A 107184-nucleotide genomic window follows, 5' to 3' on the forward strand; every position below is an offset into this window, starting at 1 on the left:
ACTTACAAATGCAATATAAGTTAAAAATAAGTTAATGCAAGTTTAAAAACTTGATGGCGTGCACGAAATGCAAAAACGGTGAGAACCGGAGCAGGTACTCCGGTTGGCAGGATCAGACGTTGAAAGGGGAGGTGTTATCCAGCACGGCCTGAATCACGTTCAGTGCACCTTGATGGTTATTATCGTCGGTCTGATAGCGGGCAATAAATTTGATGTTCTCGGCTGCATTAGCCATGGCGAAAGAGTAGTGCGCCATTTTCAACATTTCCGCATCGTTGCCACTGTCGCCGATGGCGACGACGTTTTGTGGTGACAGGTTCCAGCGTTTTAGCAGACGGCTGATACCATTGGCTTTATGTAAACCTGGAATAATCAGATCGATAAACCCGAAGCCGCTGGTGACGGGTTTCATAATACCGTCGAGAGCAGTATGCAGGTGATCGATAACCAGCGGGATTTGCTGGTCAGGCAGATTCAGCGAGAATTTGAACAGCACATCATCGATGTCCTGATAATCTTTAACTGGCTTCAGTCGGTGATAGTGTTTTGACATCAACGCCACAAAGGACTCCGGCGCATTTTCGCTAACGTAAGCGCTTTGCAGACCACAAGCCACAAAATTGAGCTGCTTATCTTTTAGCAGTTCACCAATCACAACTTGCGATTCATGGCGAGTCAGTTCGCCGTGAAACAGCTGTTTACCATGCTCAAACACCAATGCACCGTTCTCGGCGACAAAAGAGATCTCATCTTTGAGTTCCGGGAAAAAAGAGATGAGCTGGTAATACTGGTTGCCGCTGGCCACGACAAATTCAATGTTGCGTTTTTTCAGTTCCTGATACTGCGCCATAAATCGTACGCGATCGTACTTTTTGGCGTCGTCGAGAAACGTTCCGTCCATGTCGGTGACGATAACGTTGATGGTCATACTGGCTCCTGGCTCATAACTGCGACCAGAAATATTCTAATAACAATGTGACCTGAAGCACAAATTTAATTTCGAATGAAAGTTTTCCCGTTGTCTTTCACGCCACAGGTGCGTGAAAGACGGGGGATTGTGCTGTCGTTGTAGGCCGGATAAGCGCCAGCGCATCCGGCAATGGGGAGGGTAGTGTGCCGGATGGCAGTGTGGAGTCTCATCCGGCCAGCAATATTGTTTACAGCATATGTTCAGTTCGCGCGATGATATCGTCCTGCGCATCCGGAGACAGCGCAGTGAAGAAAGCGGAATAGCCTGCGACACGAACGACCAGGTCACGGTACTGATCCGGGTGTTTTTTCGCGTCCAGCAACGTTTCACGAGACACGATGTTGTACTGAATATGCCAGCCTTTGTGCTCTTCAAAGAAAGTCCGCAGCAGGAAAATCAGCTTTTGCTTATCGGATTCATTCTCCAGCGTGGCTGGGTTTAGCTTCTGGTTTAACAACACGCCGCCGAGAATCGAACCGGTCGGCAGTTTACCCACCGAACCAATGACCGCCGTTGGGCCGAGGTGGTCAGTACCGGAAGCCGGGCTTGCACCTTCAGCCAGCGGCGTATGTGCTTTACGTCCATCCGGCGTTGCCATGGTTGCCGCGCCAAAGGGTACGTTTGCGGAGATGGAAGAGGTCCCGGCATAGTAGTTACCGCCAACCGGGCCGCGGCCGTAGCGCGGATTATGATACTGCTTAAGTTCGTCGATGTAAGTCTGATAAGCGCGAGCCAGCAGCGTATCAACAGTGTCGTCGTCGTTACCGTACTTTGGTGCACCGTTGATTAAACGCTGGCGCAACTGCTCGTGGGTCAGACCGTCAAAATCGTCGGCCAGTGCGGCCGCCAGTTGCTGCTGACCGATTGTTCCTTGTTCAAAGACCAGTTTCTTCACCGCAGCCAGACTGTTGCCGAGGTTGGCGATCCCGACCTGTAATCCGGATACCCAGTCATATTTTGCGCCACCTTGCTTAATGCTTTTTGCGCGCTCAATACAATCGTCTACCAGTGCGGAACACAGAATGTCATGCACGTTCTCTTCCAGCATGGTGTCGACGACATATTCAATCTCAATAGATTTACGCGTGTAGTAGCGGATCTGCGTATCCCAGGCATCCATCACTTCGTCGAAATTGTTGAAATTACCGGCTGAGAGCGCTTTTTCCTGTGGCAGGAACACCTTGCCGCTGGTGGCATCACGACCTCCTTCCAGCGCCGCCAGCATAACGCGGGCAAAGTTAATAAAGCTCATGCCCGTGCAGCGGTAGCCCCATTTGCCTCCCACGGCGGTTTCGATGCAACCGATGGCCGCATAGTCATAGGCGTCCTCGGGTTCAATGCCGAGTTTGATAAATTCCGGGATAACGATTTCATCGTTATTGAATGCCGGCATGCCAAAGCCGCAGCGGATCACCTGCACGCAGGCGTCCAGGAAGTCATTACTCATCCCTGCGTGATAACGCACGCTCAGGTTTGGCTGCGTAGAACGCAGGCGGCCGCAGGACTCCAGAATGGCGTAGGAAAGTGGATTGACGGCATCCACCGCCTGACCCTTGATCAGATTCTGACCACCAATGGTGACGTTCTGATACAGCGGGCTGCCCGCCGAGGCTTTCGAGTGGGAGCCGGAGCGGATTTTGTTCACTTCCAGCAGCTTCAACCAGCAGCTGTGCAGCAGCTCAATGGCGTGCTCGCGGTCTAGGCTCTGGTTCAGCTCAACGTCGCGACGGTAGTACGGATAGAGATATTGGTCCATTCGGCCAAACGATACTGAGTGACCATTGGACTCAATCTGCAGGATCAACTGAATGAAGTAGCACAGTTGCAGCGCCTGCCAGAAGGTTTTTGGCGGTTCGTGGGCGATCACCTCGCAGTTTTCCGCTATTGCCAGCAGCTCATTGCGACGGTGGGTACGGGCTTCTGTTGAAGCCATCTTACGTGCCAGGTTGGCAAAGCGGGTAATGTGCAGGCTGACGGCCTCCAGCACAATATCAATTGCTTTCAGGAACTGTTCGCCATGGAGATCTTCAAGGCGGGTCAGATTGATGCGGGAACGGCGCTCATCAACTTTGTGGCGCAGGCCATCAATCCCTTTTTCCAGTAGCAGCGGGAAGTTCACCGCCAGGTGCGCATCCCCGGAGGTCATATTGCCCTCGGCTTTGATAATGCCGGTTTCCAGCAGCCCTTTTTGCTCGTCGGTAAACATCCCGTAGCAGCGATCCTGAACGGTCTGACCCCGCCACCACGGACACACTTCGTGTAATACGCGTTTATTCTCCTCGCTTACCGCGAAGCCTGCGCCCGGTCTGTCGGCGAGGTCGTCGATCTCTTTTTCGATCCACGACACGGTATATTCCGGGAAGACGGGGGCGGCGCGCACTTCGCTTGCCTGGTTGCCGATGATCAACTCGTCATGTTTGATCCAGATAGTGCGCTCCGCCAGGTGATGAGCCAGTGCCAGCGCACGACGTACCGGGATGGGTTTATCCAGGTGCTGCTGGTACATCTCGGTATAGTGCTGGGCGCGCTCGGTACAAACCGGTGGCTTCACGATGTGGATCAGTGCTGTTTTATGCGCGTTGATGCGGTCGCTGAGTGTGTCCAGTTTCAGAGTCGTCATGGCAGTTATCCTCGTAGGGTCGCGGTTAAACCTTTAAGGCTGGCGTACTGCTGGGCAAATTCGAGCAGTGCAGGCGCATCAAGCGGTTTTTCCGGGGCGTTGTAGGGTTGATTGAGTAAGAGGTATTTGTTGATGCCCAACGTGTGATAGGGCAAAAAATGGATCTCATCGACGTGCAGTTCGTCGGCAGCAAAATCGGTAATGGCCTGAATATCTTCAGCGTTGGCATTGAATCCCTGAATCAGCGGTACGCGGATAATCATTTTTTTACCCGCGGCGGCCAGTTTTTTCAGATTTTCCAGCACGCGTGCGGCACGCCCATCGGTCCACTGTTTAAACGGGGCGTCAGCCACATGTTTTAAATCAGCAAGAAACAGATCGATATGGGGTAATGAAGGCGCAATATATTTCCATGGGACATGCAGACAGGTTTCGACCGCCGTATGAATACCTGCATCGTGGCTGGCTTTGAATAATTCGGCTGCCAGCTCCGGCTGCATAAACGGTTCGCCGCCGGACAGGGTGATTCCACCGCCGCTGCGATCGTAAAACGGTTTATCACGCAGGACGGTTGTCATAATGTCTTCCACGCTTTTTATCTCTCCGCAGACGGTCAGCGCCTGAGTCGGACAGCAGTCGGTCAGCGCAGTGAGAGCGTCATCGGTCAGTTTTTCACGGTGAATAAGCAGGCCATTCAGCGCACGTTCAACCACTTCCGGTGCAGCCTGCGCACACAGATCGCAACCCTCGAGGCACAAACGCGCGTCATAGAGCAGATCCTGCGTGCGGGCGCGGCTTTCCGGATTCTGGCACCAGCGGCAGCCCAGGGAGCATCCTTTAAGAAACACCACGGTACGAATACCGGGGCCATCGTGAGTGGAATAGCGCTGAATATTAAAAATCATAAGCGGCCTCTTTTCTTTCGTATAAAGATTAAATTACTTTCGAATGAAAGTTATATTGACGTGCGTCAACTAACCGTGAGGTTTCGCCGTGCTACCTTTTATTCATGCTAATTATTCGTTTGAGGAAAGGTTATGGAACTCTATTTGGATACGTCTGATGTGGCCGCGGTAAAGGCCCTGGCGCGTGTTTTTCCGCTAGCGGGGGTGACAACCAATCCGAGCATTGTGGCGGCAGGTAAGCAGACGCTGGACGTGCTCCTGCCGCAATTGCAGGAAGCGATGGGAGGGCAAGGACGTCTGTTTGCTCAGGTAATGGCGACGACAGCGGAAGGTATGGTCAGCGATGCGCGTAAACTGCGGGCAATCATCGCGGATATCGTGGTCAAAGTGCCGGTGACGGCAGAAGGTCTGGCGGCGATTAAGTTGCTGAAGGAAGAGGGTATCCCGACATTGGGGACGGCGGTATACGGTGCTGCTCAGGGGCTGTTAGCTGCGCTGGCGGGAGCGGAATATGTTGCGCCATACGTAAACCGCGTGGATGCGCAGGGGGGAGATGGCATTCAGACAGTGAACTCTCTGCAGCGCTTACTGAAAATGCATGCGCCGCACGCCAAAGTGTTGGCCGCCAGTTTTAAAACCCCACGCCAGGCGCTGGACTGCCTGCTGGCGGGCTGCGAAGCCATTACGCTGCCGCTGGATGTTGCACAGCAGTTGATTAGCTCCCCGGCTGTTGATGCTGCCGTGGCGAAGTTTGAACACGACTGGCAGAGCGCGTTTGGGCGGACGTCTCTCTGATGCTGTTGCCGGGTGGCGCTAACGCTTACCCGGCCTGCGTTCGGGCCGTTGTAGGTCGGGTAAGGCGAAGCCGCCACCCGACTTTTTTACCGACTACAAACCTCACACCCTGGGTTACGCATCAGCTTCATTTCGCGAAACTGGCAGGTCATGGCGTCATACATCACGATTTTACCGGATGCCGGTTTACCGTAGTTTGCCAGCAGCTTAATGGCTTCCATCGCCTGAAGTGAACCTATCACACCGATGAGCGGAGCCATTACACCGGCTTCTACACAGGTCAGGGCATTTTCACCGAACAGGCGACTCAGGCAGCGATAGCAGGGCTCACCCTCCTGGTATGTGAAGACCGTAATTTGTCCTTCCATGCGGATTGCCGCGCCGGATACCAGTGGAATCTTTGCGGCGAAGCAGCCGGCATTGAGCTGATTGCGGATACTGACATTATCGGTGCAGTCCAGCACCAAATCATGTTCGGCGATCAGCGCATGAATTGCGGTATCGTCGAGAAGGGCATTCACCGGCGTAATAGCGATATAGGGATTAATCCGCGCCAGTGCGTCGCGTGCCGACTCTACTTTGGGTTGGCCAATGGTTGCGTCACTATGCAGCGTCTGGCGTTGCAGGTTTGAAACGGACACGGTGTCAAAGTCGAGCAGGGTTAACTGCCCGACGCCAGCGCCCGCCAGATACTGGGTGGCAGCACAACCAAGCCCACCCAGACCCACGACCAGTACCCGCGCTTCCTTGAGCGCTTCCTGGCCTTCAAAATCGAAGCCGCGCAAAATGATTTGCCGGTTATAGCGCATCATCTCCTGGTCGCTGAGTTCCGCCATTACAGGCCTCCAAACAGGGCGTTAAACGGCTCGACCTCAACCCATTCTCCTGCTTCGACGTTGCCGCGATCGCGCTCCAGCACGATAAAGCAGTTGCCGAGGCTAAAGGAGCTAAAAATATGCGATCCCTGATGTCCGGTGGTGGTGACTTCCAGTTCGCCTTCTGCGGTACGCTGTAATACTCCGCGCTGAAAATCCAGACGGCCAGGCGTTTTCTTCAGGCGTGATGCGGTGCGCACACGCTGGCGTGGTGGCAGTCCGCAAGCGGTGTTACCGCTGAGTTTCGCCAGCAACGGTTGTACCAGTTGATAGAACGTGAGGGCCGCGGAGACCGGGTTTCCTGGCAGGCCGCAAAACCAGCTGTTGCTTAATTTGCCGAAAGCGAACGGTTTACCCGGTTTGATGGCCAATTTCCAGAAGGCAATCTCTCCCAGCTCTTCCAGAATGGTTTTGGTGTAGTCTGCTTCACCCACCGACACGCCACCGGAGCTGATGACAACATCGGCCTGGCTGTCGGCTTCGATAAATGCGGCGCGTAGCGCGTTAGGATCGTCGCGGATAATCCCTAAGTTGATTACTTCACAGCCCAACTGTTGCAGCATCAGATGCACGGTCAGGCGATTGGTATCATAAATCTGCCCGTCGCCCAGCGGCTGACCAGGCAGTTGCAGTTCATCACCGGTGGAGAACAACGCCACGCGGACTTTACGCACAACCTGTGCCTGCGCAATACCCAACGAGGCCAGTACCGGAAGTTCTGCGGTTGTCAGGCGTGTTCCCGCCGGAAATACCACCGCGCCGTTGGCGATATCTTCACCGCGCAAACGAATATTTTGTCCTCTGCGGACGTCGGCGGTAAAACGAATACCGTCGTCAGTTTGTTCTGTCTGCTCCTGCATGACGACGGCTTCACAACCGGCAGGTACCGGGGCGCCGGTCATAATTCTAATGCAGGTTCCCGCAGGCCATTCACCATGGAAAGGCTGACCGGCAAAGGCTTTACCTGCAACGGAGAGCGGCTGGCCGGATTGCAGATCGGCCAAACGCACCGCATAACCATCCATTGCCGAGTTATCGAATCCAGGGACATCAATGGGAGAGACGATATCGGTCGCCAGAATACGGCCAAAGCATTGAACCAGTGGCAGCGTTTCGACGGCGGTGAGCGGGGTAATACGCGAAAGCATCTGAGAGAGAGCCGTTTCAAGCGGCATCAGTCCGGCGGTAAATTCCATGTGAAGACTCCTGCGGGGCAAAATCGAATCCGGTTATTATGTCAGAAAATGGACGCGGACAGTATGCCACCTCAGGCTTAGAATCCGATCTGCTAAAGGTTTTACACCCGAGAGTCACGCTGCAGGAAAAATGCGGTATAAACTCAATATTTCCGTTCTTTTTTGCCCTGGGGGCTAAATGACGAATACGATCCCGGACTCAATTCGACGACAGGTGAATGCCGCCAGCGTGCTGATTGCACGGATTATCGAGGGCAATCTGGTTGCTATTCATTTGTATGGATCTGCTGTTGAAGGGGGATTAAAACCCCAAAGCGACATCGATTTGCTGGTTACCATCAGGCAACCGCTGGATATGCAGCAAAGAAAAGAATTGATGCAGGGTTTTCTGGAAATATCAGCACCGCCGGGCAGTGCCGATAGCTATCGGGCACTGGAAGTGACTATCGTGGTCTATTCGCAACTGGTGCCGTGGCGATTTCCACCATCAAGAGAAATGCAATTTGGTGAATGGTTGCGTGATGATATTGGTGAGGGAATTTATGAGCCCGCACAGCCAGATCCTGATCTGACTATTCTGCTGACGCAAGCCCGTCAGTGCAGCATTTCGGTATTTGGTGAGTGTGCAGAGACGTTATTCCATGCTATCCCGGCACGCGATGTCTTACAGACTTTTCGTCATATTCTTGAACTGTGGCGCGAGCCGGCGGATTTACAGGGGGATGAGCGCAATATTATCCTGACGCTGGCGCGTATCTGGTATAGCGTCGTGACCGGTAATATTGTTGCTAAAGAGACGGCCGCATCCTGGCTGATACCGCAATTGCCCGCTGAACATGCCGCCATGCTGCAGGCTGCGCGTTCGGAGTATCTGGGGTTAACCACCGTGGATTGGACCGAATCGATGCCGTCGGTTGAACGTTTTGTCGGGTACGCAAAAACACATATTGCCGGGCTACTGAAATAGTTTATCTAACCGCATCGGGAATAAGCCTGGCGTATTCGTGAACAACTGCCGCTTATTTCACCGCTATCCGTAGGTTAATAGGATTGGCTCTGTAGAAGGGGCCTTTACCTTTACATGACGTCTGCATCTTTCTATATTCAAAAATCGAATCAATAACTCACAGAAATTCTGATATTTATAACCCCGTTACCTGCCACCTTAATGGATGAAAAAAATGGGCAAAGCAGTCATTGCAATTCACGGCGGCGCAGGGGCAATAACCCGCGCAGCGCTAAGCCAGGAGCAGGAGTTGCGTTATATACAGGCACTGTCAGATATCGTTGAAACCGGTCAACGTATGCTGGAAGCGGGCCGTAGCGCGCTGGATGTTGTCACTGAGGCTGTGCGCCTACTGGAAGAGTGCCCCTTGTTTAACGCCGGAATTGGCGCTGTGTATACCCGTGATGAAACCCATGAACTCGATGCCTGCGTCATGGATGGTAATACCCTGCAAGCGGGTGCTGTTGCCGGAGTCAGCCATCTACGTAACCCGATCCTCGCGGCGCGTCTGGTGATGGAACACAGTCCTCACGTCATGATGATTGGCGAAGGGGCGGAGAAGTTTGCGATTGCACAGGGCATGGAACGCGTTTCTGCTGATGTTTTCTCTACCCCTGAACGCTATGCGCAACTGCTGGTGGCGCGTGCTGAGGATAAAACGGTACTTGATCATAGCGGCACACCGCTGGACGAAAACAACAAAATGGGCACCGTCGGCGCGGTGGCGCTGGATGTTTTCGGCAATCTGGCTGCGGCGACTTCGACTGGCGGAATGACCAACAAATTACCGGGGCGGGTGGGCGACAGTCCTTTGGTTGGCGCGGGTTGCTATGCCAACAATGCCAACGTTGCGGTTTCCTGTACGGGAACCGGAGAAGTATTCATTCGCGCGCTGGCGGCCTATGACATTGCGGCGCTGATGGATTATGGCGGCCTGAGTCTGTCAGAGGCGTGCGAGCGCGTGGTGATGGAAAAGTTGCCGGCGCTGGGCGGCAGCGGTGGATTAATTGCTATCGATCATGAAGGGAATGTGGCTTTGCCGTTTAACAGCGAAGGTATGTACCGCGCATGGGGATACGCTGGCGATACGCCAACCACCGGTATTTATCGGGAAAAAGGAGATAGCGTTGCCACACAGTGATGAGCTTGATGTTAGTGACGTACTGGCCGTCAGCAACCTGAATATCGCCTTCGAACAGGAGCAGCAGCGTATCAGCGCCGTACGAAATCTGTCGTTTCGCCTGAAACGTGGTGAAACGCTGGCGATTGTTGGCGAATCCGGTTCCGGAAAATCGGTAACGGCCTTATCGCTGATGCGTCTGATTGAACAGGCGGGCGGCGAGGTAAGCTGTGATGCGATGCTGCTACGGCGGCGCAATCGGCAGGTGATTGAACTCGGCGAGCAAAGCGCAGCCCAGATGCGCCATGTGCGCGGCGCTGACATCGCGATGATTTTTCAGGAGCCGATGACGTCGCTCAACCCGGTGTTTACCGTCGGCGAACAGATCGCTGAGTCCATTCGTCTACACCAGGGGGCCAGTCGCGAAGAGGCAATGGTGGAAGCCAAGCGCATGCTTGACCAGGTTCGAATTCCCGAATCGAAGGCCATCTTATCGCGCTATCCACACCAGCTTTCCGGCGGAATGCGCCAGCGAGTGATGATCGCCATGGCGCTATCATGCCGACCGGCGGTGTTGATTGCTGATGAGCCGACAACGGCGCTGGACGTCACTATTCAGGCGCAGATCCTGCAACTGATAAAAGTGCTGCAGCAAGAGATGTCGATGGGGGTCATTTTTATCACCCACGATATGGGGGTGGTGGCAGATATCGCTGACCGTGTGCTGGTGATGTACCAGGGTGAAGCGGTCGAAACGGGCAGCGTTGAGCAAATTTTTCATGCTCCTCAGCATCCTTACACTCAAGCGCTGTTGGCGGCTGTGCCGCAACTTGGGGAGATGCGCGGGCACGACCTTCCGCGACGCTTCCCGCTTATTTCTCTGCAGAATCCTCATCATGTTGAACCTCAAACCGAGCAGGACACGGTGGTTGAGGGAGAGCCGATTCTGCGGGTTCGCAACCTGGTGACACGTTTTCCCCTGCGTAGCGGCATCCTAAATCGCGTGACCCGCGAGGTGCATGCGGTGGAAAACGTCAGTTTTGATCTCTGGCCCGGCGAAACGCTTTCACTGGTTGGCGAGTCGGGTTGCGGTAAATCAACGACCGGGCGGGCATTGTTGCGTCTGGTGGAGTCCCAGCGTGGGGAGATTTTCTTCAATGGACAACGCATTGATACCCTGGCCGCCAGCAAGTTGCAGCCGCTGCGTCGGGATATCCAGTTTATCTTCCAGGACCCTTATGCGTCGCTCGACCCGCGCCAGACGGTGGGATATTCCATCTTAGAGCCATTGCGGGTGCACGGTTTGTTACAAGGCGATGCGGCGACAAAACGGGTCGCGTGGTTGCTGGAGCGTGTCGGGTTGCTACCTGAGCACGCCTGGCGCTATCCGCACGAATTTTCCGGCGGTCAGCGGCAACGTATCTGTATAGCCCGGGCGTTGGCGCTCAATCCAAAAGTGATCATTGCCGATGAGTCCGTCTCGGCACTGGATGTCTCTATTCGCGGGCAAATTATTAACCTGTTGCTCGACCTACAGCGGGAAATGGGTATTGCGTACCTGTTTATTTCCCACGATATGGCGGTGGTGGAGCGTATTAGTCACCGCGTGGCGGTGATGTACCTGGGGCAGATTGTTGAGATCGGTACCCGACGGGCGGTGTTTGAGAATCCACAGCATCCCTACACGCGAAAACTTATGGCGGCAGTCCCGGTTGCCGATCCATCGTATCAAAGGCCACAGCGCGTGCTGTTGTCGGATGATATCCCCAGTAATATCCGCAAACGCGGTGAAGAGATCCCCCCGGTTTCACTCCAGTTAGTGGGACCGGGGCATTATGTTGCGCGTGCGCCAGCGGAAAATGCGCTTTCGCGTTTATGACAGGCAGGCAGGGTTTAAGGAGAATAACATGGCAAAAATTGTTGCTCGTAAATGGCTGGTTGCTCTGGGGGTCGCCTCAGCGCTGGCTGCATCCCCGTCCTGGGCTGCCAAAGATGTGGTGGTTGCGGTAGGGTCCAATTTCACCACGCTCGACCCTTATGATGCCAACGACACGTTGTCGCAGGCGGTAGCCAAGTCGTTTTACCAGGGACTGTTCGGCCTTGATAAAGAGATGAAGCTGAAAAATGTGTTGGCGGAAAGCTATACCGTTTCTGATGATGGCCTGACGTATACCGTTAAACTGCGACAGGGCGTGAAGTTTCAGGATGGGACTGACTTCAATGCGGCTGCGGTAAAAGCCAACCTTGATCGCGCCAGCAATCCGGAAAATCACCTTAAACGCTATAACCTGTATAAGAATATCGATAAAACCGAGGTTGTTGATCCCGCTACGGTGAAGATTACGCTGAAGCAGCCATTCTCTGCCTTTATCAATATTCTGGCGCATCCGGCTACGGCGATGATATCTCCGGCCGCGCTGGAGAAATACGGGAAAGAGATCGGTTTCCATCCGGTAGGGACGGGGCCGTACCAGCTTGAAACCTGGAATCAGACCGACTTTGTCAAAGTTAAGAAGTTCGCGGGCTACTGGCAGCAAGGGTTGCCAAAGCTTGATACGATTACCTGGCGTCCGGTAACGGACAACAATACGCGTGCGGCAATGCTGCAAACCGGGGAAGCGCAGTTTGCTTTCCCCATTCCGTACGAGCAGGCCGCGTTACTGGCGAAGAATAAAAACCTGGAACTGGTCGCCAGCCCGTCTATTATGCAGCGTTATATCAGCATGAACGTCACGCAAAAACCGTTCGATAATCCGAAGGTGCGCGAGGCGTTGAATTATGCCATCAACCGTCAGGCGTTGGTGAAAGTGGCGTTTGCGGGTTATGCCACGCCGGCAACTGGCGTTCTTCCGCCATCGATAGCCTATGCGCAAAGCTACACGCCGTGGCCTTACGATCCGGCAAAAGCACGCGAATTACTGAAAGAAGCGGGTTATCCCAACGGCTTTACCACCACGCTGTGGTCATCTCACAACCACAGCACCGCGCAGAAAGTGCTGCAATTTACCCAGCAGCAGCTGGCACAGGTGGGCGTGAAGGCTCAGGTCACGGCGATGGATGCCGGGCAGCGGGCCGCAGAAGTTGAGGGCAAGGCGCAGAAAGAAAGCGGGGTACGGATGTTCTACACCGGCTGGTCGGCGTCTACGGGCGAAGCGGACTGGGCGCTGTCGCCGCTGTTTGCGTCACAAAACTGGCCGCCAACCTTGTTTAATACCGCGTTCTACAGTAACAAGCAGGTGGACGCTGATTTAACGGCGGCATTGCAGACTAACGATCCGGCGCAAAAAGCGCAGTTGTACAAAGACGCGCAGGATATTATCTGGAAAGAGTCGCCGTGGATCCCGCTGGTGGTGGAGAAACTGATTTCGGCGCACAGTACGAATTTGACCGGATTCTGGATCATGCCCGACACCGGGTTTAGTTTTGATGACGCGGATTTGAAATAAGCTATTCATTCGGCCCTGCATGGACGGGGCCGGCGAAGGGAGTCTGATGCTCAACTATGTTTTCAAGCGCCTGCTGGGGTTGATTCCGACGCTGTTAATTGTGGCGGTGCTGGTGTTTTTGTTTGTTCACTTGCTACCCGGCGATCCGGCGCGGCTTATTGCCGGGCCGGAGGCTGATGCAGAGGTGATTGAGTTGGTACGTCGGCAGTTGGGCCTGGATCAGCCGCTGCACGTTCAGTTCTGGCATTACATGACCAACGTATTACAAGGCGATTTCGGTACCTCGATGGTTTCTCGCCGTCCGGTTGCCGATGAGATTGCCAGCCGTTTTATGCCGTCGCTGTGGTTGACGATCGCCAGCATGGCGTGGGCGGTTTTGTTTGGTATGACGGCGGGGATCATTGCCGCCGTTTGGCGCAACCGCTGGCCTGACAGGTTGAGTATGACGTTGGCGGTCACTGGGATCTCTTTCCCGGCCTTTGCGCTTGGCATGCTGTTAATGCAGATCTTTTCCGTTGAGTTGGGTTGGCTACCGACCGTAGGCGCGGATACCTGGTTGCACTACATTCTCCCTTCAATCACGCTAGGGGCGGCGGTGGCGGCGGTACTCGCCCGTTTTACCCGCGCCTCGTTTGTCGATGTGCTTAGCGAGGACTATATGCGCACCGCGCGGGCGAAGGGAGTGAGTGAAACCTGGGTGGTGCTAAAACATGGTCTGCGTAACGCGATGATCCCGGTTGTCACGATGATGGGGCTGCAGTTTGGCTTTTTGCTGGGTGGCTCGATTGTGGTTGAGAAGGTATTCAACTGGCCTGGGCTTGGGCGATTGTTGGTCGACTCAGTTGAAATGCGTGACTATCCGGTGATCCAGGCCGAAGTGTTGTTGTTCTCCCTGGAATTTATTCTTATCAACTTAGTGGTGGATGTACTCTATGCCGCCATTAATCCGGCTATCAGGTACAAGTAAGGATGCGATTTTTTAACTGGCGCCGACAGGCGATTTTAAATGCGATGCCCCTCGTTAAGCCAGATCAAATACGTACGCCGTGGCATGAGTTCTGGCGTCGTTTTCGTCGTCAACATGTTGCGATGATCGCGGGGTTATTTGTGCTGGCCCTGATCCTGGTGGCCATCTTTGCCCGTTGGTTGACCCCATTTGATGCTGAAAACTACTTCGATTACGACCGGCTGAATGACGGACCGTCGATGCTGCACTGGTTTGGCGTGGATTCGTTAGGCAGGGATATTTTTAGCCGCGTACTGGTTGGCGCACAAATTTCGCTGGCGGCCGGGGTCTTTGCCGTCTTTATTGGCGCGGCGATTGGCACGGTGCTGGGGCTGCTCGCCGGGTATTACGAAGGCTGGTGGGATCGGCTGATTATGCGTATCTGTGACGTACTGTTTGCCTTTCCGGGGATATTGCTGGCAATAGCAGTGGTGGCGGTGCTGGGAAGCGGGATTGCGAATGTGATTATTGCGGTTGCGGTGTTTTCCATTCCGGCTTTTGCGCGACTGGTTCGTGGCAATACGTTGGTGCTTAAGCAACAAACATTTATTGAGTCAGCACGCAGCATTGGTGCCAGCGACGCGACCATTATCTTTAACCATATTTTGCCGGGTACGGTCTCTTCAATCGTGGTTTTTTTCACCATGCGTATCGGGACGTCAATCATTTCTGCCGCAAGTCTGTCCTTCCTCGGTTTAGGCGCGCAGCCGCCGACGCCAGAGTGGGGGGCCATGCTCAATGAAGCGCGGGCTGACATGGTGATCGCGCCCCACGTGGCGATTTTCCCGGCGGTGGCGATATTCCTGACGGTGCTGGCGTTTAACCTGCTGGGGGATGGGTTGCGCGACGCGCTGGATCCGAAAATTAAAGGGTGAACCGTAGGCCTGATAAGACGCTTTAGCGTCGCCATCAGGCGTTGCCGGATGCGGCATAAATGCCTTATCCGGCCTACGTTGGGTTACGCTATTTAAACGCGCGTGCCCCACAGATCGTATTCATCTGCGTTTTCGACTTTCACGCGGAGGATGTCGCCAGGCTTCACGTTGGTTTCGCCATTCAGATATACCGCACCGTCGATTTCAGGGGCATCAGCCATACTTCGACCAATCGCGCCTTCTTCGTCAACTTCATCAACGATGACCAGAATCTCGCGGCCGACTTTCTCCTGCAAACGTTCAGCAGAGATCTGCTGCTGCAGTTGCATAAAGCGGTTCCAGCGTTCTTCTTTTACCTCTTCCGGGATTTGATCTGGCAGATCGTTGGCTCCTGCACCTTCTACCGGGCTGTATTTAAAGCAGCCGACGCGGTCAAGACGCGCTTCTTTCAGGAAGTCGAGCAGCATCTGGAAGTCTTCTTCGGTTTCGCCCGGGAAGCCAACAATAAACGTTGAACGCAGGGTCAGTTCAGGGCAGATCTCACGCCACTGTTTAATCCGTGCCAGCTGTCGGTCCACAGAACCAGGGCGTTTCATGAGTTTCAGAATACGCGGGCTGGCGTGCTGCAGTGGGATATCCAGATACGGCAGGATTTTCCCTTCCGCCATCAGCGGGATCACATCATCGACGTGCGGATACGGATAGACGTAGTGCAGACGGGTCCAGATACCCAGTTTTGACAACTGTTCGCACAGGTCAACCATGCTGGTTTTAACCGGCTCGCCGTTATGGAAACCGGTACGATGCTTCACATCCACACCGTAAGCAGAAGTATCCTGGGAGATCACCAGAATCTCTTTCACGCCTGCATCGACCAGACGTTTAGCTTCGCTAAGAACGTCGCCAATCGGACGGCTCACCAGATCACCACGCATGGATGGAATAATGCAGAATGTGCAGCGGTGATTACAGCCTTCAGAAATCTTCAAATAGGCATAATGGCGCGGGGTCAGTTTGACACCCTGCTCTGGAACCAGACTCTGGAACGGGTTGTGCTTCGGCTTCGGCACGTAGTGATGCACGTGCTCCAGAACCTGTTCGTAGCTGTGCGGTCCGGTAATTTCCAGCACCTTCGGGTGGACTTCACGGATCTGATCGACTTTGGCACCCAGACAGCCAGTGACGATCACTTTGCCGTTTTCGTTCAGCGCTTCGCCAATGGCTTCCAGTGACTCCTGAACGGCGCTGTCGATAAAGCCGCAGGTGTTAACGATGACCATATCCGCATCGTCGTAACTTGGCACAACATCATAGCCTTCGGTACGAAGTTCGGTCAGGATGCGCTCAGAATCGACGAGGTTTTTCGGACAACCTAGTGATATAAAACCAATTTTTGCCATTTTCTTATACTGTACATTGCTCGTAATCGGGGGATTATACAGATGCCTTCACACGACATCTATATCTGATCGGCATAATACACAGAGAACACCCATCACGTGTTTCTGTTAGTGAAAGGTGTTTAGCGAGTCTAATTCCGGCTTTAAGTGCCACTTCTTGGCTATAGAAACTGATTATCGTAAATTTTATCTCGTCGAGCGTTATTAATGAGGTTTATTTTGAAAGAAATTGTTTTGAAGTCGAAACTTGAAATGGCTAAAACACTGTATGCTAACGGAGTGAGTTTATATTATATCTCCCTGGCTACGGGGCTGAGTTGGCGGGTATTAATGTCGGAATTAAGTTTTCTCGCCAGTCATGAAGTCATTCGAAATAAAGCTGACGTTCGCAAAGCAGATTTTAAATAATTCACCTGTCTGTTACGTATCCTACAATATTATGAAAGGTAATGCCCATATGTATATTTCACCGCTTCCGGTTGCCCCGGATTCTGATGTTGATAAGCTGAGAGATGATATCGCCAATAAGCTTTTATTTACTATCGGGAAAGATCCCGCCATTGCCACGAAACGGGAGTGGTTGAATGCGACGTTATATGCTGTACGCGATCGAATGGTTGAGCGGTGGCACCGCTCTAATCGGGCACAATTCTCTCAGGATGCCCGCCAGGTTTATTATCTGTCGATGGAGTTTCTCATCGGCCGCACGCTCTCCAATGCGCTACTCTCTTTGGGCTTATATGATGAAGTCCGGAGCGCGCTGGAGGCGATGGGGCTGGATCTGGAAGATCTGATCGACGAGGAGAATGACCCTGGGCTCGGAAATGGCGGCCTGGGTCGTCTGGCGGCCTGTTTCCTTGATTCGCTGGCAACGCTGGGCTTACCTGGATGCGGTTACGGAATTCGCTACAACTACGGTATGTTTAAACAAAATATCATCGATGGTGTTCAGAAAGAGTCACTGGACTACTGGCTGGAATACGGGAACCCATGGGAGTTCAAACGTCATAATACGCATTATAAAGTGCGTTTTGGCGGACGCGTGCAACTGGAGGGGAATAAAGCCCGCTGGATTGAAACCGAGGATATTCTGGCTGTTGCACATGACCAGATTATTCCCGGCTATGCGACCGACACGACGAATACGCTGCGGCTGTGGAATGTACAGGTGAATAGTGAGGTCAATGCCGGGAAATTAAATCCACATGATGACTTTGCCACCGAAGTAGAAAATAAATACCACTTTGATCGGATTTCACGGGTCCTGTATCCGGATGATTCCACCGATGCAGGGCGTGAACTGCGCTTGCGGCAGGCTTATTTTCTGGCCTCGGCAACGATTCAGGATATCCTGAGTCGCCATTACCAGTTACACCGGACTTACGATAATCTGGCGGATAAAATTGCGATTCACCTCAATGATACTCACCCGGTCCTGGCGATTCCGGAACTGATGCGTCTGCTAATTGATCATCACCAGTTCAGTTGGGATAACGCGTTTGATGTGACCTGTCAGATTTTTTCATACACCAATCACACGCTGATGAGTGAGGCGCTGGAGACATGGCCGGTCGAGATGCTGAGTCGACTTTTGCCGCGTCACTTGCAGATTATTTTCGAAATTAACGATCGCTTTCTGAAGACGTTGCAGGAGCGATATCGTGATGACAGTGAGCTGTTGAAACGTGTATCGCTCATTGATGAATCCCATGGTCGAGTGGTGCGCATGGCCTGGCTGGCAGTCGTGGTTAGTCATAAGGTAAACGGCGTGTCGGCACTCCATTCCAAATTGATGACGGAATCACTGTTTGCTGACTTTGCACGCATCTTTCCGCTGCGTTTCACCAATGTGACCAATGGTGTCACGGCTTGCCGCTGGCTGGCGCTGGCTAATCCTCCGCTTGCAAAAGTGCTGGATGAGAATATCGGTGATAGCTGGCGGACCCGGTTAATGCAGTTGGGCGAGCTGAAGCAGTATATTGATTATCCGTCGGTGAATGAGGCGGTATATCGAGCGAAACGAGTAAACAAGCAGCGACTGGCGCACCATATTGCAACACAGTATGGGGTGGTGGTGGATTCTGGTGCGTTGTTTGATGTGCAGGTGAAGCGTATTCATGAATATAAGCGGCAGTTACTGAATGTGCTCCATGTCATCACTCGCTATAACCGCATTAAAGCGGCACCGGATGCTACCTGGGTGCCGCGTGTGAATATCTTTGCGGGCAAAGCGGCGTCGTCCTATCACATGGCGAAACAGATCATTCGCCTAATTAATGATGTGGCGAGATTAGTGAATAACGATCCGCAAATTGGCGGCAAGATGAAGGTGGTGTTTATCCCGGATTACAACGTTAGCCTGGCGCAAATGATCATTCCGGCAGCCGATCTTTCTGAACAAATATCCCTGGCCGGGACGGAAGCATCCGGTACCAGCAACATGAAGTTTGGGCTGAATGGGGCGCTAACGATCGGTACGCTGGATGGTGCGAATATAGAAATGCGTGAATACGTTGGGGAAGATAACATCTTTATCTTTGGTAATACGGCGAGTGAGGTTGATGCGCTACGTCGCGATGGCTATAACCCGCGCTGTATTTTTGAAAACGATGCGGAGTTACATCAGGTACTGACGCAAATGGGTACGGGGGTGTTCAGCCCAGAAGAGCCCGGACGCTACAGAGATGTTCTGGATTCGCTAATCAACTTTGGCGACTACTATCAGGTATTAGCGGATTACCGCAGCTATGTGGATTGCCAGGATTCGGTAGATGAGTTATATCGTTATCCCCGCGAGTGGACGACAAAGACGATGCATAATATTGCTAATATGGGGTATTTCTCGTCAGACAGAACGGTACAGGAATATGCTGACCATATCTGGCGTATCGCTAAAATCCGCGTGTAGTTATTAATGGCGGCATCTGGCCTCCCGGGAATTTATCACCGGGAGGTCGTTTGTAAATCAGTCAGAATGGGTGACAGTATTTTATGGGCCGTACCATCTTTGCGTGAAGAAGAAAACACACTAAATTGCGGTAACGGAAATGGTGTGTTTATCTTTTTAAGACCATACAGATGCGCGTGTGTTTCGAATACCTTTTCCGGGATCACCCCTAAGCATTGGGTTGTGGACACAATAGTCAGTATTGCCGTAAAAGAAGAGGTCAGCAGACAACGTTCACCGGTTCTGAATTTTTTATCCACAATACTCCGGTGGTAAATTATTTTTTCATTCTTGGTATTGTAACCCACCAGGTTGGCACTTCTGAACTGCTCCTCTGTAATTGCATTTCCGTATAACGTATTATTCTGCGAGGCGACGAGAACCAGCCGCATATCAGATATTTTCTGGCAGGTGATATTTCCTGACTCAACGGAAAATGTTGAAAACACCACATCAGCCTGGCGCATGTTTAATAACTCAACAATGCTCTGCTCGTTTAAATCAGCGGTGAGGTGCAGGAGACTGATATCCGCATCGGTATTGATTATTCTGGCCGTGACATCGGGAATAACAATCGGGGAAATAAATGACTCGGTATACAGCGTTAGCCTTTTTTTCGCCGCCGGAGAGGAAAGCGGCATCAGCGTCGATAGTTTGTCGATAATTGGGATCGTATTGTCATAAAGTTCATCAGAGTAGACGGTCGGCAACAGCGCGTTTCCGCTACGGACAAAGAGATTATCTCCCATCATTTCTCGCAGTTTTCGCAGTGACTGGCTAACGGCAGAAGGTGAAATGTTCAGCATGTCAGCGACTCTGGAAATACTACCCACGCTATAGATCAAACAGAAAATTGTCAGCAAATTCAGATCGATTTTGGATAGTGTGCGTATTTTTTCTGCATCACTTGCTTTTGACATACATCCCTCATAATCAGCGCTATGGCAGTAATCACTTCAGGTATAGCAAAAAATGTTCGGTATGCCAGAAACGCGATGTTTTGCGTAAGTGCAACACCTGCATCAGGCCGAAAGTTGTAACATTGTAAATTATGTTAATCAATTAGGCTTTATTGATATAGAGCATCAATTTGTTCAAAAAACAACCATACTATTAAGTTGCACCATGGTTGGAAAGAGGAGGAACAAGGTATGGTTGTTGACAGACTGAGAACCGATCTTCTCAACAAATTGATAAACGCCCGTATCGATCTTGCCGCTTATCTGCTGTTGAGAAAAGCGAAAGGCTATATGTCAGTCAGCGAGAGCGATCGTCTGCGTGATAGCTTTTTTGAACTGAATCGCGAATTGCACGATCAATCACAGCTCCACGGTATGCATCTTGATCAGGAAGAGTGGAATGCCCTTCGTCGTGCTGAAGGGGCGTTAGCCGCCACCGCTGTTTGTCTGATGAGTGGACATCATGATTGTCCGAACTTTATTGCCGTTAACGCAGAGAAACTGGAAAACTGCCTGACAACGCTGACGCTGAGTATCCAGAGTTTGCAAGCTTATTCAACGCTGGAACACATCTGAACCAGGGGGAGAGCGCTCCCCCTTTTCGTTAAGATTATGTAAAGGTGGCGGGATAATTCCCCTTGCTGGCTACGCTTTAAGCAGAGCCATTAAGGAGGTGCTATGCGTCGACTCTTTCTCTGTGTTGCCTCATTGGCGTTGCTTTCCCCCTATGCCGCTGCCGTCAAGGTGGAGGTCCTGCAAACCAAACTCGACCACCCGTGGTCGCTGGCCTTTTTACCGGATAATCGCAGTATGCTGATTACGCTCAGAGGAGGGCAGCTTCGGCTCTGGCAACCCGATAAGGGGCTTTCCGATCCACTGACTGGCGTCCCTAAGGTTTGGGCGAATGGCCAGGGCGGCTTGCTCGATGTGGTGTTAGCGCCGGATTTTGCCCAATCCCGGCGGGTATGGATTAGCTTTGCGGAAGCTGACAGTGAAGGGAAAGCCGGAACAGCAGTAGGCTACGGGCGGCTAAGTGACGATCGTAAACACCTGCAGGGCTTCCAGACGGTATTCCGCCAAATGCCTAAGTTATCAACCGGGAACCATTTTGGCGGGCGTATGGTATTTGATGGCAAAGGTTATCTGTTTATAGGCCTTGGCGAGAATAACCAGCGCATAACCGCTCAGGAGCTGGATAAATTACAGGGCAAAGTAGTTCGACTAACAGACGAGGGCAAAATTCCACCGGATAACCCGTTTGTGAATCAGACTGGCGCGCGGGCTGAAATATGGTCGTATGGCATCCGTAATCCGCAGGGGATGGCGATGAATCCCTGGAGCGATGCGTTGTGGCTCAACGAGCATGGTCCGCGTGGTGGAGATGAGATCAATATCCCCGAGAAAGGTAAAAACTATGGATGGCCAATCGCGACATGGGGTGTTAACTACAGTGGTTTCAACATCCCCGAAGCAAAAGGCTCAATTGTGGCGGGCACTGAGCAGCCTATCTTTTACTGGGAAAAATCACCTGCAGTCAGTGGGATGGCCTTTTATAACCACGATACGTTCCCACAGTGGCGACACAAACTGTTTATTGGCGCGCTGAAAGAACAGGGGGTGATTGTGTTAAGCGTGAAGGGCAATACAGTGACGGAAGACGGGCGAATTTTGCATGACAGAGGGCAGCGAATCCGCGATGTGCGCGTCGGACCAGACGGCTATTTGTATGTATTAACCGACGAGTCCGACGGGGAATTACTGAAAGTGAGTCCCTGACAGGATTAGCTGACCGGGATCATCACGACTTTCTGGAATGCCGGGCGCTCGGTGAGCTGTTGATACCAACGTTCCAGGTGGGGGCGCGGCGTCCAGCTCAAGCCGACATTAAACAGGTTATAGATGAACGGCGCGACGGCGATGTCCGCAGTGCCAAATTCAGCGCCAGAGAACCATGCCCGGTCGGCCAGTGCGTTGTCGAGAATGGCAAACAGGTTATCACAGACTTTCGCACCGGCCTCGATGGCTGCCTGATCGCGTTGATCGGCAGGGGTTCTGACCAGACCAAATAAGATAACCCGATGTGCAGGGCTCAGCGTCTGGTTAGCCCAGTCCATCCATTTTTCGCCCTCGGCGCGTTTCGCCGGGGCGTCAACCCACAGTCGTTTTTGCCCGTACTGGGCTGCCAGGTAGCGGACAATGGTATTGGATTCCCACAGCAATACGTCTGTTTCGTCATCGCGTAGCAGTGGAACCAGCCCGTTAGGGTTCATCGCCAGATAATCTGCGTCATGATTTACGCCATGCTGTCCGCCAGCCAGAATTTGGCTGTACGGCAGTTCCAGTTCTTCGAGTGTCCACAATACTTTTTTTACGTTGGTCGAATTATTGCGACCCCACAGTGTAATCATAGTAACCCCGCAAATTAATTGAGCAGCGTTATGGCTGCATTCTCTATCTGACTCGCTCACATGGTGGGGTAAACCTAATATTTACGCAACAAGGCGCAAAAAAATCGTGATGAGAGCAGCGCAGCGCAGCGTTATTGCATAAACTTTAAAAACTTTACCAACTTACGGTTTCTTTAAGCTCGTTAGTGCGTTATTACTCACCGCACTTATTTTACACGTCATCCATCAGAACTTTTCTGTATGGTTGGCTGAGGCAACTTGGCCGGTTTTGTGTAAACACGGTGTGGTATGACGTGGTTTTTTGGAATGGATACTCGGGTGGCATTTATGACGCAATACTTCTCTTCCCTACGCAGCCTTGCTGCAGGTTCAGCACTGTTAATCCTTTTTGCGCCGACCGTACAGGCGGCGGAACAACCAACGGCCCCGCCGAGCGTTGACGCACGTGCGTGGATCTTAATGGATTACGCCAGCGGCAAAGTGCTGGCGGAAGGTAATGCCGATGAGAAACTGGATCCCGCTAGTCTGACCAAGATTATGACCAGCTATGTGGTCGGTCAGGCGCTAAAAGCCGGGAAAATTAATCTGAATGACATGGTTACCGTCGGGAAAGATGCCTGGGCTACCGGGAATCCGGCCCTGCGCGGCTCTTCGGTGATGTTCCTCAAGCCTGGCGATCAGGTTGCGGTGTCCGATCTGAACAAAGGCGTGATCATTCAGTCTGGTAATGATGCCTGTATTGCGCTCGCTGATTATGTTGCCGGAAGCCAGGAATCGTTTATTGGTTTGATGAACGGCTATGCGCAAAAACTGGGACTGACGAACACGACTTTCCAGACGGTACATGGCCTGGATGCCGCAGGGCAGTTCAGTACCGCGCGTGATATGGCATTGTTGGGTAAAGCGTTAATCCACGATGTGCCGGAAGAGTACGCCATCCATAAAGAGAAAGAGTTTACTTTTAATAAAATTCGCCAGCCAAACCGTAACCGCCTGCTGTGGAGTACCAACCTGAATGTGGATGGTATGAAAACGGGCACCACGGCGGGAGCAGGTTATAACCTGGTTGCATCCGCGACACAGGGCGATATGCGTTTGATCTCCGTGGTGCTGGGGGCAAAAACCGATCGCATTCGCTTTAATGAATCCGAAAAGCTACTGACATGGGGTTTCCGCTTCTTTGAAACCGTTACGCCGATTAAACCGGATGCCACCTTTGTGACCCAACGTGTCTGGTTTGGTGATAAGAGTGAAGTCAATCTGGGCGCCGGGGAAGGTGGGTCTGTAACCATTCCGCGCGGCCAGCTGAAAAACCTGAAGGCGAGCTTTACCCTGACAGAGCCACAACTGACTGCGCCACTGAAGAAAGGCCAGGTTGTGGGGACAATCGACTTCCAGTTGAACGGAAAATCTATTGAACAGCGTCCGTTGATGGTGATGGAAGCGGTGGAAGAGGGGGGATTCTTTAGCCGGATGTGGGACTTCGTTATGATGAAATTCCACCAGTGGTTTGGTGGCTGGTTCTCTTAATTGCTGATGCCGGATGACGAGGTGATAGCACCGTCATCCGGCACAAATTCAGTACATCAATTTGATATGTTGCGCTTTGGCATACTCGACAAACGCATCATCCGGGCGGTTATCGCTAATGATGGTATCAAAGCGTTTTAATTCGCCCATCCTCGCGGGACGCACCTTCCCGAACTTGCTGTGATCAACCACCAGAACATGATACTGCGCCATCGACATCGCCCAGTGTTTAACCGGCAATTCCTCAAGGTTAAAACAGGTTGCGCCTTTATCGATATGCACGCCGGCTGCAGAATAAAAAGCGATATCCGGGCAGACGTTATTCAAGGTTTCCTGAAAATCGAGTGGCTTGAAAATAGCATTACTGGCGTGGAATTCGCCGCCACATAAAATGACGCGGCACTGTGGTTTCTCCTGCAACACCAGAAACGTATTCAGTGAATAGCATATTGCGGTGAACGGTAGTTCATTATCGATCGCTTCAATGATCCACGGCGTTGTTGTTCCGCAGTCGAAGAAAACGGTCTGATGCGCCTGGACAAGGCTGGCAGCCTGCTGCGCTGCCCGGCGTTTTTCATCAACCAGGCGGGATTTTTGATCGCTGATTAAATAGTGGCTGGCACTACGGGGTTCCAGAACAATATAGCCCCCAAGCAGTACGACCGGGGCCGTGTTATTATTCAGATCGCGACGAATGGTCATTTCTGATACACCCAGCAGTGTCGCGGCTTCTTTAAGGTGTAATTTATCGCTGCGTTTTAGCGCCTGCAGTAATTGACCAATACGCTCGTCGCGTCGAGTTTCCATAGATCCCCTGGAGAGTAGAATACGTGCTCAGTTTCGCGCTTAATACTACTCTCTTTACCGTGGGTTAGTCACGTACCCAGCCTTTACGAATAGGCAGGGCGAAGCAGGTGCGATAGCAGGTTTGCAAACCGTGGTACAGGGTTTTGCCGAATCGTTGCCAGATCATCTGGGCGCTCAGGCAACCGATCAGACCGGCCAGTAACCCCCCCAGCATATCCAGCGGCCAGTGTACGCCGAGGTAAACACGCGACCAGGCAATCGCCACGGCGACGACCATCAACAGTGCTCCGGACCACAGGCGGTGCCAGAACAGGAAGGCCAACGCGAAGGTAAAGATAACCGTACCGTGGTCGCTCGGGAAAGAGTCATCTGCAGCATGGTGCAGGAAGTTGTAGCCGATATGATTGACGAATGGCCGGTCGTGAGGGAATAAATGCCCCATGAACCATGAAATGGTCAGACCGACAGCCAGCGCAATCGCCATTTTTATGACCAACTGGCGCTGGATGGTCACGCGGTTTTGCGGTCCCCAAAGCCAGAGAATGATCGCCAGTAGCGGTACGATGCTAATCAGATCTTTGGCAATAAAAATGGCGAGCGAGATCGTCCATTGCGCAGAGTCCGGCGTGGCGTTGATCAGGTAAAAAAGCGAGTTGTTTAGATTTTCCAGCATAACATCCAGACTCAATGTAATCGTTAAAAAGGCCCCTATTGGGGGATCATAAAATTGCTTTCAGGCGATAAAAAGCGGTCTTGTCCTATTTGTCTGTTAAATGACGCTTTTTAAGACAATTAATGAGGCTTATTGAGCATGATAGCGGCCTCAACTTAAATTAACCTTAAAACAAAAAGCTATCGTGCAATTGAGTGTAAAAATGTGCGCATTTTGCTTTCAAATCACATAATTCACTATCACCAGTACGGCGCATTTATTACACTTTGCGCGTTTTTTCATTTGTTAAGAGATTGCATGCAGAACCGTTTATCTTCAGGCGCCCGTTTGGGGCGTCAGGCATTACTTTTCCCTCTCTGTCTGGTGCTTTACGAATTCTCTACGTATATCGGTAACGATATGATCCAACCCGGAATGTTGGCGGTGGTGGAGCAATATCAGGCCGGTTTAGATTGGGTTCCAACGTCCATGACCGCTTATCTGGCAGGCGGCATGTTTTTACAGTGGTTGTTAGGGCCGCTGTCGGATCGTGTTGGTCGTCGTCCGGTGATGTTAACCGGGGTGGTTTGGTTCATTGTGACCTGCCTCGCAACGCTGTTTGCACAAAATATTGAGCAATTTACTTTCCTGCGTTTTTTACAGGGAATTAGCCTGTGCTTTATTGGCGCGGTAGGTTACGCCGCCATTCAGGAGTCCTTTGAAGAAGCGGTGTGCATTAAAATCACTGCGCTAATGGCGAACGTAGCATTGATTGCACCGCTTTTGGGGCCGTTAGTTGGAGCCGCCTGGGTACATGTCCTTCCGTGGGAAGGCATGTTTGTCCTGTTTGCCGCACTGGCTGCAATCGCCTTTTTTGGCCTGCAGCGCGCGATGCCGGAAACGGCTACCCGTCTGGGCGAGAAGCTTTCCATCAAAGAGTTGGGCAAAGATTATAAGCTGGTGCTAAAGAATGTGCGTTTTGTCGCAGGCGCACTAGCATTGGGCTTTGTCAGTCTGCCATTGCTGGCGTGGATTGCGCAGTCCCCGATCATTATTATCAGTGGCGAACATCTCAGCAGCTACGAATATGGCCTGCTTCAGGTACCGATTTTTGGCGCACTGATTGCGGGTAACCTGGTGCTGGCGCGTCTGACATCACGCCGCACGGTGCGCTCGCTGATTATCATGGGGGGCTGGCCAATCTCCGTGGGATTGATCATTGCCGCCGCGGCCACGGTTGTTTCTTCTCATGCGTATCTGTGGATGACGGCAGGTTTAAGTCTTTATGCGTTTGGCATTGGCGTGGCGAATGCCGGGTTGGTGCGCCTGACGCTGTTTGCCAGTGAAATGAGCAAAGGGACCGTTTCAGCAGCAATGGGTATGCTGCAAATGCTGATCTTTACCGTCGGTATTGAGCTGAGCAAACATGCTTATCTGCTGGGTGGAAACGGCTTGTTCAGTCTGTTTAATCTGGCGAGCGGTGTGCTGTGGTTGATTCTGATGGTTATCTTCCTGAAAGATAAACGGGTAGGGAATTCCCGGGAAGGTTAAAGCCCGGTTTCCGGGCTTTGCAATCATTAGTGATGGTCGTCAATCTGATGCTCAATGACCATCCCTTCACCTACGCTGGCAACATGACGCGCATATGGATGTGCGCGGTAAACAGGGGCTGGAGTGGCTGCCGGAGCAACATAAACCGTTTGCGGGGCAGTAGTGACACTGACCGCCTGCGGAACGTTGACGGAAGAAGGAACGACCACGACTTTGTACCCGCTTGGCACATCAACAGTAACATTCTGCGCAAATGCTGTTCCTGCAAATCCCAGCAACACTGTTGCCATCAGTACACTTTTCTTCATAATTCGCTCGCCTGAAATATTCACTGGAGTTAATAATCCAGCGGGTTAATTTGAGGCGGATTATGAATAGATCATGCCATCATTTTGTTGCCGTCTGTGCTGATGCGTTAACGAGTAAAGGGCGCTTCATTTTTTAGTACACGATCTATGACATTCAGCACGCCTTCTTCGTTATTCGAACCCGCACGATATTTTGCTGCCTGAACAACAGGTTCGTGAGCGTTGGCCATTGCGAAGCTAAATCCAGCCTGGCGTAGCATCTCAATATCATTTCCACCATCACCAAATACCACGACCTCATCGTCGCTGATATTCCAGCGTTGTTGCAGCAGACGTAAACCGTTGGCTTTATGAACGCCCGGAATAATTAAATCGATACTGCCGTAACCGGTATGCACCGGTACCATAATGTCGCCAATCGCCTCATGAAGATCTGCCTGCACCTGGGGAATGCGATCGTCAGAGATATTCAGCCCAAACTTGAAGAATACATCGTTGATGTTGTCGAAGTTATCGACAAATTCAAGACGGTGATAATACATGGCAGAGATGGATTTATGCTCATCGCTGTACTGTTTCAGAGTGTAGGCGCTGTTTTTACCGCAGGCGATAATCTCGATGTCTGCGCGGGTTAGCAGATGCTCCACGATGGTCTGGAAATCGTCTTTAGCCAGTTCACCGTTAAAAATATCTTCCCCTTCGCTGACCACCCAGCCCCCGTTTTCTGCCACAAATGAGATTTCATTGGCCAGTTCGGGGAAAAAAGAGATCAGCTGGTAATACTGATTGCCGCTGGCAACCACAAAGCGGATCCCCTGCGCTTTCATTTGACGGTACTGCGCCATAAACCGCTCGCGGTTATAGGTCTTTTGGTCACTTAAAAACGTGCCATCCATGTCTACTGCAATTAACTTGATACCCATTAGCCGTTCTCCATCACAGTTGTATTTTTGACATCCGGTTTAGCCACAGCCTTCGCAACGATGGCCGCGACAAGCACCAGCGCCAGCACAACCAGCATGGCGCTGCGCAGGCCATAGTGTTCACCCAAATAACCCAGCAGCGGCGGACCGACCAGGAATGCCAGATAGCCAGTAGTCGCAACAACGCTCACGCGGGTTGGCGCATCAGGGCCGGTATCGCTGGCGGCCGAAATGGTCAGCGGGAAGCCGAGAGAAGCCCCTAGTCCCCAAAGGATCACCGAGACGCCTGCCACCCATGAGCTGTCGACAAAAATGATCAGGCTGATGCCGAGCGCGCCCATCAGTGCACTGGCGCGGACTACTGCCACACGGCTGTAGCGGTCGATGAACCAGCCACCGGTGAAGCGCCCGACGGTCATACCGAGCGTAAAGCCGGCATAAATCAGAGATCCGGATGTCGGGCTAAATCCATGCCCATCAACCATCAGTAATGGCAGCCAGTCGTTGGCGGAACCTTCGGCAAACGCCATCGCCAGCACCACGACGCCAATCAGCAGCAATTGAATATCGCGATAGAATGGCAATCCTTTTTCAATGGCGTGCGAACCGTCAGTCGCATTCTTACCTGTGCCGTCGGGGATAGCCTTAATCGCGATAAAAATAGGGGTAACAGCCACCATCGCCGCCAGCAGAATATGTGCCGTCGCCGGGACGCTGACGGCGGTAAGTACCATGCCAACACCGGCGCCAGCCAGCGTTCCCAGGCTGTAAAAACCATGCATCATCGGCAGCACAGTTTTGTTCATTTCACGCTCAACCGCTGCGCCTTCGACGTTGATTGCAACTTCAGCCGCGCCAAAACTGGCGCCAAACACGCCCAGACCAAACGCAAACAGCCATGCGGAATGCAACCATAATGCGAGGCTGAGAATTGCCATGCCCAGAACCGCGCATGACATGGTGGTGCGGATGACGTTTCGTGTGCCAAATCGTTTCACCAGCCAGGCCGAACAAAGAATGCCGCTCATCGAGCCAATTGAGAGTCCAAACAACACCGCGCCCATTTCGGCGGTGGAAATAGAGAGGATATCTCGGATGGCAGGGGTACGCGTCGCCCAGGAAGCCATTAACAAACCTGGTAAAAAGAAGAACGTGAAAAGCGCCCACATACGGCGTCTTAAGGCTTTGCGTGATGAGATGCCAGTCATGAATTCGAGCCAAAGAAAAGAGGGAAGAAGACAACATTAGCAAGGTTGTGTACATTTGTACACAAATGCAAAAAGAGGTAATGCAGTGCGACGCGCGAACGACCCACAACGACGGGATAAAATAGTCCAGGCCACGCTGGATGCGGTTATAATCCATGGTATTCATGGGGTTACACACCGGAAAATCGCCATGATTGCCGAGGTACCGCTGGGCTCAATGACCTATTACTTTTCGGGAATAGATGAGCTTTTAATGGAGGCCTTCGCGCGTTTTACTGACACCATGTCTGTGCAATATCAGGCATTTTTTGCCGGTGTTGAAAATGCGTCACAGGCCTGCCATGCCATTACCGACATGATCTATAGCTCCCAGGTCACGACGCCTGGCAATATGGAACTCATGTACCAATTGTATGCGTTTGCCAGTCGTAAACCGGCGTTAAAGACGGTTATGCAAAACTGGATGTTACGCAGTCAGCAGACGCTGGAACAGTGGTTCGAGCCGGTAACTGCACGCGCGCTGGATGCGTTTCTTGAAGGTATGACGCTGCATTTTGTCACGGACAAAAAACCGCTATCGCGGGAAGATATTCTGATGATGGTGGAACGCATTGCTGGCGTGCCGCAGAAGTAAAATCATTAGAATGGCTTGTCGAGGCGGGAAATCGCCTGACGTAAAAAGTCGATGACTTTCATCGCCTCTGTTGTCAGCGGTTGAGCCGCTGTTTTTACCGTCCCGACGTCCATCCAGGTAATAAAATCATCAATTGTTCTGTGCATGACGCGCAGGCCATCCAGCGACCACGGGCGATAAACCAGATCAGATAAAATGGTTATTCCTCTGCCTTTAGCGACCAGGCTTCTTATTGCCTCAAAAGAGTTGCTGCGAAAACAGATATTGGGCGTATAGCCACGCTGCCGCCAGTAATCGATGATCACGTCAGGGTATTTATCGGTTTCCAGCAGTAAAAACGGCTGCTTTACGACATCAGTAAGGTGGATCGAGGGCTGGCTCTGGAGCGGATGTCCAACAGACGTCCACAGGCGGCGTTGTGAACGAATGAACGTTTCGATTTCCAGATCGGTGTCGTGGCTGATATTTGAGGTCAGGAGCAGGCAAAAATCGACTTTCTGTGCCCGTAGCGCCTGTACCAGTTCTGGTGCTGTGGCCTCATGAAATACGATCTCCAGCAGTGGGAAACGTCGTTCAATATCGTTGAGTATATCCGGGATAAGATAGGCAGAGAGCGTTTCGGCAATGCCTATACGCACTGTACCGGTGAGAATTTCGCTTCGGTCATGCAAAGCGTCAACAGCCGAGTGGCTGCTGTTGATGATGTTGCAGGCATGTGCCAGAAAGCGCTCGCCCTCGGCGGTGAGCTTCACGCCTTTGGGGTAACGTACAAATAGCTGCACGTCTAATGCTTCTTCCAGATTCCGCATGGCAATGGTCATTGATGACTGAGAAATATGGCAGCGCGCAGCAGCTTTGGAAATTTGTAATGTTTCTGCAAGTGCGATGTAAAACTCAAGTTGCCTTAGCGTGAATTTCATAGTTTTAATCTATGCACATGGATGAAAACGTTATATTAGCATTCATTCTGACACCGCCGTAGCCTTGTGGTCATACCGTACACCTGACAGTAAGGCGCATATATGCCCTATACATTACTCAGTCTGGCTGCCTGTTTTTGGGGTGGGAACTATGTGGTCGGCCATATATTGGTTGCCGATGTTAATCCCATCGTTTTATCTGCAGCACGCTGGATATTTACCGCATTGCTATTGATGGCGCTTTATTTCCGACAGATCGCTGTGCAGTGGCCCGCGATGAGAAAATCCTTTGGTACTATCGTGTTCCTCGCGTTATGTGGTCAGGTTCTTTTCCCCTTAACGTTGTATATCGGTCTGCAATATACAACGTCGCTCAATGCGGCGATTTATATGTCCACCACACCGGCTCTCGTCCTGTTAATCAATAAGTTCTTTTTTAGAGAGCGGATCTTTGCGCGTAATATTGCTGGCGTGATCCTCAGTACCGTTGGCGTTATCTGGTTGATATCACAGGGTGATGTGATGCATACGCGGGTGTTTGAACACCTGAACCAGGGCGATTTCTGGACGATGGGGTCAGCGCTGAGCTGGGCGGTCTATTGCGCTTTTTTACGCATTAAACCGGTTGAGGTAAAGGGAAACGCCTTTGTCGCCGTGAGCGCCCTGCTAGGCGCGATGGTGCTTATTCCAGTATTGGCTCTGGAGTTGATACACAATGGTATGCCGGGCTGGAATAGCTATGCAAATACAGGCGTTATTACTGGGCTGGCATATCTTGTTATCTTTCCTTCCTGGCTGTCATATCTGTTATGGAACAAAGGGATTAGCACCATTGGTGCAACGCGCGGAGAGATCTATTCACACTTGATTCCACTGAGTGGCGGATTATTTAGCGTGATATTTTTGCACGTCACTCTGCATTCATACCATCTGGTCAGCGCGTTGGTTATTATGTGCGGTATAGCATTGTGTTCCCGCCCGAGCGCAAAAAAAGGCTCGCTGCAGCGCATGGCGTAAATTAGCTTACGGTTGCGCCCCCGGTAATATTTACCACCGTAGCGGTCATTGCTCCGGCATGGTCTGAAGCCAGAAAGGCTGCAACCTCAGCGATTTGTGCAAGCGTAGGCAGGCGTCCGATCATGGTGCTTTGTGCTGCACCGCCTAACCATTGTTCGACGGTTAAACCCATTGATTGCGCTTTAGCGGTGAAAATCTCCCCGGTATAGGAACCGGCCGCTACCGCGTCCACAATCGCATGCGAGCGCACGCCGACGACGCGAACATTTGCCGGTCCCAGTTCGCTGGCGAGTGCTTTAATAAAAGCCTCTGTTCCCGCACAGCCGACAATATGGCCGAGATGCCCAGGCATCGCCATCGGGGCCGCGGGCGCGACAACGGTGAGAATGACGCCCGCTCGATTGCCGCCCATGTGCGGCGTTACGGCTTTTGCGATATTGAACTGCGCCGAAAGGAAAGGGGTGATACCGCTCATAAACTCAGAGAGGGATAATGCGTCGATGCGCTTGCCTTGTTCATGCATAAAGCCGGTCGCGTTAACCACCACATCAATTCCACCGATTTGCTGTACCAGGCGGGTAACTTGTGTTGAGGTGTCGTGCTCGTCGAGCACATCGGTGATAAACGTATCGACAGTACCCCCCGCCATTCGCAGGCGACTGGCCGCCAAATCAAGCTTTTCCTGACTGCGCGCGCCCAGGTACACATGGGCACCTTCGCGTGCCATGGCCTGCGCAACCGCACTACCAATAGCCCCGCTGCCGCCGAAGATCACTGCGACTTTGTCAGTAAGTAACATTGCTAACCCCTATTATGGAAACAGCACAGTTTAAAAGTATGTGCCATAACCGGCATGCTGCAAATTAGAGGGGGAATGGGTGATAAAGAGGTGACGAGAGGTAAATTTCAGGCAACAAAAAAACATTTATGTAAACGGGTTAGTAAAAACAATGACTTGTAAGATAATCAATTAGTTAGTTTGGTGGTAAGAGGTGGCGACTACAGGGCATTGCCAACCGCTGCCGCCACTAAAGTTTAACTAACAAATGTCATAAGAGTGCGCGTATTAAAATACCACAACACCTTTGACGGGAGCGCCTGCACCACGGATTTCGCCGCTTCCATAAGAGACGACTTTCCCGTTTTCAAAGGTAACGTAGTAATCACCCTTATCCCATCCCCAACCAGATGTTAACCGGTTGCTGTACTGGATTTGTTCGCTGTTACCTTTAACTGCATCACCATCAGGGGTTCCAAGCAAATCAATTACTTGTTGTTTTGTCATGCCAACCTGAACATTGTGAATTTTTTCACCAGTAGTACAGCTTGCTAAAACTGCTACGGTAAAGCCGATCATCATTAATTTTTTGAAGTTCATTTTCAGTCTCTATGGATTGTGAGCAGTAATTATTTACCAACCAAAATTATGTGATATTGATCACGCACTAGATGATTCAATTATTCCCTGGCTCATTTTTGATTGTCTGCACAAGAGGAACCCTCTGGCTCTTTGCTGATCAAAATGCTGCGGTTCTTTTTGCCCTTAGTTCTGACACCTGCAAGGTGTGTTTCGGTGGTTCAGGTAATCCAGGTTGTTGTTTTCACGTATTAATGGCATTCCATTTGTATGCAGAATCACGTCGTTAAAAGATCCCATACCGGCGTAAAGTCCCTTCAGGGAGTGCTGTCGCCACACATGAAGTAAGCGATTGATTGGAAGGGGTATGAATTTCAGGCAACAAAAAACCCATCAACCTTGAACCAAAACGGCGGGGTTGATGGGCTCCACAAATTGGGGACATCAAAGAAAAGCAGTGGCAATAGTTATGACTGACGCCTTTAAGAAAAGTTCTGCTTACCTGCAAAAAATTTTCATTAAAAGCAAAAAAACAGTTCTAACCAATGCCAGGCCAGATGATGACAATGAGTGTCCCTGCCAGCGTCAACAGAACGTTAGCAATCGCGTATGTGCCCGCATAGCCTAAAGCGGGAATGTTGCTACGCGCGGTATCGCTGATGATTTCCATTGCTGGTGCACAGGTACGTGCCCCCATCATTGCCCCGAACAGCAGGGCCCGGTTCATGCGCAATACGTAAGCCCCAAACAAGAAACAGATGATCACTGGAACCAGGCTGACAATCAGACCCGAAATTAGCATCTGGCCACCCACTGCGCCGAGGCCATTACCAATGCCGCTACCTGCGCTTAAACCGACACCAGCCATAAAGACCATCAGGCCAAACTCTTTGACCATGTTCAGCGCACCTTGAGGGATGTAGCCAAACGTTGGATGGTTAGCACGCAGGAAGCCCAGCATAATTCCGGCGAAGAGCAAACCAGCCGCGTTGCCGATACCGAAGCTGAAGTTACTGAACTGGAAGGTGATCATCCCGATCATCAGGCCAATAATAAAGAACGCGCAGAAAGCCAGCAGATCGGTCACCTGGCTGTGAATTGAAATAAAGCCGATACGATCGGCAATCGTTTTTACGCGGCGCGCATCGCCACTGACTTGTAATACATCGCCTTTATTTAGTACGACGTTGTCGTCAATGGGCATCTCGATCTGGCTGCGGATCACGCGGTTCAGGAAGCAGCCATGATCAGTCAGCTTCAACTGGGCCAGACGACGACCTACGGCATTGTGGTTTTTCACCACAATCTCTTCGGTAACGATACGCATATCGAGCAGATCGCGATCGAACACCTCTTTTCCATTACGGAAGCTGGGGTCGAGGCGAGCATGCGCATCCGGATAGCCCACTAAGGCAATTTCATCGCCCATTTGCAGCACTGCGTCACCGTCCGGGTTGGCCAGAATACCGTTGCGGCGGATACGCTCAATATAACAACCAGTCTGGCGGTAGATGCCCAGCTCGCGCAGATTTTTCCCGTCAGCCCATGCAACCAGCTCTGGGCCGACACGGTAGGCGCGGATCACCGGCAGATAAACCTTACGGTTGGCGTCAGTGTCCAGCCCGCGCTCGCGCGCGATTTGTTGGGCGCTGGTTTGCAGATCCTGATGCTGCAGTTTTGGCAGATAGCGCGCACCCACAATCAGACTGACCAACCCAATCAAATAGGTGAGGGCGTAACCCAGGCTCAGGTTATCAAGGGCGGTGGATAGCTGTGTACCTTCCATTCCTGAATGGCGCAAGGTATCGCCCGCGCCGACCAGAACGGGTGTAGAGGTCATTGAACCAGCCAACATGCCTGCCGTCAGGCCGATATCCCAGCCAAATAGCTTACCCAGTCCCAGGGCGATCAGCAGTGCACTACCGACCATCACCAGCGCAAGCATCAAGTAATTTTTGCCATCGCGAAAAAAAATCGAAAAAAAGTTGGGACCGGCTTCAACCCCGACACAAAAAATAAACAGCATAAAGCCAAGATTTAATGCGTCAGTGTTAATACTAAAGTGCTGCTGACCTAATAATAGGGAGACCACTAAAACGCCAATGGAATTACCGAGTTGGACTGAACCCAGGCGTAATTTACCCAGACACAGGCCCAGAGCCAGGACCACAAATAATAACAGGATGTAATTCCCATTTAACAAATCTGCGACGTTTATATTCACGGAGGCTAACTTCTTGTTTACTAGTAAGCTATTGAAAGAAATGGCAATTTACGCTAATGTTTTTGCCAGAAATTAAGGGGCGACAGCATCGTACACAGCCCCAAATAATGCAGCACGACAATATATGCGGCTAGTTTAATCTCATTACGTATCAACGGCTATAAGAATCGTGTGGGTGTGTTTTTGGCATGGAATGCCGAGTAACTTTATCTGACTGGACGCCTGCGGGCGAAAAGAGTGTTCGATAGAGAGGGTGTCAGGAGGAACGATTGAAACATAAGCAAAGTTGGGCGGGTGCGATCTGCTGCTTTGTGCTCTTTATTGTAGTGTGTCTTTCATTAACGATGAATATGAAAGGTGCATTTAGAGCGGCTGGGCATCCTGAGGTCGGGTTGTTATTTTTTATACTGCCTGGCGCTGTGGCAAGCTTTTTCTCCCACCGTCGAGAAGTGCTCAAACCCCTTCTTGGTGCAATACTGGCAGCGCCGTGTTGCTTGTTGCTGATGCGGTTCGTTTTTATGCCGACGCGTTCGCTGTGGCAAGAGCTGGCATGGTTGTTTAGCGCAGTGTTTTGGTGTGCGCTTGGCGCATTGTGTTTTTTATTTATCAGTAGTTTATTCAACCAGCGTCAGCGGCGGAAAAAAAACTGATGACGCCCTCCAGCGGAGGGCGTAGAAACAGCTATCAGGCGAACAGATTCATATTCTCTTTTGCCCACGCTTCAAAATCCGTGCAGCCGCCGATGTGTTGTTGATCAACGAAAATCTGCGGAACGGTCTCAACTGGCTTACCTACCGTTTTTTCCAGATCTGCTTTAGTAATTCCTTCGGCATGGATATCAATGTAGCGGAAGTTAAAATCGTCATGCTCATTGCTCAATTTTTCTGCTAATTCTTTTGCGCGCACGCAATACGGGCACCCTGGGCGACCAAAAATAACGGCAAACATCTCTATTTCCTCGAACTTATCAGGCCGGATGGCGAATGTTGTTATGATGCCGCGATTTGTGACGGATGGAAAGCAGGTTCAGCCTGTTGCTTTGATATCCTTAGTCTATGCCGCATTTTTGTTAAACATGGGCAGTCGGAACGTTTTACACTAAGCGCCATTTATCGGGAGGCACCTATGCGCACAGTGGGCGTGTTACCCAAAAGCGTATTGATTCTGGAAATCATCGGGATGATTTTGTTATCGCTGGCGCTGCTGTCGCTTAACGATTATCTCACTTTACCCGCACCGCTAAACGGGCCATTGGCCTGTGTGGTAATGATATTTCTGGGTGTACTGTTGATGCTTCCCGCCGCAGTGGTATTGATGTTGCGCATTGCGCAGCTGTTGGCACCGCAGCTGATGTCGCGTGCTCCCGACGCTTCTTCCCATTCAGCCAGAGAAAAAAAAGATGACTCCAACCATTGATTTAATTCGCAGCCACCGTTCCATTCGCCATTTCACCGATGAAGGTATTTCCGATGCACAGCGGGAGGCGATTATTGCTGCCGCTCAAGGAACATCAAGCTCAAGTTTTTTGCAGTGCACGACGATAATTCGTATTACCGATCAAAATCTGCGTGAGTCCCTGGTGACATTATCGGGGGGACAAAAGCACGTCGCACAAGCCGCCGAGTTCTGGGTTTTTTGTGCTGATTTTAATCGCCATTTGCAGATTTGCCCCGAGGCGCAACTGGGGCTGGCTGAGCAACTCTTGCTTGGCGTGGTTGATACGGCGATGATGGCGCAAAATGCGCTGACAGCGGCTGAATCACTGGGTCTCGGTGGTGTGTTCATTGGCGGCCTGCGTAACAATATTGAGCCGGTAACGGAATTGCTGAAGCTGCCGAAACATGTTTTGCCGCTGTTTGGCCTGTGTCTTGGCTGGCCTGCGGATAACCCGGACATCAAGCCCCGGCTGCCAGCAACACTGGTGGTGCATGAAAACCAGTATCAGCCGCTCGATCAGGATGCATTGTCGCAATATGATGAACAGCTTGCGCAGTACTATCTGACCCGTGGTAGCAACACGCGTCGCGATACCTGGAGCGATCATATTCGCCGCACCATCATTAAAGAAAGCCGTCCCTTTATCCTGGAATATTTACATAAACAGGGATGGGCGACGCGCTAAAGCGTTTAACCCAGTGTATGATACGCCAGCTTTTACCAGGTCTTTTAGAGAGGTGCAGGGTGAAAATTGCCATTTTGTCCCGGGATGGAACGCTCTATTCTTGCAAACGCCTGCGTGAAGCGGCGATGCAACGCGGTCACCTGGTTGAAGTTATCGATCCTCTTTCTTGTTATATGAACATTAGCCCGGCGGCGTCTTCTATCCATTATAAAGGCCGTCAGCTTCCCCATTTTGACGCGGTCATTCCACGAATTGGCTCAGCTATTACCTTCTACGGTACGGCAGCACTACGCCAGTTTGAGATGCTGGGTAGCTACCCGCTGAATGAATCAGTAGCGATTACCCGCGCACGCGATAAGCTGCGCTCGTTGCAACTGTTAGCGCGACAGGGAATTGACCTGCCGATTACCGGAATAGCCCATTCGCCGGATGATACCAGCGATATGATTGATATGGTCGGCGGTGCACCACTGGTGGTGAAGCTGGTGGAGGGGACTCAAGGGATCGGTGTGGTATTGGCCGAAACGCGCCAGGCCGCAGAGAGCGTAGTGGATGCATTTCGTGGTCTGAATGCCCATATTCTGGTCCAGGAATATATCGAAGAGGCGAAGGGGCGAGATATTCGCTGTTTCGTGGTGGGCGATGAGGTGGTTGCGGCTATTGAGCGGCGGGCTAAAGAGGGCGATTTCCGTTCTAACTTGCATCGCGGCGGAGTTGCCACTATTGCCAATATCACGCCGCAGGAAAGGGACATTGCGCTTAAAGCGGCCCGCACGATGGGGCTTGACGTTGCTGGCGTCGACATCCTGCGTGCAGAACGCGGACCGCTGATTATGGAGGTCAACGCCTCTCCTGGGCTGGAAGGCGTGGAGAAAACCACTGGGATAGATATTGCTGCGCGAATGATCCAGTGGATCGAACGTCATGCTACTCCTGAATTTTGTCTTAAAATCGGCGGCTAAACGCATTATCGATAGCGATCGTGGTATGACACGGTCTTTTTGCGTAAGCTGTGCCGGTAATTTTTTCATCAATAGAGGTCACACATTATTATGACATCACTGGTCGTTCCCACTCTGGATACGTTGCGTCAATGGCTCGACGACCTGGGCATGAGTTTTTTTGAATGTGATACCTGTCAGGCGCTGCATCTACCGCACATGCAGAACTTCGACGGCATTTTTGATGCAAAAATTGATCTGGTGGATAACGTCATTCTGTTTTCCGCGATGGCGGAGGTCAGACCTTCAGCGCTGCTACCGTTGGCCGCCGATCTGTCCGCTATCAATGCGAGCTCGCTGACGGTAAAAGCCTTTCTGGATATGCAGGATGATAATCTGCCAAAGCTGGTGGTTTGCCAGTCTTTATCCGTTATGCCGGGTGTGACGTTTGAACAGTTTGAATGTTTTGTGCGTCAGAGCGAGGAACAGATATCGATGGTGATCCTTGAAGCCGGGGCACATCAGTTATTGTTTAACGCCGAAGAAGACGGGCAAAACAGCAACGCAGAGGTTCATTTCCTCCACTAATAGTTCCTGAATATGGGGACCTATAGCGCAGCCGCTGCCAGAGCGGTTGCGTATTTCACGTTTTTATTCTGCATTTAACCTTTTCTTAAAGAATTATTCACTTCGATTCCGCCCCTTCCGCTTTACGTCATAGACAAAACCTGCATAAAAAATTGATAAAAGACGTTTTTTTATCTGGGCTATATCCACAATTCCTGGCTAAAGTTATTCTTGCAAAGCTTGTAAACGTCACCGTTCAATTTGCCCATTATGAGCTATCTGTAGCTGTATGCATGTTGAATGAGCCAGCGGATATCAGCGAGCAATAGCGGCGGGGAGAGAGACCACTCTTTCATTGATGCCGCATGAAATAATATGCACGTTTCTTGCATATCATTAGAGTGTGACTTTTTTGTTCGTTTGTTAACGAACTTTCAGAAGGAAAGAGATTATGATCGCCTTAAATAAAAAATGGTTATCAGGCCTGGTTGCAGGTGCTCTGATGGCCATCTCTGCCGGCACGCTCGCTGCTGAACAAAAAACACTGCATATTTATAACTGGTCTGACTATATTGCTCCGGACACGGTGGCTAATTTTGAGAAAGAGACCGGCATTAAAGTCATTTATGATGTATTTGACTCCAATGAGGTGCTGGAAGGTAAGCTCATGGCTGGCAGCACCGGTTTTGACCTCGTTGTCCCGTCAGCCAGTTTCCTCGAACGGCAACTGACTGCGGGTGTATTCCAGCCCCTGGATAAGAGCAAACTGCCTGGCTGGAAAAACCTCGATCCTGAACTGCTGAAACTGGTGGGTAAACACGACCCAGACAATAAGTTTGCTATGCCGTATATGTGGGCAACCACCGGTATTGGCTACAACGTGGATAAAGTTAAAGCGGTGCTGGGTGCGGATGCCCCAGTTAACAGCTGGGATTTGATCCTGAAACCGGAGAATCTGGAAAAACTCAAAAGCTGCGGTGTCTCTTTCCTCGATGCGCCTGAAGAAGTGTTTGCTACTGTGCTGAACTATTTGGGTAAAGATCCAAACAGCACTAAAGCGGATGATTACACTGGGCCGGCAACCGATTTGCTGTTGAAACTGCGTCCGAATATTCGTTATTTCCACTCCTCGCAATACATTAACGATCTGGCAAATGGTGATACCTGTGTAGCGATTGGCTGGGCAGGGGATGTATGGCAGGCTGCAAACCGCGCGAAAGAAGCGAAAAATGGCGTCAATATCTCCTTCTCGATTCCCAAAGAGGGGGCGATGGCGTTCTTTGATGTGTTCGCGATGCCTGCAGATGCGAAAAACAAAGACGAAGCCTACCAGTTCCTCAATTACCTGCTGCGCCCTGATGTGATTGCGCATATTTCCGACCACGTGTTCTACGCCAATGCTAATAAAGAAGCGACGGCTCTGGTCAGCCCGGAAGTTCGTGATAACCCAGGTATCTATCCGCCGGCGGACGTGCGCGCGAAACTGTTCACACTGAAAGTTCAGGATCCGAAGATCGATCGTGTACGTACCCGTGCCTGGACGAAGGTGAAAAGCGGGAAATAACCCGATGTTCGGGACACGACCCGGCGGTGCTTGTGCCTGCCGGGGATGTCGCGATCCTGAACACACAAAACCCGGCAATACGCACCAATAAGGTGCGTTATTTGCACCGTTTCTTTGTTTTATGCCGGAGAGCACTTGAGTGAATGATGCAACCCCACGCCCACAAGCGAAAATCCGTAAGGCGCTGACCCCGCTGCTTGAAATTCGCAACCTGACGAAGTCATTTGACGGTCAGCATGCTGTCGATGACGTCAATCTCACTATCTACAAAGGCGAAATATTTGCCCTGCTTGGTGCGTCTGGTTGTGGTAAATCAACCCTGCTGCGCATGCTGGCGGGGTTTGAGCTGCCAACCACTGGGCAAATCATGCTGGACGGTGTCGATCTGGCGCACGTTCCACCTTATCTGCGTCCAATTAATATGATGTTTCAGTCCTATGCTCTGTTTCCACATATGACGGTGGAACAGAATATTGCCTTTGGACTCAAACAGGACAAGCTACCGAAAGCGGAAATCGCTAGCCGGGTGAATGAGATGCTCGGGCTGGTGCACATGCAGGAGTTCGCCAAACGTAAGCCGCATCAGCTTTCAGGCGGTCAGCGTCAACGTGTGGCGCTGGCCCGGAGCCTGGCCAAACGCCCTAAGCTGCTGTTACTGGATGAACCGATGGGCGCTTTGGATAAGAAACTGCGTGACCGCATGCAGCTGGAAGTGGTTGATATTCTTGAGCGAGTAGGGGTGACCTGCGTAATGGTGACGCATGACCAGGAAGAAGCCATGACCATGGCGGGCCGTATAGCCATCATGAACCGCGGAAAATTTGTGCAGATTGGCGAGCCGGAAGAGATCTACGAGCACCCGACTACCCGCTACAGCGCTGAATTTATCGGTTCGGTAAACGTTTTTGAAGGGCTGCTAAAGGAGCGTCAGGAGGACGGTCTGGTGATTGATTCTCCGGGGCTGGTGCATCCGCTAAAAGTGGATGCTGATACTTCCATTGTCGATAACGTACCGGTGTATGTCGCGCTTCGTCCGGAAAAAATCATGCTCTGTGATGCCCCGCCGCCGGATGGCTATAACTTTGCGGTGGGCGAGGTGGTGCATATTGCCTACCTGGGTGATTTGTCTGTGTATCACGTGCGTTTAAAAAGCGGCCAGATGTTGAGTGCCCAGCTGCAAAACGAACATCGCTATCGCAAGGGGCTACCGACCTGGGGTGACGAGGTACGTTTGTGTTGGGATGCAGACAGCTGTGTGGTGTTGACGGTTTAAGGAGTAAAGATGAGTACACTTGAACCTCCGGCACGTGCCGAAAAAGCGAGCCGTTTCACGCTGTATATGTCGCAGTTGCAAATGAAACATGGTCGCAAGCTGGTGATCGCGCTGCCGTATGTGTGGCTGGTTCTCCTGTTTTTATTGCCGTTTCTGATTGTCTTCAAGATAAGTCTGTCAGAGATGGCCCGGGCGATACCGCCATACACAGACCTTGTGGCATGGGCCGATGGTCAGCTCTCTATTACGCTCAATTTAGGTAACTTCCTGCAACTGACGGATGACCCGCTCTATTTCGATGCTTATCTGCAGTCTTTGCAGGTCGCGGGGATTTCGACGATCTGCTGTCTGTTGTTGGGGTACCCACTGGCGTGGGCCGTGGCACACAGTAAGCCTTCTACACGCAATATTTTGCTGTTGCTGGTGATCCTGCCTTCCTGGACCTCTTTCTTGATTCGCGTCTATGCCTGGATGGGGATCCTGAAAAATAACGGGGTGCTGAACAACTTCCTGATGTGGCTGGGCGTTATCGATCAGCCATTGACGATCCTGCATACCAACCTGGCGGTTTATATCGGTATTGTTTATGCCTATTTGCCCTTTATGGTGCTGCCGATTTATACCGCACTGACGCGCATTGACTATTCGCTGGTGGAGGCGGCATTGGATCTAGGCGCACGGCCATTGAAAACCTTTTTTAGCGTGATTGTGCCGTTGACCAAAGGCGGGATTATCGCTGGTTCAATGCTGGTGTTTATCCCGGCAGTAGGGGAATTTGTTATTCCGGAACTGCTTGGGGGGCCGGACAGCATTATGATCGGCCGTGTGCTATGGCAGGAGTTTTTCAATAACCGCGACTGGCCGGTGGCGTCTGCTGTTGCCATCATCATGTTGCTGTTACTGATTGTGCCAATCATGTGGTTCCATAAGTATCAGCAGAAAAGCGTGGGGGAACACGGATGAATAATTTGCCGGTCGTCCGCTCGCCGTGGCGGATCTTTATCCTGGTCGTGGGGTTTACGTTCCTGTACGCCCCCATGCTGATGTTAGTTATCTATTCGTTTAACAGCTCCAAGCTGGTGACGGTGTGGGCGGGTTGGTCAACACGCTGGTACGGTGAACTTTTCCACGATACTGCAATGATGAGTGCCGTCGGCATGAGTTTAACGATTGCTGCCTGTGCTGCGACGATGGCAGCCATTCTGGGTACGATTGCTGCCGTAGTGATGGTTCGTTTTGGCCGTTTTCGTGGTTCGAATGGTTTCGCCTTTATGATCACCGCGCCGCTGGTCATGCCGGATGTCATTACCGGTTTATCATTGCTGTTGCTGTTTGTGGCCCTAGGACATGCAATTGGCTGGCCAGCCGATCGCGGTATGTTGACCATCTGGTTGGCGCACGTCACCTTCTGTACGGCGTACGTAGCGGTAGTGATTTCCTCGCGTTTGCGTGAACTGGATCACTCCATTGAGGAAGCGGCGATGGATCTCGGTGCGACGCCGCTGAAGGTCTTTTTCGTCATTACGCTGCCGATGATTATGCCGGCGGTCATTTCCGGTTGGTTACTGGCCTTTACGCTGTCACTGGATGATTTGGTTATCGCCAGCTTTGTTTCTGGCCCTGGGGCGACAACCTTGCCAATGCTGGTATTTTCCAGTGTGCGTATGGGGGTTAACCCAGAGATCAACGCACTAGCGACGCTGATCCTTGGCGTGGTAGGAATTATCGGATTTATCGCGTGGTATCTGATGGCGCGAACAGAAAAACAACGGATACGCGATATCCAACGTGCAAGACGCGGCTGAAAAAACTAAAATCTGCCAATCTGTCTATACGGCGCAGCTGTGGTGGTTGCGCCGTTTTCATGGAAGACGACGCGTTGGGATTTTTTAAGAAATCATCCACATCACATGCTCGCTTAAACGTCCCTGCTTTGGTGCAGGTGGCGGCGCTGGCTATCATCATGATCCGCTGTCTCGATCTGTTGATGATTTTTAATACGCTTGGTTTTCGTGGAACCAGTGAGTTTATTCATCGCAGTGTGCAGACCTGGAATTTGACGCTGGTGTTTCTGGGTAGCCTGGTGCTGCTGTTTGTCGAAATTTACTGCGCATTTTCGCTGGTCAAAGGACGAAACTGGGCGCGCTGGATCTACCTGCTGACCCAGGTTATCGCTAGCATTTATCTGTGGGCGGCTTCGTTGGGCTACGGATATCCGGAACTGTTCAGTATTGCGGGGGAGTCCAGACGTGAAATCCTGCATACGCTGGTGATGCAAAAATTGCCGGATATGCTGGTGTTGCTACTGCTGTTTATTCCTGCGTCCAGCAGGCGGTTCTTCCGTTTGCAATAACGTGTATAATCTTGGCCCCCGGTTAATTTGTAGGTCTTTGTATGCAGTGCGCACTATATGACGCCGAACGCTGTCGCTCCTGTCAGTGGATAACACAGCCTGTCGCCGAACAACTCTCTGCAAAAACAGCTGATCTGCAGAATCTGCTGGCCGATTGTTCGGTCGGAGAATGGTGCGCACCGGTCAGCGGCCCGGAACGCGCTTTTCGCAACAAAGCCAAAATGGTGGTCAGCGGCAGCGTGGAAAAACCACTGCTGGGCATGCTGCATCGTGACGGTACGCCGGAGGATTTGTGTGATTGTCCGCTCTATCCTGAGTCTTTTGCGCCCGTATTTGCCACGCTCAAACCGTTTATTGCCCGTGCGGGGTTAACGCCCTATAACGTGGCACGCAAACGGGGTGAGCTTAAATATCTGCTGTTAACGGAAAGCCAGTTTGACGGTGGCATGATGCTGCGTTTTGTTTTACGTTCTGACGTGAAACTGGCACAGCTGCGTACGGCGCTACCGTGGCTGCAGGCACAGTTACCGCAGTTAAAAGTCATCAGCGTCAATGTCCAGCCTGTGCATATGGCCATTATGGAAGGGGAGACAGAAATCTTCCTGACCGAACAGCAGGCACTGGCCGAACGTTTTAACGATGTACCGCTGTGGATCCGCCCGCAGAGCTTCTTCCAGACTAACCCGGTAGTAGCAGGACGCTTATATGCCACCGCCCGCGACTGGGTGCGTCAGCTGCCTGTTACTCATATGTGGGACCTGTTTTGCGGTGTGGGAGGGTTTGGTCTGCATTGTGTCACACCACAAATGAAACTGACGGGGATTGAAATCGCGCCAGAGGCGATTACCTGCGCGAAGCAGTCAGCGCAGGAGCTTGGGTTGCAGAATCTGCATTTTCAGGCGCTGGATTCAACTCAGTTTGCTACCGCTCAGGGGGAAGTACCGGACCTGGTGTTGGTGAATCCGCCGCGTCGCGGGATTGGCAAACCGCTGTGCGATTTTCTTTCCCAAATGGCACCACGTTTTATTGTTTATTCCAGCTGTAATGCGCAAACCATGGCGAAGGATATTCGCGAGTTGTCTGGATATCGCATTGAACGTGTCCAGCTTTTCGATATGTTTCCACACACTGCACACTATGAAGTGTTGACGCTGCTTAGCCGACAATAACTGCCATGCCTGATGGCGCTTCGCTTATCAGGCCTACGACGAGATGCAGAAATGTAGGCCGGATAAGGTGCTTGCACCGCATCCGGCAAATGCAACAGGCGAAAAAAAAGCCCGTACTTGCGTACGAGCTCTTTCTCGAATATGGCGGTTAGGGGAGGGTGACACGCTTTGCTCGCCCCTACGGGGCAGCCCGTTCGCTGTGCTCCCGGTCTGTCCAACTGGCTGCGCCAGTAGTCGAACCCCGGTCGGGGGTTTCTCATCCCCCCGCAGATGTGCAACATGCGAAAAAAAAGCCCGTACTTGCGTACGAGCTCTTCTTAAAATATGGCGGTGAGGGGGGGATTGACTCGTTTCGCTCGCCCTGCGGGCAGCCTGTTCGCTGCGCGCTCAGTCTGTCCAACTGGCTGCGCCAGTAGTCGAACCCGGTCCGGGCTTCTCATCCCCGCCAGGCTGTGAAATATGCGAAAAAAAAGCCCGTACTTGCGTACGAGCTCTTCTTAAAATATGGCGGTGAGGCGGGGATTCGAACCCCGGATACGTTGCCGTATACACACTTTCCAGGCGTGCTCCTTCAGCCACTCGGACACCTCACCATATTGTATTGCTGCCTGACCGCTTGGGGGGCAACGGGGCGCTACTATAGGGAGTTGCGCTAAAACGGTCAAGCAGAATTTACGTGTTCATATTCGTTTGGTTACGCAATGTACATATTCCCCCGCCCGAACCGGCGCGGAGGATATGATTAACGCTGAGAGTCCAGTTTTTCGCCGTTGGTGACGACTTCCTGAGCTTTGCTGTAGCTCTCTATCAGCAACTGATAAGCTGGGAAGACTTTGGTATACACTTCTGCCCATTCAGCAGCGTCTTCACGATTCCATGTCCCCTGAATTTCAGACGCGACAGCAGCGGTATCCATCGGCACGACGCCAGCCTGAACCACGCGCGCCAGGGTAATTTCTTGCGCCATCTTGCTGTAAGTACCGGACGCATCAATTACCGCGAAGACCTTGTAACCTTCAGCCACTGCGCTGATGGCCGGGAAAGCCATGCAGACGCTGGTGATCGTACCGGCGATAATCAGCGTTTTACGACCCGTTGCTTTCACGGCTTTAACGAAGTCTTCGTTATCCCAGGCATTGATTTCGCCTTTACGCGCCACGTATTGGGCGTGGGGCGCATTGGCATGGATCTCAGGGATCAGCGGGCCATTAGGTCCCTGCGGTACAGACGCCGTGGTAATTACCGGCATCTTCGCCAGAGAGGCCATTTTAGCCAGCGCGGCAGCACGTGCACGCAGTTCAGGCATTGGCATATCACCTACGGTCTGGAAAAGTCCGCTCTGGTGATCGATAAGCAGCATAACGGAATCATTTACATCGATGACCGGGCGTGAACCATTAAAGTTTGCAGGACTGGACATAGTATTCTCCTTTGATTCAGATTTGGCCAAAGCGGCCGGAGTTAAAATCGCGTACAGCTTCTGCGATTTCTTGTTTCGTGTTCATTACAAACGGACCGTAACCCACAATCGGCTCATTCAACGGTTCGCCTGACAACAGCAAGACACTGGCATCGCTACTGGCTTCAATATGCAATGTTTTACCCTGCTGGCTTAACACCACCAGCTGTGCCTCGCTGACGGGTGTGGTGCCGTTTACGGTGATGTTGCCTTTCAGTACGACCAGCGCGGTGCTCCATCCTTCAGGCTGAGACAGCGTGAACTGATGATTACGCTGCAGACGCATATCCCAGACATTCAGCGGCGAGAAGGTATGTGCCGGACCTTTTGTTTCCTGATAGCTGCCCGCAATGACACGGAGAGTGCCGGCGTCATCTGGCAGCGAGACAGTAGGGATAACATCACTACTAATGCCCTGATATCCGGGTACGGCCATCTTGTCTTTTGCTGGTAGGTTGACCCAAAGTTGCACCATTTCCAGCTCGCCACCCTTCCGGGTAAATTCCGGAGAATGGAATTCTTCGTGTAATATGCCTGCACCTGCAGTCATCCACTGCACGTCGCCTGGGCCGATAATCCCACCGCGGCCAGTTGAGTCACGATGTTCAACTTCACCGCTGTAAACGATGGTCACCGTTTCGAAACCACGGTGAGGGTGTTCGCCCACGCCACGTTTTTCATTACCAGGGGTGAAGGTATGTGGCCCGGCGTAATCCAGCAGCAGGAACGGACTTAACTGTTCAGCATGAGACTGGTAAGAGAACATCGAGCGAACCGGGAATCCATCGCCAACCCAGTGTGGGCGAGGTGCGGTGTAGACGCCTGTTACTTGTTTCATATGTATCTCCTCAGTGGCGTTATCTTGATGTGAATAAGCTTATATTCATGACAGAGAACTGAGTAGTAGCTAAAATGGCCTTCACAGTCTCATAAATAGGACAATAAGATGACTAAGCCGGATCTCAATGATTTTGCGTGGTTTGTTCACGTCGTTGAAGAAGGAGGATTCGCTGCGGCCGGTCGGGCGCTCGATGAACCGAAATCAAAACTGAGCCGTCGAATTGCACAACTGGAGGAGAGGCTGGGGGTGCGGTTGATTCAGCGAACCACCCGGCAGTTTAATGTTACTGAAGTTGGACAAACGTTCTACGAACACTGTAAGGCTATGCTGGTGGAAGCACAGGCAGCGCAGGATGCCATTGCGGCGTTGCAGGTAGAGCCGCGAGGTATTGTGAAGCTGACCTGCCCGGTCACTTTACTGCACGTGCATGTCGGCGCCATGCTCGCCCGTTTTATGGCACGTTATCCCGATGTATCCGTACAGCTTGAGGCTACAAATCGCCGGGTTGACGTAGTAGGTGAAGGCCTTGATGTTGCGATTCGCGTCAGACCCCGTCCTTTTGAGGATAGCGATCTGGTTATGCGTGTACTTGCAGACAGGGGGCATCGCCTATATGCCAGCCCGCGATTGATCGAGCAGATGGGCGCTTTACATGCACCAGCAGAGCTGACCCGATGGCCTGGTCTGAGCCTGGCCACGGGTAAGCATGTGCATCGCTGGGAATTATTTGGCCCACAGGGCGCGCGTGCGGAGGTGCATTTCACACCCCGTATGATCACCACCGACATGCTGGCTTTACGCGAAGCGGCAGTGGCAGGTGTAGGGGTCGTTCAGCTCCCGCAATTGATGGTAAAAGAGCAAATAGCGGCGGGCGAGCTGGTGGCATTACTGGATGGTTGGGAACCAAAGCGAGAGATCATTCACGCGGTCTTTCCATCGCGCAGGGGGTTATTGCCGTCGGTTCGTGCATTGGTGGATTTCCTCACGGAAGAATATGCACGAATGATCGAGGATTAAATACGTAATATCAGTCCACAAAAAAGGCCGGTTAAACCGACCTTTTATTATCTGGACGCCATTCGGGCGTTAAAACAATCAGCGACTACGGAAGACAATGCGGCCTTTGCTCAGGTCGTACGGGGTTAGTTCAACAGTCACTTTGTCGCCCGTCAGGATGCGGATATAGTTTTTACGCATTTTACCGGAGATGTGTGCAGTAACCACGTGACCGTTTTCTAACTCTACGCGGAACATGGTATTAGGTAACGTATCGAGAACGGTACCCTGCATTTCAATATTGTCTTCTTTGGCCATCTAATCCTCTGGGGTATCACTACCGTAATTTGAACCGGCAAGATAATGCCGAAGTTCTTTTAATAAGTAAAGATTTGTGCGTTTAAAACGCAGCAAATCGGGTTTGGCGCATTACTCTAACCACACACAACAAAGCCGCACTAAAAGCGCAACGTGTAAGGGAACGATGAGATAAACGATAGGCGTTGCCTGACGCGAACTGTTCCTTAACGGCGGCGGGGTAATGGGCTAAACCGACTCTGCGGCACCAATTATAACACCCCGACAAAAAATGTGCCGAAAACATTCACTCCTGAGGCGAAAATAACGTCCTGGGCACCCAGAAGTGGCTCGGTAGGCGCTGTTGGCGTAGCCTGCTTAAATGTTCAAGGTAGTCCCTGCGCGGAGTCTCAATGGCTCCCAGTGACGCGGTGTGGGTATTTAACACCTGGCAATCGATTAATTTTCCGCCCTGACGAATAAATTCAGCGCAAAAAACAAGCAGTGCGGTTTTGGATGCATTTTCCTGGCGACTGAACATCGACTCACCGCAGAAAAGGGTACCTTGCGCAACACCGTACATCCCGCCGACTAATTCATTTTGTCGCCATACTTCGATAGAGTGCGCGTGTCCAAGTTCATGCAACCGATGATAGGCATCCACGACATCATGCGTTATCCAGGTGCCTTCTTCCCGGTCGTTTGCACATCCTTCAATGACCTGACCAAACGCGTAATTAAGCGTCACGCGATACGGTGAGTGTTTATGAAAGCGCTTCATGCTGCGACTTATGTGAAATTTGTCAGGCCAAAGAATGGCGCGTGGGTCGGGCGACCACCAGAGAATAGGGTCGCCAGGGGAAAACCACGGGAAAATACCGCGTTGGTAGGCCATTAGCAGGCGGGCAGGGCTGAGATCGCCCCCCAGCGCTAATAAACCGTTAGGCTCGCGTAAAGCGCCTTCCGGTGAGGGGAAGGCGATAGAATGGCGGGACAGTTGTACCAGGCGCATGACAGCGAAACTCCACTACGCGAGTCGGATCGTTCAATAATAGCTTACAGACGTTGCTTAAACTGGTAATAACGCCCCTGCCTGGCTAACAGATCTGCGTGATTACCTTGCTCAATTATGTGTCCGTTGTCCATCACTATTATTTGATTAAATCGCGACAGTCCGCGCAGGCGATGTGTGACCATGAGTACGGTTTTATTGCGCATCACATCGTTAATCAATTCAAGCATTTGACTTTCCGTTGTCGCATCCAGACCTTCAGTAGGTTCATCCAGAAGCATCAGCGGCGCATCGTGCAGCAAGGCTCGCGCGATAGCCAAACGGCGTAGCTCTCCGCCTGAAAGCTGACGACCGCCTTCACCCAGCCAGGCATTGAGACCATCACCTTCAAGCAGTTTTTCCAGACCGACACGGCACAGCATCCCGGATAGCGCTTCATCGCTGGCGTGTGGCGCAGCCAGCAGCAGGTTATCGCGCAATGTCGCACTGAACAGATGCACTCGCTGTGGCACGACGCTGATGCATTGGCGTAAAGCGGCTTCGTTCAGCGTTGAAATCGGATGATCGTTAATCAGGATTTCGCCGCTTTGTGGATCCCATGCACGGGTTAATAATTGCAGTAACGTTGATTTCCCACAGCCTGTCCGCCCCAGAATCGCAATGTGTTCACCAGGTTTAGCGAGCAAAGAAAGGGTGTCCAAAGCTTTTTGTGTTTGCCCTGGATAGCTGAAAGACACCTCACGCAATGTCAGAGTAATCTGTTCCGAAACGGTAGCTTCCGTATCCGGGAAGGTGACTTCCGGTTGCTGTTCTGTCAGTTCGGTAATACGTAGTGCTGAAGCAATCACCTGGCCGAGATGTTGAAATGCGCCAGTAACAGGGGCCAGCGCTTCGAAAGCGGCCAATGCGCAGAACACAAACAACGCTATCAGTGCGCCGGGTTGTGTGTTTCCGCCTACGCCACCTGAAGCCATCCATAACATCATCACCACAGCCAGAGCGCCAATCAGCAGCATGACAGCCTGAGACAAGGCCGTTAATTCGGACTGACGACGCTGCGCTTCGTGCCACTGTAATTCGGTGGTTTCCATTTGTGTGCGATAGCGATCGCTGGCACCAAAAATGGTCAGCTCAGCCTGACCCTGTAACCAGGAGGTCAACTGCTGACGATATTGCCCGCGCAGATGCGTCAGGTTCTGCCCGGTGCTTTTACCTGCCTGGTAAAACAACGGAGGCAAGATAAACAGAGTCAGCAGCATAATGCCGCCAAGGGTGATGGCGAGCGTGAGATCGAGAACGCTCAATCCTAGCGTGACCACCACAATAACGACAAACGCGCCAACCAGCGGGGAGAGCACACGTAAATAGAGATGATCGAGCGTATCGACATCCGCCACAACGCGGTTGAGCAGTTCGCCCTGACCGTATCGGGCGAGCCCGGCAGGGGAGAGCGGCAGCAATTTGCTGAAGGTGTAAATACGCAAATGCTGCAATACACGAAACGTCGCGTCGTGACTGACCAGTCGTTCGAAATAACGACCTGCGGTTCGGGTAATTGCCGCCCCGCGAACGCCAGCCGCCGGGAGCATGTAGTTAAAACTGTAGATCCCGGTGACACCGACAACGGCGGAAGCAGACAGGAACCAGCCTGAAAGCGTCAGCAAACCAATGCTTGCCAATAATGTGACGATCGCCAGAACGATCCCCAGTGTTAACATCCATTTATGACGTTTATACAGCGTCAGATAGGGTAGCAAAGCGCGCATTTAGATGTCCTCCTGACGGTGAGCCAGTAATGTCGCAAAAGCCCCGTTGGCTGCGCTAAGTTGCGCATAGGTACCTTGTTCGACAATCTGACCGTCTTGCATGACCCAGATCGCGTCCCAGTCGGCAAGATCTTCCAACTGGTGCGTAACCATCAGTGTGCTCTGGCGGCGCGATGCCGCATTCAACGCCTGCATCACGCGTTGTTCGCTGTGTGCATCCAGACTGGCTGCGGGTTCGTCGAGCAGCAGTAACTGACACGGGTTGAGTAAGGCGCGGGCAACGGCAACGCGCTGTGCTTGTCCGACAGAAAGTCGACCTGCCTGGTCGCCTACAGGGGTATCCACACCCTGAGGAAGCAGCGGTAAAAACTCACTGACCCAGGCGCTATCGAGCGCGGCCTGTAGCTGTTCTTCGCTGGCATCAGGGCATGCCAGCAGCACATTTTCGCGCAATGTAGCAGCCGGAAGCTGCGGGTTTTGCCCAACCCATGAGAGTTGTTTACGCCAGGCGTCAGGCGACAAGTCACGAAGTTCAAAGCCATTAATACGCAATGAGCCCTGATACGAGAGAAAACCGGACAGGACATTCAGCAACGAGCTCTTACCGGACCCACTACGCCCAACCAGCACCGCGCGCTGGCCTGCGGGTAGGGAGAAGTTAAGCGGGCCAGCCAGAATTTTGCCTTCGGGTGAGGTGATGATCAGATCTTCGGCTTCAATTGCAACCGCGTCTTTGGTCGCCAGCTCAATATCGCCACGCTCAGGATGCGCGAGCGGGGTTTCCATGAACGTTTTCAGACTGTCGGCAGCGCCTACCGCTTGCGCCTTGGCATGGTAAAACGTCCCCAGGTCGCGCAGTGGCTGGAAAAATTCCGGTGCCAGAATCAGCGCCAGGAAACCTGCCGCCAGCGTGACGCCGGTTCCGTAGTGACCGAAATCAAGCTCGCCGAGATAAGAAAAACCGAAGTACACGGCTACCAGGGCAATAGAGAGCGAAGTGAAAAACTCCAGCACGCCCGAAGAGAGGAATGCCAGGCGAAGCACTTCCATCGTGCGCTGACGGAAATCCTGCGATGCAGCCCGGATGCTTTCCGTCTCCGCTTCGCCGCGACCAAAAATTCTCAGTGTTTCCATGCCGCGCAAGCGATCGAGGAAGTGACCGCTGAGTCGGGCAAGTGCCTGAAAGTTACGCCGGTTGGCATCGGCAGCGCCCATACCGACCATCGCCATAAACAGGGGGATCAGTGGTGCGGTTCCCAACAGGATAATGGCTGCAACCCAGTTTGACGGGAAAACGGCAGCCACAATCAATAACGGGACGCAAACCGCAAGCGCCATTTGCGGCAAATAACGCGCATAGTAGTCATGCATATCGTCAATCTGTTCCAGAATCAGCGTGGCCCAGCTTCCGGCAGGCTTCCCCTGTATCCATGCTGGCCCCGCCTGTTGCAGACGGTCCAGAACCTGGCGACGAATCTCAAAACGAATATGTTGGCCCGCGTGAAACCCTATTCGCTCACGTAACCAGACAACCCACGCCCGCAGGATAAAAATCAAGACCAGCACGACGAAAGGGAACAGCAGCGCTTCACGGGGAATATTTTCCATGATCATGTGCTGCAGAATCCGAGCCATGAGCCAGGCCTGAGCGACAATTAACAGGCCACTCACGAACCCCAACAGGCGTGAAATATTCAGCCAGCGTTGAGAAATGACACTTTGCTGTTTTAACCAGCGGGTAAGCTCTTTTTGACGGGTTTTATTCATTGCACGCTTAGCAGGTGAGTTATTGGAATTTTTGGGCAGGACAATGTTACAACGGGGCAAAAATAAAGGCGACTTATAGTCGCCTTTTTTACTTTTGTTACTGATTTGTAAAAACTATTTGCAGGCGTCCGCCAGACCGTCGAGATAACGTTCAGCGTCCAGGGCGGCCATACAACCTGTGCCAGCTGAGGTAATCGCCTGACGATAAATATGGTCCATCACGTCACCGGCAGCGAACACACCAGGAATGCTGGTTTGTGTCGCATTGCCGTGAATACCGGACTGAACTTTGATATAGCCGTTTTCCAGTTCAAGTTGACCATCGAAAATAGCCGTGTTCGGGCTGTGGCCGATGGCGACAAACAATCCGGCGACGTCGAGAGATTCAACGTTGTCAGTATTTTGCGTATCGCGCAGACGCAATCCGGTTACACCCATTTGATCGCCAGTCACCTCTTCCAGTGTGCGATGCGTGTGCAGCACGATGTTGCCGTTTTCAACTTTATCCATCAAACGTTTGATGAGGATTTTCTCGGCACGGAAACTGTCGCGGCGGTGAATCAAGTGAACTTCGGAGGCGATATTCGCCAGGTATAACGCTTCTTCCACAGCGGTGTTGCCGCCGCCGATCACCGCAACTTTTTGGTTACGATAGAAGAAACCGTCGCAGGTTGCGCAGGCGGAGACACCGCGGCCTTTAAAGGCTTCTTCTGAAGGTAAGCCCAGATAGCGTGCTGAAGCGCCAGTGGCGATGATCAGTGCGTCACAGGTGTATTCGCCGCTGTCTCCGGTGAGACGGAAAGGACGGTTTTGCAGATCAACCTTACTGATGTGATCGAAGATGATCTCCGTTTCAAATTTCGTTGCGTGCTCGTGCATGCGCTCCATCAGCAGTGGGCCAGTGAGATCGTTTGGATCGCCAGGCCAGTTCTCCACTTCTGTTGTGGTGGTCAGTTGACCGCCTTTTTCCATACCGGTAATCAGCACCGGCTGCAGGTTTGCGCGCGCAGCGTAGACGGCGGCGGTATAGCCCGCAGGGCCTGAACCCAGAATAAGAAGTTTACTGTGTTTGGTCGTGCCCATGAGATCCCCATAGTTGTTGGTAGGCAATGGGCAGGATTGTAGGGAATTTGCAGACGTAAAAAAAGAGTATGGCGATTTTGTTAACAATATGTGTAATAGCGGAAACCGATGATGGGCAAAATTGAGGGCCGTACACTTCTCTAACTCATTCGAGTTGGGGGGACGCGTGAAGCCAACGCACAGACAACGTGAAGTATGGCGGGGGTATAATGATTTCTACTTAAAATCGGTCAGTTATAAGGTGATAAAATGACGATTTTCCATCACTCCCAATGAATAACTGGCATGTTGTACTAAAAATCGATGTTTTGCTTTGACAATCACCTGCTGTTTTGCGAAAACATTCAAGGAAGAAAAAAACTGTGTCATGTATATGCTGCATAATCATGCATGTAGATACCATGTTTACCGGGTTAGTGAAATCTACGCATGGTGTGGACAGATGCCATTCGTGATGTCGATAGCCGCCGACAGGCAACGGTCTTCTCACCATAAACCCAGGCATTGCGCACCGTAAATCCCTCTGGGTTGCGGTTTATTGTGATGGGTAGCGACTCTGAACAGTGATGTTAGTAGAGTCAGGCAGGAGTAGGGAAGGAATACAGAGAGACAATAATAATGGTAGATAGTAAGAAGCGCCCTGGCAAAGATCTCGACCGTATCGATCGTAACATTCTTAATGAGCTGCAAAAGGATGGGCGTATTTCTAACGTCGAGCTTTCAAAACGAGTGGGACTTTCTCCAACGCCCTGCCTTGAGCGTGTGCGTCGGTTGGAAAGACAGGGTTTTATTCAGGGCTATACAGCGCTGTTGAACCCGCATTATCTGGATGCATCACTTCTGGTTTTTGTTGAGATTACTCTGAATCGTGGCGCCCCGGATGTGTTTGAGCAATTTAACTCTGCAGTACAAAAACTTGAAGAAATTCAAGAGTGTCATTTGGTTTCCGGTGATTTCGACTATCTGCTGAAAACACGCGTACCGGATATGTCGGCGTACCGTAAGCTGCTGGGGGAAACCCTGCTGCGTCTGCCTGGCGTGAATGACACACGTACTTACGTGGTAATGGAAGAAGTCAAACAGAGCAATCGTCTGGTAATTAAGACGCGCTAACACGGAACAGGTGCAAAATCGACGCAGTTTGATTACACTCCTGTTAATCCATACAGCAACAGTGCCGGGGTAACCCGGTGCTGTTGTCCGTTTTAGCATCGGGTAGGAAAAGCCTGAAACCTGGAGAGCCGTTTTTGAGCCAGGAATACACTGAAGACAAAGACGTCACATTGACGAAGTTAAGCAGCGGGCGCCGACTTCTGGAAGCGTTGCTGATCCTTATTGCCCTTTTTGCCGTCTGGTTGATGGCTGCCTTACTCAGCTTTAACCCTTCGGACCCCAGTTGGTCGCAAACCGCATGGCACGAACCTATCCATAATCTGGGCGGCATACCCGGAGCATGGCTGGCGGATACGCTGTTCTTTATTTTTGGTGTCATGGCTTACACTCTCCCCGTGATAATCGTCGGCGGTTGCTGGTTTGCCTGGCGACATCAGGCCAGCGACGAATACGTCGATTACTTCGCCGTATCGCTGCGTATTATTGGCGTTCTGGCGCTGATCCTCACCTCTTGCGGGCTTGCCGCAATCAATGCCGATGACATCTGGTATTTTGCCTCTGGCGGCGTTATTGGCAGCCTGCTCAGTACCACGCTGCAACCCTTGTTGCACAGCAGTGGTGGTACGCTTGCGCTGTTATGTATCTGGGCCGCGGGTTTAACGCTGTTTACTGGCTGGTCATGGGTGAGCATTGCCGAGAAACTGGGCGGCTGGTTACTGAATATCCTGACATTTGCCAGCAATCGTACTCGTCGCGATGATACCTGGGTTGATGACGAAGAATATGACGATGATGAAGAGTCTGTCGACGCCGTTGATGGCACCCCACATGAATCCCGACGGGCACGTATTCTGCGCGGAGCGTTAGCGCGCCGTAAACGGCTGGCAGAGAAGTTTACCAATCCACTTGGGCGTCACACTGATGCCGCGCTGTTCTCCGGCAAGCGCATGGATGATGAGGATGAAATTGAATACAGCGCGCGTGGCGTTGTAGCCGATCCTAACGATGTCTTGTTCTCTGGCAACCGTGCCACATTGCCTGAATACGATGAATTCGACCCGCTATTAAACGGCCATTCAGTGACTGAGCCGGTCACCGCGGCAGCGGCCACTGCGGCAACTCAGGCCTGGAGTGCGCCAGTCGACCCGCTGTTGCAACCTGCGCCAGTACCGGGAGCCGTTTTAGAACAACCCGTTCCTGCTGTGGCATGGCAATCTGCACCGGCTCCGCAAACCGGTGAAGCGGTTATCGCGCCAGCACCGGAAGGTTACCCACAGCCCGTTCAGTACGCACAGCCTCCGGTTCAGCCTTATGAACCCTGGCAGCAACCCGCACCGGTTGAACCGCAGATGCCATATTCTGTACCGCCAGTTGCCGAAGCTGGCTATGAACAGCCGACGATGCCGCAACCGGCAATGCCGTGGCAAGCACCTGAGCCGGTGGTGGAACACGCCTGGCAACCAGAACCGGTTTACCAGCAGAGTGCGCCGCTTGAACCGCAGCTTGTCTATCAGCAAGACACCGTGCAGCAACAACCCGTGGTTCATCAGCAGCCCGTGGTGGAACAGCCGCCGGTTGCCGAGCCTGAACCTGTCGTTGAAGAGGTGAAACCAGCACGTCCACCGCTCTACTATTTTGAAGAAGTGGAAGAAAAACGTGCGCGTGAGCGTGAGCAGCTAGCTGCCTGGTATCAGCCGATTCCAGAACCTGTACAAGAGCCTGAGCGGGTGAAGCCCGTTGCACCGTCTATGCCTGCTGCATCCATACCTCCCGTTGAGTCTGTGGCTGCCGCAGCGCCGTTGGCTGCTGGGGCGAAAAACGCTGCATTGGGTGCCGGTGCAGCCGTTGCCGCACCGGTATTTAGTCTTGCTGGGAGTGGTGCGCCGCGTCCGCAGGTGAAAGAGGGAATTGGCCCGCAACTGCCACGTCCTAATCGTGTGCGTGTCCCGACACGCCGAGAGTTAGCTTCATATGGCATTAAGTTGCCTTCACAACGTATGGCTGAAGAGAAAGCGCGCGAAGAGCAGCTTGATACGGATGCGCAATACAGTGACGATGAAATTGATGCCATGCAGCAGGATGAACTGGCGCGTCAATTTGCTCAGTCGCAGCAGCATCGCTATGGCGAAGAGTATCAGGATGACACAGCGCATGCTGATGACGAAGATTCAGCAGCAGAAGCTGAACTGGCGCGTCAGTTCGCATCTTCCCAACAGCAACGTTATTCCGGCGCGCAGCCTGCCGGGGCGAATCCATTCTCGCTTGATGATTTTGAATTCTCACCAATGAAAGCGTTAGTGGATGAAGGTCCGCATGAGCCGCTGTTTACGCCCAGCGTGATGCCGGAACCTGCGCCACAGTATCAACAGCCTGTCGCACCGCAGCAGCATTATCAGCAGCCGCCACAGCCTGTTACACCGCAACAGCATTATCAGCAGCCGCCACAGCCTGTTACACCGCAACAGCATTATCAGCAGCCGCCGCAGCCTGTTGCACCGCAGCAGCATTACCAGCAGCCGCCACAGCCTGTCGCACCGCAGCAGCATTATCAGCAGCCGCCACAGCCTGTTGCACCGCAGCAGCATTATCAGCAGCCGCCACAGCCTGTCGCTCCGCAGCAGCACTATCAGCAGCCATCGCAGCCTGTCACACCACCGCCGCAGGAAAGCCTGATCCATCCGTTATTGATGCGTAATGGCGACAGCCGCCCTGTACAGCGTCCGACGACGCTGCTGCCATCGCTGGATTTGCTCACCCCACCACCGGAGGAAGTTGAGCCAATAGATACATTCGCGCTGGAGCAAATGGCGCGTCTGGTGGAAGCGCGTCTGGCCGATTTCCGTATTAAAGCCGATGTGGTGAACTACTCGCCCGGACCGGTCATTACCCGTTTTGAGTTAAATCTGGCACCGGGTGTTAAAGCTGCGCGTATTTCTAACCTCTCCCGAGATCTGGCGCGCTCGCTATCCACTGCGGCAGTTCGTGTAGTGGAGGTTATTCCAGGTAAACCGTATGTCGGACTGGAATTACCGAACAAAAAACGCCAGACCGTCTATCTGCGTGAAGTACTGGATAACGCGAAATTCCGTGATAATCCGTCACCGCTTACTGTCGTTCTCGGCAAGGACATTGCTGGTGAACCTGTGACTGCCGATTTGGCGAAGATGCCGCATCTGTTGGTGGCAGGTACTACGGGGTCAGGTAAATCTGTTGGGGTCAACGCCATGATCCTCAGCATGCTCTACAAGGCGCAGCCGGAAGATGTTCGCTTTATCATGATCGACCCGAAAATGCTCGAGCTGTCGGTTTATGAAGGTATCCCGCATCTGTTGACTGAAGTTGTTACGGATATGAAAGACGCAGCCAATGCCTTGCGCTGGAGCGTTAATGAAATGGAACGCCGCTATAAGCTGATGTCAGCGCTGGGTGTGCGTAACCTTGCGGGCTACAACGAGAAGATTGCGGAAGCAGATCGTATGGGACGTCCAATCCCGGATCCGTACTGGAAACCAGGCGATAGCATGGATGTCACTCATCCGGTACTGAAAAAAGAGCCGTATATTGTGGTTCTGGTCGATGAATTTGCTGATCTGATGATGACTGTCGGTAAAAAAGTGGAAGAACTGATCGCCCGTCTGGCGCAAAAAGCGCGTGCGGCAGGTATCCACCTGGTGCTGGCAACCCAGCGTCCGTCAGTTGACGTTATCACTGGGCTTATCAAAGCAAATATCCCGACGCGTATAGCGTTTACTGTCTCGAGCAAAATTGACTCTCGTACCATTCTTGATCAGGGTGGCGCTGAATCCCTGTTGGGCATGGGCGATATGCTCTATTCTGCACCAAACTCAACGATTCCGGTGCGTGTACATGGTGCCTTTGTGCGCGATGAAGAGGTTCACGCGGTCGTCCAGGACTGGAAAGCGCGTGGCCGTCCACAGTACGTGGAAGGCATCACCTCGGACACCGAAAGTGAAGGTGGCGGCGGTGGTTTTGACGGTGGGGAAGAACTGGATCCGTTGTTCGATCAGGCGGTGAATTTTGTTACCCAGAAACGCAAAGCTTCCATCTCCGGCGTCCAGCGCCAGTTCCGCATTGGTTATAACCGTGCGGCGCGCATCATCGAACAGATGGAAGCGCAGGGAATTGTCAGCGAGCAGGGACATAATGGCAATCGTGAAGTGTTGGCCCCACCGCCCTTTGATTGATTGCAAAGTTAAGTAATTCAGTATTTTCTACTTTCCTCATGCTGATTTTTGGCCTGAAATGGATAGCAGAAGGAGCTCCCCGTTGGGAGTGACGTATTTTGAGGAATAACGATGAAAAGAATCGCAATCACCTGTGCATTATTGTCGAGCTTTGTGGTGAGCAGCGTTTGGGCTGACGCCGCCAGCGACCTGAAAAGCCGTCTGGATAAAGTCAGCAGCTTCCACGCCAGTTTTACCCAGAAGGTAACGGATGGTAGCGGCGCAGCGGTGCAGGAAGGCCAGGGTGATTTATGGGTTAAACGTCCGAATCTGTTTAACTGGCATATGACACAGCCTGACGAAAGCATTCTGGTCTCTGATGGTAAAACACTGTGGTTCTTCAACCCGTTTGTTGAGCAGGCGACGGCGACCTGGCTGAAAGATGCCACGGGTAACACGCCGTTTATGCTGATTGCGCGTAACCAGTCAAGCGACTGGCAGCAGTACAATATTAAGCAAAACGGCGATGATTTTGTGCTGACGCCCAAAACCAGCAGCGGCAACCTGAAGCAGTTCACCATCAATGTTGGACGCGATGGAACAATTCATCAGTTTAGCGCTGTTGAACAGGACGATCAGCGTAGTAGCTACCAGTTGAAATCGCAGCAGAATGGCGCGATCGAACCATCAAAATTCACCTTTACCCCGCCACAAGGCGTAACGGTAGACGATCAACGTAAGTAGAGGCGCGTGAGTGGGCAACCTGTCGCTCGATTTTTCTGATAATACCTTTCAACCCCTGGCCGCGCGTATGCGGCCAGAAAATTTAGCGCAGTATATCGGCCAGCAACATCTGCTGGCTGCGGGTAAGCCCTTGCCGCGCGCCATCGAGGCCGGACACCTGCATTCCATGATTTTATGGGGGCCGCCAGGAACGGGAAAAACCACGCTTGCCGAAGTCATTGCCCGTTATGCGAACGCTGATGTTGAACGTATTTCAGCCGTCACCTCGGGTGTGAAGGAAATTCGCGAAGCGATTGAACGTGCGCGTCAGAACCGTAATGCTGGCCGACGCACAATACTGTTCGTGGACGAAGTTCACCGCTTTAATAAAAGCCAGCAGGACGCTTTTCTTCCGCATATTGAAGACGGCACGATTACGTTTATTGGGGCGACCACCGAAAATCCCTCGTTTGAGCTGAACTCGGCACTGCTGTCGCGCGCACGCGTTTATTTACTGAAATCATTGACCACTGAAGATATCGAGCAGGTGCTGGATCAGGCGATGTCAGATAAAGCGCGAGGTTATGGCGGCCAGGATATCGTTTTGCCGAACGAAACGCGTCGGGCGATTGCTGAACTGGTAAACGGTGATGCGCGGCGGGCGCTAAATACGCTGGAAATGATGGCCGACATGGCCGAAGTTGATGATTCTGGCAAGCGCGTATTGAAACCAGAATTGCTCACTGAGATTGCCGGTGAACGTAGCGCGCGTTTCGATAATAAAGGCGATCGTTTTTACGACCTGATCTCAGCATTGCATAAGTCGGTTCGCGGTAGTGCACCGGATGCAGCTCTTTACTGGTATGCGCGCATCATTAGTGCAGGCGGTGACCCGCTCTACGTTGCCCGTCGCTGTTTGGCAATTGCCTCTGAAGATGTGGGAAATGCCGACCCTCGCGCTATGCAGGTGGCAATTTCTGCATGGGATTGTTTTACCCGCGTAGGTCCTGCGGAAGGTGAACGCGCTATTGCTCAGGCGATTGTCTATCTGGCCTGCGCGCCGAAAAGTAATGCGGTATACACCGCCTTTAAAGCCGCTCTGGCAGATGCCCGTGAACGCCCAGATTACGACGTACCGGTGCACTTGCGCAACGCGCCGACGAAGCTCATGAAAGAGATGGGGTATGGCCAGGAATATCGCTACGCCCATGATGAGCCAAATGCCTACGCTGCTGGAGAAGAATACTTCCCGCAGGAAATGGCACAAACGCGCTATTATCACCCGACAAACAGAGGCCTTGAAGGCAAGATTGGCGAAAAGCTCGCCTGGCTCGCCGGACAGGATCAAAATAGCCCTATAAAACGCTACCGTTAGTGTTATCGTTGCGGTAATGTTGTCGATGTATCCCTGTGACCGCAGGCTGTGGTCACTTTCTCCTATTTTAATTCGATAAGCACAGGATAAGCATGCTCGATCCCAATCTGCTGCGTAATGAGCCAGACGCAGTCGCAGAAAAACTGGCAAGCCGGGGCTTTAAGCTGGATGTAGATAAGCTGCGCGCTCTTGAAGAGCGTCGTAAAGTTCTGCAGGTACAAACTGAAAACCTGCAGGCAGAGCGTAACTCTCGATCGAAATCCATCGGCCAGGCAAAAGCGCGCGGGGAAGATATCGAGTCTTTACGTCTGGAAGTGAACAAACTGGGCGAAGAGCTGGATGCCGCGAAAGCTGAACTTGATACCTTACAGGCCGAGATCCGCGACATTGCGCTGACCATTCCTAACCTGCCGGCGGACGACGTTCCGGTAGGTAAAGATGAGAATGACAACGTTGAAGTGAGTCGCTGGGGTACCCCACGTGAATTCGATTTCGACGTGCGCGATCACGTGACGCTGGGTGAAATGCACACAGGTCTTGATTTCGCCGCTGCGGTTAAACTGACCGGCTCTCGTTTTGTTGTCATGAAAGGGCAGATTGCGCGTATGCACCGTGCGCTGTCTCAGTTCATGCTGGATCTGCATACTGAACAACATGGCTACAGTGAAAACTACGTTCCGTATCTGGTCAACCATGACACGCTGTACGGTACCGGTCAGTTGCCGAAATTTGCTGGTGATCTGTTCCATACGCGTCCGCTGGATGAAGAAGCCGACAGCAGCAACTATGCGCTGATCCCGACGGCAGAAGTTCCGCTGACCAACCTGGTACGCGATGAAATCATTGACGAAGACGCGTTGCCAATCAAAATGACTGCGCATACGCCATGCTTCCGTTCTGAGGCCGGTTCTTATGGTCGTGATACCCGCGGTCTGATCCGTATGCACCAGTTCGACAAAGTTGAGATGGTGCAGATTGTTCGTCCTGAAGATTCTATGGACGCGCTGGAAGAGATGACCGGTCATGCTGAAAAAGTACTTCAGCTGCTGGGCCTGCCGTACCGTAAGATCATCCTGTGTACTGGTGACATGGGCTTCGGCGCATGCAAAACCTACGATCTGGAAGTGTGGATCCCGGCACAGAATACCTATCGTGAAATATCCTCCTGCTCCAACGTGTGGGATTTCCAGGCTCGCCGCATGCAGGCGCGTTGCCGTAGCAAATCTGACAAGAAAACACGTTTAGTGCATACGCTGAACGGTTCTGGTCTGGCAGTGGGACGTACGCTGGTCGCCGTTATGGAAAACTACCAGCAAGCTGATGGCCGTATTCAGGTACCGGAAGTATTACGTCCGTACATGAATGGCCTGGAATTCATCGGCTAAGTCATTTTTCCTTGCTAAAAAAGCGCCTCAGGGCGCTTTTTTTACGCCCGTTTGATGCCGGACAATAACCCTTACTCCATTAGTGGTAATACTGCCTTCGAATGAAAGTCAGTATTTATCTCTGTCTTTGCATAAATTCGCTATATAACGGTCTGTATAACGATGGTATCGATATATAAACGACTATACAACGAACATTCCCTTTTTGTTTATTGTGAGCAGCAGAGTGAGCCACTATGAAAACTAAGATCCCCGATGCCGTGCTGGCAGCTGAGGTGAGTCGTCGCAGTTTGGTAAAAACGACGGCGATAGGCGGGCTGGCAGTGGCCAGTAGCGCGTTTACCCTGCCATTTACCCGTATTGCAAACGCTGCAGATGCCATCAACCCGTCACCCGTCAATGAGAAAGTGATCTGGAGTGCGTGTACGGTAAACTGCGGTAGCCGTTGTCCGCTGCGTATGCATGTCGTAGACGGTGAAATCAAATATGTCGAGACCGACAACACGGGCGATGATAACTATGACGGCTTGCATCAGGTTCGTGCCTGCCTGCGTGGGCGGTCCATGCGTCGTCGTGTTTATAATCCCGATCGTCTGAAATACCCAATGAAGCGTGTCGGCAAACGTGGTGAAGGTAAATTTGAGCGCATCAGTTGGGATGAAGCCTACGATATCATCGCCAGCAATATGCAGCGTCTGATTAAAGACTACGGTAACGAGTCTATCTATCTTAACTATGGGACCGGTACGCTGGGCGGCACGATGACGCGCTCATGGCCGCCGGGTAAAACGCTGGTAGCACGTTTAATGAACTGTTGCGGCGGTTACCTGAACCACTATGGGGATTATTCTTCTGCGCAAATCGCGGCAGGACTGAACTATACCTATGGCGGATGGGCAGACGGTAACAGCCCGTCTGACATTGAAAACAGTAAGCTCGTTGTCTTGTTTGGTAATAACCCTGGCGAAACGCGTATGAGCGGTGGTGGGGTGACCTATTACCTTGAACAGGCGCGGCAGAAATCTAATGCCCGCATGATCATAATCGATCCCCGCTACACGGATACCGGTGCGGGACGCGAAGATGAATGGATCCCCATTCGACCGGGTACAGATGCAGCGCTGGTTAACGGTATTGCCTATGTGTTGATCAGCGAGAATATGGTTGATCAACCGTTCCTCGATAAGTACTGCGTGGGCTATGACGAAAAAACCCTCCCGGCGGGAGCGCCGAAGAACGGTCACTATAAAGCGTATATTCTTGGTCAGGGTAAAGACGGTATCGCGAAGACCCCGGAATGGGCTGCGCAGATAACCGGTATTCCTGCTGAACGAATTGTTAAGTTGGCGCGTGAAATTGGTAGCGCGAAACCCGCCTACATTAGCCAGGGCTGGGGACCGCAGCGCCACGCCAACGGCGAGATTGCGACCCGTGCCATTTCTATGTTGGCCATTCTGACCGGCAACGTCGGTATTAACGGCGGCAATAGCGGTGCACGTGAGGGATCATACGATTTGCCGTTTGAGCGTATGCCAACGCTGGAAAACCCCGTTGAAACCAGCATCTCAATGTTTATGTGGACGGATGCGATTGAGCGTGGTCCGGAAATGACGGCGCTGCGCGACGGTGTTCGTGGTAAGGATAAGCTCGACGTTCCGATTAAGATGATCTGGAACTATGCCGGTAACTGCCTGATTAACCAGCACTCTGATATCAACCGTACGCATGAAATCCTGCAGGATGATAAGAAGTGCGAAATGATCGTCGTTATCGACTGCCATATGACCTCCTCGGCGAAATATGCCGATATTCTGCTGCCGGACTGCACGGCCTCTGAGCAGATGGACTTCGCGCTGGATGCATCTTGCGGGAATATGTCCTACGTGATTTTCACCGATCAGGCAATCAAGCCACGCTTTGAATGCAAGACTATCTACCAAATGACCAGCGAGCTGGCGAAACGCCTCGGCGTCGAGCAACAGTTTACGGAAGGCCGTACTCAGGAAGAGTGGATGCGTCATTTGTATGAACAGTCGCGCAAGGCTATACCGGAACTGCCGACATTTGAAGAGTTCCGTAAGCAGGGCATCTTTAAGCAGCGTGATCCTGAAGGACATCACGTGGCGTATAAAGCGTTTCGAGAGGACCCCAAAGCCAATCCGCTTACCACGCCGTCAGGCAAGATTGAAATTTATTCTCAAGCGCTGGCAGAAATTGCCGCAACCTGGGAACTGCCGGAAGGCGATGTGATCGATCCATTACCGATTTATACACCGGGCTTTGAAAGCTTAAACGATCCACTGGTGGAAAAATTCCCTCTGCAATTAACGGGCTTCCACTATAAATCTCGCGTCCACTCGACCTATGGCAACGTTGACGTTCTGAAAGCGTCCTGTCGCCAGGAAATGTGGATTAACCCGATGGATGCACAACGACGCGGTATTAACAACGGTGACAAGGTACGTATCTTTAACGACCGTGGTGAAGTGCATATCGAGGCTAAAGTTACCCCGCGTATGATGCCTGGCGTTGTTGCACTGGGTGAGGGCGCCTGGTATGACCCGGATGTGAAGCGTGTTGATCAGGGCGGTTGTATTAACGTGCTGACGACCCAGCGGCCTTCTCCTCTCGCTAAGGGGAACCCATCACATACGAACCTTGTTCAGGTTGAAAAGGTGTAAGGAGTAACCGATGACAACCCAGTATGGATTTTTTATTGATTCCAGCCGTTGCACCGGTTGCAAAACTTGCGAACTGGCCTGCAAAGACTTCAAAAATTTAACGCCGGACGTCAGTTTCCGCCGTATTTACGAATACGCCGGCGGTGACTGGCAGGAAGATAACGGTGTCTGGCACCAGAACGTTTTCGCCTATTACCTCTCGATTGCGTGTAACCACTGTGAAGACCCGGCCTGTACCAAGGTGTGTCCAAGCGGCGCGATGCACAAACGTGAAGATGGTTTTGTGGTCGTGGATGAAGACGTGTGCATTGGCTGTCGCTATTGCCACATGGCCTGCCCGTATGGCGCACCGCAATACAATGCCGCCAAAGGACACATGACCAAGTGCGATGGCTGTCATGAACGCGTTGCTGAGGGTAAGAAACCCATCTGTGTCGAATCCTGCCCGCTGCGTGCGCTGGACTTCGGCCCGATAGAGGAACTGCGTAAAAAACACGGCACCCTGGCCGCGGTTGCGCCGCTCCCTGGCGCGCACTTTACCAAACCGAGCATCGTCATCAAACCAAATGCCAATAGCCGCCCGACCGGGGATACCACGGGTTATCTGGCGAATCCGAAGGAGGTGTAAGATGGGAAGTGGATGGCATGAATGGCCGCTGATGATCTTCACTGTTTTCGGGCAGTGTGTTGTGGGTGGCTTTATTGTTCTGGCGCTGGCGCTGATTAAAGGGGACTTACGCCCTGATTCACAGCAGCGTGTGATTACCTGCATGTTTGGCCTGTGGGTATTGATGGGCATCGGTTTTATTGCTTCCATGCTTCACCTGGGCTCACCGATGCGGGCGTTTAACTCCCTCAACCGTGTCGGCTCTTCCGCGCTGAGTAACGAAATCGCCAGCGGCTCGATCTTCTTTGCCGTTGGTGGTCTTGGCTGGCTACTGGCGGTGTTGAAAAAAATGCCGCCAGCATTACGCAATCTGTGGTTAGTTCTCACCATGGTGCTGGGCGTAGTTTTTGTCTGGATGATGGTGCGCGTATATAACACTATTGATACGGTGCCTACCTGGTATAGTGTCTGGACGCCGATTGGATTCTTCCTGACGTTGTTCATGGGAGGTCCGCTGCTGGGATATCTGCTGTTACGCGTTGCCGGAATTGACGGCTGGGCGATGCGACTGCTGCCTGCTATTTCAGTGCTTGCGCTGGTCGTGAGCGGCATCATGTCCGTGATGCAGGGGGCCGAACTGGCGACAATCCACAGTTCTATTCAGCAGGCATCTGCGCTGGTGCCCGATTACGGTTCGCTGATGGCATGGCGGATTGTGGCACTGGCTTTAGCGTTGTGCTGCTGGATTATTCCGCAGGTGAAAGGCTACCAGCCGGCAATACCGCTGCTTTCCGTCGCGTTTATTCTGCTGTTAGTCGGTGAGTTGATTGGCCGCGGCGTGTTCTATGGTCTGCATATGACCGTCGGCATGGCGGTCGCCAGCTAACCTGAAAATGCCGAATGGCATCGCGCTTGTCCGGCCTACACATTACAGTACTGAACGTGTAGGTCGGATAAGGCGTTAATAAGGTCATCTTGCAAATAAAAGATGCCGATTATCCATGAATTTTTTCGACTGAACGCAACGGGGCAATTTTGTTTTAGATCAATTAAAACAAATAGATGTATTTTCCCATTTTTTATCAATCCGCGTTAAGAATCAGTAATACGAATCGATCCCTCTGAAAGTGCCTCAGGTCCCTGATTGCGCCGATTGACAATGTTTTTTGCAGTGGCATGATGCGCATGAAATTTGAACTTCCTCACGGTTTTTATTCATGTCCACCTATACCCGTCCCGTCATGCTATTGCTGTGCGGGCTGCTTCTGCTGACCCTGGCGATCGCCGTGTTAAACACGCTCGTTCCGCTTTGGCTCGCCCATGAAAATCTGCCAACCTGGCAGGTAGGAGTGGTTAGTTCGTCTTATTTCACCGGAAATCTGGTTGGGACGTTACTGACCGGGTACTTAATTAAACACCTCGGTTTTAACCGCAGCTATTACATCGCTTCGCTTATTTTTGCCGCGGGCTGTGTCGGACTGGGCATCATGGTCGGTTTTTGGAGCTGGATGACCTGGCGTTTTATTGCGGGCATCGGTTGTGCCATGATCTGGGTGGTAGTGGAAAGTGCGTTGATGTGCAGCGGGACGTCGCGTAACCGTGGACGCTTACTTGCCGCCTATATGATGGTCTATTACGTGGGGACGTTTTTAGGACAATTATTGGTCAGTAAAGTCTCGACAGAATTAATGAATGTTCTGCCGTGGGTGACCGGCACGATCCTGGCCGGAGTATTACCGCTGCTCTTTACCCGCATTGTGAACCAGCAGGGTGATGAACAACAGTCTACCCCCATTGTCTCTATGCTGAAGCTTCGCCAGGCCCGTCTGGGTGTGAATGGCTGCATTATCTCCGGGATTGTACTGGGGTCGTTGTATGGCCTGATGCCGCTGTATCTCAACCATCAGGGGGTCAGCAATGCCAGCATTGGTTTCTGGATGGCGGTACTGGTCAGTGCAGGTATTCTGGGACAATGGCCAATTGGTCGTTTGGCCGATAAGTTAGGTCGTCTGCTGGTTTTGCGCGTCCAGGTCTTTGTGGTGATCGTCGGGAGTATCGCTATGCTAAATCAGGCGGCGATGGCACCTGCATTGTTTATGCTGGGCGCGGCAGGTTTCACTCTTTATCCGGTTGCGATGGCCTGGGCCTGCGAGAAAGTAGAACATCATCAGTTGGTCGCTATGAACCAGGCATTATTATTAAGCTATACCGTGGGTAGCCTGCTTGGGCCGTCATTTACCGCAATGCTGATGCAAAATTATTCTGACAGTTTACTGTTTATCATGATTGCCAGCGTATCGTTTATTTATTTACTGATGCTGCTGCGTAAGACAGGGCATACCCCGAATTCTGTGGCGCATATCTGAGCTGATTTAACAGGATAAAAACAGGTTCCCATACATGCTGTTTATGTATACTTTATGGGAATCTGTTTTATTTGATTATCGCTATTCTTTACTGAAAATAAAATGTGCAGAAGATTATAGTTTTACATTCTGCCGTTTCCGCTTGTCCATTTTACCGCGCATAATCCCTCGCTTCATTTATTGATTATCAAAAATAGCGTCTACGAAGGATCGCCAATGGCAAGTGTGCAGGAAAAACAATTGCGGTGGTACAACATCGCATTGATGTCTTTTATTACCGTATGGGGATTCGGCAATGTTGTAAACAACTATGCTAATCAGGGATTAGTGGTTGTCTCTTCATGGATATTTATTTTCGCCCTCTATTTTATCCCTTATGCACTGATTGTCGGACAACTTGGCTCCACGTTTAAAGACGGTAAAGGCGGGGTGAGTACATGGATTAAACACACAATGGGACCGGGACTGGCTTATCTCGCAGCGTGGACCTATTGGGTGGTGCATATCCCTTATCTGGCGCAAAAGCCACAGGCTATTCTGATTGCTCTGGGGTGGGCGCTGAAAGGTGATGGCTCTCTGATTAAAGAGTACACCGTGGTGGCGTTGCAGGGGCTGACGTTAGCGCTGTTTGTCTTTTTCATGTGGGTTGCATCCCGTGGCATGAAATCGCTTAAAATCGTTGGGTCGGTTGCGGGGATCGCGATGTTTGTGATGTCCATTCTGTATGTCGTAATGGCCGTCACTGCTCCGGCGATTACTGATGTGCAGATCGCCACAACCAATATCACCTGGGAATCTTTTATCCCGCATATCGATTTTACCTATATCACAACAATCTCGATGCTGGTCTTTGCAGTCGGTGGCGCGGAGAAAATCTCTCCATACGTTAACCAGACGCGTAACCCTGGCAAAGAGTTCCCGAAAGGGATGTTAGTTCTGGCGGTTATGGTGGCGGTGTGTGCGATCCTGGGGTCTCTGGCAATGGGGATGATGTTTGACTCTCAGCATATTCCTGATGACTTAATGACTAATGGCCAGTATTACGCTTTCCAGAAGCTCGGGGAGTATTACGGCATGGGTAACACATTGATGGTTATTTATGCAGTTGCCAACACGTTAGGTCAAATTGCGGCTTTGGTGTTTTCTATTGATGCGCCGCTTAAAGTTTTACTGGGCGATGCCGATCGCAAATATATTCCTGAAAGCCTGTGTAAAACCAATGCCTCTGGTACACCGGTGAATGGCTATATTCTGACGCTGGTGCTGGTGGCCATTTTGATTATGTTGCCAACGCTGGGTATCGGTGACATGAACAATTTGTATAAATGGTTGCTGAATCTGAATTCAGTAGTGATGCCTCTGCGCTATCTGTGGGTGTTTGTGGCATTTATTGCCGTTATTCGTCTGGCGCAGAAATATAAACCGGAATATGTTTTCATTCGTAACCGCTCGCTGGCGATGACGGTGGGAATTTGGTGTTTTGCGTTTACTGCGTTTGCCTGCCTTACGGGGATCTTTCCGAAAATGGAAGCCTTTACTCCAGAGTGGACGTTCCAGCTCACACTGAACATTGTGACGCCGTTTGTATTGGTTGGACTGGGATTGATTTTCCCGCTGCTGGCAAGAAGAGGGCGTTAAGGGGAAATGTGGTGGGTAACAGGTCTGTTACCCACCACAAGACTTAGTACATCACTTTGTGACCATACTGCTCAAGGATGCCTTTGACGCGCTCCATGGTCTCTTTTTTCGGTGGCTTCACACCATCCAGTTTGTATTCTTCACCCATCGCCACCCATTTGTGTTTACCCAACTCGTGGTATGGCAGCAGCTCAATTTTTTCGACATTGCCCATATCGCGGGTAAATTCGCCCAAACGGTGCGCTGAATCATCATCATCGGACCAGCCAGGTACGACAACATAGCGGATCCACACTTTGATATCTTTGTTGGACAGGTAGCGGGCAAACTCCAGTGTGCGATGGTTAGATACACCGACCAGGTTCTGGTGGATCTCGTCGTTCATCTGTTTCAGATCGAGCATCACCAGATCGGTCACTTCCAGCAACTCATCAATCACCGGGTCGTAGCGGCGAACAAAACCGTTAGTATCAAGACAGGTATGAATACCTTCTTTCTTACAGGCACGGAACCAGTCACGGACGAATTCAGCTTGCAGAATGGCCTCTCCGCCGGATGCCGTTACGCCACCACCGGATGCGTTCATAAAGTGACGATAGGTCACGACTTCTTTCATTAATTCATCGACGGTGACTTCTTTACCGCCGTGCGTATCCCATGTGTCACGGTTGTGGCAGTACAGGCAGCGCATCAGGCAGCCCTGGAAGAAGGTAATAAAGCGGATGCCTGGGCCATCAACAGTGCCACAGGATTCAAAGGAGTGAATGCGACCAATAACTGACATTGCGGTGTTTCTCCAGGTGTGGCCCATCCGGGGCCAGTGTTAGTGCACAGTTATTAACTGTGTCGAGTCTGTTTTGGCTGCTATCCATAAGTATAGATGGCTGACAAAGCAGGCTATTAAAAAGGCCCCACTTACGTGGAGCCTTTATTGTACGCTTTTTAAAGTACGATTTCAGTCAAAACCAATTACATGGTCTGAGTGAAGGTACGAGTAATAACGTCCTGCTGCTGTTCTTTAGTCAGGGAGTTAAAACGTACTGCGTAGCCAGAAACACGGATGGTCAGCTGCGGATATTTTTCCGGATGTTCCATCGCATCCAGCAGCATTTCACGGTTCATGACGTTCACGTTCAGGTGCTGACCGCCTTCGATGGACGCTTCATGGTGGAAGTAACCATCCATCAGACCAGCCAGGTTGGTCTTACGAACTTCGTCGTCTTTACCCAGTGCGTTCGGAACGATAGAGAAGGTGTAAGAGATACCATCTTTCGCGTAAGCAAACGGCAGTTTAGCAACGGAGGTCAGAGAGGCAACAGCACCTTTCTGGTCACGGCCGTGCATTGGGTTAGCACCCGGTCCGAACGGCGCGCCTGCACGACGACCATCTGGGGTGTTACCAGTTTTCTTACCATACACAACGTTAGAAGTGATGGTCAGAACAGACTGAGTCGGGATAGCGTTACGGTAAGTAGTCAGTTTCTGAATTTTCTTCATGAAACGTTCTACCAGGTCAACCGCCATGTCATCTACGCGAGAGTCGTTGTTACCGAACTGCGGGTATTCGCCTTCGATTTCGAAGTCAACAGCCAGGCCGTCTTCGTCACGAATCGGTTTAACTTTCGCATATTTGATTGCAGACAGGGAGTCAGCAGCAACGGACAGACCAGCGATACCACACGCCATGGTGCGGATAACGTCACGGTCGTGCAGCGCCATCAGAGAGGCTTCGTAGCTGTACTTGTCGTGCATGTAGTGGATAACGTTCAGTGCAGTGACGTACTGTTTAGCCAGCCAGTCCATGAAGTGATCCATGCGGTCCATAACTTCGTCGAAGTTCAGAACGTCGCCTTTGATCGGTTCAGATTTAGGACCAACCTGCATTTTCAGTTTTTCATCAACGCCGCCGTTGATTGCGTACAGCATGGTTTTCGCCAGGTTTGCACGCGCACCGAAGAACTGCATTTGTTTACCAACAACCATTGGGCTTACGCAGCAAGCGATAGCGTAGTCGTCGTTGTTGAAGTCCGGACGCATCAGGTCATCGTTCTCGTACTGCAGAGAAGAGGTGTCGATGGACACTTTAGCGGCGAATTTCTTGAAGTTCAGAGGCAGTTTTTCAGACCACAGAACAGTGATGTTCGGCTCCGGAGAAGGACCCATGGTGTACAGGGTGTTCAGGAAGCGGAAGCTGTTTTTGGTAACCAGAGTACGGCCGTCAACGCCCATACCACCGATAGATTCAGTTGCCCAAATCGGGTCACCGGAGAACAGTTCATCATATTCAGGAGTACGCAGGAAACGAACCATACGCAGTTTCATGACCAGGTGGTCAATCATTTCCTGAGCGTCTTGCTCGGTGATTTTGCCAGCTTTGATATCACGTTCGATGTAAGCATCCAGGAAGGTGGATACGCGACCGAAGGACATTGCTGCACCGTTCTGAGATTTAACAGCGGCCAGGTAACCGAAGTAAGTCCACTGGATAGCTTCCTGAGCGTTGGTAGCCGGACCAGAGATATCGCAGCCATATTTAGCCGCCATTTCTTTGATCTGACCCAGAGCGCGGTGCTGTTCAGCGATTTCTTCACGCAGACGGATAGTCGCTTCCAGGTTTACGCCATTTTCCAGGTCTGATTGCAGAGAGACGAACTGAGCGTATTTGTCTTTCATCAGGTAGTCGATACCGTACAGCGCAACGCGACGGTAGTCACCGATGATACGACCACGGCCATACGCATCTGGCAGACCAGTCAGAACACCGGATTTACGGCAGTTCAGAATGTCTTTGGTATAAACATCGAATACACCCTGGTTGTGGGTTTTACGGTATTCGGTGAAGATTTTTTTCAGCATCGGGTCCAGTTCGCGATTGTACGCTTTGCAGGAACCTTCAACCATTTTGATACCGCCAAACGGGATAATCGCACGTTTCAGCGGAGCTTCAGTCTGCAGACCAACAATTTTCTCGAGCGCTTTGTTGATGTAGCCAGCGTCGTGAGAAGTGATGGTAGAAGCAACGGAGGTGTCAAAGTCAACAGGCGCGTGAGTGCGGTTTTCCTGTTTAACGCCTTCCATTACGCTGTCCCACAGTGCAGTGGTCGCTTCAGTTGCGCCAGCCAGGAAGGACTCGTCACCCTCATACGGAGTGTAGTTTTTCTGAATGAAGTCACGGACGTTTACTTCATTCTGCCAATCACCTTTGGTAAAACCTTCCCAGGCTGTGGCTAACTTTTCATTAAGCTCGGACATGTAACACCTACCTTCTTAAGTGGATTTTTTATTTACTACGTGCAATGAGCATCAACAGATTAATGATGATCGTTACCACGCAGGTAAATGACCCAGTATGTCAACCCGACCAACAAACCGCCGCCGATAATGTTACCGATCGTAACCGGAATCAGGTTATCGGTGATGAAATTCATCACGGTCAGGTGAGAAAAATTCTCCGGAGAAGAACCGACAGCGGTCCAGAATTCCGGGGTGGCGAAATCGCGTATTACGATACCCATAGGGATCATAAACATGTTTGCGATACTGTGCTCAAAACCGCTGGCAACAAACATTGCGACCGGTAATACCATGATAAACGCTTTGTCCATCAGGCTGCGGCCAGAGTAGCTCATCCAGACGGCCAGACACACCATTAGGTTAGCCAGAATACCAAGGCTTACAGCTTCAACAAAAGTATGGTGCACTTTGTGGTCGGCAGTTTGCAGGACGTTGAGTCCCCACGCGCCGTTGGCGGTCATATACTCGCCAGAAAGCCACATGAGTAACACAAAGATCAGCGCACCAATCAGGTTACCGACATAAACGTTAAGCCAGTTCTTCGCTAACTGACCCCAGGTAATACGACCACTGGCTTTAGCGACGACAATCAGTACAGTTGAAGTGAAGAGATCAGCGCCGCAGACAACGCAAAGAATCAGCCCCAGGGAAAAGCAGATACCACCCACCAACTTTGCCATGCCGAAAGGCATTGTGCCGGTACCGGTAGTGGCAGTGATATAGAAAACAAAGGCAATTGAAATGAACACACCGGCAGTAATTGCCAGATAGAACGTCTTAAGCGGATGTTTCGTTGCTTTATAGACGCCTGCTTCTTCGGCAACTTTGGCCATAGCAGCAGGAAGTATAAGATCAAAAGGGTTGTCAGCTTTCACACTAACTCTCTCTTTATTAAGTCGGCGACGAGATACTAACAAAGCATTATAGATGAGAATTTGATATAGATCATATCTCGCCTGGCTTATAGGCCCGCAAGACGCATGGTTTTTATGCGATTACGGTGTAACTTATTGATTATCCATATAAAAATAAATTTTAAAAATTATAAAGTGAGTTGAATTTTTTCTTTATGCCTCCAGTTGGACGGTTAATTAAAATGGAGTAATTGAGATAAATGGCGACATTAATAAACCAAAATTTTTAATATCAACTACTAATATTTAACCTTGCTTTTACATTTATTTTTGAGTAGACAAAAATAAAAAAAACAGGGCGCTTAAAGCGCCCCGTAATATAGCCCAGACAATACGTTTAGCCTACTCAACGCGGGCTGTTTGCCACTATTTTGACCAGTGTGCTGCTTTCGCGCGTTGCAGCTTCTCATAGGCTTTCAGCAGAGACTGATGTGCCGGGAAAGCCTGCAGATCGCTATCAACCGTTTGTAATCCGTAGAATGGCGCTTCTCCGCTCATTGCTGCACTTGCTGCTTCCACTGCCTCTGCACCGTACATACGAACAAATGCGTTAAGATACTGCAGCGGCTGGCGGTCCTCTTCCTGTGACAACAGCAGCAGAGTTTGCAGGCAACGGTAATAGTTTGCGCGTTCAGCACTAAAGACGGATGCGTTAAATTCCATTGTCCATTCCGTCCAGATCAGTGCCTGCTCAAGGTCACCCCCCGCTAGAGCCAGCATTACTTTGAGCTCGCCAATGCGCAGGGTATACCAGCCATTATCCGCACCGGTCGCCAAACCCAGCAGCTCACGTACGCGAGTGAAGTCGTCAAATCCTTCTTCATCCAGCTGTGCGAGCAGGTTGAGGTAGTCTTCTTTTTCCCATTCGCTACCAGGCAGAGAGAGAATGGTCTCACGCAGGTGCGCCCCCATGCTGTTGTTGGCTAACCACAAATCTTCTGCTGGGTAGATGTCAGACATGCCCGGGACGATAATGCGGCAAGCGTAAACGCTCAGATGCTCGTAGTCGGCGATGTAGACTTCTTTATCTTCCGCTTTGAAGATGGCCATCAGGGTTGCAAACTCTTCTTCCGTTGTACCGGAGAAATTCCAGTCAACGAACGGGTAATCGGCATCCTGCTTGAACAGATCCCAGGAGATCAGACCGCTGGAGTCGATGAAGTGCGTTTCGAGGTTAGTGTGCTCAGCCACTTCTTCATCGTCGAAGGTTGGGGGAGTGAAGACGTCAAGATCTTTCAGACCACGGCCCTGCAACAGCTCAGTGACGGTACGCTCCAGTGCAACACCGAAATCCGGGTGCGCACCGAAAGAGGCAAAACAGGTACCGTTAGCCGGGTTGAACAGTACAACGCAGATAACCGGGTATTTGCCGCCCAGCGAGCCGTCGTACGCGAAGATTGGAAATCCTTCGGCCTCCAGCTTTGCAATGGATTCAACGACTGCCGGGTAACGCGCCATCACTTCGGCCGGAATTTCCGGCAGGCTGATGCTTTCCGCGATAATGCGGTTCTTCACATAGCGCTCAAAAACTTCAGACAGCCCCTGAACGCGGGCTTCATTCGGTGTGTTACCCGCAGACATACCGTTAGATACGTACAGGTTACCGATAATGTTCATCGGAATGTAAACGGTCTGATTATCTGACTGACGGGTAAACGGCAGGCCGCAAACGCCGCGTTCTTCATTGCCGGATTGCAGATCGATAAGCATGCTACCGGTCAGTTCATTGTCTGGATCGTAGAATGCACGCAGACGCGCATCCAGCAAACCTTCAGGTACGTCATCATCTTCAGTCAGTGGGAACCATTTTTCGTTCGGGTAATGTACGAACGGGCCGTTAGCGATGGTTTCGCCCAGCCAGAAATCTGCAAAGAAGTAATTCGTGGACAGACGCTCAAAATATTCGCCCAGTGCGGAAGCCAGCGCCGCTTTTTTCGTCGCACCTTTACCGTTGGTAAAGCACAGCGCGCATTCTTTGTCGCGAATATGTACAGACCAGACGTTAGGAACGGGATTCAACCATGAGGCTTCTTCAATTTGAAAACCGAGGTCGAGTAATTTTTGCTGGAAGCGAGCGATGGAATCTTCCAGTGCGGCATCTTTGCCGGGGATAAATGTTTGCGTCATGAAAATCACTTTTGTCGTACGGAAAGCGCGCAATGATACGGGTTTTCAATGAATGGCGCTATCGCCGCCGGAGCCTCGGCGTAAATAAAGCCTTTGATTCACACCGTAGCGTGTTCAGTCGAGTGTCTGCGGACTATCTGCTGACGGGTAGGGGGCTTCTTTCTTTATATATCTCTGCGCTATGCAAAACCAGAATGGTCGCAGGTCGGTTGGGCAAAACGCGCCTCCTGATAGCGAAAATCTCGGTTTTTATCCGTCAATCCGATAGATTCTGTTGTGTGACGTATCGCTCATTTTTGTCCTGGTCGGTTTTACCCATTGCGGCGCGTGTCACTGAATGATAAAACCGATATCCACAGGAATAACTTATACCCAATGTCTGTCACAGGAATTATCGTAAACGACAGGATGTTGATTGGATAACAACACAACGTGGTGAGGGGAAATGGCTCAGGTCTTCAATTTTAGTTCAGGTCCGGCAATGCTTCCGGCGGAAGTACTTAAACTGGCTCAACAGGATCTTTGTGACTGGAACGGTCTTGGCACGTCGGTGATGGAAATTAGCCACCGAGGCAAAGAGTTCATCCAGGTTGCAGAGGAAGCGGAGCAGGATTTTCGCGATCTTCTCAGTATTCCCTCCAACTATAAAGTGTTGTTCTGTCATGGCGGTGGCCGTGGACAGTTTGCGGGTATTCCGTTAAATATTCTGGGTGATAAAACGTCGGCGGATTACGTTGATGCCGGTTACTGGGCTGCCAGTGCGATTAAAGAAGCGAAAAAATACTGCACGCCAAACGTTATTGATGCCAAAGTCACCGTTGATGGCCTGCGCGCTGTTAAGCCGATGAGCGAATGGCAGCTTTCTGACAACGCGGCATATCTGCACTATTGCCCGAACGAAACCATCGACGGTATCGCGATTGATGAAACGCCGAATTTTGCCAGCAATGTGGTCGTCACGGCGGATCTGTCTTCTACCATTCTTTCCGCGCCGCTTGATGTTAGCCGCTATGGCGTTATCTACGCGGGTGCGCAGAAAAATATTGGCCCTGCGGGGCTGACCATTGTCATCGTACGTGAAGATTTACTGGGTAAAGCCCACGTGTCTTGCCCGTCGATCCTTGACTATACCGTACTGAATGACAACGACTCCATGTTTAACACGCCACCGACCTTTGCCTGGTATCTGTCAGGCCTGGTCTTTAAATGGCTGAAAAAACAGGGCGGTGTCAGTGCAATGGATAAAATTAACCAGCAAAAAGCAGAACTGCTGTACGGCGTGATTGATAACAGCGATTTCTACCGCAACGATGTGGCGAAGTCGAACCGTTCACGCATGAACGTACCGTTCCAGTTGGCTGACAGCGCGCTCGATAAACTCTTCCTGGAAGAGTCGTTTGCTGCGGGTCTGCATGCACTGAAGGGACACCGTGTGGTTGGCGGAATGCGGGCTTCAATCTATAACGCTATGCCGCTGGAAGGCGTAAAAGCACTGACCGATTTCATGGTCGATTTCGAGCGTCGCCGCGGCTAATCTGCTGTACTTTTCATCCCCACAGCCAGCCTGTGGGGTTTTTATGTCTGTTTTTGAGAGTTGAGTTTCATGGAATCCCTGACGTTACAACCCATTGCGCGGGTGGATGGCACCATCAATCTGCCTGGATCCAAAAGTGTTTCTAACCGCGCTTTGCTGCTGGCTGCATTAGCAAATGGCACCACTGTCCTGACAAACCTGCTGGACAGTGATGATGTCCGCCATATGCTGAATGCGCTGAATGCGTTGGGGATTAGCTATACCCTTTCGGCCGATCGTACCCGCTGTGAAATTACGGGGAATGGTGGTCCGCTGCATGCCGAAGGTGCTGTAGAGCTGTTCCTTGGTAACGCCGGAACCGCAATGCGCCCGCTGGCCGCCGCTCTGTGCCTGGGCAGCAATGATATCGTGTTGACGGGTGAACCGCGCATGAAAGAGCGCCCGATTGGCCATCTGGTTGATGCGCTGCGCCAGGGCGGAGCGAATATTGAATACCTGGAGCAGGAAAACTATCCGCCTTTACGTCTGCGTGGTGGCTTCGACGGAGGACAGGTTGAGGTAGACGGCAGCGTTTCCAGCCAGTTCCTGACCGCGCTGCTGATGACGGCACCGCTGGCACCGCAGGATACGACGATCGCGATTAAAGGCGATCTGGTGTCAAAACCGTACATCGACATCACGCTGAACCTGATGAAAACGTTTGGTGTTGACATTGAAAACCAGAACTACCAGCGTTTTGTCGTACAGGGCAACCAACAGTACCAGTCTCCGGGCGCTTATCTGGTAGAAGGCGATGCTTCATCGGCCTCGTACTTTCTCGCGGCCGGCGCGATCAAAGGCGGTACGGTGAAGGTTACCGGAATTGGGCGTCATAGTATGCAGGGTGATATTCGCTTTGCCGATGTGCTGGAAAAAATGGGCGCGACCGTGACATGGGGTGATGATTTTATTGCCTGTACTCGCGGTGAGTTGAACGCTGTTGATATGGATATGAATCATATTCCTGATGCGGCAATGACCATTGCGACCGCTGCGCTGTTTGCAAAGGGCACAACGACTTTACGGAACATTTACAACTGGCGTGTCAAAGAGACTGACCGTCTGTTTGCTATGGCAACCGAGCTACGGAAAGTGGGTGCGGAAGTTGAAGAGGGGCATGATTTTATCCGTATCACTCCGCCGGTTAAGCTGCAGTTTGCGGATATTGCGACCTATAACGATCACCGTATGGCGATGTGTTTCTCGCTGGTGGCGCTGTCTGACACACCGGTTACCATTCTTGACCCGAAATGTACCGCCAAAACCTTCCCGGATTACTTCGAACAACTGGCCCGTATCAGCACACTTGCCTGACTTTATTGCCGCATCTTCGGGTGCGGCACATTCCATCATCTCCGATTGCCCATTTATTCTACACTCAGTTTCAATGAGTCTGTATTTTTCACACAAAGATAACGTTCGTAGACGTTGGCGCGTATAATGCGCGGCGTTCACGTTAACGTATGCCTGTTTAAGGAGAAAAAGATGACGGCAATTGCCCCGGTTATTACCATTGATGGCCCAAGTGGTGCAGGTAAAGGCACCTTGTGCAAGGCAATGGCGGAAGCATTGCAGTGGCATCTGTTAGATTCAGGCGCGATCTACCGTGTACTGGCTCTTGCGGCGTTGCATCATCATGTTGATGTGACTTCTGAAGATGCTCTGGTACCGCTTGCATCGCATCTGGATGTGCGTTTTATCTCAACAGACGGCAATCTGGAAGTTATTCTGGAAGGCGAAGATGTCAGTGGTGAAATCCGCACTCAGGAAGTGGCAAATGCCGCATCCCAGGTGGCTGCATTTCCCCGTGTGCGCGAAGCGCTTTTACGCCGCCAACGTGCCTTCCGCGAAGCACCTGGCCTGATCGCTGACGGACGCGATATGGGCACGGTGGTATTCCCTGATGCGCCAGTAAAAATTTTTCTGGACGCCTCCTCGCAAGAACGTGCGCATCGACGTATGCTACAGTTGCAGGAGAAGGGCTTTAGTGTTAACTTTGAACGCCTTTTGGCCGAGATCGAAGAACGCGATGATCGTGATCGCAACCGTGCTGTAGCGCCGCTGGTTCCCGCTGCTGATGCTTTAGTTTTGGATTCAACCCGATTAAGCATTGAGCAAGTGATTGAAAAAGCGTTACAATACGCGCGCCAAAAACTGGCTCTCGCATAAGTGCGACCGAATTTGCAGTACCCCCGTTGCAATGGATTGACAGCGGGTATGTTAAACAACCCCATCCGGCATGGAGCCAGGTGGACGTTAAATATGAAACCTGAAGATTAAACATGACTGAATCTTTTGCTCAACTGTTTGAAGAATCCTTAAAAGAAATCGAAACCCGTCCGGGTTCCATCGTTCGTGGTGTTGTTGTTGCTATCGACAAAGACGTAGTACTGGTTGACGCCGGTCTGAAATCTGAGTCCGCCATTCCGGCAGAGCAGTTCAAAAACGCCCAGGGCGAGCTGGAAATCCAGGTTGGTGACGAAGTTGACGTTGCTCTGGATGCAGTAGAAGACGGCTTCGGCGAAACCCTGCTGTCCCGTGAAAAAGCTAAACGTCACGAAGCTTGGATCACGCTGGAAAAAGCTTACGAAGAAGCTGCAACCGTTACTGGTGTTATCAATGGCAAAGTCAAGGGTGGCTTCACTGTTGAGCTGAATGGTATTCGCGCGTTCCTGCCGGGTTCCCTGGTAGACGTTCGTCCGGTCCGCGACACGCTGCACCTGGAAGGCAAAGAGCTTGAATTCAAAGTTATCAAGCTGGATCAGAAGCGTAACAACGTTGTTGTTTCCCGTCGTGCCGTTATCGAATCCGAAAACAGCGCAGAACGCGATCAGCTGCTGGAAAACCTGCAGGAAGGCATGGAAGTTAAAGGTATCGTTAAGAACCTCACTGACTACGGTGCATTCGTTGATCTGGGTGGCGTTGACGGCCTGCTGCACATCACCGACATGGCATGGAAACGCGTTAAGCATCCGAGCGAAATCGTAAACGTTGGCGACGAAATCACTGTTAAAGTGCTGAAGTTCGACCGCGAGCGTACTCGTGTATCTCTGGGCCTGAAACAGCTGGGCGAAGATCCATGGGTAGCTATCGCTAAGCGTTATCCGGAAGGTACCAAACTGACTGGCCGCGTGACCAACCTGACCGACTACGGCTGCTTCGTTGAAATCGAAGAAGGCGTTGAAGGCCTGGTTCACGTTTCCGAAATGGATTGGACCAACAAAAACATCCACCCGTCCAAAGTTGTTAACGTTGGCGACGTAGTGGAAGTTATGGTTCTGGATATCGACGAAGAACGTCGTCGTATCTCCCTGGGTCTGAAGCAGTGCAAAAACAACCCATGGCAGCAGTTCGCGGAAACCCACAACAAGGGCGACCGTGTTGAAGGTAAAATCAAGTCTATCACTGACTTCGGTATCTTCATCGGCCTGGACGGCGGCATCGACGGCCTGGTTCACCTGTCTGACATCTCCTGGAACGTTGCAGGCGAAGAAGCAGTACGTGAATACAAAAAAGGCGACGAAATCGCAGCAGTTGTTCTGCAGGTTGATGCAGAACGTGAGCGTATCTCTCTGGGCGTTAAACAGCTCGCAGAAGATCCGTTCAACAACTGGGTTGCACTGAACAAGAAAGGCGCAATCGTAAACGGTAAAGTCACTGCAGTTGACGCTAAAGGCGCAACCGTAGAACTGGCTGACGGCGTTGAAGGTTACCTGCGCGCTTCTGAAGCTTCCCGCGACCGCGTTGAAGATGCAACTCTGGTTCTGAGCGTAGGCGACGACGTTGAAGCTAAATTCACCGGCGTTGATCGTAAGAACCGTGCAATCAGCCTGTCTGTTCGTGCTAAAGACGAAGCTGATGAGAAAGATGCAATCGCAACTGTTAACAAACAGGAAGATGCAAACTTCTCTAACAACGCAATGGCTGAAGCTTTCAAAGCAGCTAAAGGCGAGTAATATCGAGTACTCTATACCCTAAATAATTCGAGTTGCAGGAAGGCGGCAAGGGAGCGAATCCCCAGGAGCTTACTTCAGTAAGTGATTGGGGTGAACGAGCGTAGCCAACGCACATGCAGCTTGAAGTATGACGGGTATAATCCTTTGTGTTATTAACAGCACAAAGGGTGACGAGTAGCTTGACAGATTACAGGATTCGTCCTGTAATCAATGACAAAGGGCGGCTACGGCCGCCCTTAATCAATGCAGCAGCTAATTTTGCCTTTAAGGAACCGGAGGAATCATGACCAAGTCAGAATTGATTGAAAGACTTGCAACCCAGCAACCTCATATTCCCGCGAAAGCGGTTGAAGATGCAGTAAAAGAGATGCTGGAACATATGGCCTCGACTCTTGCGCAGGGCGAGCGTATTGAAATCCGCGGTTTCGGTAGTTTTTCTTTGCATTACCGCGCACCACGCACCGGACGTAATCCGAAGACTGGCGATAAAGTGGATCTGGAAGGAAAATATGTTCCGCACTTTAAACCGGGTAAAGAACTGCGCGATCGCGCCAATATTTACGGTTAAGTCCTCAGCAAGACTTAGCTCCGAGAAAAGCACCTGTATGGGTGCTTTTTTCATTTTTACCTCTCTGTACTGGAATCGCTCTCCCAACCTGGTTGTATGTTACATCTGCAGTTAAATAACAGCGGAATGCACCTCGTTTACCGGTAAATAGTTGCCAGACATCTGCTGAGTTGTCCTGCACACTCTCTGTCACAGGGAGGTGTCATATGAAAATAACAACAATCAGTACGTGTGCGTTATGCGGCATTCTCCCGCTGACGGTATTACCCGTATTACCTGACATGCTGTGTGTCAGCTTTGTATTTGGTCTGGCGTGTCTGCTTTGTCTCATTCCTCATCGATATATGCATTACGTCGGATTAGTCCTGCTGTTTTTCCTGTGGGGAATACTGGCAGCGAAAGAGGTTATCTGGGCTGGGGATACGCTCCCGGCCAAAACGCAGCAGGCTATCGTTCAAATAACCGGGACCGACAATATGACCACGCACTACGGTCATATTACACACCTTCAGGGGAGGCGGATATTTCCTGCCGTTGGCGTCGTACTGTATGGGCAGTACTTACCCGGCGATGTTTGCGCAGGTCAGACATGGGCGATGACGCTGAAAGTTCGCGCTGTGCATGGGCAACTGAATGAAGGTGGATTTGATAGCCAGCGCTATGCATTGGCACAGCATCAGCCGCTGACGGGGCGTTTTCTGCAGGCCTCAGTGATTACGCCGCAATGCAGTCTGCGTGCACGTTATCTCTCCTCGCTAAAAACCACGCTTGCCGCCTATCCCTGGCAGCAAGTCATACTGGGGTTAGGGATGGGGGAACGTTTGTCTGTATCGCAGGCGGTAAAAAAAATAATGCGTGATACCGGAACAGCACATTTGATGGCTATTTCCGGGCTGCATATTGCTTTTGCCGCACTCCTCGCTGGCGGACTGATACGCGGTGGACAATTTTTTATGCCGGCACGCTGGATCTGCTGGCAGGCTCCGCTAGTCGGAGGTGTGCTCTGCGCTGTATTTTATGCCTGGCTGACGGGGCTGCAGCCACCGGCATTACGCACGGTCACCGCGCTAATGGTATGGGGGGGACTAAAGCTAAGCGGCAGGCAGTGGAGTGGCTGGGCAGTCTGGATTACCTGCCTGGCAGCAATTGTGGTAGTGGATCCGGTCGCGGTGCTTTCACAAAGCCTGTGGTTGTCTGCTTTCGCCGTAGCGGCGCTGATATTCTGGTATCAGTGGATGCCGATGCCGTACTGGTCCCTCCCGCGTATCGGGCGTGCAGTACTGGCGCTTGCTCATCTTCAGTTGGGTATTACGGTGCTGCTTCTGCCTGTCCAAATCGCATTATTTCACGGTATTAGCCTGACCTCATTCCTGGCCAATTTATTTGCGGTACCGCTGGTCACATTTGTTTCAGTTCCCCTGATATTAGCGGGAATGGTCGTGCATTTAACTGGTCAGGTGATGATTGAGGCGGGGTTGTGGTATTTCGCTGACCGTTCTCTGGCACTGTTATTTTGGGGACTCAATAGCTTACCGGAAGGATGGATCAACATTGATGGACGTTGGCAATGGCTTGCGCTGTCCCCATGGCTGATGCTTATTGTATGGCGATTAAAAGCATGGAAAACGCTACCGGTTGCCTGTTTTACCGGACTTTTGTTATTGAGTGGACCATTCTGGAGAACACCCCGCGCTGATTTGTGGCAGGTCCATATGCTGGATGTAGGGCAGGGACTGGCAATGGTGATTGTCCGTAATGGTAAAGCGATTCTCTATGATACCGGATTGGCCTGGCCAGAGGGCGATAGTGCGCAGCAGTTGATCATTCCCTGGCTACGTTGGCACAACCTGGAACCGCAAGGGGTAATTCTAAGCCACGAACATTTGGATCACCGGGGAGGGTTGCAATCACTACAGCAAGCCTGGCCGTCGCTGTGGATTAGAAGTCCGTTGGGCTGGAAAGGTCATCTCCCTTGTTTTCGCGGGGAACGCTGGCAGTGGCAGGGATTAACATTTAGCGCACATTGGCCAGTCAGTGGAAATAAAGAGCAGGGGAATAACCATTCCTGTGTGGTAAAGGTGGATGACGGACATCAGAGTATTCTTCTGACAGGTGATATTGAATCCCCAGCTGAACAAAAAATGCTAAGTCACTACTGGCAGCATCTGCAGGCTACGTTTGCGCAGGTTCCACACCATGGGAGTAACACGTCATCCTCATTGGCGCTAGTTCAACGCATTGGTGGACAGGCCGCAATAGCCTCTGCATCCCGCTACAATGCCTGGCGTCTACCGTCATGGAAAGTCCGGCAGCGTTACCGGCAACAAAATTACCAGTGGCTGGACACACCCCACCAGGGGCAAATCACGCTGGATATTTATCAAAAAAGTTGGCGAATACGCAGTTTACGGGATCAGATTTTACCCCGTTGGTATCATCAGTGGTTTGGCGTGTTGGAGGATAACGGGTAGAATATGCGGCTATTCTAACAAATGCTGGTTTTTTGAATGCATAACGATAAAGATCTCTCTACGTGGCAGACGTTTCGCCGACTATGGCCAACCATAGCGCCTTTTAAATCGGGTCTGATCGTGGCGGGTATAGCGTTAGTCCTTAACGCGGCCAGCGATACCTTCATGTTATCGCTCCTCAAGCCATTACTGGATGATGGTTTTGGTAAAACCGATCGCTCTGTGCTGCTGTGGATGCCGCTGGTGGTCATTGGGCTGATGATAGTTCGTGGTATTACGAGCTATGTCTCCAGCTACTGTATTTCATGGGTGTCAGGCAAAGTGGTTATGACCATGCGCCGCCGCCTGTTTGGTCATATGATGGGCATGCCTGTCGCCTTTTTTGATAAACAGTCTACTGGTACGCTGCTGTCTCGTATTACCTATGATTCAGAGCAGGTCGCGTCTTCGTCTTCCGGTGCATTGATCACTGTGGTACGTGAAGGGGCCTCAATTATTGGCCTGTTTATCATGATGTTCTACTACAGTTGGCAGCTGTCATTGATCCTGATTGTGCTGGCGCCTATCGTGTCGGTGGCCATTCGTGTGGTTTCCAAGCGTTTTCGTAGCATCAGTAAAAACATGCAAAACACCATGGGGCAGGTTACCACCAGCGCAGAGCAGATGCTGAAAGGCCACAAAGAGGTATTGATTTTTGGTGGTCAGGACGTTGAAACCAAGCGTTTTGACAAAGTCAGCAACAAGATGCGTTTGCAGGGTATGAAGATGGTTTCTGCCTCTTCTATCTCCGATCCTATCATCCAGTTGATCGCTTCTCTGGCTCTGGCCTTCGTGTTATATGCGGCCAGTTTCCCAAGCGTGATGGAAAACCTGACGGCAGGGACAATCACCGTTGTCTTCTCTTCAATGATCGCCCTGATGCGCCCGCTGAAGTCACTGACTAACGTCAATGCCCAGTTCCAGCGCGGTATGGCGGCATGTCAGACCTTATTTACGATTCTGGATAGCGAACAAGAGAAAGATGAAGGTAAACGCGTCATTGAGCGCGCTTCCGGCGATCTGGAGTTCCGTAATGTCACCTTTACCTACCCGGGCCGTGACATTCCTGCGTTACGTAACATCAACCTGAATATTCCGGCGGGCAAAACCGTTGCCCTGGTTGGACGTTCCGGTTCTGGTAAATCTACTATTGCCAGCCTGATCACGCGCTTCTACGATATCGATGAAGGGCAGATTCTGATGGATGGGCACGACCTGCGTGAATACACCCTGTCATCTCTGCGCGATCAGGTGGCGCTGGTATCGCAGAACGTTCACCTGTTCAATGATACGGTTGCCAACAATATCGCCTACGCACGTACCGATATGTATAGCCGTGAGCAGATCGAAAAAGCCGCACAGATGGCCTACGCCATGGATTTCATCAACAAGATGGATGATGGTCTGGATACGGTGATTGGCGAAAACGGCGTGCTGCTTTCAGGTGGTCAGCGCCAGCGTATCGCCATTGCTCGCGCTTTGCTGCGCGACAGCCCGATCCTGATCCTCGATGAAGCTACGTCGGCGCTGGATACCGAATCTGAACGCGCGATTCAGTCTGCACTTGATGAGCTACAGAAAAACCGTACTTCTCTGGTTATTGCCCACCGCCTTTCTACCATTGAACAGGCAGACGAGATCATCGTGGTGGAAGACGGGCTGATTGTTGAGCGCGGAACCCACAGCGAACTGCTTGAGCAGCGTGGGGTTTATGCACAATTACATAAAATGCAATTTGGTCAATGATCGCACGTATCTGGTCCGGTGAATCGCCGTTATGGCGATTATTACTGCCACTTTCCTGGCTGTATGGTCTGGTGAGTGGCGGGATTCGTCTATGCTACAAGCTTGGGCTTAAGCGTGCATGGCGTGCGCCAGTACCGGTGGTGATAGTCGGTAATCTGACCGCAGGCGGCAATGGTAAAACACCGGTAGTCATCTGGCTGGTTGAACAGCTGCAGCAACGCGGTATTCGTGTGGGCGTAGTGTCCCGTGGCTATGGCGGGAAAGCAGCGACTTATCCGCTATTGCTAACGGCAGACACCACCACTGCAGAAGCGGGTGATGAGCCTGTGCTTATCTTTCAACGTACCGGCGTACCCGTAGCGGTATCTCCGGTAAGATCGGATGCGGTAAAAGCGATCCTTGCTCATCATGATGTGCAGATCATTGTGACGGACGATGGGTTACAGCACTATCGTCTGGCTCGTGATGTTGAAATCGTGGTGATTGACGGTGTGCGTCGGTTTGGTAACGGCTGGTGGCTTCCTGCGGGTCCAATGCGTGAGCGTGCTGGTCGGCTGAAATCGGTGGATGCCACGATCGTTAATGGCGGCGTTGCGCGACCGGGTGAAATTCCCATGCATCTTGAGCCGGGGTTGGCCGTTAATTTACGTACCGGTGAACGCCGCGATGTCGCGCAACTTCCTGATATTGTCGCCATGGCGGGTATCGGCCATCCACCCCGTTTTTTTGCCACGCTTGAGGCATGCGGTGCCAGGCCACAAAAATGTGTCGCACTGGCGGACCATCAGTCTCTGACCTACAGTGACGTCAGTGCGTTGGTAGCCGAAGGACAAACGCTGGTGATGACGGAAAAAGATGCCGTCAAATGCCGCGCATTTTCCGATGAGAACTGGTGGTATTTACCCGTTGACGCACATCTGTCAGGCGAACGGCCTGATGCGTTGCTGGATAGCTTAATCTCGCTGACTCGCTAACCGATTCAAGCTGCGGCAGCGGATCATTTATGAGGCCATAAATGTCGTTGCCGCACCTTTCTTTGACGGATGCCCGTCATCTTCACCTTGCTGCACAAGGTCTGCTGAAAAAAACACGTCGTCGGGCAACGCCGGCGGATATTCTGGCGACCATTTCTCGCATGTCCCTGTTGCAAATCGATACCATCAATATTGTCGCGCGCAGTCCCTATCTGGTGCTGTTTAGCCGTTTGGGTGACTATTCCCCCCAATGGCTCGATGACGCCTTACTGCAGGGTGAACTGATGGAGTACTGGGCGCATGAAGCCTGTTTTTTACCGCGCAGCGACTTTATGCTGATACGCCATCGGATGTTGGCTCCGGAAAAAATGGGCTGGAAATACAAAGCGGCGTGGATGAAAGAACATGCGCATGAGATTGAGCAGCTGTTACAGCATATCCAGCATAATGGGCCGGTACGCTCAGCCGATTTTGAGCATCCACGTAAGGGTGCCAGCGGCTGGTGGGAATGGAAACCACAAAAGCGGCATCTGGAAGGGCTTTTTACATCCGGGAAAGTGATGGTGGTGGAGCGGCGTAATTTTCAGCGAGTGTATGATTTAACGCATCGCGTCATGCCTCATTGGGATGACGAGCGTGACTGGCTGTCGCAGGATGAAGCCGAAATTGTGATGCTGGATAATAGCGCTCGTAGTTTGGGTATCTTCCGGGAGCAGTGGTTGGCGGATTACTATCGACTGAAGCGCCCAGCGTTAAAAAACTGGTGCGATATGCGAAGGGAACAGCGACATATAATTCCTGTTGATGTAGAAGGGCTGGGCACCCTGTGGCTGCATAGCAACCTTCAGCCGCAACTGGAACTTGCTCTGGCAGGAAAGTTGACAGCCACTCACAGCGCTGTTTTATCCCCGTTTGACCCGGTGGTCTGGGATCGTAAACGGGCTGAACAGCTGTTTGATTTTAGCTACCGACTGGAATGCTATACGCCAGCGGCTAAACGTCAGTACGGCTATTTTGTCTTACCTCTGCTGCATCGCGGCCAGTTGGTTGGACGTATAGATGCCAAAATGCACCGTAAAACCGCTGTGCTGGAAGTCATTTCACTGTGGTTACAGGATGGCGTTAGGCCCGGGGTGACGCTACAAAAAGGCTTGCTCCAGGCCATCAGTGATTTTGCTCGCTGGCAGCAGGCGACGCGAGTGACATTGGGGAATTGCCCGGACGGTTTATTTGCTGACTCTCGGCACGGTTGGGAAATAGACCCAGCCTCTTAATTGATTATGTTAATATTTACGGATTCACAATCCGGTCCATCTGGAGGAACTATGGATCATCGTCTGCTTGAAATCATTGCCTGCCCGGTATGCAATGGAAAACTCTGGTTTAACCAGGAAAAACAGGAACTGATTTGTAAACTGGATAACCTTGCTTTCCCACTGCGCGATGGCATTCCCGTTTTGCTGGAAACCGAAGCCCGTGTTCTGACTGCTGATGAGAGTAAATCATGAGTTTTGTGGTCATTATTCCTGCGCGTTATGCATCCACGCGTTTGCCGGGTAAGCCGCTGCTGGATATCAACGGCAAGCCCATGATTGTGCATGTGCTGGAGCGAGCGCGTGAATCTGGCGCTGAGCGTATTATTGTTGCCACCGATCATGAAGATGTCGCTCGTGCGGTAGAAGCGGTGGGTGGCGAAGTGTGCATGACCCGCGCCGATCACCAGTCTGGCACGGAGCGACTGGCGGAAGTTGTCGAAAAATGTGGTTTTAGCGATGATACCGTTATCGTGAACGTACAGGGCGATGAGCCGATGATCCCGGCGGTCATTATTCGTCAGGTGGCAGAAAATCTGGCGCAACGTCAGGTTGGAATGGCGACGCTGGCAGCCCCCATTCATAGCGCGGAAGAAGCGTTTAATCCGAATGCGGTAAAAGTTGTGCTGGATGCCGAAGGCTATGCACTCTATTTTTCCCGTGCGACGATCCCATGGGATCGTGACCGTTTTGCCAAAAGCCTCGAAACGGTGGGCGATACCTTCCTGCGTCACCTGGGCATTTACGGTTATCGCGCCGGATTTATTCGCCGTTATGTAAACTGGCAGCCGAGCCCGCTTGAGCATATTGAAATGCTGGAACAACTGCGTGTGCTGTGGTACGGCGAAAAAATTCACGTCGCCGTTGCTAAGGAAGTGCCTGGCACAGGGGTTGATACCGCTGAAGATCTTGAGCGTGTTCGCGCTGAGATGCGTTAGTTTTTCTCACGATTCTCCATCAAGATACGCTGAATAATTTAAGTTGCAGGAGGCTTTACTCACCTGCAGCTTGAAGTATGACGCGTATTTTTGGGAGGCGTATCGTATCGTTACGCTTTTCCTCCACTTTTCTTTTCATCAATTGATCTCATCCGGGTGACATCTGTCTGCACGACGCTCATTATGAAAGCAGTAGCATTTATGAGGGCAATCTGAAATGGAACAGTTGCGTGCCGAACTCAGCCATCTGTTGGGTGAAAAACTCAGTCGTATTGAATGCGTAAATGAAAAAGTGGATACGGCCCTGTGGTCACTGTATGACAGCCAGGGAAATCCGATGCCACTGATGGCGAGAAGTTTCACCACACCGGGGATGGCGCAGCAGTTAGCCTGGAAAACTACCATGCTGGCACGCAGCGGGACGGTGCGTATGCCAGTCATTTATGGGGTCTTAACGCACGAAGAGCATCCCGGCCCTGATGTCCTGTTGCTTGAGCGTTTACGCGGTGTGCCGGTAGAAGCGCCTGCCCGAACCCCGGAACGCTGGGAGCATTTAAAAGATCAGATCGTGGAAGGCTTGCTGTCGTGGCACCGTCAGGACAGTCGTGGCTGTGTGGGGGCGGTGGACAATACGCAAGAGAATCTCTGGCCATCCTGGTATCGGCAGCGTGTTGAAGTGCTATGGAGCACGTTAAACCAGTTCAACAACACCGGACTGACGATGCAGGACAAGCGGATTTTGTTTCGTACCCGAGAATGCTTACCCGCCTTGTTTGAAGGCTTTAATGATAATTGCGTACTGATCCACGGTAATTTCAGTTTACGCAGTATGCTCAAAGATGCCCGTAGCGATCAGCTTCTGGCGATGGTGGGGCCTGGCTTAATGCTGTGGGCACCGAGAGAGTATGAATTGTTCCGCTTGATGGACAATGCGCTGGCGGAAAGTCTGTTGTGGCAGTATTTACAACGCGCGCCGGTGGCGGAATCATTTATCTGGCGGCGCTGGCTATACGTGTTGTGGGATGAAGTTGCGCAACTGGTCAATACCGGACGTTTTAGCCGCTCTAACTTTGATCTGGCGACTAAATCTCTGCTGCCCTGGCTCGCCTGAGTAGCCGGTTGCGGCATTGCCGGATGGCAGCCTGAGCGCCTTATCCGGCCTACAATTGAGCGCTGAACACGCCGGCCTGATAAGACGCGTGAGTGTCGCCATCAGGCAGCATTCCTGTCAATGTTCCGATCCCTTCAGCCACTGCCAGATGCGCCCTAACGTTTCGTAACCAACCCGATCGCTATGCATCAGCCAGACAGGCGAAGGAATTGCTCGCTCCCACGGATTGAGCGGTGAATCGATGGCCAGTTGATTGGCGGGTGCAGGCAAAGGATGCAGTCCGGCCTGCTGGAAGAAAATCATCGCACGCGGTAAGTGCGATGCGGATGTCACCAGCAGGAACGGCGCATCGCCAATAGCCTGTTTTACTGCAATCGCTTCTTCTTCGGTATCTTTAGGTTTATCCAGCGTAATGATCTCGCTGCGGGGGACGCCCAGCGACTGCGCCACACGAGCACCGACTTCGGCCGTGCTGACGTTATTGGTTTTCGCGGCCGCGCCGGTAAAAATCAGCTTCGATCCGGGATTCGCCCGCCACAAACGAATACCTTCATTCAGACGCGGAAGACTATTACTGATGAGGTTAGAACTCGGTGCCCACTGCGGATTCCAGGTGTACCCCCCACCCAGCACCACGATGTAGTGCACTTTTTGTGTATCCTGCCAGGTAGGATAACTGTCCTCAAGCGGTTTCAGCAGACGATCGGCGACAGGTTGCAGGCTAAGCAGTAAAAGTGCGAGCCAACTCAGGCTGATACACACTTTCCCCGTTTTCTGAAAGCGGCTAAACCAGATCAACCCCAAGCCGATGCCCATCACAAGCAGTATCAACGGAAGCGGCAGCATCATACCGCCAATCACTTTCTTCAGCGTAAAAAGCATCCTTTTTGGTTCCTTTTTTAACCATATAGCAGGGGATCTGCAGCGATATTACACCAGGAAGGTTCATTCTCGGCGTGGGTGTGACAAAATAGCGGTTTTACTTAGTTGCCCTAAAGCCAGCCTGTGGAGAGCCCGATGCGGGATCGCAATTTTGATGACATTGCAGAGAAGTTTTCCCGTAATATTTACGGCACCACCAAAGGCCAATTAAGACAGGCTATTCTTTGGCAGGATTTGGATCGCTTACTGCCCACGCTCGGTGAACAGAAATTACATATTCTGGATGCAGGGGGGGGCGAAGGGCAAACGGCCATCAAAATGGCGGAGCGCGGTCACTTCGTGACATTATGCGACCTGTCCGGTGAGATGATCGCCCGTGCGCAGCAGGCAGCAGAGGCAAAAGGTGTGAGCGGAAACATGCATTTCATACAATGCGCCGCTCAGGATGTTGCTGCGCATTTGGAAAGCCCGGTTGATCTGATATTGTTTCATGCTGTGCTGGAATGGGTGGCTGAACCAGTTTGCGTGCTGCAAACCCTGTGGTCGGTATTACGCCCCGGCGGCGCGTTATCGCTAATGTTCTACAATGCTAACGGTCTGCTGATGCACAACATGGTCGCAGGGAATTTTGACTATGTGCAGGTTGGGATGCCAAAACGTAAAAAACGTACGCTTTCACCAGACTATCCGCGTGAACCAGGACAGGTTTATCAGTGGCTGGAAGAGATCGGTTGGCAGATAACCGGTAAGACAGGCGTACGCGTGTTTCATGATTATCTGCGAGATAAGCATCAACAGCGTGACGGTTATGAAATGTTACTTGAGCTAGAAACGCGCTATTGCCGCCAGGAGCCGTATATCAGCCTTGGCCGCTATATTCATGTCACCGCGCGCAAACCGCAGATGCAAGGATAACCTATGAGTGAATTTTCCCAGACAGTCCCCGAACTGGTTGCCTGGGCCAGAAAAAATGACTTCTCCATCTCTCTGCCGGTAGACAGACTTTCGTTCCTGCTGGCGGTAGCCACGCTGAACGGTGAGCGACTTGACGGTGAGATGAGCGAAGGCGAACTGGTGGATGCGTTCCGCCATGTGAGTGATGCGTTTGAGCAAACCAGCGAAACCATCGGTGTTCGCGCCAATAACGCGATTAACGACATGGTACGTCAACGTCTGCTGAACCGCTTTACCAGCGAGCAGGCGGAAGGTAACGCTATTTATCGTTTAACGCCGCTGGGGATTGGCATCACGGATTACTATATCCGCCAGCGCGAATTCTCTACATTGCGTTTGTCGATGCAGTTGTCGATTGTTGCTGGTGAGCTGAAGCGCGCGGCAGATGCCGCCGCGGAAGGTGGTGATGAATTCCACTGGCACCGCAATGTCTATGCACCATTGAAGTATTCGGTAGCGGAAATTTTCGACAGTATCGATTTGACTCAGCGCATTATGGATGAGCAGCAGCAGCAGGTAAAAGACGATATCGCACAGTTGCTGAACAAAGACTGGCGGGCGGCAATTTCCAGTTGTGAAATGCTGCTGTCTGAAACGTCTGGTACGCTGCGTGAGCTGCAGGATACGCTGGAAGCCGCAGGCGATAAGCTCCAGGCGAACCTGTTACGCATTCAGGACGCGACGATGGCACATGACGATTTGCATTTCGTCGACAGGCTGGTGTTCGACCTGCAAAGCAAGCTCGACCGTATTATCAGCTGGGGTCAGCAATCCATCGATTTGTGGATCGGCTACGATCGACACGTGCACAAGTTTATCCGTACCGCTATTGATATGGACAAAAATCGCGTCTTTGCCCAGCGTTTACGTCAGTCTGTCCAGAGCTATTTTGATGATCCGTGGGCGTTGACCTATGCCAATGCCGATCGTCTGCTGGATATGCGTGACGAAGAGATGGTACTGCGTGATGAAGAAGTCACCGGTGAGTTACCAGCCGATCTGGAGTATGAAGAATTTAACGAGATCCGCGAACAGTTGGCGGCAATTATCGAAGAACAGTTGGCTATCTATAAATCCAGACAAACGCCACTGGATCTCGGATTGGTCGTGCGCGAGTATCTGGCGCAATACCCACGTGCGCGTCACTTCGACGTTGCGCGTATTGTTATCGATCAGGCGGTACGTCTTGGCGTAGCGCAAGCAGACTTCACCGGACTGCCAGCCAAATGGCAGCCGATTAATGATTACGGAGCCAAGGTACAGGCGCATGTCATTGACAAATATTGAACAAGTGATGCCGGTCAAGCTGGCGCAGGCGCTGGCGAATCCGTTATTTCCGGCGCTGGATAGCGCCTTACGTTCGGGCCGCCATATCGGCCTGGATGAACTGGATAATCATGCCTTCCTGATGGATTTTCAGGAATATTTTGAAGAGTTTTACAGCCGCTATAACGTGGAATTGATTCGTGCACCGGAGGGGTTCTTTTATCTACGTCCGCGTTCAACCACGCTTATTCCGCGCTCGGTCTTGTCTGAACTGGACATGATGGTCGGTAAAATTCTTTGCTATCTCTATCTCAGCCCGGAACGTCTGGCGAATGAAGGGATCTTTACCCAGCAAGAACTGTACGACGAGCTGCTAACGTTGGCTGATGAAGCCAAATTGCTGAAGCTAGTGAACAACCGTTCAACCGGTTCAGACGTTGACCGCCAGAAGCTACAGGAAAAGGTACGCTCTTCACTTAACCGCCTGCGCCGTTTAGGCATGGTGTGGTTTATGGGTCACGACAGCAGCAAATTCCGTATTACGGAGTCTGTGTTTCGCTTTGGCGCGGATGTGCGTAGCGGCGACGATCCACGCGAAGCACAGCGTCGCTTAATTCGTGATGGTGAGGCGATGTCGGTCGAGAACCACCTGCAGCTCAATGATGAGCCAGAAGATAATCAGCCGGACAGTGGAGAGGAAGAATAATGATTGAACGCGGTAAATTTCGCTCACTTACGCTGATTAACTGGAATGGTTTTTTTGCTCGTACGTTTGACCTTGATGAGCTGGTTACCACGCTGTCGGGTGGGAACGGGGCGGGTAAATCCACCACCATGGCGGCATTCGTTACAGCGCTTATCCCGGATTTAACCCTGCTGCATTTTCGTAATACCACCGAAGCCGGCGCAACCAGCGGCTCACGCGATAAAGGTCTGCACGGAAAGCTGAAAGCAGGTGTCTGTTACTCGATGCTTGACGTGCTCAACTCGCGCCATCAGCGTGTGGTCGTCGGCGTGCGTCTGCAGCAGGTTGCCGGGCGCGATCGTAAAGTGGACATCAAACCGTTTGCGATTCAGGGGTTGCCGATGTCGGTGCAACCAACCCAACTGGTTACGGAAACCCTGAACGAACGCCAGGCTCGCGTTCTGTCTCTCGCCGAGCTGAAAGAGAAGCTCGATGAGATGGAAGGTGTGCAGTTTAAGCAGTTTAACTCAATCACCGATTATCACTCGTTGATGTTCGATTTGGGCATCATTGCCCGTCGTCTGCGCTCTGCGTCCGACCGTAGTAAATTCTATCGCCTGATTGAAGCCTCGCTGTACGGCGGTATCTCCAGCGCCATTACCCGCTCGCTGCGTGATTACCTGCTGCCAGAAAACAGCGGCGTGCGTAAAGCGTTCCAGGATATGGAAGCGGCGCTGCGTGAAAACCGTATGACGCTGGAAGCCATTCGCGTCACCCAGTCAGATCGTGACTTGTTTAAGCATTTGATCAGCGAAGCGACTAACTATGTGGCAGCGGATTATATGCGCCACGCTAATGAACGTCGTATTCACCTCGACAAAGCGCTGGAATATCGCCGTGAACTGTACACCTCGCGCCAGCAGTTAGCGGCTGAGCAGTATAAGCACGTGGATATGGCGCGCGAGCTGGGTGAGCATAACGGCGCGGAAGGCGATCTTGAAGCCGATTATCAGGCGGCAAGCGATCACCTCAATCTGGTGCAAACTGCGCTGCGTCAGCAGGAAAAGATTGAACGCTACGAAGCGGATCTTGAAGAGTTGCAGATTCGCCTCGAAGAACAAAATGAAGTCGTGGCAGAAGCTGCCGATCGCCAGGATGAAAATGAAGCCCGTGCGGAAGCTGCCGAGCTGGAAGTGGATGAGCTGAAAAGTCAGCTGGCCGATTACCAGCAAGCGCTGGACGTTCAGCAAACGCGAGCCATCCAGTATACTCAGGCGATTCAGGCACTGAGCCGAGCCAAAGAGCTTTGCCATTTACCCGATCTCACCGCCGACAGTGCCGCTGAATGGCTGGAAACCTTCCAGGCCAAAGAGCAGGAAGCGACCGAGAAGTTGCTGACGCTGGAACAAAAAATGAGCGTGGCGCAAACTGCGCACAGCCAGTTCGAGCAGGCTTATCAGCTGGTGGCGGCTATTAATGGTCCATTGGCGCGTGGTGATGCCTGGAGCGTCGCGCGTGAGCTGCTGCGCGAAGGTGTTGAACAGCGTCATCTGGCGGAACAAGTTCAGCCATTACGCATGCGTCTGAGCGAGCTGGAACAGCGTCTGCGCGAACAGCAGGAAGCCGAGCGTCTGCTGGCTGAATTCTGCAAACGTCAGGGTAAGCATTTCGATATCGATGAGCTTGAGGCTCTGCATCAGGAGCTGGAAGCGCGTATTGCCGCCTTGTCTGACAGCGTATCGTCTGCCAGCGAACAGCGGATGGCACTGCGTCAGGAACAGGAACAGCTGCAATCCCGTATTCAGCATTTGATGCAACGAGCTCCGGTCTGGCTGGCTGCGCAAAATAGCCTGAACCAACTGAGTGAACAGTGCGGCGAAGAATTTACGTCCAGCCAGGACGTAACGGAGTATCTGCAACAGTTGCTGGAACGTGAGCGTGAAGCCATTGTTGAACGCGATGAAGTCGGCGCGCGTAAAAATGCAGTTGATGAAGAGATTGAACGTCTAAGCCAGCCGGGCGGGGCGGAAGATCAGCGTCTGAACGCACTGGCAGAACGTTTTGGCGGCGTGCTGCTGTCTGAAATCTATGACGATGTTAGCCTCGAAGATGCGCCGTACTTCTCTGCACTGTATGGCCCTTCGCGGCATGCCATCGTGGTGCCGGATCTGTCGCTGATTACTGAGCAACTTGATGGGCTGACGGATTGCCCGGAAGACCTCTACTTCATCGAAGGGGACCCGCAGTCGTTTGATGACAGCGTCTTCAGCGTCGATGAACTTGAAAAAGCGGTGGTGGTGAAAACCGCCGAGCGCCAGTGGCGTTACTCCCGCTTTCCAACGGTGCCGATTTTTGGTCGTGCCGCGCGTGAAAGCCGTATCGAAACGCTGCACGCTGAGCGTGAGGGGCTGTCTGAACGTTTTGCGACGCTTTCATTCGACGTACAGAAAACACAGCGTCTGCATCAGGCATTTAGTCGCTTTATCGGCAGCCATCTGTCGGTAGCGTTTGAGGCCGATCCAGAAGCCGAAATTCGTCAGTTGAATAGCCGTCGCGTTGAGCTCGAACGTGCGCTCACCAACCATGAAAATGATAACCAGCAAAGCCGTACGCAGTTTGAACAAGCGAAAGAAGGTGTTTCTGCCCTGAACCGTCTGCTGCCGCGTTTAAATTTGCTTGCGGATGACACATTAGCCGATCGCGTGGATGAAATTCGCGAACGCCTGGATGAAGCGCAGGAAGCGGCGCGTTTTATTCAACAACATGGTAATCAGCTGGCCAAACTGGAACCGATGGTTTCCGTTCTGCAAAATGATCCAGAGCAGTTTGAACAGCTGAAAGAAGACTACGCGTATTCTCAGCAGATGCAGCGTGATGCGCGTCAGCAGGCCTTTGCACTCACTGAAGTCGTTCAGCGTCGGGCGCATTTTAGCTATTCTGACTCTGCCGAAATGCTCAGCGGTAACAGCGATCTGAATGAGAAACTGCGTGAGCGTCTGGAACACGCGGAGGCTGAACGTACCCGTGCTCGTGAGGCTTTGCGCAGCCATGCCGCGCAGCTAAGCCAGTACAATCAGGTCATGGCCTCGCTGAAAAGCTCTTATGACACCAAGAAAGAACTGCTGAACGATTTACAACGCGAACTGCAGGATATCGGCGTTCGTGCTGATAGCGGTGCGGAAGAACGTGCGCGTATTCGTCGTGATGAACTGCATGCGCAGCTCAGTAATAACCGTGCTCGCCGTAATCAACTGGAAAAAGCGCTAACCTTCTGCGAAGCAGAGATGGAAAACCTGACCCGCAGATTGCGCAAGCTTGAGCGCGATTACCATGAAATGCGTGAACAAGTGGTGACCGCGAAAGCCGGCTGGTGTGCCGTGATGCGGATGGTAAAAGACAACGGCGTTGAACGTCGCCTGCACCGTCGTGAGCTGGCTTATCTTTCCGGTGATGAACTGCGTTCGATGTCGGATAAGGCGCTCGGTGCGCTGCGCCTGGCGGTGGCGGATAACGAGCATCTGCGCGATGTACTGCGCATGTCTGAAGATCCCAAGCGACCAGAACGTAAAATCCAGTTCTTCGTGGCGGTCTACCAGCATCTGCGTGAACGTATTCGTCAGGATATCATCCGTACAGACGATCCGGTCGAAGCCATCGAGCAGATGGAGATTGAATTGAGCCGTCTGACGGAAGAGTTAACCTCCCGTGAACAGAAGCTGGCTATCAGCTCGCGAAGCGTGGCGAACATCATCCGTAAGACTATCCAGCGTGAGCAGAACCGTATTCGTATGTTGAACCAGGGTCTGCAAAGCGTGTCGTTCGGTCAGGTAAACAGCGTTCGTCTGAACGTAAATGTGCGTGAAACACACGCGACTTTGTTGGATGTCCTGTCCGAGCAGCATGAACAGCATCAGGACCTGTTTAACAGCAACCGTCTGACCTTCTCTGAAGCGCTGGCGAAGTTGTATCAGCGTCTTAATCCGCAGATCGACATGGGGCAGCGTACGCCACAAACCATTGGTGAAGAACTGCTGGATTACCGCAACTACCTGGAAATGGAAGTTGAGGTTAACCGTGGTTCTGACGGTTGGTTACGTGCTGAATCGGGCGCGTTGTCCACGGGGGAGGCGATCGGAACCGGGATGTCAATCCTCGTGATGGTTGTACAAAGCTGGGAAGATGAAGGTCGCAGACTGCGTGGGAAAGATATCTCGCCATGCCGCCTGTTGTTCCTTGATGAAGCCGCACGACTCGATGCCCGCTCCATCGCAACCCTGTTTGAACTGTGCGAGCGTTTGCAGATGCAGCTGATTATTGCAGCGCCGGAAAACATCAGCCCGGAGAAAGGCACAACTTACAAACTGGTGCGTAAAGTCTTCCAGAATACCGAACACGTTCACGTGGTGGGGCTGCGTGGTTTTGCCCCTCAGTTACCTGAGCCGTTACCTGGCATAGATGATGCTTCTTCGCAGGCAAGCTAAGTAAAAAGGCGGTGTTAAAGCCTAATGCCTGTCAGTTAAGCATGTAGGGTGAATATGTGATTCTTGCTCAGGGTTCCGTTCACCTCAGCAGTATCACTTCTCTGAATCACAGATACCTGTGAACGTGCAAGGGAGGCTCGCCGCCGCCTCCCTTGCAACCCAGGCTCCCGGCGGGAAAATCGTCGCTGCGCGAGTTATTCGTCTTATGCCGTCTGCCTGTCGGGTCGGGGCCGAGCCTGCGTCCCTGCAGGCCGTCCTCTCTGCCCGCATCCCTGCGGGCAGCCCCGGTCAGCCGTCAACGCCTCATCGATTTTCAGCCGGACCGAGGATATCGCTTCTACTCTCTGATTTTCAGGTATTTCGGTTTCGCTGTTTGAAAAAACGGCGGAAATGGTCAGATGTGGGCTGGTCCGGCTGAAAATTGCCGACGTGTTTCCGTAAGGCCGGGAGAACCCGCAGGGATGCGGGTTCAGGGTGCGTGCGACAGGGATGTTGCATCGCGCCCGGCCCGGTAGCCTGGAGGAATAAGCGGAGGGGATTGCGCAGCAACAATTTTCCGTGCCGGGAGCCGGGATTGTTAAGGGTGCGGCGATAGCACCCTTAACACGTTCACTGGCGTTCAGTGTACAGAGAAGCGATGAACATGAGGTGAACGGAACCCTTTCTCTGAGAGAGCATGTTCATTACCCCGCCAACACATGTTGATGCTTTCTGAAACTGAAATGTTAACTGAACAGCATTAGGCGCTAAAGCCGCCTTTTTCTTTTCCGACATGCACATGATACCTGGTGTAATTTCTTTAGACTTCTTTACATTAGGTTAGGCAAAAACGATTTGATGTTTATATACTGAAGGTAAGCCTAACGCGTCACCGGGCTTGCTCGTCATACTTCAGAATGTATTGGCGTTTTACAGGCCCGCTCCCGTGAGAGTAACGGGGAATACAGGCGGTCTGGCTACTCAAAGTATGATAAAGAAAACAGGGGGCAAGGGATGTTGCTTAATAAAATGTGTGGTCGTCGGCTGTCGGCAATCAGTTTGTGCTTGGCCGTAACATTCGCTCCACTGTTCAACGCGCAGGCTGATGAGCCTGAAATGATTCCTGGCGACAGCTCTGCGGCCGTCAGCGAACAGCCTACAGCGTTATCGCAACCGCAGGTACAATCTTACGCGACCGGTGTGATGGCGGGAATTCAGTCTCTGCCCGATGGCACATCTGTGGATAAAGCTCGCGCTGAATTGCAATCTCAGCTACCAGCAGGCTATACGCCGGTATATATGAGTCAGCTGGAATTGCTGTATGCCGCACGCGAAATGAAACCGATGTGGGGAAATCGTGATGCGGTAAAAACCTTTCAACAACAGTTAGCCGAGGTGGCGATTGCCGGTTTTCAGCCGCAGTTTAACGCCTGGGTCGCGTTACTGACTGACCCGGCAGTCACAGGTCTGGCACGTGATACTGTGCTTTCTGATGCGATGATGGGCTATCTCCACTTCATTGCAAATATCCCCGTCAAAGGTAGCCTCTGGCTCTATAGCGATAAGCCTTATGCACTGGCAACACCACCGCTCTCCGTTGTTAACCAATGGCAGGTGGCGCTGGACAACGGTCAGCTAACTTCATTTATCACCAGCCTTACACCTCAGCATCCACAGTATGCTGCGATGCATGAGTCGTTGCTGAAGCTGGTGGGGGATTCGCGACCCTGGCCACGGTTGACCAGCACCACGACGTTGCGCCCCGGTGAATGGAGTAATGATATCCCGGCACTGCGCGAAATTCTGCGCCGCACCGGAATGCTGAACGCCGGTGTCAGTACTTCTGCCAAAGAAGGGCGTAGCGCCTACGATCGCGAACTTGTTGACGCGGTGAAACGTTTTCAGACATGGCAGGGGCTTGGGGCCGATGGCACGATTGGCCCTGCAACCCGCGACTGGTTGAATGTCACGCCTGCTCAGCGCGCAGGGGTACTGGCGCTTAATATTCAGCGTTTGCGCCTGCTGCCGAGTGAGTTGTCTACCGGCATCATGGTGAATATTCCCGCGTACTCGTTGGTGTATTACCAGAATGGCAATCAGGTGCTGGCTTCCCGTGTTATCGTCGGACGTCCCGATCGTAAAACACCGATGATGAGCAGTGCGTTAAATAACGTGGTTGTAAACCCGCCGTGGAATGTGCCGCCGACGCTGGCGCGTAAGGATATACTGCCTAAATTGTGGAACGATCCGGGGTACCTTGAGCGTCACGGGTATACTGTAATGCGCGGCTGGAACAGCAAAGAGACGATAGATCCGTGGCAGGTTGACTGGGCTACAATCACCGCTTCGAATCTGCCGTTCCGCTTCCAGCAGGCACCGGGCGCGCGTAATTCTCTGGGGCGCTATAAATTCAACATGCCGAGTTCTGACGCCATTTATCTGCACGATACGCCAAACCATAATTTGTTCCAGAAGGATACTCGGGCACTAAGTTCTGGCTGTGTGCGCGTGAATAAGGCCTCGGAACTGGCGAATATGCTGCTGCAGGATGCTGGCTGGAATGATACACGCATCTCGGATGCCCTGAAGCAAGGGGATACGCGATATGTCAATATTCGCCAGAATATTCCGGTCAACCTGTACTATCTGACAGCCTTTGTGGGAAGTGATGGACGTACGCAGTATCGAACAGATATTTACAATTACGATCAGACAGCGCGATCCAGCGCACAAATCATGTCGAAAGCTGAGCAATTAATCAGATAAATGAAGCAGTTCGAGGAAAATGATTGTCGTAAGTTATGATGAAAACGGGGCAGGATGGCTGTAAGCCCCGTATTTCCTGGGTTTGGGAGCCTTGACGTGGACTACTTAGCCAGATAAGGTTTCCCGCGTGCGCTAGAGCATACATACGATAACATTGACCTGTAGACCTTAATACCATGGACAAATTTGACGCTAATCGCCGCAAATTGCTGGCGCTTGGTGGCATTGCCCTCGGCGCTGCCATCCTGCCCACGCCTGCGTTTGCAACTCTCTCCACCCCACGTCCGCGTATATTGACGCTGAATAACCTGCATACCGGTGAGTCAATTAAAGCAGAGTTTTTTGATGGCAGGGGCTATATTCAGGACGAATTAGCAAAACTTAATCACTTTTTCCGTGACTTTCGGGCGAATAAAGTGAAATCCATCGACCCGGGATTGTTTGATCAACTCTTCCGTCTGCAGGGACTGCTGGGTACGCGTAAACCCGTACAACTGATCTCCGGCTATCGCTCCATCGATACCAATAACGAACTCCGTGCACGTAGTCGTGGTGTGGCAAAGAAAAGCTACCACACGAAAGGACAGGCCATGGATTTCCATATTGAAGGCATCGCATTAAGTAATATTCGCAAAGCTGCGTTATCTATGCGCGCAGGTGGTGTAGGATACTACCCCAGCAGTAACTTTGTGCATATTGACACCGGGCCTGCACGGCACTGGTGATCCGTAAGCTTAATGAAACAGGAGCTGTATGAACTATCGTATTATTCCGGTCACTGCATTCGCCCAGAACTGCTCGCTAATCTGGTGTGAGCAGACGCGTCTGGCCGCACTGGTCGATCCCGGCGGTGATGCCGAGAAAATCAAACAGGAAGTGGATGCCAGCGGTCTTACGCTCATGCAGATCCTGCTTACCCACGGTCATCTCGACCATGTTGGGGCGGCAGCAGAACTGGCACAGCATTACGGTGTACCGGTTATTGGGCCGGAAAAAGAAGATGAGTTCTGGCTGCAGGGACTGCCTGCGCAAAGCCGTATGTTTGGCCTGGGTGACTGTGAGCCGCTGACGCCCGATCGTTGGCTAAACGAAGGCGATCGGATTAGCATCGGCAACGTAACCTTACAGGTGTTGCATTGCCCGGGTCACACGCCAGGGCATGTCGTCTTCTTTGATGAACAATCAAAGTTACTGATTTCCGGCGACGTGATTTTCAAAGGTGGCGTAGGGCGCAGTGATTTCCCGCGTGGGGATCACAGCCAACTGATTGACGCGATCAAACGTAAACTCTTACCGCTGGGTGATGACGTGACGTTTATTCCGGGTCACGGACCACTCTCTACGCTGGGTTACGAGCGGTTGCATAACCCGTTCCTGCAGGATGAAATGCCGGTTTGGTAACACTACAGATAAATAAAAAGGCCGCGATTGCGGCCTTTTGTATGTGCGATAGATTACAGAACAGCGACAATCGCTTCGCATAACGGTGCCATGTTGTCTGGCGTCATTCCTGCTACGTTTACGCGTCCTGAAGCAACAGCATAAACACCAAACTCTTCACGCAGACGAAGAACTTGTTCTTTCGTCAGGCCGCTGAATGAGAACATACCATTCTGTTTGATGATAAAGCTGAAATCGCGGTTTGCGCCTTTCTCCTGCAACGTGTTGACGAACAGCAGACGCATGCGCTGAATACGTTGGCGCATGTCAGTCAGTTCCTGTTCCCAGATTGCACGTAGCGCATCGTTGCTCAGAATTGTCGCGACAACTGAGGCACCGTGTGCCGGTGGGTTGGAGTAGTTCGCACGGATGACTGATTTCATCTGGCTAAAGGCACGGTCAACGGTTTCTGCATCGGCAGCGACCAGCGTACAGGCACCTACACGCTCATTGTACAGACCAAAGTTTTTGGAATAGGAACTGGCGACAATCAGCTCTTTATGCAGCGCGGCGAATGCACGCAGACCTTCTGCATCTTCTTCCAGACCACGAGCAAAGCCCTGGTAGGCAAAGTCGAACAGTGGTAACCAACCTTTGTCGACTGACAGCTGAGCCAACGTTTGCCATTGTTCCAGCGTCGGATCAATACCGGTCGGATTATGGCAGCAGCCGTGGAATAATACGACGTCGCCAGCTTGTGCTTCAGCCAGGCTTGCCAGCAGCGCATCAAAGTCCAGTGAATGGTTTGCCGCATCGTAATAGTTATATTCACGCACTTCCAGACCAGCTGAATTAAATACGCTCTTATGGTTCGGCCAGCTTGGGTTGCTGACCCACACGCGTTTTGCGCTGGTGTTTTTTGCCAGGAAATCAGCGGCCACACGCAGGGCACCCGTACCACCAGGGGTCTGCGCTGTACGCGCGCGCTTGTCATTAATCAGTGCACTTTCTTTACCAAACAGTAATTCCTGAGTGCAGCGACCAAACTCTGGAATACCGTCAATGCCAAGATAGTTTTTGGTGGTTTCATTTTCCAGGATATATTGCTCGGCTTTTTTAACGCTGGTCAGTACCGGCGTTTTGCCTGTCTCATCTTTATATACACCGATTCCGAGGTTTATTTTCCCCGGGCGGTCATCGGCACGAAACAAATCAGCCAGGCCCAAAATGGGGTCGGCAGGAGCGGCGGTAATGTTCTCAAACATGACGAGGTTCCATTGTGGTTACAGAAGGGAAGTCCGCTATCAGGTTAACGGTAGATTTACAAAATGCCAACCGTTAGTGACGAAAAGCAGGGGTGTTTTTTGAAGACGCAAGAATCCGCTGGCGGAGATAAAAAAACAGGACCGAAGTCCTGTTTTTTAGGCATTTAGCAAAGAGGTCTGCTATTAGAACTGGTAAACGATACCCACTGCAACGGTGTCGTCAGAGCCTACGCCCAGTTTGTTGTCAGAATCGATCTGGTTGATGATGTAATCAACATAGGTGGACATGTTTTTGTTGAAGTAGTAAGTCGCGCCCACTTCGAAGTAGTTCACCAGATCTACGTCACCGATACCTTCGATATCCTTACCTTTAGATTTGGTATAGGCGATGGACGGACGCAGACCGAAGTCGAACTGGTACTGAGCAACTAACAGTACGTCTTCAGTTTTGTTCGCATAACCGTTAGAGATACGGGTTGCGTTGCGGGTTTCGCTGTAGTTCGCAGCCAGGTAGATGTTGTTAGCATCGTATTTCACGCCGGTAGCCCACTGCTCAGCTTTGTCGCCATGGCCGCGCAGAAGCGGGTTTTGCTGGGCATCGGTACGGTCAGCCGCGCCGTATGCACCGACGATACCGAAGCCTTCGAATTCGTAGCTTACAGAACCGCCAACGCCGTCACCATTAGAGCGACGAACGTCATCACGCTCGTTTTTACCCAGGTACTGAACAGCGAAGTTCAGGCCTTCAACCAGACCGAAGAAGTTGGAGTTACGGTAAGTCGCGAGGCCACCGTTACGCTGGGAGAAGAACTGGTCGGAGGCCGCAGTATCGCCACCGAATTCTGGCAGCATATCGGTGTAACCCAGTGCATCGTATACGACGCCGTAGTTACGACCGTAATCGAAGGAGCCTGCGTCACCGAATTTCAGACCAGCAAACGCCAGACGGGTTTTGTTCCCTTTCTGAGAGTCGTCACCGCCTTCGGAGTTATTGCCGCTGAACTGGTATTCCCACTGGCCGTAACCGGTCAGTTGGTCGTTAATCTGAGTTTCCCCTTTGAAACCAAGACGGGCGTAAGTCTGATCGCCATTAGGTGCGTAAGCGTTGTCACCGTTGTTCTTGGAAAAATAGTGCAGACCTACAGCTTTACCGTAGATGTCTACTTTATTGCCATCTTTGTTATAAACTTCTGCAGCGTTAGCTGCCCCGGCTACCAGCAGAGCAGGGATAACCACTGCCAGAATATTGCGCTTCATCATTATTTATTACCCTCATCGGTTTTTATATGACACCTGCCACTGCCGCCAATGAATTCCGTCAATAAAAATTTACGGAACTATTGATGAGAGTTTGGTGTCTTTATGTGTCTGCAGGCATCTTTCCATTCAAACTACCGTTTCGCTACTGTCAAAGTGCTACAAATATAAAGATTTAGTTTCAAAAAGAAAAAATGTGTAACAAAATGTTATTTTTATGCAACTTTGTGAACGACTTCAAATTTCAGCTGTCCCTGCGATTGAATTTTGCTCAGTTTTATCTATTTATATGATTTTCTTATAC

Annotated in this window: 89 protein-coding genes and 1 tRNA gene; 56 read left to right on the forward strand and 34 right to left on the reverse strand. The window is 51.8% G+C overall.

What is annotated here, in order from left to right:
• Positions 1 to 112: 112 nt before the first annotated feature.
• The 3 genes from NNN64_RS04315 to NNN64_RS04325 all read right to left on the reverse strand — a co-directional run bounded on the left by NNN64_RS04315 (position 113) and on the right by NNN64_RS04325 (position 4495).
• Positions 113 to 928, reverse strand: coding sequence for a Cof-type HAD-IIB family hydrolase (locus NNN64_RS04315; protein ID WP_271440605.1), 816 nt, complete (start codon positions 926 to 928; stop codon positions 113 to 115).
• 229 nt (positions 929 to 1157) lie between these two features.
• Entirely contained in the window at positions 1158 to 3590 is a 2433-nt protein-coding gene (locus NNN64_RS04320; protein ID WP_271440606.1) for a formate C-acetyltransferase/glycerol dehydratase family glycyl radical enzyme, read from the reverse strand.
• A 5-nt stretch (positions 3591 to 3595) separates the two neighbouring features.
• Entirely contained in the window at positions 3596 to 4495 is a 900-nt protein-coding gene (locus NNN64_RS04325; RefSeq protein ID WP_271440607.1) for a glycyl-radical enzyme activating protein, read from the reverse strand.
• A gap of 132 nt (positions 4496 to 4627) precedes the next feature.
• On the opposite strand from NNN64_RS04325, the gene fsa reads away from it, so the two are divergent.
• Positions 4628 to 5290, forward strand: a complete 663-nt coding sequence (gene fsa, locus NNN64_RS04330) for a fructose-6-phosphate aldolase (protein WP_271440608.1) — start codon at positions 4628 to 4630, stop codon at positions 5288 to 5290.
• Between the two features lie 86 nt (positions 5291 to 5376).
• On the opposite strand, the gene moeB is transcribed toward fsa, so the two are convergent.
• Positions 5377 to 6126, reverse strand: a complete 750-nt coding sequence (moeB, locus tag NNN64_RS04335; protein ID WP_271440609.1) for a molybdopterin-synthase adenylyltransferase MoeB — start codon at positions 6124 to 6126, stop codon at positions 5377 to 5379.
• On the reverse strand, positions 6126 to 7361 hold the full coding sequence (gene moeA / locus NNN64_RS04340) for a molybdopterin molybdotransferase MoeA (RefSeq protein WP_271440610.1): 1236 nt from the start codon (positions 7359 to 7361) through the stop codon (positions 6126 to 6128). The genes moeB and moeA overlap by 1 nt, the downstream gene beginning before the upstream one ends.
• 178 nt (positions 7362 to 7539) lie before the next feature.
• Here moeA and NNN64_RS04345 point away from each other — a divergent pair, with 178 nt between their 5' ends.
• The 6 genes from NNN64_RS04345 (at position 7540) to gsiD (ending at position 14814) form a co-directional block, all read left to right on the forward strand.
• The gene (locus NNN64_RS04345) at positions 7540 to 8328 is read left to right on the forward strand and encodes an aminoglycoside adenylyltransferase family protein (protein ID WP_271440611.1); all 789 of its coding nucleotides are present in this window, start codon (positions 7540 to 7542) and stop codon (positions 8326 to 8328) included.
• Positions 8329 to 8542: 214 nt separating this feature from the next.
• Complete coding sequence (iaaA, locus tag NNN64_RS04350) at positions 8543 to 9508, forward strand: beta-aspartyl-peptidase (protein WP_271440612.1); 966 nt, start codon at positions 8543 to 8545, stop codon at positions 9506 to 9508.
• Positions 9495 to 11366 (forward strand): glutathione ABC transporter ATP-binding protein GsiA, encoded by a 1872-nt coding sequence (gene gsiA / locus NNN64_RS04355; RefSeq protein WP_271440613.1) that lies wholly within the window; start codon positions 9495 to 9497, stop codon positions 11364 to 11366. Before iaaA ends, gsiA begins: the two co-directional genes overlap by 14 nt.
• Positions 11367 to 11394: 28 nt before the next feature.
• A complete protein-coding gene (gene gsiB, locus NNN64_RS04360) occupies positions 11395 to 12933 on the forward strand; it encodes a glutathione ABC transporter substrate-binding protein GsiB (RefSeq protein ID WP_271440614.1) in 1539 nt (512 codons plus the stop codon).
• Between the two features lie 46 nt (positions 12934 to 12979).
• A complete protein-coding gene (gsiC, locus tag NNN64_RS04365; RefSeq protein ID WP_137384302.1) occupies positions 12980 to 13900 on the forward strand; it encodes a glutathione ABC transporter permease GsiC in 921 nt (306 codons plus the stop codon).
• A 2-nt stretch (positions 13901 to 13902) separates the two neighbouring features.
• Positions 13903 to 14814, forward strand: a complete 912-nt coding sequence (gene gsiD, locus NNN64_RS04370) for a glutathione ABC transporter permease GsiD (protein WP_137384301.1) — start codon at positions 13903 to 13905, stop codon at positions 14812 to 14814.
• A gap of 92 nt (positions 14815 to 14906) precedes the next feature.
• On the opposite strand, the gene rimO is transcribed toward gsiD, so the two are convergent.
• Positions 14907 to 16214 (reverse strand): 30S ribosomal protein S12 methylthiotransferase RimO, encoded by a 1308-nt coding sequence (gene rimO / locus NNN64_RS04375; RefSeq protein WP_137384300.1) that lies wholly within the window; start codon positions 16212 to 16214, stop codon positions 14907 to 14909.
• Between the two features lie 219 nt (positions 16215 to 16433).
• On the opposite strand from rimO, the gene NNN64_RS04380 reads away from it, so the two are divergent.
• Together NNN64_RS04380 and glgP are read left to right on the forward strand one after the other, a co-directional pair.
• Positions 16434 to 16622 (forward strand): glycine cleavage system protein T, encoded by a 189-nt coding sequence (locus NNN64_RS04380; RefSeq protein ID WP_271440615.1) that lies wholly within the window; start codon positions 16434 to 16436, stop codon positions 16620 to 16622.
• A gap of 49 nt (positions 16623 to 16671) precedes the next feature.
• Positions 16672 to 19122, forward strand: a complete 2451-nt coding sequence (gene glgP / locus NNN64_RS04385) for a glycogen phosphorylase (protein ID WP_271440616.1) — start codon at positions 16672 to 16674, stop codon at positions 19120 to 19122.
• A gap of 35 nt (positions 19123 to 19157) precedes the next feature.
• Here the strand turns inward: glgP and NNN64_RS04390 are convergent, their stop codons facing one another.
• A complete protein-coding gene (locus NNN64_RS04390; RefSeq protein WP_271440617.1) occupies positions 19158 to 20081 on the reverse strand; it encodes a LysR family transcriptional regulator in 924 nt (307 codons plus the stop codon).
• A 231-nt stretch (positions 20082 to 20312) separates the two neighbouring features.
• Here NNN64_RS04390 and bssR point away from each other — a divergent pair, with 231 nt between their 5' ends.
• Positions 20313 to 20696, forward strand: a complete 384-nt coding sequence (gene bssR / locus NNN64_RS04395; RefSeq protein ID WP_202039054.1) for a biofilm formation regulator BssR — start codon at positions 20313 to 20315, stop codon at positions 20694 to 20696.
• Between the two features lie 102 nt (positions 20697 to 20798).
• Positions 20799 to 21896 (forward strand): PQQ-dependent sugar dehydrogenase, encoded by a 1098-nt coding sequence (locus NNN64_RS04400; protein ID WP_271440618.1) that lies wholly within the window; start codon positions 20799 to 20801, stop codon positions 21894 to 21896.
• Positions 21897 to 21901: 5 nt separating this feature from the next.
• Here the strand turns inward: NNN64_RS04400 and NNN64_RS04405 are convergent, their stop codons facing one another.
• Complete coding sequence (locus NNN64_RS04405) at positions 21902 to 22528, reverse strand: glutathione S-transferase family protein (RefSeq protein WP_048212170.1); 627 nt, start codon at positions 22526 to 22528, stop codon at positions 21902 to 21904.
• A gap of 327 nt (positions 22529 to 22855) precedes the next feature.
• Between NNN64_RS04405 and dacC the strand changes: the two genes are divergently transcribed.
• Positions 22856 to 24058, forward strand: a complete 1203-nt coding sequence (gene dacC / locus NNN64_RS04410; protein ID WP_137384369.1) for a serine-type D-Ala-D-Ala carboxypeptidase — start codon at positions 22856 to 22858, stop codon at positions 24056 to 24058.
• Positions 24059 to 24106: 48 nt separating this feature from the next.
• Here the strand turns inward: dacC and deoR are convergent, their stop codons facing one another.
• Positions 24107 to 24865, reverse strand: a complete 759-nt coding sequence (gene deoR, locus NNN64_RS04415; protein ID WP_048212169.1) for a DNA-binding transcriptional repressor DeoR — start codon at positions 24863 to 24865, stop codon at positions 24107 to 24109.
• A 64-nt stretch (positions 24866 to 24929) separates the two neighbouring features.
• Positions 24930 to 25538, reverse strand: coding sequence for an undecaprenyl-diphosphate phosphatase (gene ybjG, locus NNN64_RS04420; RefSeq protein ID WP_271440619.1), 609 nt, complete (start codon positions 25536 to 25538; stop codon positions 24930 to 24932).
• A gap of 297 nt (positions 25539 to 25835) precedes the next feature.
• Between ybjG and NNN64_RS04425 the strand changes: the two genes are divergently transcribed.
• Positions 25836 to 27068 (forward strand): MFS transporter, encoded by a 1233-nt coding sequence (locus NNN64_RS04425; RefSeq protein WP_048212167.1) that lies wholly within the window; start codon positions 25836 to 25838, stop codon positions 27066 to 27068.
• Positions 27069 to 27094: 26 nt separating this feature from the next.
• Here the strand turns inward: NNN64_RS04425 and NNN64_RS04430 are convergent, their stop codons facing one another.
• From NNN64_RS04430 to NNN64_RS04440, 3 genes are all read right to left on the reverse strand, one after another.
• Positions 27095 to 27376, reverse strand: coding sequence for a hypothetical protein (locus tag NNN64_RS04430; protein ID WP_271440620.1), 282 nt, complete (start codon positions 27374 to 27376; stop codon positions 27095 to 27097).
• 107 nt (positions 27377 to 27483) lie between these two features.
• Complete coding sequence (locus NNN64_RS04435; protein WP_271440621.1) at positions 27484 to 28299, reverse strand: Cof-type HAD-IIB family hydrolase; 816 nt, start codon at positions 28297 to 28299, stop codon at positions 27484 to 27486.
• Entirely contained in the window at positions 28299 to 29507 is a 1209-nt protein-coding gene (locus NNN64_RS04440; RefSeq protein ID WP_271440622.1) for an MFS transporter, read from the reverse strand. Before NNN64_RS04440 ends, NNN64_RS04435 begins: the two co-directional genes overlap by 1 nt.
• Before the next feature lie 85 nt (positions 29508 to 29592).
• On the opposite strand from NNN64_RS04440, the gene NNN64_RS04445 reads away from it, so the two are divergent.
• Positions 29593 to 30141 carry a TetR/AcrR family transcriptional regulator gene (locus tag NNN64_RS04445; protein WP_271440623.1) on the forward strand — a complete coding sequence of 183 codons (549 nt, stop codon included), beginning with the start codon at positions 29593 to 29595 and terminating at the stop codon, positions 30139 to 30141.
• Between the two features lie 5 nt (positions 30142 to 30146).
• On the opposite strand, the gene NNN64_RS04450 is transcribed toward NNN64_RS04445, so the two are convergent.
• Entirely contained in the window at positions 30147 to 31061 is a 915-nt protein-coding gene (locus NNN64_RS04450) for a LysR family transcriptional regulator (protein ID WP_271440624.1), read from the reverse strand.
• A gap of 102 nt (positions 31062 to 31163) precedes the next feature.
• On the opposite strand from NNN64_RS04450, the gene NNN64_RS04455 reads away from it, so the two are divergent.
• Positions 31164 to 32078 carry a DMT family transporter gene (locus NNN64_RS04455; RefSeq protein ID WP_271440625.1) on the forward strand — a complete coding sequence of 305 codons (915 nt, stop codon included), beginning with the start codon at positions 31164 to 31166 and terminating at the stop codon, positions 32076 to 32078.
• Between the two features lies 1 nt (position 32079).
• Here the strand turns inward: NNN64_RS04455 and NNN64_RS04460 are convergent, their stop codons facing one another.
• The 4 genes from NNN64_RS04460 to NNN64_RS04470 all read right to left on the reverse strand — a co-directional run bounded on the left by NNN64_RS04460 (position 32080) and on the right by NNN64_RS04470 (position 35659).
• Positions 32080 to 32877 carry an SDR family NAD(P)-dependent oxidoreductase gene (locus NNN64_RS04460; RefSeq protein ID WP_271440626.1) on the reverse strand — a complete coding sequence of 266 codons (798 nt, stop codon included), beginning with the start codon at positions 32875 to 32877 and terminating at the stop codon, positions 32080 to 32082.
• Between the two features lie 267 nt (positions 32878 to 33144).
• Positions 33145 to 33456, reverse strand: coding sequence for an outer membrane protein assembly factor BamE domain-containing protein (gene bamE / locus NNN64_RS04465; protein WP_052951303.1), 312 nt, complete (start codon positions 33454 to 33456; stop codon positions 33145 to 33147).
• A 165-nt stretch (positions 33457 to 33621) separates the two neighbouring features.
• Positions 33622 to 33774 carry a DUF6966 domain-containing protein gene (locus tag NNN64_RS23305; RefSeq protein WP_442870698.1) on the reverse strand — a complete coding sequence of 51 codons (153 nt, stop codon included), beginning with the start codon at positions 33772 to 33774 and terminating at the stop codon, positions 33622 to 33624.
• 199 nt (positions 33775 to 33973) lie between these two features.
• Entirely contained in the window at positions 33974 to 35659 is a 1686-nt protein-coding gene (locus NNN64_RS04470; protein ID WP_040233921.1) for an aspartate:alanine antiporter, read from the reverse strand.
• Between the two features lie 269 nt (positions 35660 to 35928).
• On the opposite strand from NNN64_RS04470, the gene NNN64_RS04475 reads away from it, so the two are divergent.
• Positions 35929 to 36309, forward strand: coding sequence for an inner membrane protein YbjM (locus NNN64_RS04475; RefSeq protein WP_271440627.1), 381 nt, complete (start codon positions 35929 to 35931; stop codon positions 36307 to 36309).
• Between the two features lie 34 nt (positions 36310 to 36343).
• Here the strand turns inward: NNN64_RS04475 and NNN64_RS04480 are convergent, their stop codons facing one another.
• A complete protein-coding gene (locus NNN64_RS04480; protein WP_005123606.1) occupies positions 36344 to 36607 on the reverse strand; it encodes a GrxA family glutaredoxin in 264 nt (87 codons plus the stop codon).
• Positions 36608 to 36784: 177 nt separating this feature from the next.
• On the opposite strand from NNN64_RS04480, the gene NNN64_RS04485 reads away from it, so the two are divergent.
• From NNN64_RS04485 to rlmC, 10 genes are all read left to right on the forward strand, one after another.
• Positions 36785 to 37075 (forward strand): YbjC family protein, encoded by a 291-nt coding sequence (locus NNN64_RS04485; protein ID WP_271440628.1) that lies wholly within the window; start codon positions 36785 to 36787, stop codon positions 37073 to 37075.
• A complete protein-coding gene (nfsA, locus tag NNN64_RS04490) occupies positions 37059 to 37781 on the forward strand; it encodes a nitroreductase NfsA (protein ID WP_271440629.1) in 723 nt (240 codons plus the stop codon). Before NNN64_RS04485 ends, nfsA begins: the two co-directional genes overlap by 17 nt.
• Positions 37782 to 37840: 59 nt before the next feature.
• The gene (gene rimK / locus NNN64_RS04495) at positions 37841 to 38743 is read left to right on the forward strand and encodes a 30S ribosomal protein S6--L-glutamate ligase (protein WP_271440630.1); all 903 of its coding nucleotides are present in this window, start codon (positions 37841 to 37843) and stop codon (positions 38741 to 38743) included.
• A 90-nt stretch (positions 38744 to 38833) separates the two neighbouring features.
• A complete protein-coding gene (locus NNN64_RS04500) occupies positions 38834 to 39310 on the forward strand; it encodes a YbjN domain-containing protein (RefSeq protein ID WP_202039038.1) in 477 nt (158 codons plus the stop codon).
• A gap of 430 nt (positions 39311 to 39740) precedes the next feature.
• Positions 39741 to 40853, forward strand: a complete 1113-nt coding sequence (potF, locus tag NNN64_RS04505; RefSeq protein ID WP_271440631.1) for a spermidine/putrescine ABC transporter substrate-binding protein PotF — start codon at positions 39741 to 39743, stop codon at positions 40851 to 40853.
• A 139-nt stretch (positions 40854 to 40992) separates the two neighbouring features.
• A complete protein-coding gene (gene potG, locus NNN64_RS04510; RefSeq protein WP_061067606.1) occupies positions 40993 to 42126 on the forward strand; it encodes a putrescine ABC transporter ATP-binding subunit PotG in 1134 nt (377 codons plus the stop codon).
• 9 nt (positions 42127 to 42135) lie between these two features.
• Complete coding sequence (potH, locus tag NNN64_RS04515) at positions 42136 to 43089, forward strand: putrescine ABC transporter permease PotH (RefSeq protein ID WP_005123598.1); 954 nt, start codon at positions 42136 to 42138, stop codon at positions 43087 to 43089.
• The gene (potI, locus tag NNN64_RS04520; RefSeq protein ID WP_271440632.1) at positions 43086 to 43931 is read left to right on the forward strand and encodes a putrescine ABC transporter permease PotI; all 846 of its coding nucleotides are present in this window, start codon (positions 43086 to 43088) and stop codon (positions 43929 to 43931) included. Before potH ends, potI begins: the two co-directional genes overlap by 4 nt.
• A 59-nt stretch (positions 43932 to 43990) precedes the next feature.
• Positions 43991 to 44479, forward strand: a complete 489-nt coding sequence (locus tag NNN64_RS04525; RefSeq protein WP_271440633.1) for a YbjO family protein — start codon at positions 43991 to 43993, stop codon at positions 44477 to 44479.
• A 41-nt stretch (positions 44480 to 44520) separates the two neighbouring features.
• Complete coding sequence (rlmC, locus tag NNN64_RS04530) at positions 44521 to 45648, forward strand: 23S rRNA (uracil(747)-C(5))-methyltransferase RlmC (RefSeq protein ID WP_271440634.1); 1128 nt, start codon at positions 44521 to 44523, stop codon at positions 45646 to 45648.
• Positions 45649 to 46153: 505 nt separating this feature from the next.
• Here rlmC and NNN64_RS04535 read toward each other — a convergent pair.
• From NNN64_RS04535 to NNN64_RS04545, 3 genes are all read right to left on the reverse strand, one after another.
• Positions 46154 to 46241: transfer RNA gene (locus tag NNN64_RS04535), tRNA-Ser, on the reverse strand.
• Between the two features lie 149 nt (positions 46242 to 46390).
• A complete protein-coding gene (locus NNN64_RS04540; protein WP_005123590.1) occupies positions 46391 to 47068 on the reverse strand; it encodes an isochorismatase family protein in 678 nt (225 codons plus the stop codon).
• A 16-nt stretch (positions 47069 to 47084) separates the two neighbouring features.
• On the reverse strand, positions 47085 to 47945 hold the full coding sequence (locus tag NNN64_RS04545; protein ID WP_271440635.1) for a pirin family protein: 861 nt from the start codon (positions 47943 to 47945) through the stop codon (positions 47085 to 47087).
• A 108-nt stretch (positions 47946 to 48053) separates the two neighbouring features.
• Between NNN64_RS04545 and NNN64_RS04550 the strand changes: the two genes are divergently transcribed.
• Positions 48054 to 48965: a LysR family transcriptional regulator gene (locus NNN64_RS04550; RefSeq protein ID WP_271440636.1), complete on the forward strand. Its 912-nt coding sequence runs from the start codon at positions 48054 to 48056 to the stop codon at positions 48963 to 48965.
• Positions 48966 to 49043: 78 nt separating this feature from the next.
• Here the strand turns inward: NNN64_RS04550 and infA are convergent, their stop codons facing one another.
• The 5 genes from infA to trxB all read right to left on the reverse strand — a co-directional run bounded on the left by infA (position 49044) and on the right by trxB (position 54869).
• On the reverse strand, positions 49044 to 49262 hold the full coding sequence (infA, locus tag NNN64_RS04555; RefSeq protein WP_002211347.1) for a translation initiation factor IF-1: 219 nt from the start codon (positions 49260 to 49262) through the stop codon (positions 49044 to 49046).
• A gap of 286 nt (positions 49263 to 49548) precedes the next feature.
• Positions 49549 to 50253, reverse strand: coding sequence for a leucyl/phenylalanyl-tRNA--protein transferase (aat, locus tag NNN64_RS04570; RefSeq protein WP_271440637.1), 705 nt, complete (start codon positions 50251 to 50253; stop codon positions 49549 to 49551).
• A gap of 44 nt (positions 50254 to 50297) precedes the next feature.
• Entirely contained in the window at positions 50298 to 52019 is a 1722-nt protein-coding gene (gene cydC / locus NNN64_RS04575; protein WP_271440638.1) for a heme ABC transporter ATP-binding protein/permease CydC, read from the reverse strand.
• Positions 52020 to 53786: a heme ABC transporter permease/ATP-binding protein CydD gene (gene cydD / locus NNN64_RS04580; protein WP_271440639.1), complete on the reverse strand. Its 1767-nt coding sequence runs from the start codon at positions 53784 to 53786 to the stop codon at positions 52020 to 52022.
• A 114-nt stretch (positions 53787 to 53900) separates the two neighbouring features.
• Positions 53901 to 54869, reverse strand: a complete 969-nt coding sequence (gene trxB, locus NNN64_RS04585; RefSeq protein ID WP_005123580.1) for a thioredoxin-disulfide reductase — start codon at positions 54867 to 54869, stop codon at positions 53901 to 53903.
• A gap of 618 nt (positions 54870 to 55487) precedes the next feature.
• Here trxB and lrp point away from each other — a divergent pair.
• The 10 genes from lrp to NNN64_RS04635 all read left to right on the forward strand — a co-directional run bounded on the left by lrp (position 55488) and on the right by NNN64_RS04635 (position 70941).
• Positions 55488 to 55982 (forward strand): leucine-responsive transcriptional regulator Lrp, encoded by a 495-nt coding sequence (gene lrp / locus NNN64_RS04590; protein WP_002439523.1) that lies wholly within the window; start codon positions 55488 to 55490, stop codon positions 55980 to 55982.
• A gap of 134 nt (positions 55983 to 56116) precedes the next feature.
• Complete coding sequence (gene ftsK, locus NNN64_RS04595) at positions 56117 to 60187, forward strand: DNA translocase FtsK (RefSeq protein ID WP_271440640.1); 4071 nt, start codon at positions 56117 to 56119, stop codon at positions 60185 to 60187.
• A gap of 111 nt (positions 60188 to 60298) precedes the next feature.
• Positions 60299 to 60910 carry an outer membrane lipoprotein chaperone LolA gene (gene lolA, locus NNN64_RS04600; RefSeq protein ID WP_040233939.1) on the forward strand — a complete coding sequence of 204 codons (612 nt, stop codon included), beginning with the start codon at positions 60299 to 60301 and terminating at the stop codon, positions 60908 to 60910.
• A 10-nt stretch (positions 60911 to 60920) separates the two neighbouring features.
• A complete protein-coding gene (rarA, locus tag NNN64_RS04605) occupies positions 60921 to 62264 on the forward strand; it encodes a replication-associated recombination protein RarA (RefSeq protein ID WP_271440641.1) in 1344 nt (447 codons plus the stop codon).
• Between the two features lie 92 nt (positions 62265 to 62356).
• Entirely contained in the window at positions 62357 to 63649 is a 1293-nt protein-coding gene (gene serS, locus NNN64_RS04610; RefSeq protein ID WP_271440642.1) for a serine--tRNA ligase, read from the forward strand.
• A 236-nt stretch (positions 63650 to 63885) separates the two neighbouring features.
• Positions 63886 to 66330 carry a dimethylsulfoxide reductase subunit A gene (gene dmsA / locus NNN64_RS04615; protein WP_202039029.1) on the forward strand — a complete coding sequence of 815 codons (2445 nt, stop codon included), beginning with the start codon at positions 63886 to 63888 and terminating at the stop codon, positions 66328 to 66330.
• Positions 66331 to 66340: 10 nt separating this feature from the next.
• Positions 66341 to 66958, forward strand: coding sequence for a DMSO/selenate family reductase complex B subunit (locus NNN64_RS04620; RefSeq protein ID WP_005123570.1), 618 nt, complete (start codon positions 66341 to 66343; stop codon positions 66956 to 66958).
• Position 66959: 1 nt separating this feature from the next.
• A complete protein-coding gene (locus tag NNN64_RS04625; protein WP_271440643.1) occupies positions 66960 to 67823 on the forward strand; it encodes a dimethyl sulfoxide reductase anchor subunit family protein in 864 nt (287 codons plus the stop codon).
• A 331-nt stretch (positions 67824 to 68154) separates the two neighbouring features.
• A complete protein-coding gene (locus NNN64_RS04630; protein ID WP_271440644.1) occupies positions 68155 to 69303 on the forward strand; it encodes an MFS transporter in 1149 nt (382 codons plus the stop codon).
• Positions 69304 to 69519: 216 nt separating this feature from the next.
• On the forward strand, positions 69520 to 70941 hold the full coding sequence (locus tag NNN64_RS04635) for an amino acid permease (protein WP_005123567.1): 1422 nt from the start codon (positions 69520 to 69522) through the stop codon (positions 70939 to 70941).
• Between the two features lie 43 nt (positions 70942 to 70984).
• Here NNN64_RS04635 and pflA read toward each other — a convergent pair whose 3' ends face one another.
• The 4 genes from pflA to ycaO form a co-directional block, all read right to left on the reverse strand.
• Entirely contained in the window at positions 70985 to 71725 is a 741-nt protein-coding gene (gene pflA / locus NNN64_RS04640) for a pyruvate formate lyase 1-activating protein (protein WP_003035751.1), read from the reverse strand.
• 185 nt (positions 71726 to 71910) lie between these two features.
• A complete protein-coding gene (gene pflB / locus NNN64_RS04645) occupies positions 71911 to 74193 on the reverse strand; it encodes a formate C-acetyltransferase (protein WP_137382814.1) in 2283 nt (760 codons plus the stop codon).
• Positions 74194 to 74252: 59 nt separating this feature from the next.
• On the reverse strand, positions 74253 to 75110 hold the full coding sequence (focA, locus tag NNN64_RS04650; protein ID WP_003831909.1) for a formate transporter FocA: 858 nt from the start codon (positions 75108 to 75110) through the stop codon (positions 74253 to 74255).
• Between the two features lie 405 nt (positions 75111 to 75515).
• Positions 75516 to 77276 (reverse strand): 30S ribosomal protein S12 methylthiotransferase accessory factor YcaO, encoded by a 1761-nt coding sequence (gene ycaO, locus NNN64_RS04655; protein WP_202039025.1) that lies wholly within the window; start codon positions 77274 to 77276, stop codon positions 75516 to 75518.
• A 445-nt stretch (positions 77277 to 77721) separates the two neighbouring features.
• Here ycaO and serC point away from each other — a divergent pair, with 445 nt between their 5' ends.
• From serC to NNN64_RS04715, 12 genes are all read left to right on the forward strand, one after another.
• Entirely contained in the window at positions 77722 to 78810 is a 1089-nt protein-coding gene (gene serC / locus NNN64_RS04660) for a 3-phosphoserine/phosphohydroxythreonine transaminase (RefSeq protein WP_271440645.1), read from the forward strand.
• Between the two features lie 69 nt (positions 78811 to 78879).
• A complete protein-coding gene (aroA, locus tag NNN64_RS04665) occupies positions 78880 to 80163 on the forward strand; it encodes a 3-phosphoshikimate 1-carboxyvinyltransferase (protein WP_271440646.1) in 1284 nt (427 codons plus the stop codon).
• 171 nt (positions 80164 to 80334) lie between these two features.
• Positions 80335 to 81018, forward strand: coding sequence for a (d)CMP kinase (gene cmk / locus NNN64_RS04670; RefSeq protein WP_137382818.1), 684 nt, complete (start codon positions 80335 to 80337; stop codon positions 81016 to 81018).
• Positions 81019 to 81131: 113 nt separating this feature from the next.
• Positions 81132 to 82805 (forward strand): 30S ribosomal protein S1, encoded by a 1674-nt coding sequence (gene rpsA / locus NNN64_RS04675; RefSeq protein ID WP_003035776.1) that lies wholly within the window; start codon positions 81132 to 81134, stop codon positions 82803 to 82805.
• A 283-nt stretch (positions 82806 to 83088) separates the two neighbouring features.
• Complete coding sequence (gene ihfB / locus NNN64_RS04680) at positions 83089 to 83373, forward strand: integration host factor subunit beta (protein WP_003035780.1); 285 nt, start codon at positions 83089 to 83091, stop codon at positions 83371 to 83373.
• Positions 83374 to 83579: 206 nt separating this feature from the next.
• Complete coding sequence (locus NNN64_RS04685) at positions 83580 to 85844, forward strand: ComEC family protein (RefSeq protein ID WP_271440647.1); 2265 nt, start codon at positions 83580 to 83582, stop codon at positions 85842 to 85844.
• Between the two features lie 36 nt (positions 85845 to 85880).
• Positions 85881 to 87629, forward strand: a complete 1749-nt coding sequence (gene msbA, locus NNN64_RS04690; protein WP_137382820.1) for a lipid A ABC transporter ATP-binding protein/permease MsbA — start codon at positions 85881 to 85883, stop codon at positions 87627 to 87629.
• Complete coding sequence (gene lpxK, locus NNN64_RS04695; RefSeq protein WP_271440648.1) at positions 87626 to 88603, forward strand: tetraacyldisaccharide 4'-kinase; 978 nt, start codon at positions 87626 to 87628, stop codon at positions 88601 to 88603. The genes msbA and lpxK overlap by 4 nt, the downstream gene beginning before the upstream one ends.
• Before the next feature lie 41 nt (positions 88604 to 88644).
• A complete protein-coding gene (locus NNN64_RS04700; RefSeq protein ID WP_271440649.1) occupies positions 88645 to 89877 on the forward strand; it encodes a winged helix-turn-helix domain-containing protein in 1233 nt (410 codons plus the stop codon).
• A 51-nt stretch (positions 89878 to 89928) separates the two neighbouring features.
• Positions 89929 to 90111, forward strand: a complete 183-nt coding sequence (gene ycaR / locus NNN64_RS04705) for a protein YcaR (RefSeq protein ID WP_003035793.1) — start codon at positions 89929 to 89931, stop codon at positions 90109 to 90111.
• Positions 90108 to 90854, forward strand: a complete 747-nt coding sequence (gene kdsB / locus NNN64_RS04710; protein WP_016152452.1) for a 3-deoxy-manno-octulosonate cytidylyltransferase — start codon at positions 90108 to 90110, stop codon at positions 90852 to 90854. Before ycaR ends, kdsB begins: the two co-directional genes overlap by 4 nt.
• Before the next feature lie 217 nt (positions 90855 to 91071).
• The gene (locus NNN64_RS04715; RefSeq protein WP_137382824.1) at positions 91072 to 91965 is read left to right on the forward strand and encodes a YcbJ family phosphotransferase; all 894 of its coding nucleotides are present in this window, start codon (positions 91072 to 91074) and stop codon (positions 91963 to 91965) included.
• A gap of 117 nt (positions 91966 to 92082) precedes the next feature.
• Here the strand turns inward: NNN64_RS04715 and elyC are convergent, their stop codons facing one another.
• Positions 92083 to 92847 (reverse strand): envelope biogenesis factor ElyC, encoded by a 765-nt coding sequence (gene elyC, locus NNN64_RS04720; protein WP_271440650.1) that lies wholly within the window; start codon positions 92845 to 92847, stop codon positions 92083 to 92085.
• A 135-nt stretch (positions 92848 to 92982) separates the two neighbouring features.
• Between elyC and cmoM the strand changes: the two genes are divergently transcribed.
• The 7 genes from cmoM (at position 92983) to NNN64_RS04755 (ending at position 104379) form a co-directional block, all read left to right on the forward strand.
• Positions 92983 to 93762, forward strand: a complete 780-nt coding sequence (cmoM, locus tag NNN64_RS04725; RefSeq protein WP_040231810.1) for a tRNA uridine 5-oxyacetic acid(34) methyltransferase CmoM — start codon at positions 92983 to 92985, stop codon at positions 93760 to 93762.
• 3 nt (positions 93763 to 93765) lie between these two features.
• Positions 93766 to 95088 (forward strand): chromosome partition protein MukF, encoded by a 1323-nt coding sequence (mukF, locus tag NNN64_RS04730; RefSeq protein WP_048212134.1) that lies wholly within the window; start codon positions 93766 to 93768, stop codon positions 95086 to 95088.
• On the forward strand, positions 95069 to 95773 hold the full coding sequence (gene mukE / locus NNN64_RS04735; RefSeq protein ID WP_137382828.1) for a chromosome partition protein MukE: 705 nt from the start codon (positions 95069 to 95071) through the stop codon (positions 95771 to 95773). Before mukF ends, mukE begins: the two co-directional genes overlap by 20 nt.
• Positions 95773 to 100233, forward strand: coding sequence for a chromosome partition protein MukB (gene mukB, locus NNN64_RS04740; protein ID WP_271440651.1), 4461 nt, complete (start codon positions 95773 to 95775; stop codon positions 100231 to 100233). The genes mukE and mukB overlap by 1 nt, the downstream gene beginning before the upstream one ends.
• Before the next feature lie 993 nt (positions 100234 to 101226).
• Positions 101227 to 102978, forward strand: a complete 1752-nt coding sequence (gene ldtD, locus NNN64_RS04745; RefSeq protein WP_271440652.1) for a L,D-transpeptidase — start codon at positions 101227 to 101229, stop codon at positions 102976 to 102978.
• A 176-nt stretch (positions 102979 to 103154) separates the two neighbouring features.
• Positions 103155 to 103703 (forward strand): YcbK family protein, encoded by a 549-nt coding sequence (locus NNN64_RS04750; protein ID WP_003831948.1) that lies wholly within the window; start codon positions 103155 to 103157, stop codon positions 103701 to 103703.
• A gap of 28 nt (positions 103704 to 103731) precedes the next feature.
• Positions 103732 to 104379 (forward strand): MBL fold metallo-hydrolase, encoded by a 648-nt coding sequence (locus tag NNN64_RS04755; protein ID WP_271440653.1) that lies wholly within the window; start codon positions 103732 to 103734, stop codon positions 104377 to 104379.
• A 53-nt stretch (positions 104380 to 104432) separates the two neighbouring features.
• Here the strand turns inward: NNN64_RS04755 and aspC are convergent, their stop codons facing one another.
• Positions 104433 to 105623, reverse strand: coding sequence for an aspartate transaminase (gene aspC, locus NNN64_RS04760; protein WP_137382832.1), 1191 nt, complete (start codon positions 105621 to 105623; stop codon positions 104433 to 104435).
• Positions 105624 to 105806: 183 nt separating this feature from the next.
• Positions 105807 to 106883, reverse strand: a complete 1077-nt coding sequence (ompF, locus tag NNN64_RS04765) for a porin OmpF (protein WP_137382833.1) — start codon at positions 106881 to 106883, stop codon at positions 105807 to 105809.
• Between the last annotated feature and the right edge of the window lie 301 nt (positions 106884 to 107184).

The organism is Citrobacter sp. Igbk 14, assembly GCF_028069825.1.
Taxonomy (GTDB): domain Bacteria; phylum Pseudomonadota; class Gammaproteobacteria; order Enterobacterales; family Enterobacteriaceae; genus Citrobacter.

Coding starts and splice junctions, on each gene's coding strand:
- NNN64_RS04315 (WP_271440605.1), bottom strand. CDS start 928: ATGACCATCAACGTTATCGTCACCGACATGGACGGAACGTTTCTCGAC.
- NNN64_RS04320 (WP_271440606.1), bottom strand. CDS start 3,590: ATGACGACTCTGAAACTGGACACACTCAGCGACCGCATCAACGCGCAT.
- NNN64_RS04325 (WP_271440607.1), bottom strand. CDS start 4,495: ATGATTTTTAATATTCAGCGCTATTCCACTCACGATGGCCCCGGTATT.
- fsa (WP_271440608.1), top strand. CDS start 4,628: ATGGAACTCTATTTGGATACGTCTGATGTGGCCGCGGTAAAGGCCCTG.
- moeB (WP_271440609.1), bottom strand. CDS start 6,126: ATGGCGGAACTCAGCGACCAGGAGATGATGCGCTATAACCGGCAAATC.
- moeA (WP_271440610.1), bottom strand. CDS start 7,361: ATGGAATTTACCGCCGGACTGATGCCGCTTGAAACGGCTCTCTCTCAG.
- NNN64_RS04345 (WP_271440611.1), top strand. CDS start 7,540: ATGACGAATACGATCCCGGACTCAATTCGACGACAGGTGAATGCCGCC.
- iaaA (WP_271440612.1), top strand. CDS start 8,543: ATGGGCAAAGCAGTCATTGCAATTCACGGCGGCGCAGGGGCAATAACC.
- gsiB (WP_271440614.1), top strand. CDS start 11,395: ATGGCAAAAATTGTTGCTCGTAAATGGCTGGTTGCTCTGGGGGTCGCC.
- gsiC (WP_137384302.1), top strand. CDS start 12,980: ATGCTCAACTATGTTTTCAAGCGCCTGCTGGGGTTGATTCCGACGCTG.
- gsiD (WP_137384301.1), top strand. CDS start 13,903: ATGCGATTTTTTAACTGGCGCCGACAGGCGATTTTAAATGCGATGCCC.
- rimO (WP_137384300.1), bottom strand. CDS start 16,214: ATGGCAAAAATTGGTTTTATATCACTAGGTTGTCCGAAAAACCTCGTC.
- glgP (WP_271440616.1), top strand. CDS start 16,672: ATGTATATTTCACCGCTTCCGGTTGCCCCGGATTCTGATGTTGATAAG.
- NNN64_RS04390 (WP_271440617.1), bottom strand. CDS start 20,081: ATGTCAAAAGCAAGTGATGCAGAAAAAATACGCACACTATCCAAAATC.
- bssR (WP_202039054.1), top strand. CDS start 20,313: ATGGTTGTTGACAGACTGAGAACCGATCTTCTCAACAAATTGATAAAC.
- NNN64_RS04400 (WP_271440618.1), top strand. CDS start 20,799: ATGCGTCGACTCTTTCTCTGTGTTGCCTCATTGGCGTTGCTTTCCCCC.
- NNN64_RS04405 (WP_048212170.1), bottom strand. CDS start 22,528: ATGATTACACTGTGGGGTCGCAATAATTCGACCAACGTAAAAAAAGTA.
- dacC (WP_137384369.1), top strand. CDS start 22,856: ATGACGCAATACTTCTCTTCCCTACGCAGCCTTGCTGCAGGTTCAGCA.
- deoR (WP_048212169.1), bottom strand. CDS start 24,865: ATGGAAACTCGACGCGACGAGCGTATTGGTCAATTACTGCAGGCGCTA.
- ybjG (WP_271440619.1), bottom strand. CDS start 25,538: ATGCTGGAAAATCTAAACAACTCGCTTTTTTACCTGATCAACGCCACG.
- NNN64_RS04425 (WP_048212167.1), top strand. CDS start 25,836: ATGCAGAACCGTTTATCTTCAGGCGCCCGTTTGGGGCGTCAGGCATTA.
- NNN64_RS04430 (WP_271440620.1), bottom strand. CDS start 27,376: ATGAAGAAAAGTGTACTGATGGCAACAGTGTTGCTGGGATTTGCAGGA.
- NNN64_RS04435 (WP_271440621.1), bottom strand. CDS start 28,299: ATGGGTATCAAGTTAATTGCAGTAGACATGGATGGCACGTTTTTAAGT.
- NNN64_RS04440 (WP_271440622.1), bottom strand. CDS start 29,507: ATGACTGGCATCTCATCACGCAAAGCCTTAAGACGCCGTATGTGGGCG.
- NNN64_RS04450 (WP_271440624.1), bottom strand. CDS start 31,061: ATGAAATTCACGCTAAGGCAACTTGAGTTTTACATCGCACTTGCAGAA.
- NNN64_RS04455 (WP_271440625.1), top strand. CDS start 31,164: ATGCCCTATACATTACTCAGTCTGGCTGCCTGTTTTTGGGGTGGGAAC.
- NNN64_RS04460 (WP_271440626.1), bottom strand. CDS start 32,877: ATGTTACTTACTGACAAAGTCGCAGTGATCTTCGGCGGCAGCGGGGCT.
- bamE (WP_052951303.1), bottom strand. CDS start 33,456: ATGAACTTCAAAAAATTAATGATGATCGGCTTTACCGTAGCAGTTTTA.
- NNN64_RS04480 (WP_005123606.1), bottom strand. CDS start 36,607: ATGTTTGCCGTTATTTTTGGTCGCCCAGGGTGCCCGTATTGCGTGCGC.
- NNN64_RS04485 (WP_271440628.1), top strand. CDS start 36,785: ATGCGCACAGTGGGCGTGTTACCCAAAAGCGTATTGATTCTGGAAATC.
- nfsA (WP_271440629.1), top strand. CDS start 37,059: ATGACTCCAACCATTGATTTAATTCGCAGCCACCGTTCCATTCGCCAT.
- NNN64_RS04500 (WP_202039038.1), top strand. CDS start 38,834: ATGACATCACTGGTCGTTCCCACTCTGGATACGTTGCGTCAATGGCTC.
- potF (WP_271440631.1), top strand. CDS start 39,741: ATGATCGCCTTAAATAAAAAATGGTTATCAGGCCTGGTTGCAGGTGCT.
- potH (WP_005123598.1), top strand. CDS start 42,136: ATGAGTACACTTGAACCTCCGGCACGTGCCGAAAAAGCGAGCCGTTTC.
- potI (WP_271440632.1), top strand. CDS start 43,086: ATGAATAATTTGCCGGTCGTCCGCTCGCCGTGGCGGATCTTTATCCTG.
- NNN64_RS04525 (WP_271440633.1), top strand. CDS start 43,991: ATGGAAGACGACGCGTTGGGATTTTTTAAGAAATCATCCACATCACAT.
- rlmC (WP_271440634.1), top strand. CDS start 44,521: ATGCAGTGCGCACTATATGACGCCGAACGCTGTCGCTCCTGTCAGTGG.
- NNN64_RS04540 (WP_005123590.1), bottom strand. CDS start 47,068: ATGTCCAGTCCTGCAAACTTTAATGGTTCACGCCCGGTCATCGATGTA.
- NNN64_RS04545 (WP_271440635.1), bottom strand. CDS start 47,945: ATGAAACAAGTAACAGGCGTCTACACCGCACCTCGCCCACACTGGGTT.
- NNN64_RS04550 (WP_271440636.1), top strand. CDS start 48,054: ATGACTAAGCCGGATCTCAATGATTTTGCGTGGTTTGTTCACGTCGTT.
- infA (WP_002211347.1), bottom strand. CDS start 49,262: ATGGCCAAAGAAGACAATATTGAAATGCAGGGTACCGTTCTCGATACG.
- aat (WP_271440637.1), bottom strand. CDS start 50,253: ATGCGCCTGGTACAACTGTCCCGCCATTCTATCGCCTTCCCCTCACCG.
- cydC (WP_271440638.1), bottom strand. CDS start 52,019: ATGCGCGCTTTGCTACCCTATCTGACGCTGTATAAACGTCATAAATGG.
- cydD (WP_271440639.1), bottom strand. CDS start 53,786: ATGAATAAAACCCGTCAAAAAGAGCTTACCCGCTGGTTAAAACAGCAA.
- trxB (WP_005123580.1), bottom strand. CDS start 54,869: ATGGGCACGACCAAACACAGTAAACTTCTTATTCTGGGTTCAGGCCCT.
- lrp (WP_002439523.1), top strand. CDS start 55,488: ATGGTAGATAGTAAGAAGCGCCCTGGCAAAGATCTCGACCGTATCGAT.
- lolA (WP_040233939.1), top strand. CDS start 60,299: ATGAAAAGAATCGCAATCACCTGTGCATTATTGTCGAGCTTTGTGGTG.
- serS (WP_271440642.1), top strand. CDS start 62,357: ATGCTCGATCCCAATCTGCTGCGTAATGAGCCAGACGCAGTCGCAGAA.
- dmsA (WP_202039029.1), top strand. CDS start 63,886: ATGAAAACTAAGATCCCCGATGCCGTGCTGGCAGCTGAGGTGAGTCGT.
- NNN64_RS04620 (WP_005123570.1), top strand. CDS start 66,341: ATGACAACCCAGTATGGATTTTTTATTGATTCCAGCCGTTGCACCGGT.
- NNN64_RS04625 (WP_271440643.1), top strand. CDS start 66,960: ATGGGAAGTGGATGGCATGAATGGCCGCTGATGATCTTCACTGTTTTC.
- NNN64_RS04630 (WP_271440644.1), top strand. CDS start 68,155: ATGTCCACCTATACCCGTCCCGTCATGCTATTGCTGTGCGGGCTGCTT.
- NNN64_RS04635 (WP_005123567.1), top strand. CDS start 69,520: ATGGCAAGTGTGCAGGAAAAACAATTGCGGTGGTACAACATCGCATTG.
- pflA (WP_003035751.1), bottom strand. CDS start 71,725: ATGTCAGTTATTGGTCGCATTCACTCCTTTGAATCCTGTGGCACTGTT.
- pflB (WP_137382814.1), bottom strand. CDS start 74,193: ATGTCCGAGCTTAATGAAAAGTTAGCCACAGCCTGGGAAGGTTTTACC.
- ycaO (WP_202039025.1), bottom strand. CDS start 77,276: ATGACGCAAACATTTATCCCCGGCAAAGATGCCGCACTGGAAGATTCC.
- serC (WP_271440645.1), top strand. CDS start 77,722: ATGGCTCAGGTCTTCAATTTTAGTTCAGGTCCGGCAATGCTTCCGGCG.
- aroA (WP_271440646.1), top strand. CDS start 78,880: ATGGAATCCCTGACGTTACAACCCATTGCGCGGGTGGATGGCACCATC.
- cmk (WP_137382818.1), top strand. CDS start 80,335: ATGACGGCAATTGCCCCGGTTATTACCATTGATGGCCCAAGTGGTGCA.
- rpsA (WP_003035776.1), top strand. CDS start 81,132: ATGACTGAATCTTTTGCTCAACTGTTTGAAGAATCCTTAAAAGAAATC.
- ihfB (WP_003035780.1), top strand. CDS start 83,089: ATGACCAAGTCAGAATTGATTGAAAGACTTGCAACCCAGCAACCTCAT.
- NNN64_RS04685 (WP_271440647.1), top strand. CDS start 83,580: ATGAAAATAACAACAATCAGTACGTGTGCGTTATGCGGCATTCTCCCG.
- msbA (WP_137382820.1), top strand. CDS start 85,881: ATGCATAACGATAAAGATCTCTCTACGTGGCAGACGTTTCGCCGACTA.
- lpxK (WP_271440648.1), top strand. CDS start 87,626: ATGATCGCACGTATCTGGTCCGGTGAATCGCCGTTATGGCGATTATTA.
- NNN64_RS04700 (WP_271440649.1), top strand. CDS start 88,645: ATGTCGTTGCCGCACCTTTCTTTGACGGATGCCCGTCATCTTCACCTT.
- ycaR (WP_003035793.1), top strand. CDS start 89,929: ATGGATCATCGTCTGCTTGAAATCATTGCCTGCCCGGTATGCAATGGA.
- kdsB (WP_016152452.1), top strand. CDS start 90,108: ATGAGTTTTGTGGTCATTATTCCTGCGCGTTATGCATCCACGCGTTTG.
- NNN64_RS04715 (WP_137382824.1), top strand. CDS start 91,072: ATGGAACAGTTGCGTGCCGAACTCAGCCATCTGTTGGGTGAAAAACTC.
- elyC (WP_271440650.1), bottom strand. CDS start 92,847: ATGCTTTTTACGCTGAAGAAAGTGATTGGCGGTATGATGCTGCCGCTT.
- cmoM (WP_040231810.1), top strand. CDS start 92,983: ATGCGGGATCGCAATTTTGATGACATTGCAGAGAAGTTTTCCCGTAAT.
- mukF (WP_048212134.1), top strand. CDS start 93,766: ATGAGTGAATTTTCCCAGACAGTCCCCGAACTGGTTGCCTGGGCCAGA.
- mukE (WP_137382828.1), top strand. CDS start 95,069: ATGTCATTGACAAATATTGAACAAGTGATGCCGGTCAAGCTGGCGCAG.
- mukB (WP_271440651.1), top strand. CDS start 95,773: ATGATTGAACGCGGTAAATTTCGCTCACTTACGCTGATTAACTGGAAT.
- ldtD (WP_271440652.1), top strand. CDS start 101,227: ATGTTGCTTAATAAAATGTGTGGTCGTCGGCTGTCGGCAATCAGTTTG.
- NNN64_RS04750 (WP_003831948.1), top strand. CDS start 103,155: ATGGACAAATTTGACGCTAATCGCCGCAAATTGCTGGCGCTTGGTGGC.
- NNN64_RS04755 (WP_271440653.1), top strand. CDS start 103,732: ATGAACTATCGTATTATTCCGGTCACTGCATTCGCCCAGAACTGCTCG.
- aspC (WP_137382832.1), bottom strand. CDS start 105,623: ATGTTTGAGAACATTACCGCCGCTCCTGCCGACCCCATTTTGGGCCTG.
- ompF (WP_137382833.1), bottom strand. CDS start 106,883: ATGATGAAGCGCAATATTCTGGCAGTGGTTATCCCTGCTCTGCTGGTA.